The organism is Streptomyces sp. NPDC093018 (genome assembly GCF_040684035.1).
Classification (GTDB): Bacteria; Actinomycetota; Actinomycetes; order Streptomycetales; family Streptomycetaceae; genus Streptomyces; species Streptomyces murinus.
This window is the reverse complement of the sequence record NZ_JBFBFF010000023.1, coordinates 1-115,343: the sequence shown is the minus strand read 5'-3', so window position 1 is coordinate 115,343 and position 115,343 is coordinate 1. Positions and strand designations below refer to the sequence as shown.

The window sequence follows — 115,343 nt, the reverse complement described above, 5'->3', positions numbered from 1 at the left end:
CCCGTTCCCGCCTCTCCCGGGCAGGCTCATCAGCTCTATCTCGATCGGCTCTGGACGGGGGACGGTGCCCCCTACGTCGTGCCGTTCGCGCTTCGGTTGACCGGGGTGCTGTCCGTGGCCGTGCTGCGGCGGGCGCTCGCGGATGTCGTCGGGCGGCATCCGGTGCTCGCCTGCCGGTTCCGGTTCGAGGACGGGATCGCGATGGCCGTGCCCGGGGCGCCGCCTGAGTTGTCCGTCGTGGAGTCGCCGGTGGGGGAGGAGGCGGCGTTCGCGTATGCGCAGGAGCGTGCGCGGCTCCGGTTCGATCTGGCGCAAGGGCCCGTGGTGCGCAACGAGTTGATCAGCATCGCGCCACAGGACCACCTGCTGCTGTGGATCGTGCACCACATCGCCGCCGACGGCTGGTCGGTCGGCGTGCTCATCGAGGAGCTGAGCGCGGCCTACCGGGCCAGGCTGGCCGGTGCCGAGCCCGAACTGCCACCGCTCACCCTCCAATTCACGGAGTTCGCCGACTGGCAGTGGCGGCGCCTCGACGCGGCCGGCGATCGTATCGAGGCCCAGCGGGCCCGGCTCGCCGGAGCCGGGGCGGCGTTCGTGCCCACGGATCACGAGCGGCCCGCGGTGCAGACCTTCGACGGCCGCAGCGTCCCGTTCCGGCTGCCGGACCGACTCGCCGCCGATCTAAGGGCCTTGGCCAGGGAGCGCGGAGTCACCCTGTTCCCGGTGATGCTGGCGGCCCTGCACACGCTCGTCGCCCGGTACAGCGGGCTGGACGACGCGGTGACCGGAGTCGTGGTGTCCGGCCGGGCGCGGCCCGGCACCGAGGCGCTGATCGGCCCGTTCGCCAACACGCTGCCGATGCGGATCGACTCCGGCGGCGGACCTCGGTTCGGCGCGCTCGTCGACCAGGTCCAGGCCGCCCTGGTGGCCGTACTGGCCGACCAGGACCTGCCGTTCGGGTCGCTCGTCCAGCGGCTCGGCGGCGCCCGGGACACCACCCGCAACCCGCTCTACCAGGTGCTGTTCAGCATGGGCAGCCTCCCGCTCGGCGACGCGGAGGTGGCGGTCACCCCCGAACTGGCCCTGCGCCCGGTGTCGTTCTGCAACAACACCGCGCGGCTGGACCTCGAACTGACCGTGGAGCAGTCGGGCACGGGCCTCGGCGGACGGCTCGACTACAACAGCGATCTGTACGACGCCTCGACCGCCGAGCGGCTGCTGGAGCGGTACACCACCCTGCTGACCGGCATCGCGGCCGAGCCCGACCTGCCGATCGGGCGGTACCCGCTGGAGCCCGAGGACGCCCGGTCGGCCGCGCTGCGGGAGGCCGCCGCAGCGGCGCGGCCGGCGATCGCGACCACGTTCGGCGAGCTGTTCGCCCGGCAGGTCGCGCTGCGTCCAAACGCGCCCGCCGTGCGCTGCGCGGGCGCCGTGCTCAGCTACGCCGAACTCGACGCGGCCTCGGACGCCGTCGCCGCGGCGGTCCGGGAGCGGGTCCGGGGCGCGGAGCCGGTGGTGGCCGTCGGCACCGGCCGTACGATCGAGCTGCTGCCCGCCGTGCTCGGCATCTGGAAGGCCGGCGCCGTGTACCTGCCACTGGAGCTGGAGTACCCGGCGGAGCGGCTCGCCCGGCTGCTGACCGACAGCGGCGCGCGCCTGCTGCTGACCGCGGGCGCCGAACTCCCGGACTTCCAGGGCCTGGTGCTCCCGGCGCCGCCCCCGTCCCTCGACGTACGCGCGCTGCCGGACCGCGACCTCGCCCCGGATCCGGCACCCGAGGACCCGGACCGGCTGGCGTACATCATGTACACCTCCGGATCCACGGGCCACCCGAAGGGCATCGCGGTCACCCACCGCAGCCTCGGCAACTTCCTCGCCTCGATGGCCGAGCTGGACGCCCTGCGCGCGGACGATACGACCCTCGCCCTGGCCAGCCTGCCGTTCGACGGCTCGGTGATCGAGCTGTTCCTGCCGCCGGCCGTCGGCGCGGCGGTGACCGTGTGCGGGCGGGCGGACGCGCGGGACGCGGACCGGCTGGCGGCCCTGCTGCGGGGCGTGACCGTGCAGCACGGCACGCCGTCCACCTGGCGGATGCTGCTCGACGCAGGCGCCGATCTGTCCGGGTTGCGCTCCGTGCTCTCCGGCGGCGAGGCGCTGCCCCTCGAACTCGCCCGCGAGCTGCGCGCCGCCGTAGGCGACGTCTGGAACCTGTACGGCCCCGCGGAGACCACCGTCTACTCGCTGGTCCGGCGCTGGGACGGCACCGCCCCGCTGATCGGACCGCCGATCGCCGGTACGACCGCGCACGTCCTCGACGCGGAGCTGCGCCCGGTGCCCACCGGTGTGCTGGGCGAACTGTTCCTCGGCGGTGCCGGGCTCGCCCGCGGCTACCTCGGCGAGCCGGAGCTGACCGCCGAACGCTTCGTACGGCATCCGGTGACCGGCGAGCGGCTCTACCGCACCGGCGACCTCTTCCGGCGGCACGCCGACGGATCGCTCACCTGCCACGGGCGCACCGACCACCAGCTCAAGATCCGCGGCCACCGGATCGAGCCGGACGAGGTCGCGGAGGCGCTGGAACGCGACGACCGGGTGCGTGAAGCCGTCGTCCTCGGACGGGAGTTCGGCGACGGTGAGCTGCGGCTGGTGGCGTTCGTCCGGCTCGCGGACGGTGTGCGCGGCAGCGAGGCGGAGCTCAGGGGCGCGCTGGCCGCCCGGCTGCCCGCGTATCTGGTGCCGGCCCGGATCGTCGCCGTACCGGAGTTCCCCCACAACTCCAGCGGCAAGGTGGACCGGCGCGCGCTGGCGGTGCGGGACCTCGCGGACACCGTGCTCGACGGGGACGCGGGCGCCGCCGATCCGCCGGCCACTCCGACGCAGGAATGGCTGGCGCGGCTCTGGGCCGAACTGCTGGAGCGCGAACGGGTCGGTGTGCGCGAGGACTTCTTCGGGGCGGGCGGCCACTCCCTGCTCGCGGTCAGGATGCTGCACCGGGTCGCGGCCGGCCGGGGCGCCGCGGTCGGCCTCGCCGCCTTCCTCGCCGAACCGACCGTCGAGGCGCTGGCCGCGCTGGTCGACGAGGAGAGCGCCACCGGCGAACTGGAGCGCCGGGTGGACGCGATGAGCGACGCCGAGGTGGCGGCACTGCTGGCCGAACTCGACCCGCCCGAACTCGACCCGCCCGGAGCCGACCTTTCCGGAGCCGCCCCGTCCGAAGTCGACCTGTCCGAACCGACCCAGGAGGAACACCCCGTCATGGCGCACTCTTCCGAAGACGAGGCCTATCAGCGGTTCCTGCTCGTCGCCCATGGGCACACGCTGTTCAACGCCGTCGTCGCGGGCCTGGAACTGGACGTGTTCGGGCATCTGTCCGCGCACCCGGGGGCCACCCTGGACGAACTCGCGGACCAGGCCGGCACGGCCCCGCACAAGATGCGGATCCTGCTCGCCTCGCTGTGCGCGATCGACCTGCTGACCCGGACGGACGGCCGGTACGGCAACGCGCCGCTCGCCGAGCGGCTGCTCGCCCCGCGGGGCCCGGAGAGCTGGCGCAACATCTTCCTCTCCCGCCACCGCACCGACTACGCGGGCATGGCCCATACGACCCAGGCGCTGCGCTCGGGCACCAACGACGGGCTGAAGGTGCACGCCGGGGAGGGCGATTCGGTCTACGAACGGCTCGGCGCCGACCCGGAGACCGAGGCGATCCTGCACCGGTCGATCGCCGCCTTCGCCCACCAGGAGATGCAGGGCCTGCTGCGCACCGCGGATCTCGAAGGCACCGGGCATCTGCTCGACGTCGGCGGGGGCAGCGGCGCCAAGGCGGCGGCCATCGCCGGACACCACCCGGGGATCACGGTCACGGTGTTCGACCTGCCGTCGGTGACCCGGCTCGCCGCGCGCGAGCTGCCGCCCGGCGTGGACGGCCGGGTGCGCTTCCAGCCCGGCGACATGTTCACCGACCCGTTCCCGGCCGGCATGGACACCATCCTCTTCAGCAGTGTGCTCGACGTCTTCGACGCCCAGCGGGTGGAGACACTGCTGGCCAAGGCGTACGACGCGCTCGGGCCCGGCGGGCGGGTGCTGATCTACTCCTGCAACACGGCGCCGGACGAGGCGGGCGGCGTCATCGCCACCTCGCTCTCCCTGTTCCTGAACGTGATCGCCACGGGCGAGGGGATGGCGTACCCGGTCGCCGACTACGAGCGGATGCTGCGCAAGGCCGGGTTCGACCAGGTCACGGCGGTCGGGGGACTGCCCATGGAGCACGCCATGATCACGGCCGTCAAGCACTGAACTCCCTTACGGGAAATCATGGCCTGCCCGTCCGGGCCGCGCAGGACGCGAGGCGGTCGGACAGCCGGGCGAGGGCCTCGCGCAGTTCGGCCGGATGGTGCACGGTGAGCGGGCAGCCGAGCCCCGCCAGATAGCCGGCCATGGTGTCGAACCGCTCGGCGCGCGTCTCCAGCAGCACTCCCTCGGCGGTCTGGACGAGGGTCGCCGCGGCCGGCGGGACACGGCGCGCCGCCTGCTCCAGGGTGGTGTGCAGGAGCACCCGGACCCGGTGCCGGCCCGCGACCTCGCCGAGGGCCGCGGTGAGCTGCGCGGCGGGGTCGTACCCGGGCGGTGGCGGGGTGGCCCGGGGGTCCGCGGCGGGTTGCAGGGAGCGGACGCGGTCGACCCGGAACACCCGGATCTCGGCGCGGCGGGAGTCGAGTCCGGAGACGTACCAGCGGCCCCCGTGCAGCACCAGCCCGTAGGGGTCCAGGTCGCGGGTGGAGGTCTCGCCCCGCCAGGACTGGTAGGTGATGCGGACCCGGCGCCGGTCGCGGGCCGCGGTGGCCAGGTCCAGGGCGATCCCCGGGTCGGGCGCGGCGTCCTGCGCGGCCGGCGGGGTGCGGGCGAACGTGTCGCGCAGGGCGGCGACCTGGTCCGCGAGCGGCTCGGGCAGCACCCGGTTGATCTTGGCGAGGGCGCTTTCGGCGGTGTCGCCGGGTGATCCGTGCGGGGAGCCGGCCAGCAGGCCGAGGACGACCGCGGCGGCTTCCTTGTCGGTGAGCGCGAGCGGCGGGAGCCGGAAGGTGGGCGGCAGCCAGTAGCCGCCGTACCGGCCGCGTTCGGCGGAGACCGGGATGCCGAGGTCGGTGAGATGGGCGGCGTAACGGCGCACGGTCCGCTCGCCCACGCCGAGCCGTTGCGCCAGCTCCCGGCCGCTGATGCCGGGCCGGTCCTGTAACAGCTCCAGCATCGCCAGGACGCGGGACGTGGGTCGCTCGTTCGGCACAGCGCCCTCTTCCCGACGGCTATCCGGACCGATTTCGTCCTGATTCGAGTCTACCTTCGGAGCGTCAGCGAGTGTGGTGAAGCGAGGAGAAGGTGGATGTCGACATACGTGCTGGTTCCCGGATTCTTCTTCGGCCCCTGGGTCTGGGAGGAGGTCGGCAGGCTGCTGCGCGACGCCGGGCACGAGGTGCGCACGGTGTCCCTGACGGGGCAGGGCGAGCGGGCCGGTGAGGCGACCCCCGACGTGGGCGTCTCCACCCATGTCGCCGACATCACCGACGCGATCGGGGACGCGGAGGACGTGGTGCTCGTGCTGCACAGCGGCGCGACGATCGCGGGCACCGAGGCCGCCGACCGGCTGCCGGAGCGGCTGCGGCGGATCGTCTACGTGGACACCGCGCCGTTCCCCGACGGCATGGCGCAGATCGAGTTCCTGCCGCCCGACGCGCAGGCGGAGCAGCGGCGGCAGATCGAGACGGACGGGAAGGGCCGGCTGCTGCCGGCCCGGCCCTTCGACGAGGACGACCAGCGGCGGGACCCGGTCTCGCTGGCCGGCCTCTCGGCGGGCGATCTGACACAGATGCGCCGGCGCGCGAGCGCGCAGCCCGCCGCGCTGGTGCTGGGGCCCGCGCGGCGGCCCGCCGAGATCCCGGACACCCCGCGCACCCTGATCGCCGCCACCTTCACGGCCGAGCAGGTGCGGGCCATGGTGGCGGCCGGACTGCCGGCCTTCGCGATGCTGGCGACCCCCGGCTGGACCATCGCCGAACTCCCCACCGGCCACTGGCCGATGCTGTCCCGCCCCAAGGAACTGGCGGAGCTGCTGGCCGTCATGTGACGGCCGCCCGGCCTTCGACGGCTGCGTCGCGCGCGGCGGCCGTGCCGTGCCCGACGGGGCCGCTCCGCGCTCGATGCCGCTCCGCGCGCGGCGGTCGCCCCCCCCCGCTCGATGCGCGCTCCGCGCTCGGTGGCCGTCCGGCCGCGATGCCCCGCCCGCCCTCGTTCGCCGCTCGGTGCCTGCCGCCCCGGGGTCCGGTGGCCGGGGCGGGCTGATGGCCGGCGGGCGTTCCGTCCCCGGTGTGCCCCGGTTCAGCCTGCCGTCGAGCTGAGGGTGAGGCCCGTCGGGCCGTTCTCCGTGGGCGGGAGCTGGATCGCCTTGGTCTCGCTGAAGGCGGCCAGGCCCCAGGCGCCCAGCTCGCGGCCGTTGCCCGAGCTCTTGTAACCCCCGAAGGGGGCACGCAGATTGAACGGGGCGCCGTTGATGTCCACCCGGCCGGTGCGCAGCCGCCCGGCCACGGCGATGGCGTGCGCCACGTCGTCCGACCACACCGCGCCGGACAGGCCGTAGCAGGTGTCGTCGGCGATCCGCACCGCGTCGTCCTCGTCGCGGTAGGGCAGTACGACGACGACCGGGCCGAAGACCTCCTCGACGACCGCCCGCGCCCGCTCCGGGGGACCGGCGAGGACGGCCGGGGTCAGCCAGCCGCCGCCGACCGCACCCGTAGGGGTCCGGCCGCCGGTGACCAGGGTCGCGCCGTCGGCGACCGCCTCGTCCAGGACGCCCCGCACCCGCGCGGCCGCCTCCGGGTGGATCAGCGGCCCGATCTGCGTGGCCGGGTCCCAGGGGTCGCCGACCCGCAGGGCCCCGGCCGCCTCGGCCGCGAGCGCCACGGCCTCGTCGTACCGGTCGGCCGGGACCAGCAGGCGGCTCCAGGCGAAGCAGACCTGCCCGGTGTTGAAGTTCGCCTGCTGCACCGTCGCCGTCACCGCGGCGCCCAGATCGGCGTCGGGCAGCACGAGCGAGGCGCTCTTGCCGCCCAGTTCGAGGTTGACCCGGGCGGCCCGGGGCGCGGCCAGCTCGCTGACCCGGCGTCCGGAGCGGAGCGAGCCGGTCAGGGACACCACGGCGACCTCGGGGTGCCCGGCCAGCGCCTCCCCGGCCTGCGGCCCCCGCCCGCACACCAGGTTGAACACCCCCGGCGGCAGACCGGTCTCGGCGAGCAGCTCGGCCAGCAGATAGCCGCTCAGCGGCGCCAGTTCGCTGGGCTTGAGCACCACCGCGCAGCCGGCCGCCAGCGCGGCGGGGACCTTCTGCAGATTCAGTGCCACCGGGGCGTTCCACGGGGTCACGCACCCGGCGACCCCGGCGGCCTCGGACCGCACCAGGGAGTTGCCGATCCGCTGCTCCCAGACGTGCTCCCGGGCGGCCTCGGCGCAGGAGCGCAGCGCGCCCAGACCGAAGGGGACCTGCGCGTGCCGGGCCAGGGTCACCGGCATCCCGGTCTCCGCCGTCAGCACCCCGGCCACGGTGTCGGCGTGCTTCTCCAGCAGTTCGGCGAGCCGGTCGAGATACCCCAGGCGCTCTTCGAGGGGCGTGTCCGACCAGGCGGGGAACGCGCGGGCGGCGGCCGCGACGGCGGCGGCCACGTCCTCCCGCCCGCCCGCGGGGACCTCGGCGAGGGTGCGGCCGGTCGCCGGGTCCACGACCGGGAGGGCTTCTTCGGACCGCGCGGGGCGCCAGTCGCCGTCGATCCAGTGGACCGAGCGTGACCGGCGGGCCGCTGCGGGAATCGCTGCGCTCGTGCTCTCCATGGGCGCAGCGTCGGCCCCGGCGGTTATCACGCGGTGACGTAACCCCCGGGTAACTGCGATTCCTACAGTCGGCGTTGTCGTCCGCCGTCATGTCCGAGGAGTCGCGATGACGATCAGTGTCCCGGAGGACAGCACGCTCCGCACGCCGGACGGCGGTGCCGAGCCCGGCGGCGGGACGGCCGGGCTGCCGCCCCTGGTGCCGGATCCCGGCGCCGCCGGCGAACCGTTCCCGCTGACTCCCACCCAGCAGGCCCTGTGGGTCGGCCGGGCGGACGCCGTCGAGCTGGGCGGCATCGGCTGCTACGGATACTTCGAGTGGGAGCGGCCCGAACTGGACCTGGCCCGCTACCGCCGTGCCTGGGAGCGGCTGGTCGCGCACCATCCCGGGCTGCGCACCGTGGTACGCCCGGACGGCACCCAGTACGTGCTGGAGCGGACCGGCCCGGTGCCGATCACGGTCGAGGACCTGCGCGCGGACCCGGATGCCGTACGACGGCTGGAGGAGAGCCGGGACGAGCGGGGCCACCGCGTCCTCGACCCCGGTACCTGGCCGATGTTCGACCTGCGGGTGGTGCTGCTGGCCGACCGGGTCCGGGTGCAGCTCGGCATCGACCTGCAACTCATGGACGCCAGCAGCCTGTTCCTCAACCTCTTCCCCGGACTGGTCGCGCTGTACGAGGACCCGGACGCGCCGCTGCCGCCGCAGCGGCTCGCCTTCCGGGACTTCGCCCGCTGGCTCCAGGAGGATGTGCGCGGGGGAGCGCGGTGGCGGGCCGACCGGGCGTACTGGCAGCGGCGCCTGGACGAGCTGCCGCCCGCGCCCGACCTGCCCGCGGCGCGGTACGACGCCCGGGGGCCGGGCAGGTTCGAACGGTGCGCGGTCCGCTACCCGGCCGAGGAGTTCGGGCTGCTGCGTGAGCGGGCCCGCCACTACGGCCTCACCGAGACGGAACTGCTTCTCGGCGCGTTCGCCGAGGTGCTCCGCGGCTGGAGCTCCGACCCGGCGTTCACCCTCAATGTGCCCGTCTTCCAGCGGTTCGGCGTCCCCGGCATCGAGGACGTGATCGGCGACTACACCAACGCGATCCTGCTGGCGGCGCGGCCCGAGGGGCGGACCGTGGCCGAGCGGATCGCCGCCCTGGCCGACCGGCTGCGCGCCGACACCCGGCACGCGAGCGTGAACGGCGTGGAGGTGCTGCGCGAGCTGGCCCGGCGCCGGGGGCTCGCCGCCGCGGCCATGCCGGTCGTGGTGACCAGCCTGCTCGGGCTGCCGGCCGCCCGGTCGATCACCGAGTTCGGCACGGAGGTGCACTCGATCACGCAGACCCCGCAGGTGTCGCTGGACTTCCAGATCCGGCCGGAGGACGGGGAGCTGCGACTGGTCTGGGACCACCGGTCCGGCACCTTCGCACCCGGCGTCATCGAGAGCGCGTTCGAGGCGTTCCGGGAGCTGATCGGGCGGATGCTCGCGGACGAACCCGGGCACGGCGTCTGGGCGGCCCCCTTCCTCGACCCGCGCGGCCGACGGGACCGCGCGGTCTGGAACGCGACCAACGACACCGCCGAACCGGTGCCCGCCGTGCTGCTCCAGGAGCGGTTCTTCGCCCAGGCGAGGCGGACGCCCGACGCGGTGGCCGTCGTGGCGCCCGGCCGCCGGCTGACCTACGGGGAACTGGCCCGGCACGCCCGCCGCATCGGGAACGCGCTGCGCGAGCGGGGCGTACGGCCCGGGGACCTGGTCGGCGTGGTGATGGAGAAGGGCTGGGAGCAGTACGCCGCGGTGTACGGCGTCCTGGCCGCGGGCGGCGCCTATCTGCCGCTCGACGCGGCGTCCCCGCGGGGGCGGACCGCCCGGCTGCTGGCGTCGGCCGGGGTCCGTGTCGTCCTCACCCAGTCCCGGCTCGGGGACGCGCTGGAGGTACCGGCCGGGGCGACCGTGCTGCGCGCCGACACCGACTTCGAGGCCGCGTCCGACGCCGAACTCGCCGCCGTACAGGGCCCGGACGATCCGGCCTACGTCATTTACACCTCCGGATCCACCGGGGAGCCCAAGGGTGTCGTGGTGGCGCATCGCGGGGTGGCGAACCTCGTGCGGGACGTGCGGCGGCGGTTCGGCATCACCCCGGCGGACCGGCTCCTCGCGCTGTCCGGGCTGCACTTCGACGCGTCGGTCTACGACGTCTTCGGGCCGCTGGCCTGCGGGGCCGCCGTCGTCGTCCCGCCGCCGTTTGCGCGCGCCGAACCGGACGTCTGGGCGGAGCTGGTGCGGGACGAGCGGGTGACGCTCTGGAACTCGGTACCGGTGCTGCTGGAACTCCTGGTCGGCGAGGCGGAGTCACGCGGGGACCGGCCGCTGGGCACGCTCCGGCTCGCGGTGGTGTCGGGCGACTGGATCCCGCTGGACCTGCCGGGGCGGGCCCGCGCCCAGGCGCCGGGGCTGCGGGTGGTCGGATCGGGCGGCCCCACCGAGACCATCTGCTGGTCGCTCTTCCACCCGATCGACGCCGTGGACCCGCAGTGGACGAGCATCCCCTACGGCAAACCGATCACCAATCAGCGGTACTACATCGTCGACCGGGATCTGCGGCCGCGCCCGACGTGGGCGCGCGGCGAGATGGCCGTGGCGAGCTCGCTGGGCCTGGCCCTCGGCTATCTGAACGACCCCGAGCGCACCGCGGCCAAGTTCGTCACGCTGCCCACGACCGGTGAACGCGCCTATCTGACCGGTGACTTCGGGCGGCTGCTGCCGGACGGCGGGATCGAGATCCTGGGCCGGGAGGACTTCCAGGTCAAGGTCGCCGGGCAGCGGATCGAACTCGGCGAGATCGAGGCGGTGCTGAACCGTGCCGAGGGGGTGCGGAGCGCCGTCGTGACGGCGCCGCGCAGCGGTGCGGGCGTGGTCCGGCTGCAGGCCTTCGTGACGGCGGCGGCGGGGGCGCGGCCGAGCCCGGACGCGCTGCGGGAGCAGCTGTCCGCGCAGCTGCCGGCCGCCATGGTGCCCGCGGCGATCAGGGTGCTGCCCGAACTGCCGCTCACGGCCAACGGGAAGGTGGACCGCCTGGAGCTCGCGCGTCTCGCCGCGACCCCGGAACGGCCGGCCGAGCCCGTGCCGCGGCCGGTGTCCGCGCCGCGCACGGACACCGGGCTGCTGGCGGAGCTGGTCGCGGCCTGTGTGGGCGAGATCCTCGGCCTGGACGAGGTCCCGACGACGGGCAACTTCTTCCGTCTGGGCGGCGACTCCCTGAGCGGCACCCGGCTGGCCGCCCGCCTCCAGGACCTCCTCGGCACCCCGGTTCCGGTCCGCACCGTCTTCGCCAACCCGGCCCTCGACGACCTCGCGGCCGCCATCGCCACCGACCCGGCAACGGGCCCCCAGGCAGTCCGGGTGGCCCGCCTGCTGGCCACCCTGGAGGAAGCGGAGCAGGCGGAGAAGGCGGAACTCGCGGAGGCGGAGAGCGAGTCGGGGCAGGGCCCGGACCCGACCACGACCACGAGCCCGCGTGAGGTGCCGGGCGCGGCGCGGGGCGGGCCGACGCGCGAAGTACCTACGGCGACCCCGGCCGCCGAACCGGCACCGGGCATCCCCACGGCCGGTGAGTTCGCACCGGCCAGGGCCACCGAGCCTGTACCGGCCGCGGCCGGCGAGTTCGCCCCGGGCATGCCCACCGAGCCTGCGCCGGGCATGCCCACGGCCGGCGAGTCCGCACCGGCCACGGCCACGGCCACCGAGCCTGTACCGACGACGGCCGGCGAGCCTGCGCCGGTCGCGGCCACCGAGCCGGTACGGGTCACGGCCACCGTGCCTGCACCGGGCACGGTTGCCGGGTCGTTCCCGTCCGCCCTCGCCGAGCCGGGCACATGGTCGTACGACGATGCCGAGCGGGCCCCGGTCGGTGGGTCGCCGTCGGGTGCGGCCGTCGTACCGGCCCGGCATCCAGCCGCCGAGCCGGGCCCGCGACCGGTCGCCGACGCCGAGCGGGCCCCCGCCGCCCATGCCGAGCCGTCCTCCACCCCCCTCGCCCAGGACGACCCCGCGCTCGCCGGGCTTCTCGTGCGGGAGGGGATCCGGCAGCAGGAGACCCTCGTGCTCGTCGCGTCCTCAAGCGTCGCGTCGTCGTCCGTGCTGGCCTGCGCCGGTTCGGTGCTGGGGAATCTGACGATGGAGGGGTACCCGGGGCGCCGCTACCACGCGGGTGGCGAGATCGCGGACGAGGTGGAGCGGCTCGCGCTCGACCGGGCGTGTGCGCTCTTCCGGGCCGAGGCCGCGAACGTGCAGCCGCACTCGGGCTCCTCCGCGAACCTCGCGGTCCTCGCGGGGCTGCTGGAGCCCGGCGACACCATTCTCGGTCTGGACCTGGACTGCGGCGGCCATCTGTCGCACGGTTCGGCCGCCTCGATCACCGGACGCTACTTCCGCTCCGTCCACTACCGCACGGGCGCCGATGACCTGCTGGACTACGAGCAGATCGCCGAACTCGCCGCCGAGCACCGGCCGAAGGTCGTCATCGCCGGCGCCAGCGCCTACCCCCGGCACATCGACTTCGCCCGGTTCCGGGAGATCGCCGACGAGGTGGGCGCGTACCTGATCGCGGACATCTCGCACATCGCCGGACTGGTCGCCGCCGGGCTGCACCCGAGCCCGGTCGACCACGCGCATCTCACCACCACCAGCACCTACAAGCAGCTCTACGGCCCGCGCGGCGGCATGATCCTGCTCGGCAGGGACGCGGACGCGCCGGGACCGGACGGCCGGGTGCCGCTGCGGAAGCTGGCCGACCGCGCGGTGTTCCCGCTCGTGCAGGGCACCCCGGACCTCGGCAACGTGGCCGCCAAGGCGAGGGCGCTGCACGCGGCCGCCCAGCCCGGCTTCCGGACGCTGATGGAGCGGGTGCTGGACACCGCGACCGCCATGGCGGAGCGGCTCGGCCGACGGGGCCTGCGCGTGATCACCGGCGGCACCGACACCCACATGGTCCTCGCCGACCTCGGCCCCCACCACGTCAGCGGCGCGGACGCCGAGGAGGCCCTGGAGGCCTGCGGGATCCTGCTCAACCGCAACCGGGTCCCCGGCGACGACACCCCGCCCCGGGTCACCAGCGGGATCAGGATCGGCACCAACACCCTGGCCGCGCGGGGCGCCTCGCCCGAGACGGCCGCCCGGTGCGCCGACCTCGTCGCGGACGTCGTCGAGGAACTGCGCGACGCCAAGACCGTACACCCCGGCACGACCGCCAGGATCCGGGCCGAGGTCCGCCGCGTCTGCGCCGCGCACCCCCTGCCCGGACACCCCGACCGAGCACCGGGAGCGTGACCTTGAGCGTCGCCGACGTCACCACCGCCGTACTGGGCGACATCGCCGTCATCCTGCTCGTCTCCACGCTGCTCGGCGGGCTCGCCCGAAGGTTCGGCCAGCCCGCCGTCATCGGGCAGATCCTGACCGGGGTGGTGCTCGGCCCGACCCTGCTGGGCCGGTTCCCCGGGAACCCGACAGGACGGCTGTTCCCGGCGGCGGCCCTGCCCTATCTGTCCGTCCTCTCCCAGGTCGCCATCGTCACCTTCATGTTCGTGGTCGGCTACGAGCTGCGCCTGCGGTCCCTGCGGGAGAGCGGCCGGACGACCCTGTCGGTGGGGGCCGTCGCCCTGCTCGTCCCGATGCTCCTGGGCGCGGGCGCGGTCACACTGGTTCCGTCCGCGTTCTCCTCGGTCGGCGAACACCACGTCGACTCGCGCCCCTTCGTGCTGTTCATGGCCGTCACCGTGTCGATCACGGCGCTGCCCGTGCTGGCCGCGATCATCCGGGACACCGGGATCGCCGGGACCCGCGCCGGTGTCGTCGCGCTCTCCGCCGCCGGTCTCATGGACATCGGCGCGTGGACCGTGCTCGCCATGGCGATGCCCGGCGCCTCGCACGGACCGCCGCTCTGGCGGACCGTCCTGCTGACCCTCGTCCTCGTGCTGGGCGGCCTCCTGGTGGTCCGTCCGCTGCTGAGCCGGTGGCTCGACCGGCCCCGGGGGCTGTTCGTGCCGCAGCTGCCCGTGGCGATCGTCCTGGCGACGAGCTGTGCCTGGGCCACCTCGGAACTGGGCCTGCACGCGGTCTTCGGCGGCTTTCTGGCCGGGCTGGTCATGCCGCGCCGCGGCGGGGCGCCCGACGCCGATGTGCTGCGGGCGATGGAGGGCGCCACCGATCTGCTGCTGCCGCTGTTCTTCGTGGTGACCGGGCTCTCCCTGGACATCGGCGCGCTGGACCCGGGCAGCGTGCCTCTGCTCGGTCTGCTCCTGCTGATCGCGATCGTGGGGAAGACGGTGCCCGGCTATCTGATGAGTCGGCTCAACCGGCTGGGACGGCGCGAGTCGGCCACCATCGCGGTGCTGCTGAACACCCGTGGGCTCACCGAGCTGATCGCGCTGAACGTCGGCCTGAGCGCCGGGATCATCCACGGCCGGCTCTTCACCCTGCTGGTGCTGGTGGCCCTGGTGACGACGGCCATGACCAGCCCGCTGCTGACGCTCCTCGCCCGGCCCCGCCGCCCGGCGTCCCGCACCGGCGACACCGTGCCCTCCGTCGGCGGCAAGGAGGCATGAGGAAGCGCCCGGCCCCCGCACGGCCCGGGCGCCGCCTCGGACGGCTACCCGTCCGAGGCGCGCAACTCCCGGGCCCGCGCGCAGGCGTTGGCCGACAGCCAGTCCAGTGCCGGGCGCAGCTCGCGCCAGGTCCCGGCCACCCAGGCCGCGGCCGACGGCCGGCCGGCCGCGGCCCGGTCGCAGCCGCGGCCGATGTCCAGCGTGCGATGGCGCAGCAGCCCCACCCGCGGATGGTCGGCCGGCACCCCGCGCGGCCTGGTCACCAGCGCGACCCCGCCCACGGTGTGCCCGAGCTTCTCCAAGTCGTCTACGAGGAGCTGGAGTTCGGCGCCCCGCTCCTCGGCCACCACCGCGCGCAGAGCCGCCGTCTCCTGCGGGGCGCGCGAGTAGTACCGGCCGGTGGCGCGCAGCCCGTCCGCGTCGAGGTGGAGCCAGTAGCCGAGGCCGGGTTCGAGGTCCACCAGGGCGCCTTGGTACGTCTTGTACGGCGACTTGTCGTTCGAGGCCCGGGTGTCCCGCTGCGGCCGCAGCATGCGCAGCGCGCCGAACTCCGGGGACAGCTCGGCGACCAGGTGTGCCATCGGCTCCCGTACCGCCCGCTCGTAGCGGTCGCGGTGGCGGTGCCAGAAGGCGGTCGAGTTGTCCTCGGCGAGCTCTTCGAAGAAGTCGAACGCCTCGTCCGGGAACCCCGTGAAGGCCATGGGCTCATCCTGCTTTCGTGCCGGAACCGACGACCTCGCGCATGTCGCCGTCGTGGTCAACAACCGGTCAGGAGGTGCCGATTGTAGTGGCGGCACCGGGCGGGACGGAGCCGTTCTGCCGACTCCGCCCGCCCGCCGCCCGTGTCCTCCGCGCCCGTGTCCTCCTCCGTCCGTGTCCTTCGCCGTCCGTGTCCTCCTCCGTCCGGTGTCAGCTGCCGGGCGTGCGGGGGCGTACGGCGGCGAGGTAGCCGGGGACGCGGATCGCGCCGCCGTCGGACTCCGGGTCGACGGCGTACATCTGCGCCGCACCGGCGGACAGCCGCCGCCACCGGTCCGCGGGGAAGTGGCGGTCCAGGTCCGCCGGGCCGAACGGCGTCGAGTGGCGCACCCCCGCCGCTTCGAGCGGCCTGACCAGATGGGCGGCCCGGCCGCGGGCGCCGCCCACATGGCCGAGATAGCCGAACGAGTCGCGCGCGTAGTCGGGTTCGATCAGCAGCACCCCGCCCCGGCCCCCGGTGAGCACGGCGAGCGCGGCGGCCGTCGCGGCTCGCTCCTCCTCGCCCAGGACGTGCAGGACCGCCCGGATGAAGACGTTGGCGGGTCCGATCCGCTTGGCCAGCGCCTCGACCGCGGCCGGGTCGCCCGGGTCGAGGACCTCGAAGGACAGGTCCCCGGACCCCGAACCCTCCGTGCGCGCCCGGGCGATCGCGGTGGGCGACACATCGACGCCGACCACGGCATGGAACCGGGTGGCGAGCGCCCGCGCGTAGCGGCCGTTGCCGCAGCCCAGGTCGATCACCGGCAACGCGGGGTCCAGATGGCGGGCCGTGGTGTCCAGGAGCCAGCGCATCTCGTCGGCGTCGTCGGCGTCCCACAGCACGTCCCCGCCGCGGCCGGTGGCGTCCACCGAGGACCAGTACCGCTCCCATGCCGCGCCGGTGCGCTGGGCACCGGCGACCGCCCCGGGGTCCGTGGCGCCCGCCGTGTGCCGGGCGGTCCCGTAGCCGAAGTCCCCGGCCGACCAGCCCGCGCGGGTGGTGAGCCGGGCCAGCAGGTCGAGGAAGGCGGTGAACATCTCGCCGATCAGCCCGTCGGGGTAGACGGCCTGGATGTAGTCCCAGTTGAACCGCAGCCCGCCGTCCTCGGTCTCGAACACCTGGAAGTCCAGGCTGACCTGGGGGGTCTGGGAGATCCCGTACACCGCCGAGCCGAACGTGGTCCGCCGCTGGTCCGGGGGGTAGCCGACCAGGCTGGTCATCACCACCGGCATCGCCGGGGTGAGCGTGCCGCGCAGCCGGGTCAGGGCGCGCAGGACCTGCATCCCGGTGAAGTGCCGGTGCTCCAGATCGGCCCAGAGCCGCTGCTGCAGCGTCCGGGCGCGGTCCCCGAAGGTGTCCCCGGAGCCGGTGGCCTCCAGCAGCAGTGTGGTGGTCGTATGGCCGATCACCTTGCCGATCTGGGGGTGCAGGGGCAGTCGGCTGAACAGCGGGAAGTTGAGGCAGAACGACGGCTCGGCGGACCAGGACCGCAGCACCTCGGCGTAGGCGGCGGCGAGCACACCGGAACCGGTCACGTCGTGCTCGGCGGCCAGCGCGCCGATCGCCGCCCAGTCCGCGGCGGCGAGGACCCCGCTGTGCCGTTCGATCCTGGCCGCCAACTCCGGCTGGTGCGAGGGGCGTTCGGGTAGCCGGGGGGCGCCGGGCAGGGCTTCGAGCCGGTCCAGCCAGTACCACTGGGAGCGCTGGTAGACATCGCTGTCCGGGAGGTTCGCCGCGAGGCCGAGAACGTAGTCGCGGAACGTCAGCCGCAGGGGTTCGAGCGCCGCGCCCCGGCCCGCGTACAGCTCGCTCAGCTCGGGGACGATCACCTGGAAGTAGCTCCAGGCGTCGGCGACCAGGAAGTCGAGCACCAGATGGATCCGGGTCCGGCCGCCGGGCAGCAGGGTCAGCCGCAGATCGAACAGCGGCCAGGTGGCCGCGTCCAGGATGGTGTGCGACAACCGGGCGCGCAGGGCGAGGAGTTCCGGCTCCGGATCGGCCGCCGCCCGCAGGTCGTGACGCCCGATCACGAAGTCGGGGACCTCGGCGAGCACGTGCTGGGTGCCGTCGGCCAGTACGACGGTGCGCAGCGCGTCGTGCCGCTCGACCAGGAGCTGCCAGGCGTGCTCGAACGCGTCGAGGTCGAGGTCGTAGGACTCCCACTCGAAGTATCCGTGGCAGCCGACGTTGCCGAGCTCGACCAGGCCGCCGCGGCCGATCCACATCGCCTGCTGGCCGTCGTTCAGCGGGAACGGCTCGTAGCGCGCGGCCGGGTCCGGTTCGACCGGGGGCAGTCCGGCGTAGGCGGCCGAGCCGGTGCGGCCCGCCTCGACGGCCGCGGACAGCTCGCCCGCGGTCGGGTTGGCGTACAGCTCGGTCATGGACAGTTCGGTGCCGAACCGGCCGCGCAGCTCGTCGATGAGCCGGAAGGCCAGCAGCGAATGGCCGCCGAGGTGGAAGAAGTTGTCGGTCATCGAGATCGTCCGGCCGTCGAAGATCTCGGCCCACAGACCGGCCATGGCGGCCTCGGTCTCGCTGCGGGCAGGCACGAAGCCGTCGCCGCCCGCCACCGCCGGGTCGGGGTCGGGCAGTGCGCGCAGGTCCGTCTTGCCGTTGGGCAGCCGGGGGATCCGGTCCAGCGTGGTGACCGTCGCCGGGACCATGTAGTACGGCAGCCGTTCGCTGAGCCTGGCCTTGAGCGCGGCGCCGTCCGGTCCGGTGCCGCCGTCCGCGCTGACGCAGGCGGTGACGTAGGCGGCCAGCCGCGGGCCGCCCTGGCCGGTGCGGACGGTGGTGACGACGGCCTCGGCCACCTCGGGGCAGTCGATCAGGGCGGTCTCCACCTCGCCCAGCTCGACCCGGAAGCCCCGGATCTTCACCTGGGCGTCGCCCCGGCCGAGGATCTCGATCGCGCCGTCCGCGCGGTAGCGGGCGAGGTCACCGGTCTCGTACACGAGCCCCTCGCCGGTCACCGGGTCCGGGCGGAACAGCTTCCGGGTCAGCTCGGGCCGCTCGTGGTACCCGGCGGAGAGTCCGGCCCCGCCGATCAGCAGCCGGCCGGTCAGCCCCGGGGGCACCGGGCGGTCCAGCGCGTCGAGCACATAGGCGCGGACGTTGGCGATCGGGCGGCCCGCGGGCACCGGGTGCGCGGCCTTGATGTGCGCGGGGGTCGCCTGGCTGGTCAGATCGATGCCCGCGCCCAGGTCCAGGCAGGTCAGCGCGTTGGTGCTCTCGGTGGTGCCGTAGGTCATCACGACGCGGAACGGGGTGTCCACCGGGGGCCAGCTGTGCACGCGCTCCGCGGTGGTGACCATGACGCGCAGCGCGGCGTCGGCGGGCCAGTCGAGTGCCCAGGCCGGTTCCGCGAGGGCTGCCACCAGCATCGTGTGGGTGATCCGCTCCGCGACCAGCCAGTCCCGCAGCTGTGCCGGGGACAGCGCGTGCCGGGCGGCGGGGACGCACACCGTGGCGCCGAGCGCGAGGTGCGGCATCCACTCCATGATCTGGACGCCGAACCCGGGCGCGGACAGCCAGGAGGCCCGGTCGCCGGGCCGTACCGCGTACGCGCGGCCGGTCCAGTGCACCAGGTTCTCTATCGCCCGCAACCGCTCCAGAACCGCCTTCGGCTCCCCCGTCGACCCCGAGGTGTAGATGAGATGGCTGAGGGGTTCGGCCGCCACCGGGGTGTCCGGCGGCCGGACGGGCGCGTCCGCGGTGGCGGCGATGTCGATGACGGGCAGATACGGCTGAAGACGCGCACCCGGCCGCCCTCCGGCCCCCTGCGGGCCCATGACCTGGTGATCCGTTCCGTCGCCCCCATCCCGCGGCAGCGGCGCGCCCGCCCCATCGCCCACGCCCTGCGCCGGCCGCTCGCCGAGCCCACTTTCGGTGCCCTGCCCGAGCGGCTCGCCCGGTGCGTCGCCCGCCTCCTGCGCAAGCCGCTCCCCGGATCCCTCGCCGGTGCCCTGCGGGGCTCGCTCGTCCTTCCCGTCACCGGGTCCCTGCGCGAGCCGGCCGCCGAGTCCGCCGTCGGTGCCCTGCGCGAGCCGGTCACCGGGCTCACCATCGGCGCCCTGCGCAAGCCGCCCCCCGAACCCCCCGTCGACTCCCTGTGGCAGGCGTTCGGGCAGTCCCTCGGTGGTCAGGACCGCCGTCGCCGCGCTGTCGCGGAGCATGAACGCGATCCGGGCGTCCGGGTTGACCGGGTCGAGGGGGACGATCGCCGCGCCGGCCTTCAGGATGCCGAGGACGGCGAGCACGTAGTCGAGGCCGCGGGGGCAGAACAGTCCGACGTGGTCCCCGGCCACGACCCCGGCCCGGCGCAGCTCGCCGGCGATCTGGTCGCCGCGCCGGTCCAGCTCCGCGAACGAGACGACGCGCTCGCCCTGTTCGACCGCCGGGGCGTCCGGGCGGGTGCGCACCTGGTGGGTGATCAGCTCCAGATAGCCGGTCGCGGGAAAGGGCGCGGCGGTGCGGTTCCACTCCTCGGTGAGCAGCCGCCGGTCCGCGTCGGTCAGCAGGTCCACCTCGGTCAGCGGTGTGTCCGGGGCGGTGTGCGCGCGCTCGCCGAGCAGCCGCAGCTGTCCGGCCAGCCGGTGCAGCGTCGACGGCTCCCACAGCCGGGCGGCACCGGCCACTTCGACGGCCTCGTCCGCGAGTTCCACCGCGAGGTCGCCGACGCCCCGGTGTTCCCCCGGCCCGCCCGCGACCGGGGCCACCGGGGCCACCGGGGCGGCCGGTGGCCGGGACGGCCGGAACGCCGGTCCGTCGAGCGCCGCCGCCGTGGCCGCGATCAGCTCGCCGACCGGCGCGTCCTGGTCCACCGGGATCTCGTACCAGCCGTCCGGGCCCGCCAGCCACACCCGGTCGTGCCCGCTGTACCGGGCGAGGAGGGCGGCCCACACCCCCGACCACCACGTCCGGTCGCGGCCGAGGTCGGCACCGGCCGGGGCGGTGTGCCAGGGCCGGTCCGGCTCACGCGGTGCGCCGGGCTCGGCCGGCCGGTCCGTGAGCAGCGCGGGCAGCGGTTCTACGGCAGGAGTGGGCATCAGCGACCGCCTTCCGGGCGCTCGGGTGTGCGGGGCAGGGCGTCCCAGGGCCGGAACGACCGGTGGGCGTAGACGAGCGGTGTCCCGGGCACCACGCCGGCGTCGATGACCGTGCCGAGGACCATCGTGTGGTCCCCGGCCTCGACCGTGCGGCTCACCTCGCACTGCGCGTACGCGCACACGTCGTCGGTGAGCAGCGGCAGCCCCTTCTCGGACATCCGCCAGCCGACCAGCGCGAACCGGTCGGGGACATCGGTGGAGAAGGCCCGGGCGACGCGCTCGGCCCCTCCGTGCAGCAGGTTCACCGCGAAGCCGCCCTGCCGGAGCGCGGCGCCCAGCGTCGAACTCGCGGTGCGCAGGCACACCGCGAGGGTGGGCGGCCGGAGACACACGCTGGTCAGCGAGGAGCAGGTCATGCCGCGCGGCCCGTCCTCCGCCGGCGCGGTGACCACCGTGACCCCGGTCGGGAACGAGCCCATGACCCGGCGGAACGTCTCCTCCGCCCGCGCCCGCTGCTGCACCTTCTCCGCCACTTCCGCCGCGACCAGCGGCACCGGGACGCCGCTCACGCCTGCCGCCGTGGCGCCTTCGCGGGGGCCTGCCGCGGCTGGTCGGCGTCGTAGAGGTGGCGCAAGTACTCGTAAGTGGACGGCAGTTCGGACACCAGCCGGCGCCGGCGGGTCCGCACGTCGGCGAAGGCGCGTTCGGCCGCCGCGACCGAGCCGGGCCGGTACGAGATGATCGGCAGCGTGTTCCGCGGCCGCACCCCGAGCCCGGCGAAGACGGAGTAATAGCTGCCGTTGGTCCAGAAGTTGCGGAACTCGGACTCGAAGTTGCCGTAGTAGGCGCGCTCGTCGGTCGTCGGCGGATTGACCGGGACCCCGGAGCGGTACATCTCGATCTTCTCCTTGATCTGGTCGGCCAGGGTGAGTTCCTTGGTGGCCCGCCAGAACGGAGTGTCGGTGCGCGGGGACAGCGAGAAGTGCGCCTGCAGGAAGTCCCGGGTGTCGTCGAACATGTCGACGATCTCGCGGTTGAACCGGTCCCGCAGCACCGGATCGACATCGCGCTCGGGGAAGTGCTTGACCAGCTGGTACAGCGAGGCGGTGATGAAGTAGATGCCCGTCGACTCCAGCGGCTCCACGAAGCACGAGGACAGCCCGATGCTGACGCAATTGCCCACCCACGCCCGGCGGTTGCGGCCCACCCGGAACCTGATGTGGTTGAGCGGCGTCTTCTCGGGATCCAGGCCCCACAGCCCGCACAGGTCGCGGGCGGCCTCGTCCTTGTCCGCGAACGCGTCGCAGTACACGTAACCGCTCCCGAACCGGCCCGGCATCGGGATCCGCCACGTCCACCCGGCGGGCATCGCGATCGAGGAGGTGTACGGCTCGATGCCGTACGTCTCGTCGTCGTGCGGCACCTGGGTGGCGACCGCGCTGTTGTTCAGCAGATGGTCGCTCATGTCGATGAAGGGCTCGCCGAGCTTCTTGTTGATCAGCAGCCCGCGCAGCCCGCTGCAGTCGACGAAGAGGTCGCCCCTGATCACCTCGCCCGACTCCAGGGTCACCGACTCGATGTAGCCGCGCGCGTCGGCCCGGACGTCCGAGACGGTGCCCTCGATGTGCCGTACCCCCTGCTTGACGGTGGCGAAGTCACGGAGGAACGCGGCCACCTTGGCGGCGTCGAAGTGCCAGGCGTAGGTGGTGCAGCGGGTGCCGTCGAGGAACCGGGGGGAGCGCTTGGCGTCCATCAGCGCCGGTTCGACGAAGCACGCGTAGTCGAAGGGCTCGTCGGCCGTGCCCGCCAGCTGCTTGCGCGTCCAGTAGTGCGACAGCGGCACCCCGTCGGGCGCGGGGAGCAGTCCGAACGGATGGTAGAAGTGGTCGGAGCCGTTCGCGTCCCGCCTGCTGACCGGCTCACCCGGCCCCGGTGTACGCCAGTTGATGAACTTGACCGCCATCTTGAAACCGGCGTTGCACTTGCCCATCCACTCCTCTTCGGGCAGCCCGAGATAGTCGAAGAAGACCCGCTGGAGATTGGGCACGGTCGCCTCGCCGACGCCGATGCGCCCGATCGCCGGTGCCTCGACGACGGTGATCGACGCTTGGCCGGACAGTGCCTTGCCGAGATAGGACGCGGCCATCCAGCCGGCCGTGCCGCCGCCCAGGATGACGATGTTGCGGATGGGCTCCCCCATGGTGACCTCCGTCAGATGGTTGTTCTCCCGGCATCGTCGGCGTCGGCCATTACCCGGTGGTTACGCACGCCCGTGCAGCCGCACCGGCAGCGCGCTGACCCCCCAGGTGAAGTTGGACGGTGTGAACGACGGCGCTCCGAGCAGCTCCACCCGCCCGACACTTCCGGCCAACCGCCGCAGCAGCGCGTCGAGTTCGCAGCGCGCCATCCGCGCGCCCAGGCACAGATGCCTGCCGTGGCCGAACGCCAGATGCCGGTTGGGGCTGCGGTCCACGAGGAACCGGTCCGGTTCCTCGAAGACCTCCTCGTCCCGGTTGGCGGACGCGTTCCACAGCGTGACCCGCTCCCCGGGCCGCAGCCGCTGCCCGGCGATCTCGGTCGGCCGCAGCACGGTGCGCATCGCGTGCACTCCCGGCGAGGCCCAGCGCAGCGCCTCCTCCACCGCCCCGGGCACCCCGGCGGGGCCCAGCGCGCGCAGCCGCTCCCACTGCTCGGGGAACCGGGCGAAGGCAAGGAGCGCCCCGGCGGCGACATAGCGGGTGGTCTCGTTGGCGCCGGAGAGCACTCCGTTGCAGTTGAAGATGATCTCCTCGTCGGTCAGCGGGCGCCCGCCGTCGCCGTCCACCCGGCCGTGCGCCGCGACCCAGCTCACGAAGTCGTCGCCCGGGTGCGCCCGGCGCGTCGCGAGGAGGTCGGCGAAGTACAGGAAGATCTCCCCGTTGGCGTAGGTGCCCGAGGTGTCGTCGAACGCCTCGGTGGTGACCGCGCCCACCCAGTCCCAGTCCGCCCGGGGCAGATCCATCAGGGCGCACACCACATGGTTCGGCAGCCGCTTGGCCACCTCGATGAAGTCCAGCGGCTCATCAAGGATGCCGTCGGTCACCAGCTCGTCCACCACCTGCCGGACGAGCCGTTCGACGCGGGGCATCCGGGCGGGCCCGAACCACTCCATCAGGGTCCGCTTGACGGCGGTGTGCTGCGGCGGGTCGGAGACGATCAGCATGCGCTGGGAGACCGCCGCCACAGCCGCCACATCGCTGCCGATGCGCATGCCGAAACGCGAGCCGAAATGGGTGGAGTCCGCGTACACGGCGGTGATGTCCCGGTGTTTCGTCAGCACCCAGAACGGGGCGCCGCCGCCCCGGTGCCGGTACACCGGCGCGTGGGCGCGCAGCCAGGCCAGGGTGTCCCAGAAGTCGTCGCGGGCGAACGGGCCGGGATCGAGCAGGTCGATCACCGGCGGGGCCTCGGGATTCACGCGGGTTCCTCCTCGGCGAGGTCGGACAGGATCCCGGACAGCAGGGCGAGCAGCGCGAGCGGATCCTCGCGGCTGACCCGGTGCCCGCCGGTGAAGTCATGCCGGTGCAGCGGCCCGGTGGTGACCTCGCGCCAGTCGTCGAGCTGCGCGGGGGTGACCGTCTCGTCGCCGAGGGCGCCCCACGCGTACACCGGGCAGCGCAGCGGCTCCGCGTCCGGCGGGGTGCGGAAGGTCTCGGAGAGTGCCGCGTCGCGCCGCAGCACCTCGGCGGCGATCTCCCGCAGCTCGGCGCGGAGTTCGGGCGGCAGGGCCGAGTCCTCGACGCTCGCCGAGGCCAGCCGTTCCACGTCGTCCTCGTCCAGCCCGCCGTGGCGCCGCCAGTGGACCGGCGCCCGGCAGACGCACACCACCAGGGCGGCCGGGCCGAGGGCGCGCGCCACCTCGTAGGCGAGCAGTCCGCCGAAACTGTCCCCGAAGACGACCAGCGGCCGGCCGCGGAGCCCGGCGTCCGACAGCTCCGCGACCACGGCGGCGACCACCTCGGCGATGCCGTCCGGCACCGGCTCGCCCCACCGGTCCTCCCGGCCCGGCAGCTGTACGCCGCACACGGTGGCCCGGGAGCCCAGCCGCAGCTGCCAGTTCTGGAACTGGAGCGCGCCGGAACCGGCCTGCGGCAGGCAGAGCAGCACCGGACGGGCCGCCGGCACGTCCTTCGCCCAGATACGCAGATAGGTCATGAGGCCGCCGCCGATTCGTTCAGCCGGGCGCGGAGCAGCGCCGCGCAGCCGCGGATGGTGGGGTTGCCCAGCAGTTCGCGCATCGACAGGGACACCCCGGTCTCCCGGCGCAGCGCGGTGATCACCCCGGCGGCCAGCAGGGAGTGCCCGCCCGAGGCGAAGAAGTCGGCGTCCGCGTCGGTCACCGGGTGTTCGAGGACCGCGTTCCAGACCTTCGTCACCGTGCCGATCAGGGCGTCCGCGAAGTCGTCGGGCTGCGGCTCGGTGCCGTCGGCGGCCGGGTGCGTCGGCCGGCCGGTGGCGAGCGCGTGCGCCGTGGCGAGCGCGGCCCGGTCCGTCTTGCCGTTCGGGGTCAGCGGCAGCCGCCGCACGCGCCGGATGCCGCTCGGCACCTGGTGCGCGGGGAGCGCCGCGGCGAGCCGCTCCCGCAGCTCGCCGTCCCCCGGATAGTCCTCGGCGGCCACCACGGCGAGCCCGATGGTCCGGCCCCCCGGCAGCAGATAGGCGACGGCCCGCGCCACCCCGGGTCCGGCGGCCCGGCGCTCGATCTCGGCGAGCTCCACCCGGAACCCGCGCACCTTGACCTGGTCGTCGCCCCGGCCGCAGAACTCCAGCAGGCCGTCGGCCCGGCGCCGTACGAGGTCCCCGGTGCCGTAGACGCGGCCGCGCTCGGGGTCGGTCACGAAGTACCGTGCGGTCAGGCCGGGTTCGTTGCGGTAGCCGAGGGCGACCCCGGGACCGCCGATGTACAGCTCGCCCTGGGTGCCGTCGGGCACCGGCCTGCCCTCGGGGTCGAGCACATGGACGGTGTAGCCGGGGATCGCGGTGCCGATGGTGGCCAGGTCGTCGCCGCGGGCGCTGTCCGCCCAGGTGGCGGCGATGGTGGCCTCGGTCGGGCCGTAGACGTTGAGCATCCGGCGCCCGCTCCCGTGCCGCTCCACCAGGTCCGGCGGGCAGGGTTCGCCCGCCACCACGATCGCCTCCGCGCTGCCCACGCCCGCCTCGCAGGCGGCCAGCAGGGACGGGGTCAGGCACACCACCCGGGGGGCGAGGGCGGCGATCGCGGCGGCGGGCGAGCCGGCCGTCGAACGCGCGAGGTCCACGATGCCGAGCGCGTTGCCGAACACCAGGTACAGCAGGGTGCACCAGAGCCAGCCGTCGAACGCGGGCGACACCGCGTTGATGCCGTGGCCGCCGCGCGGCATGTCGAGGGTCTCGATCGCGTCGAGGAACGCCTCCAGGTTCGCGAAGGAGACATCGACCCCCTTCGGTCGGCCGCTGCTGCCGGAGGTGTGGATCACATAGGCGACGTCGTCGGGGCGGGCCGGCTCGGTCCGCTCGGTGCGGGCGTCCGGCTCGGCGGGCTTCTCGAACAGTTCCGGGACGGTGAGCACGGGCACGCCGTTGCCGAGCACCTCGGGCGTCAGCTCGGCCGCGACGATCCACTCGGCGCCGGAGTTGACGACGACCTCGCTGAGATGGGCCGCCGGATGCCGCTCGTCGAGGAGCACCGCGCTCGCGCCGAGCGACCAGACGGACAGCAGCGCGGTGACCGCGTGCCGGTCCCGGCCGGTGGCGAGCGCCACCGCGGTGCCGCGCCCGATGCCATGGGCCTCCAGCACCCGGGTCATCGTGCCGACGGACGCGGCGAGTTCGGCCCAGCCGAGGCGGCCGTCGGCCGTGCGCACCGCGGGTTCGCGGGGACGTTCGGCGGCGTGCCGGGCCAGATGGCCGAGCAGCCGGGAGACGACGGCCGGCGGTGTCGCGGCCGAGGGGGTCACGGTCATGCGCGGGCCCTCCCTGCCACCGGACGGACGGCGAAGGGGCCGGGGACGACCGTGCGGCCGCGTCCGGTCAGGACCCGTTGGAGGGCGCCCCGGGTGTCGGCGCAGGGTTCGACGCCGATCCGGCGCCGCAGCCGCCGTTCGCAGAGCTGGTACCAGCGCAGCGCCTGCTCCTCCTGGCCGAGCAGCCCCGCGACCTCGATCAGGGCCTGGTAGGTGGGCTCGTGCAGGGCGTCGATCTGGAGCGTGCGCTGGCCGAGCGCGACGACCGTGTCCGTGTCGCCGCGTTCCATCGCGCTCGTGCGCAGGACGTCGAGGGCGCTCAGGGCGAGCGAGCGGTAGTACTCCCGCGCCTCGGCGATCCAGTCCTCGTCCTGACCGGCGAGGAAGTCACCGTGGTAGAGGGCGATCGCCCGGGCCAGGCTCTCGGTGGCCTGCTCGGGGCGGCCGTGGGCGCGGCGCCGCATCCCCTCGTGGACGCGTTCGCGGAACTCCTCGATGTCGCACCAGGCGTCGTCGGCGTCGAGCAGATAGCCGCCGTCGCGGTGCAGCAGCCGGATGGGCGACCCGGTGCCGGCCGGCTGCTTGCTGGCGCCGAGGGTGCTGCGCGCGCCGCAGCAGGCGACCTTCAGCGAACTGGAGGAGGCGCGCCACTCGGCCTCCGGCCACAGCGCGTCCCGTAACTGGTCGCGGGTCATCACCCGGCTGCGGTGCAGCATCAGGTACTGGAAGAGACTGCGTGACTTACCGGCCCGCCATCGCTCGACCGGCACCCCGCCCACCGAGGTGGCGAACCGGCCGAAGAAGCACACCGACAGGTATGCGGGCGGGGTGGTGTCCGGCGCGTTCGCACGTATGGGCGTAACGCTCATCCCTCTCACTCCTTTCGAGGGCGCCCCGGCGGATCGCCACAGGCGCCACCGAGCCTAAGAGCGGCTTGCCGCGGCGAGAGGGTCGTAGTGACGGAGATACGACCCTTGCGGGCCGGGTGGTGCGCCCTGGTCGCAGCGAAGCCGAGCGGGAGGGAGGAGCGGGGCGAGCCGTCCGGGAGGTTGTCCCGACTCCCTTTTCCGGCAGAGCATTTGACACCATGAACGGACCCTCGGGTTCCCCGCGTACGGACTTCGCGAGCGACAACCACGCGGAGGCCCATCCCGCCGTGCTCGCCGCGCTCGCGGCGGCCGCCCCCGGCCCGGCCCCCGCCTACGGCGGTGACCGCTGGACGGCCGCCGCCGAGGCGGAGTTGCGCGAACTGGCCGGGCCCACGGCGGTGCCGCTGCTGGTCTTCAACGGCACCGCCGCCAATGTGCTCGGGCTGTCCGTCCTGCTCGGTCCGGGAGACGCGATCATCTGCGCCGAGCAGTCCCACTTCGCCGTGGACGAGTGCGGCGCGGTCGAGGCGATGCTGGGCCGCAAGCTGCTGACGGCCCCGGCGCCGGACGGCAAGCTCACCCCGGCCGCGATCGAGGCCGTACTGGAGCGCTGCACGGATGTGCGCACACCGCGCCCCGCCACGGTGGCGCTCACCCAGGTCACCGAGCTGGGCACCTGCTACACCCTGCGGGAGCTGGCGGAGCTGCGGGAGCTGTGCGACCGCAGGGGGCTGCGGGTCTATCTGGACGGGGCGCGGCTCGCCAACGCCGTGGCCCGGCTGGGCTGCACGGTGGCCGACATCGCCCGCTACGCGGACGCGCTGAGCTTCGGCTTCACCAAGAACGGGGCTCTCGGCGCCGACGCGCTGCTCCTGATGGCTCCCGGCATCGCCGAGCGGGCCCCCTATCTGCGCAGACAGCAGGGGCAGTTGGCGTCCAAGATGCGCTTTCTCGCCGCCCAGGTCGGCGCGCTGCTCGACGGCGGGCTCTGGCTGGACAACGCGCGGCACGCGAACACCATGGCCGGCCGGCTCGCGGCGGAACTGGCGGCGCTGCCCGGGGTGCGGCTGGCGCAGCGGGTGGAGTCCAACGCGGTCTTCGTCGAACTACCCCGCGCCGCGGCGGACTTCCTGCGCCCGCGCTGGTCCTTTCAGCTGCTGCCGACGGGGCAGGCCCGGCTCATGACGTCTCACGCCACCGCTCGGGCGGACGTGGCCGACCTGGCCGAGGAGGTGAGGGCGAGCCTGCGATGACGAACCGCTCGGCCGGGCGGCGCGCGGGCAGCAGCCCCGCCGCCTCCGCCCGCCGTGCCGCGTCGACCCGGGAGACCGCGCCCAGCTTGCGGTAGATGTTGGTGAGGTGACGCTTGACGGTGCTCACGCTGATGAACAGCCGCTGGGCGAGCTCGGCGTTGCTCACGCCCTCGGCGAGCAGGGCGAGCACCTCCAGCTCGCGCTTGGAGATCAGCCCGGACGGCCTGGGCTCGGCCCAGTCGTGGAGGAACAGGGCTTTTTGCGGGAGGTGGATGACGAGCTGATCGGAGTTCAGCGTCACACAATGGATCGCCGTCCTGAGCGCCGGGTAGTCCACCGACTTGTGCAGATAGCCGGAGGCTCCGCCGGCGATCAGCTCGCGGATGTGCGCGCCGTCGTCGTGCATGCTCAGGATGATGACCCTGGTGTCCGGGCTCTCCTTGAGGACGTCGGTCAGCACTTCGTACGGATCCGAGCCGGGCAGTTCGATGTCCAGGATCAGGACGTCGGGGGCCGTCGACCGGCACAGGGCGACCGCCTCGTCGCCGGTCGCGCCCTCGGCCTCGACCGCGAAGGCCGGCACCGAGGTGAGCAGGGAGACCAGACCGGTGCGGAACAGATGGTGGCCGTCCACCACGACGATCCGTATCTGTGTGCCGTGCGGCAACTGTGCGCCGTGCGGCGGGGCATGGGTGGTTCGGGTTGCCATGTGCTGCCTACCCCCCCGCCTCGGCGGCGAGCCGAAGCGTCGTCGTGCCTCCCCCGTGAGGCGCAGCGCTTGCGTGAAGCCGCGCCTAGCACACGAAGGTAACCCCTTGCTACGAAGGCGACAAGTCATATGGCTCGCAAGGGACTTGGGGTCTGTGGGCCGATTTCGGGAGCCGGTTCGGGGGATCACGGACGCGCACGAACCCCACCAGGCAAAAGGCACACCGGGCGACAGAACGGAACTCGGGTTGTTCGGTCATGTCCTGAACCGAAATTCCCCCGCGTGCGGCAAAGTATCGCAAAAAGGATGTAAAGGGCCCAGAGGGGGGTGAACCGACGGAGGCGGGACGACCTCTTGGTGAACGATGGGCGGCGCGTGGTCAGGAACGCGCCGCCGCTGCCGGACGGGATGTGCACATGGTGGAGCCGAGGATCGCCGTCGCCGTGGTGACCATGGGCAACCGCCCCGCCGAGGTCGACGCCCTGCTGGAGTCCGTGGCCAAGCAGGACCTCGCCCCCGCCCGGACCGTGATCGTCGGCAACGGCTGCCGGCTCCCCGAGTTCGCCCGCCGGCTCTCCCTGCCCGGCGAGGTCACCACCGTCGACGTGCCGGAGAACCTGGGCTGCCCGGGCGGCCGCAACATCGCCCTCGCCCGGCTGCGGGAGTTCGGGGACATCGACGTCGTCGTGGAACTGGACGACGACGGGCTGCTCGTCGACGCCGATGTGCTGCGCCGGGTACGGGACCTGTACGCCGCCGAACCGCGCCTCGGCATCGTCGGCTTCCGCATCGCCGACGAGCACGGCGAGACCCAGCAGCGGCACGTGCCCAGGATCGGCGGCTCCGACCCGCTGCGCGGCGGCTACGTCACCGGATTCCTGGGCGGCGGCCACGCGCTGAGCACGGCCATGCTGGCCGAGACCGGGGACTGGCCGGCCGAGTTCTTCTTCGCGCACGAGGAGACCGACCTCGCCTGGCGCGCCGCCGACGCCGGCTGGAAGATCCGCTACTGCCCCGAACTGCTGCTCCAGCACCCCAGGACCTCCCCGGCCCGGCACGCCGTCTACTACCGCGTCAACGCCCGTAACCGCGTCTGGCTCGCACGGCGCCGGCTGCCGCTGCCGCTCATCCCGGTCCACCTCGGGGTCTGGACCCTGCTCACCCTCGCCCGCACCCGTTCCGCGGCCGGGCTCAAGGCATGGTTCGGCGGGTTCGTGGAGGGGGTCCGGGAACCGGCGGGGGAGCGCCGGCCGATGCGCTGGCGGACGGTGTGGCGGCTGACCGGGCTGGGCCGCCCGCCCGTGATCTGAGCACTCGGGGCGGGGGAGGCGGGACGGGGTCCCGGTCGTTCACCTCCGCCGACCGGGACCACCCACGTCCCCGGATCCGACCTGCGGCGACACTCCCCCGAGTTACGCGACTGACGCGCGCGCCGTCGGGCCGGTTCCGATGGAATGATCACATCAAGTCTCACCAACGGATCGCTAACATGTGGCCGAGGGAACGTCGGTGCGTGACAGGTCGGATGACCGGAACTCGCCCGGCGGCAGCGGCGGCAGGCCGGTGAGCGGACCGGCGGCCGGATGCCCGGACGGCCACTGACCAGGGCCGATCGCCCCGCGGACGGCGACAGGGGACCGCCCGCGGAAGGTGGCGGGAAATCGTCGCCTGCGGGACGGATTCCCGCCAGGAGCACGGCGGGCACGCGCCCGGCGCGGAGCACGGTCGGCCCCGACCGCGCGGGAAGGCAGTGGAGCGGCGTGAAAGGGCGGCGCGAGCTGCGGTTCGGACTGCTGGGTCCGCTGGTCCTCTACGACCGCCCGTCGTACGACGACCCGTTGTACGACGACCCGTTGTACGACGACCCGGGCGGGACGCGGTCGTACGAGACGCCGTACGACGCGGTGCCCGCCACCCCCGGCCATGCCGCGCTCGGCCACGCGGCCCCCGACCGTGCCGTCCCAGGCGAGGGCACACCCGACACCACCGCCCGCGCCATCGGCAGCCCCAAGATGCGCGCCCTCCTCGCCGCGCTGCTGCTGGAGCCCGGCCGGGTCGTGTCGGTCGAGTCGCTGAAGGACGCGCTGTGGGGCGGGGCGCCGCCGGCCTCCGCGCAGGCGTCCCTGCACAACCATGTCACCCGGCTGCGCCGGCTCCTGGACGATCCCGAACGGCTCAGGTCCGTGCCGCCGGGCTATCTGCTCCGCGTCGACCAGGGCGAGCGGGACGTGGACGTGTTCGACGCGCTGGTCACCGACGCCCGCGCCGCGCACGCCCGCCAGGACTGGCCGGGCGTCGTACGGTCCTGCACCGACGCGCTCGCGCTGTGGCGCGGTACCCCGCTCAGCGGACTGCCCGACCTCGGCGGCCGCGCCCTGGTGCCCCGCCTGGAGGAGGCGCGGCTGATCCTGCTGAAGTGGCGCTACGACGCCGAACTCGCCCTCGGCGGAACGCGGTTGACGGCCCTCGTCCCCGAGCTGTCGGCCCTCGTCGCCGAGCATCCGCTCCGCGAGGCGTACCACCGCCAGCTGATGCTCGCCCTGCACCGCACCGGCCGCCAGGCCGAGGCCCTCGCCGTCCACCGCGATCTGCGCGCCCGTCTGATCGAGGAACTCGGCGTCGAACCCGGCCCCGCCATGCGCGAGGCCCATGTGGAGGTGCTGCGGGGGAGCGACGGGAGCGGCGCGTGGCTCCCGGAGGGCGAGGGAGAGGGAGAGGAGGGGAACGGGGGCGGGGATGGGTACGAGTACGGGCACGGGCACGGCGGTGAGTCCTACCGGTCGACCGAGGCCGGCCGCCCGGCGGGGGACCGGAATCCGACGGCGCACCCGCCCGCGCGGGGAGCCGATGGCGGACTGAAGCCGGTCACCTCCGTGGTTTCGGGTACGGACGAGCACGACGGCGACACGCCCGCACCGCACCCCCCGCCCCTCGCCCAACTCCCGCCCCCACCGGCCCACTTCACCGGCCGTACCCTCGTCCGCCGCGCCCTGCGGCACGCGCTGACCGAGCCGCCCGCGCCGGGCCCGGCCGTCGCCGTGGTCTCCGGCATGGCGGGCGTCGGCAAGAGCGCGCTCGCCCTGCATGTGGCCCATGAGCTGCGGGAACGTTTCCCCGACGGTCAGCTCTACGTCAATCTGCACGGCGCCACCCCCGGGATGCCCCCGCTCGCCCCGGCGCAGGCGCTCGCCACCCTGCTCCGCGACCTCGGGGTCGAGCCCCGCAATGTGCCCGAACACCCGGATGCGGCAGCCGCGTTGCTCCGCTCCCTGCTCGCCCCCGCCCGCATCCTGCTGGTCCTGGACGACGCGGCCGACGCCGCCCAGGTACGTCCCCTGCTCCCGGCCGGACCCGGCTGCGCGGTGATCGTCACCAGCCGCTCCCCGCTGACCACCCTCGACGGCGCCCGGCGCTTCCCGCTCACCCCGCTGACCGGCGAGGACAGCGCGGCCCTGCTCCGCGCGCTGAGCGGCCGTCCGGGACTGGACGCCGGACACGCCCTGGTCGAGCTGACCGGCGGACTGCCGCTGGCGCTGCGCGTGGTCGCCGCCCGGCTCGTGGCCCGGCGCGCCCTCACCCCGGATGTGCTGGCCGGTCAACTGGCCGCCGGCGGAGACAGATTGCGGCAGCTGGAGTACGACGACCTCAGCGTCCGGCGCTCCCTCGCCGTCGCCCATGACGCCCTCGCCGCCGCCGAACGCGAGGCCGACCGGGACGCGGCCCTCGTGCTGCGCCGCGTCGGCGCGCTCGACCTGCCGACCTACGGCGCCCCGCTCCTCGCCCGTCTCACCGGCATCGACGCGCGCCGCGCCGAGGCCGCCCTGGACCGCCTGGTCGACGTGGCCCTCCTGGAGGAGACGGCCTACGGCCGCTACACCCCGCACGACCTGGTCCGCGAGTTCGCCCGCGAACTGGCCGCGAAAGACGGGGAGTTGCTTACGACGGCCGACCCCTCCCCGGCCGACCGGGCTCCCACCCGTACCCGGAGCGACACGCACCCCGACCTCGTCGCCCTGCGCTGGTACGCCGCCGTGGCCGAGCGCGCGCTCGTCGCCATCGTGGAACCCGGCCTCGACCTGGACGACCGGCTGCGGCCGACCCCCGCGCAGCCGCCGGAGCACGCCGCCGATGTGGCCGGGCTGCGGTCCTTCGAGTCGGCCGGGCAGGCGTTCGCCTGGGGCGAGACGGAGCTGGAGAACGTGGTCGCGCTGGTGGCGCGCAACACCGGGGCCGCCGATCCGCGCAGGCTGGCCCATCTCTCGGTGCTGACCCGCCTGTTGTTCCCGTATGTGCAGCGCAGTGGCCGGGTCGCGGAGATGGAGGTGCTCGGGCGGGCCGCGCTCGGGGCGGCAGGGCGGCTCGACGACGAGGAGGCGCGGGCGTACGCCCTCGGCGATCTCGCGGGCCTGCACTTCCTGACCGGCCGGCTCAAGGACGCCCTCGCGCTGACCGACCGCTGCCTGGAGAGCTGGCGGCGGCTCGGGGTGGCGAGCCGCATCCGGCGCTGTCTGAACAACCGGGGGCTGCTGCTGGAGGGACTGGGCCGGTTCGCGGAGTCCGAGGAGGCGCTGCGGCAGAGCCTGTCCTACGCGCGGCTGCTGAACGACCCCGTCGGCGAGGCCGTCACCCACAGCCATCTCGGCAACCTCTACGAACACACCGATCCGCGCGCCGCCATCGAGCAGCACCGGCGCTCGCTGGCGATCGGGGAGACGGTCGGCGCCGTCATCGTGCGCCACTCCGCGCACTGCAACATCGGCTACGCCCATCTCACCCTCGGTGAACCGGCCGCCGCCGCCCGGCACTTCGAGCAGAGCCTCAGCATCCTCGGCGGGCACGGCGACTGGCACGGCGAGTCCCAGACCCGGCTCGGCCTGGTCCGCGCGCTACGGGAGCTGGGGGAGGAGGAGCGGGCATACATCGAGTGCGGCGAGCTGCTGCGCCGCGCCGACGCCCGCGCCGACCGCTATACGGGCGGCCTGGCCCGCCACCAGCGCGGCCTCCTGCTGCACGCCCAGGGCCGCCACCCGGAGGCCCGCACCGCCTGGCACACCGCCCTCACCGCCCTGACCGGCACGGACGAACAATCCGTACTGACCGAACTGCGAGAACTGCTGTCCGACTGAACCGACGTACGCCGCCCGGCCGTTCACCATCCCCCCACCCGGCTCCGGCATCGACGGCCGGCCCTCTGCCACCTGCCCACCCGGCAATCGGCCCGCCCGGCTTCGGCTTCGGCTCGCCCGACGGCGACCGGTCGTCCAGAGCCGACCAGTACGGCTCGGGTCTGGCTCCGTGCGACGGGCCCGGTCGGCCGTCAGAGGCGCGTCCGCCCGGCCGCAGCAGACCGCCCGGCGACGGCCCGCACCGACCCGGCGCCCCCGGCGGTAGTCGTCGGCCGTCAGCTGCCCGCCTGCTCGGCAGCGATCCGCCGCCCGGAGCCGACCCGCGCGGATACGGTGTCACCCCGCGCGGCAGCGCACCCGTACGCCCCTGCTTCTACTTCTACTTCGCGTCCGCATAACACTCCACCACCGCCGTCGTGAACGGAAACCGCACCGGTGTCTCGCCGAAGGTCAGCCGCCCGGCGAGGGCGGACGCTTCGCGGATGGCGGCCACCACGGTGTCGGCCTCCTCGGCGGGGCAGTGCACGATCACCTCGTCGTGCTGGAAGAAGACCAGCTCGGCCCGCAGCCCGGCGCAGGAGCGGCGCAGCGCGGCGAGCAGCAGCAGGGTCCAGTCGGCGGCGCTGCCCTGGACGACGAAGTTGCGCGCGAAGCGGCCCCGCGCACGGGAGTTGGCGGAGGCGTAGCCCGGGACCCAGGCCGTCTGGCCGTCGGCCGGTGTCTCCCCCTCGTCCTCCCCGGGCCCGATGGGAATGCCCGCCTCGTCCGCCGCGTCCTCGCCGGTGCCCGCGGCCGGTGGGCAGGTGCGGCCCAGCCAGGTCCGCACCAGCCGGCCCTCCTCACCCGCCCGCGCCGCGTCGTCGACATAGGCGACGGCCTTCGGGAAGCGGCGGCGCAGCGCGGCGAGGTTCTTCAGTCCGTCGCCGGAGGTCTGGCCGTAGACCGCGCCGAGCACGGCCAGCTTGGCCTGCTCGCGGTCGCCGGAGAAGGCCCGGTCGGACACCGCCTGGTAGAGGTCGCTGTCCCGGCCCGCGACCTCCATCAGACCGGGGTCACGGGAGATCGCGGCCAGCACCCGCGGCTCCATCTGGTCGGCGTCGGCCACCACCAGCCGCCAGCCGGGGTCGGCGACCACGGCCCGCCGGATCACCTTGGGGATCTGCAGGGCGCCCCCGCCATGGGTCACCCAGCGCCCGGTGACTGTGCCACCGGCCTGGAACTCCGGGCGGAAGCGGCCCTCGCGCACCCAGTCCTGGAGCCAGGACCAGCCGTGGGCCACCCAGATGCGGTACAGCTTCTTGTATGCGAGCAGCGGTGCGACGGCCGGATGGTCGAGGGACTCGATCTCCCAGCGGCGGGTGGACCGCACCTTGATCCCGGCCTGCGCGAACGCCCTGATCACATCGGCCGGCAGATCGGGCCGGACCCGGCGCCCGAACGCGGCGGAGACCTCGTCCGCCAGCTCCGCGAGACGGCGCGGCTCGCCCCCGCCCGCATACCGCTCCCCGAGCAGCTCGCGCAGCAGCCCGCGGTGGACCTCGGCGCTCCAGGGCAGCCCGGCCCGGTTCATCTCGGCGGCCACCAGGGTGCCCGCGGACTCGGCGGCGGTCAGCAGCCGCATCCGGCCCGGGTCGCCCGCCTTCTCGTGCCGTCGCAGCTGGTCGGCGTAGACCGCGAGGAGGTCGGCCAGCGGCAGCGCGGCGCCGCTGGACTCGAACAGCGTGGACTGGGCGCCCGGATCGGCCGCCCGCTGCGGCGGATCGGCCGGCACGGGGCCGCCCCGGAGGCGGGCCAGGGCGGCGGCGGCCGAGCGTGGTTCGCCGTACCGCCCCTCGTGGCCCAGCAGCAGGGTCTCGGCGACCTCGATGTCGTAGCACCGCTCCACTCGCACCCCCGTGGCGAGCAGGCGCGGATAGACGTCGGCGGTCGACCGCCACACCCAGCGCGTCACCTCCGGGCGGCTCCGCACCGCCCCGGCGGGATCGCTCTCCCGCCGCACCGGTCCGGCGGGCAGCCCGTCCGGGCCGAGGGGGGCGACGTCCACGCCACCGTCCTCGGCCGGAGCGAGTGCCCACCGGTCGGCCATGACTGCGAGTGTGGCAGGCGGCACTGACAATCGCCGTGACCTGCGGTTTCAGTCCTCGGTGGGGGTCTTTGAGTGCTTCTCCAGAAGCAGTGCGAGGACCCTGTCCACGTACTCCTCGGCCGCGGCCTTGGTGACGCCGAGCCCGCTGAGGACGCCCGCGCCGTTCTCGTGCTCCAGCAGGGCCAGCAGGATGTGCTCGGTGCCGATGTAGTTGTGCCCGAGCCGCAGCGCCTCGCGGAAGGTGAGTTCCAGGACCTTCTTGGCCTCGGGGCCGTAGGGGACGAGGTCGGGGACCTCCTCGGCGGCCGGCGGCAGCGCGGCCGCCGCGGCTTCGCGCACGGTGTCCAGCGGGACGTCCTGCGCGGTGATCGCCTTCGCCGCGATGCCCTCCGGCTCGGCCAGCAGCCCGAGGACGAGGTGTTCGGGGCGGCCCTCGGGATTGCGGGCGGCCACCGCCTCGTTGTGCGCGGCCATGACCACGTTCCGCGCGCGCGGGGTGTAGCGGTTGAAGCCCTGGCTGGGGTCGAGGTCGGCGGACTCCTTCGGCACGAACCGCTTCTGCGCCGCCTGCCGGGTCACGCCCATGCTCTTGCCGATATCGGACCAGGAAGCGCCCGAGCGACGGGCCTGGTCCACGAAGTGCCCGATCAGATGGTCCGCCACATCGCCGAGGTGATCGGCCGCGATCACCGCGTCCTGCAGCTGGTCGAGGGGTTCGGGATGAACCTTCTTGATGGCCTCGATGAGGTCGTCGAGGCGCACGGATGCCGTGATGTTCGGGTTGGTCGCCATGTGTCAACCGTAGGTTGCGCCCACGGTGGTGTCAACCGAAGGTTGACAGTTGAGGGAGTCCCGAATGAAGGGAACCCTGAGGTCGCATGGATTTATCCACAGGCTGTGGACGGTGCGCGGCGCGTTGTCGGCGGGGCGTGGCACGATCGGCGCTGTGACCAGTTCTGCCAGCACGGTCGAGCGGGCCTTCCGGGCCGCGCTCTACGACGACACCGACACCGGCCTCGACACCGGCGCCTCCCTGCTCGCCGCCGACCCCGCCGCGGACCCCGAACTCGCGCGGCGCGGCGAGGAGTTCGTGGCGACCGCGTGGCGGCGCGGCTGGGCGCCCGCCGATGTCGTACGACTCGTGCGGCGCGACCTCGACCAGCCGCACGTGCGGCTGGCCGCGGCCCTGATCCGGGCGCAGTCCGGCGCGGACCGGCCGCGCGGGCGCCGCTGGGCCGCCCAGCTCGACGAGCTGCCCGAGGGCCCGGCCGCCGGAGCCGACCGCTTCTCCCATGCCACCACCGCCTTGGAGCTGTACCGCCTGCTGCTGCGCCTGCCCTCCCTCGAACTCCTGGAGGAGGAGACCCGCCGCCCCCACGACCCCGCCGCCGCCCGGCTCCTCGGCCGCATCCGCGCGCTGCTCGCCAAGGCCGAGGCGACCGGCTACCCGGAGGAGGCCGAGGCCCTGACCGCCAAGGCGCAGGAGCTGATGGCCCGGCACAGCGTCGACGAGGCGCTGCTCGCCGCCGCCGCGCCCGCGCCGGACGCGCCCGGGGCCTGCCGGATAGGCGTCGAACCGCCGTACGAACAGGCCAAGGCCGTCCTGCTGGACGCTGTGGCCACCGCCAACCACTGCCGCGCGGTGTGGAACGAACCGCTCTGCTTCTCCACCGTCGTCGGCTTCGAGGCCGACCTGGAGGCGGTCGAACTGCTCTACACCTCGCTGCTGGTGCAGGCCACGCACGCCATGACCAAGGCCGAGGCGGGCCAGCGGGCGGCCGGGCGCAAGCGCACCAAGACCTTCCGGCAGTCCTTCCTCGCCGCCTACGCCCACCGGGTCGGCGCCCGGCTCGCGACCGCCGCCGAGAGCCAGGTCACCCAGGACCTGCTGCCGGTGCTGGCCACCCGCGAGCTGGCGGTCACCGGCCGCATGGAGCGGATGTTCCCGCAGACCACGACCACCCGGCTGCGCGGAGTGAGCGACGAGGCGGGCTGGACGGAGGGCGCGGCCGCCGCGGACCGCGCCCAGGTCAGGGCGCGGCCACGGCTGGAGTGAGACGTGGTCCCTGCGCCCCCGGCGCCTCAGTCGCCGGCCTGCTGGAAGGTGCTCACGGAGGCGTTCGGCTTGGTCGCGGCGCCCTGGCCGGCGATCGGGCCGTACTTCCAGGGGAAGCTCTGCACCGCGTCCCCGCCGGGCAGGGTGATCTTCAGCTCGGTGGCCGCGAGGCCGGTGGCGTCGCCGTCCTTGCCGCGCACATAGCTGATGGTGAAGGTCGCGGCGTCGCCCTTGGCGAGCTTCAGGGTCTGCGCCTTCGCGCCCTTCTGGGCGGACAGCTTCGCGCTCGCGCCGGACTTGCCCAGGGTGACGCCGGGGAAGCCCTCCAGCGTGCAGGTCTTGCTCTGGTTGGTGATGCTGACCGGCACCTCGCCGGTGTCGCCCGCCGCCGGCGCCACGCTCGCCGCCCCGACCTGGAGGGACACCCCGCCGATCTGGCAGGCCGAGCTGTTCTTGCCGCCGCTGCCGCTGTTGCCCCCGCCACCGCAGGCGGTCAGCAGCAGGGCGGCGGCAACGGCGGTGACGGTGAGCGGAAAGGCGCGCATGAGCAGGTCCCATCGAGGTCGTGACGGTGCTCCTGCATCATCGCGCCTGGACGGCCACCCCGTTCGCGCGCCCCTCGCGAATCACCGCTTCAGGTGCTTCCCGTGTTTCCGTGTTTTCCGTACGAGAAGGGAGTGTCACTGCGCCGCGGCGGTCGGCAGGCCCGACGGCAGCTTGCCGCCCTCCGCCTTGGTGTACGTCTCCTGGCCCACCTTGCCCGACCAGGTCACCTTCATGGACGTGCCGTCGACCGAGTCGACCATCCCGGTGGTGCGGTCCTTGCTGCCCTTGGCGCAGGTCAGATGGATCATCTGCATGCCGGACTCGGTGCCCGCGGTGCCGCTGCACACCGTGCCGCCGGTCGCGAAGATCCCGGCCTGCTTGCCGTTGATCACCAGGGCCACGATGGTGCCGCCGCTGGTGGCCAGCCAGCTGCCCTGGAGCTTGCCGGAGGCCCCGCTCACACCGGAGCCGTCGGCGGACGAGGACGGGGTGGGGGCGGCGCTCGCCGTGCTCGACGGGTCCGCGGAGGAGTGGTCGCCGCCGCCGCCACCGCACGCCGTCAGCGCCAGCGCGCCCACCAGTCCCGCGGCCAGGGCCGCGATCCGCACCCGTGTACCGGTCGAAGCAGTCGCCGAAGTCACGTCAGGCTCCCCAAGCTGTAGGCGTCCGCCGCCCTCGGCCGGACGGCCCGCAGCAAGCTATCAGCAGAGCCCGCCGGGAACTTCCGTGCGCCAGGACTTCCTTACCGGGCGTGGAACAGTAAGGGCCCGGAATGCGTCTCTTCCTTGTGCACGAGGAATCCGATCCCGGTGATCCGGCTCGATCCGCGCCATGGATGATCATGGTCGGATGGAAGCGGGGCGGGCATGCACCGACTGCTTCGGGGCAGGCGCTGGGACGGCTTCGGTGAAACGGCGGCATACGGTCGCACATCGTCAGGTAAAGCGCGCGTCAAGGGTGTAACTGTGAGAACACTCGCCGTGCACGTGCATCTGCTCGTGCAGTTGCACGTGACGCGGGGGTTATGATCCAGGTCAGTTGACCACCGCATCTATGGCCTCACCAGCCAGTGCACACCGGGGAGCGACCTGTGGACCGCGACGTTGACGGCGTGTTCGGGGGGTACGACGTGTACAACGGCATGGCTGCCACGCAGCTGGACGGAGTGGCCTGGCAGAAGAGCAGGCACAGCAACTCACAGGGTTCGTGCGTGGAGTTCGCGCGCCTGCCGGGCGGTGAGGTCGCCGTCCGCAACTCCCGCTTTCCGGACGGTCCCGCGCTGGTCTACACGCGGGCCGAGATAGAAGCGATGCTGCTGGGCGTCAAGGACGGCGAGTTCGATCACCTGATCGCGAGCTGAACCCGCCCGCACACGGGCATGCCTGTGTGCGGGCGAGGGAAAAGGGCGGAGGGCGACGCGCGTAGACGGTCAGGCCGGGTGTTCCACGTGGAACATCGCCCAGACGACCTTCCCCTCCAGCGGACCGGCCAGCGGATGCCAGCCCCAGCTGTCCGCGAAGGAGTCGACCAGGAAGAGCCCCCGCCCGGACTCCGCCGAGAAGTCGTCGGAGTCCCGCGGCACCGGCGACTCATGACTGGGGTCCCGCACCGCGCAGACCAGCCGCTCGGCCCACCGCATCAAGTGCAGCCGTACCGAGGAGACATGCTCCTCCGTACACCCGTGCTCACCCGGCAGCGCATGCCGCAGCGCATTGGTGACGAGTTCGGAGACGACCAGGCAGACATCGTCGAAGCGCTCGTTCACGCCCCACTGTTCAAGGGTGTCCCGGGTGAACCGCCGAGCCTCGCGCACCGCTTCGTACCGCGCCGGCAGAGCACAGGACGCGGCGCTGGACACGGCCGCGGGGTCCAACGGCGGAAGGCCCTGCCGTAACGGCTTGAGCATGGTCGATCCATTCGTCCCCATGCGAGGCACTCCCGGGAATTCGCGGTCGTTGCGATGCAGCGGTGGCGCGGGACCATGGTTTCGGATGGGAAGAGCAGATGCAAGGGCAGATGCACGTGCACGCGACCGAAATGGACAGGCCCGTACCGCTTCTTGGCCATTTTTTCTGCCATCTCCATGAGGGTTCCCGCCAGTGGTACCGACCTCCTCCCCTTCCCGCCTGCCGGAAACGGCCCCGCTCTCTCCGTTTCCGTAACCGTACGAGTACTGCCCGAAGCGTTTTAGTGGCAGACTTCGGCCCCTGAAGACGGTTGGGGAGGCTGGCGAACGTGAGCGCGGGAGAGCCCGGATCGGTGGTGCGGCGGATGCTGCTCGGCTCGCAACTCAGGCGACTGCGTGAAGCTCGGGGGATCACGCGTGAGGCGGCGGGGTATTCCATCCGAGCGTCCGAGTCGAAGATCAGCCGGATGGAGCTGGGCCGGGTGAGCTTCAAGACGAGAGACGTCGAGGACCTGCTGACGCTGTACGGCATCACGGACGAGGCGGAGCGCCAGTCGCTGCTGTCCCTCGCCCGCGAGGCCAACGTGGCGGGCTGGTGGCACAGTTACAGCGACGTCCTGCCCAATTGGTTCCCCACCTATGTGGGCCTGGAGGGCGCCGCCACCCTGCTCCGCACCTACGAGGTGCAGTTCGTGCACGGCCTGCTCCAGACCGAGGAGTACGCCCGCGCGGTGGTCCGGCGCGGCATGAAGGGCGCGAGCGTCGACGACGTCGAACGGCGGGTCGCGCTGCGCCTGGAGCGCCAGAAGCACCTGTTCTCCGACAACGCCCCCGAGTTCCACATCGTCCTGGACGAGGCCGCCCTGCGCCGCCCCTACGGCGACCGCGAGGTGATGCGCGGCCAGCTCCAGCACCTCATCGACATCTCCGAGCGGCCCAATGTGCGGCTCCAGGTCATGCCGTTCAGCTTCGGCGGGCACTCCGGCGAGAGCGGCGCCTTCACCATCCTCAGCTTCCCCGAGTCCGACCTCTCCGACGTCGTCTACCTGGAGCAGCTGACCAGTGCCCTGTACCTCGACAAGCGCGAGGACGTGGCCCAGTACGAGCAGGCGCTGAAGGAGTTGCAGCAGGACAGTCCGGGTCCGGACGAGAGCCGGGATCTTCTGAGAGGACTACTCCAACTCTCCTGACCCGCAAGTAGGATGACGTGTGATCAGACTCAGACCGTGGCCGGGTTCCGGCTCCGCTAGTGATTGAGGGATCACATGTCGTCCTATTTCAGCGACCTGGCCCAGCAGTACATCGACGGCGAATGGCGACCGGGCAGCGGTTCCTGGGACGTCATCGACTTCAACCCGTACGACGACGAGAAGCTGGCCTCGATCACCGTGGCCACCGTCGACGAAATCGACCAGGCATACCGGGCCGCCGAGCGCGCCCAGAAGGCCTGGGCGGACACCAATCCGTACGCCCGGCGCTCGGTGTTCGAGCGGGTGCTCAGGCTGGTCGAGGACCGCGAGCAGGAGATAGCCGACCTGATCATCGCGGAGCTCGGCGGCACCCGGTTGAAGGCCGGCTTCGAGCTGCACCTCGCCAAGGAGTTCCTGCGCGAGTCCGTCCACCTGGCGCTGCGCCCCGAGGGCCGGATCCTGCCCTCCCCGGGTGAGGGCAAGGAGAACCGCGTCTACCGGGTCCCGGTGGGCGTCGTGGGCGTGATCAGCCCCTTCAACTTCCCCTTCCTGCTGTCGCTGAAGTCCGTCGCCCCGGCGCTCGCGCTCGGCAACGGCGTGGTGCTCAAGCCGCACCAGAACACCCCGATCGCGGGCGGCACCCTGATCGCCAGGCTCTTCGAGGAGGCGGGGCTGCCCGCCGGGCTGCTGAACGTGGTCGTCACCGACATCGCCGAGATCGGCGACGCCTTCATCGAGCACCCCGTCCCGAAGGTCATCTCCTTCACCGGCTCCGACCAGGTGGGCCGGCACGTGGCCACGGTCTGCGCCGCGAACTTCAAGCGCTCGGTGCTCGAACTGGGCGGCAACAGCGCCCTGGTGGTGCTGGACGACGCGGACCTCGACTACGCGGTGGACGCGGCGGTCTTCAGCCGGTTCGTGCACCAGGGGCAGGTCTGCATGGCCGCCAACCGGGTCCTGGTGGACCGCTCGGTCGCGGACGAGTTCACCGAGAAGTTCGTCGCCAAGGTGCGCACCCTCAAGGTGGGCGACCCGAGTGACCCGGAGACCGTCATCGGCCCGGTGATCAACTCCGCGCAGGCGAACGCCGTTTCCGGCGTGGTCGAGCAGGCGCTCGCGGAGGGCGCGACGGCGCTGGTGCACGGCGGTACGACCAACAACCTGGTCGAGCCCTCGGTGCTCACCGGCGTCCCCGCCGACTCCCCGCTGCTCCAGCAGGAGGTGTTCGGACCGGTCGTCTTCCTGGTGCCGTTCGACGGCGAGGAGGAGGCGGTGCGGATCGTCAACGACACGCCGTACGGGCTCAGCGGCGCCGTCCACACCGGGAACATCGAGCGGGGCGTCTCCTTCGCCAAGCGGGTCGACACCGGCATGTTCCATGTGAACGACGGCACCGTGCACGACGAGCCGATCGTGCCCTTCGGCGGCGAGAAGCACTCCGGTGTCGGCCGGCTCAACGGCGAGACGACCCTGGAGGCGTTCACCACGGTCAAGTGGATCTCCGTCCAGCACGGGCGCAGCGGCTTCCCGTTCTGACCGCCGCCGATCTTCCGGCCATCCCGCGGGGCCCTTTAGGACAGGATCTGACCTAGAGGGCCCGTAGCTTTTCCGGTGTCGGGGCGAACGCCACGGCGAACCGAGGAAAGGCGGCCGGTCATGGTCACGCATGTGTCCGCGGAGGTGCGGGGCGACGAGCGGGGAGCGCTGCTCGCGTTCATCGAGGAGCAGCGCGGCGGGATCCGCCGGTCGGTGCTCGGGCTGACCGAGGAGCAGGCCCGCACCCGGCCGAGCGCGAGCGAGCTGTCGCTGGGCGGGCTGCTCAAGCATGTCGCCGAGGTCGAGCAGATGTGGCTCGCCCGGGCCAGGCAGGAGGCGCCGCCGGTACGGCGCGACGAGACCAACTGGCACGAGAGCTTCGAGCTGGTCGGCGAGGAGACGGTGGCCTCGCAGCTCGCCCACTTTGAGCAGGTCGCCGCCGACACGGAGAAGTTCGTCCGCTCCGCCCCGAGCCTGGACGACACCTTCCCGCTCCCGCCGGATCCCTGGTTCCCGCCGGAGGGCCGGGTCTCCCTGCGCTGGCTCTGCCTCCATCTGATCCGGGAGACCGCCCGCCACGCCGGCCACGCCGACATCGTCCGCGAGTCCCTCGACGGGAGGACCGCGTTCGAGCTGGTGGCCCTGGAGCGGGCGCGGGGCTGACCTGAGCCCGCCGAGCCGCCGTCGGCCGCCGAGCCGCCGTCGGCCACCGCCCGTCCTGCCCGGTGGTGCTCTAGTGGTGGAAGCTCGTCGCCGCCCCCTTGTCCCGGTTCAGCGGATGCGGCTGGCGGCGCAGTTCCGGCAGAAGGCGGGTCAGGTCGTCCAGGAAGAGGTCGGCCAGGTCGTGCGAGAAGCCGTTGCGGCAGACGATGCGCAGGACGGAGAGGTCCTCCCGGTTGGCCGGGAAGGTGTACGCCGGGACCAGCCAGCCGCTCTCGCGCATCCGGCGGGAGACGTCGAAGACGTCGTACGCCGTGACATGGTCGGCCGTGGTCAGCGCGAACACCGGGAGTTCGTCGCCCCGGGTCAGCAGCCGGAAGTCGCCGAGGCCCTCGATGCGGTCGGCGAGGGAGCGGGCCACGTCACGGGTGGACTGCTGGACCGCGCGGTAGCCCTCGCGGCCCAGGCGCAGGAAGTTGTAGTACTGCGCGACGACCTGTGCGCCGGGGCGGGAGAAGTTGAGGGCGAAGGTCGGCATGTCGCCGCCCAGGTAGTTCACCCGGAAGACCAGCTCCTCCGGCAGCGCCTGCGAGTCCCGCCACAGGGCCCAGCCGACACCTGGATACACCAGTCCGTACTTGTGCCCCGAGGTGTTGATGGAGGCCACCCGCGGCAGCCGGAAGTCCCACACCAGGTCTTCGTCCAGGAAGGGCGCCACCATCGCGCCGGACGCTCCGTCCACATGCACCGGGATGTCCAGCCCGGTGCGCTCCTGGAGGGCGTCCAGGGCCGCGCACAGCTCGGCGATCGGCTCGTAGGAACCGTCGAAGGTCGAGCCGAGGATGCCGACGACACCGATGGTGTTCTCGTCGCACAGCTCGGCCGCCGCCCGCGGGTCCAGGTGGTAGCGGTCGCCGTCCATGGGGATCAGCCGCGCCTCCACCTCCCAGAAGTTGCAGAACTTCTCCCAGCACACCTGGACGTTGATCCCCATCACCAGGTTGGGCCGGGCGCCCGGGTACCGGTCGGCGTTGCGCTGCGTCCAGCGGCGCTTCAGGGCCATCCCGGCCAGCATGCAGGCCTCGCTGGATCCCGTGGTCGAACAGCCCACCGCGGCCGCCGGATCCGGCGCGTTCCACAGATCCGCGAGCATCGCCACGCAGCGCCGCTCCAGCTCGGCGGTGCGCGGATACTCGTCCTTGTCGATCATGTTCTTGTCCCGGCACTCCGACATCAGCACGCCGGCCTGCGGCTCCATCCAGGTGCTGACGAACGTGGCCAGGTTCAGCCGGGAGTTGCCGTCCAGCATCAGCTCGTCGTGCACCAGCTGATAGGCGGTCGTGGGCGGCATCGGGGCGTCCGGAAGCCGGTGTGTGGGCGGGGCCTCGGTCATACCGCCGACCGGGTTCGCCTCCCCGAAGAACGGGTTGACGGACAACACCCGCTCCTGATGCTTCTGCGGACCTCTGTGCAGGGCCATGGCTGCCTCCTCGCCGCCACCTTATGCAAGGCCGCACCACCCCGACATCCGGAATGACCCGGACGCCTACCCTGATCCCCCGTGCCCCGGCATCAGGGTCGCCGCGGACTTGCACCTCACGTCACGTGAGGCCGCAGGCTGACCGTCGTACCGACCGACGAACGGAAGGGAGCGGACAGTTGGGCTACTCCGTGGGACAGGTCGCGGGCTTCGCCGGTGTCACGGTGCGCACCCTGCACCACTACGACGAGATCGGCCTCCTGGTGCCCGGCGGGCGCACCCATGCGGGTCACCGCCGCTACACCGACGCCGACCTCGACCGGCTCCAGCGGATCCTGTTCTACCGGGAGCTCGGCTTCCCGCTCGACGAGGTCACGGTGCTGCTCGACGACCCGGACGCGGACCCGCGTGCGCATCTGCGCCGGCAGCACGCCCTGCTGACCGCCCGGATCGAGAAGCTGCGCCGGATGGCCGAGGCCGTGGAACACGCCATGGAGGCACGCAGGATGGGCATCGATCTGACACCCGAGGAGCGGTTCGAGGTGTTCGGGGACCAGGACCCCGAGCAGTACGCCGAGGAGGCGGAGGCACGCTGGGGCGGCACGGCGCAGTGGGCCGAGTCCCAGCGCCGCGCCGCCACTTACGGCAAGGAGGACTGGAAGCGGCTCCGGGCCGAGGTGGACGACTGGAACGAGCGCTACACCCGCCTGGTGGCCGCGGGCGAGTCCGCGACGGGGGAGGCCGCCGGGGCCATGGCCGAGGAGCACCGGCAGCACTTCGGCCGGTGGTTCTACGACTGCCCGTACCCGATGCACCGCTGCCTCGCCGAGATGTATGTCGCCGACGAGCGCTTCAAGGCGTACTACGACGCGATGCACCCCGGGCTCGCCGAACACCTGCGCGACGCGATCCTGGCGAACGCCGACCGGGCCTCCTGAGCGGCCGGCGCGCCCTCGAACCGGTCCTGGCCCCGGGTCACTCCCGGGCCAGGACCACCGCGGTGCCGTACGCGCAGACCTCGGTGCCCGTGTCCGCCGCCTCCGTCACGTCGAACCGGAACGCGAGCACCGCGTTGGCGCCCCGCGCGCGTGCCTGCTCCACCAGGCGCTCCATGGCCTGGTTGCGGGTCTGCACCAGCGTCTTGGTGAGCCCCTTCAGCTCGCCGCCGATCATCGACTTCAGCCCGGCGCCGATCTGGCTGCCCAGATGCCGGGAGCGCACGGTGAGCCCGAAGACCTCGCCGATCACCCGCTCCACCCGGTGGCCCGGCACGTCGTTCGTCGTCACGACCAGTACGTCCGGCTGGGGTCCCTGACCGCCGCCGAAGTCGTCGAGTCCCATGGATCACCGCTTTCTTCCCGTCGTCCCGGGCGTCATCGGGGGAACCCGGGGCGGTCACGTCACGTTGATAGCTTTGTGCGGCCCTACTCGGTCACCGTAGCCGCCCCTTCTCCCCCCTTCAGGAGCCCGGACCCGTGATGACACTCGCCCTAGGCCCGAGCTGGCTCGATCCCAACTATCTGCTCGACACGTACAGCATCTGGGGTCTGCTGCTCATAGTCTTCGCCGAGTCCGGCCTGCTCATCGGCTTCTTCCTGCCCGGCGACTCGCTGCTGTTCACCTGCGGTCTGCTGATCACCTCGCACCAGCTGGACTTCCCGCTGTGGGGCGCGATCGCCCTGATCTGCGTCGCCGCGGTCCTCGGCGACCAGGCGGGCTACATGTTCGGCAAGAAGGTCGGCCCGTCCCTGTTCAACCGGCCCGACTCGCGCCTGTTCAAGCAGGAGAACGTCGTCAAGGCGCACGAGTTCTTCGAGAAGTACGGCCCCAAGTCGCTGATCCTGGCCCGCTTCGTGCCGGTGGTGCGCACCTTCACGCCGATCATCGCGGGCGTGAGCGGTATGCGCTACCGCTCCTTCCTGATCTTCAACGTCATCGGCGGCACCCTGTGGGGCGCGGGTGTCACCCTGCTCGGCTCCTGGCTCGGCAACATCGCCGTCGTCAAGAACAACATCGAGGCGATCCTGATCCTGATCGTCCTCGTCTCGGTGGTCCCGATCGCGATCGAGTACCTCAGGGCCCGCGCCAAGAGCAAGAAGGCCCCCGCGGAGCAGCCCCGCCCCGCCGCCGAGGCGCCGCGGTTCCCGCAGCCGCCGGTCATGGACGACGCCACCACCCGGCTGCGCCGCATCGAGCCGGACGAGCGCCACGGACAGCAGCAGCCGTACGGCGGGCAGCAGTACGGCGAGCAGCGGTACGGCGACCAGGGGCGCGACCAGGGTTACGGCCACCAGGAGGGCTACGGCGGCCAGGGCTACGGCGACCGGCCCCAGTACCAGCAGCCGCAGTACCAGCAGCCTCAGCAGCCCCAGTACCAGCAGCCCCGGCAGCAGGACTGGAACCAGCCGCAGCACCAGCCCCAGCAGCCGTACTACGACCCGCGCCAGTACCCGCAGCAGCAGGGCCAGGGCCAGGACCAGGGCCAGTACCGGTACGACTACCGGGAGCAGTGAGCCGCTCAGAAACCCCTGGTCCGCTTCGCCGCCCGGCGCTTCCCGGGGGAGCCGACCCGCAGGAACAGCCGGAAGATCTCCGAGCCCAGGTTGACCCCGATCGCGATCGCCATGGCCAGCGACGCCGCGTTGGCCAGTGACACCAGCCCCTTGTCCACGTTGTTCTGGGCCATGTTCAGCAGCCCGAAGTACGTGGCGGAACCGGGCAGCAGCGGTCCGATCGCGGCCGTGGTGTACGGCAGCGCGGAGGCGAAGCGGTAGCGGGACAGCAGCTGCCCGAACAGCCCGACCAGACCCGCGGCGACGGCCGTGGAGGCCACCGGCGAGATGTCGGCGACATAGTGCATCGCGCCGTACACGCTCCAGGCGACGCCTCCGTTGAGGGTCACCCAGAGCACGGTGGACCGTTCCTGCTGGAGCAGCACCGCGAAGGTCAGCGACAGCAGCATGGAGGCCGCGATCTGGATCAGGGGCCGCTCGGAGATGTGCAGCGCCGCCTCCGGGTTGAGCTGGCCGCCCACCTTCACGCCGAAGTACAGGACGAGCAGCACCCCGGCGACGATGCCCACGAAGAAGTACAGGACCTCCAGGAGGCGGGCCGAGGCGGTGATGTAGAAGCCCGTCAGGCCGTCCTGGACGCCCGCCACCAGCGCCCGTCCCGGCAGCAGCGCGAACAGCCCACCGGTGATCACCGCGGACGCCTTCACGTCCACAGGGGACAGCGCGAACGCCACCCCGATCGCCGCGGGCGGCATCGCCGCCACCGTGAACTGGTAGAACTCCGGCAGCCCGCGGCCCGCGCACAGCCAGGCGAGCCGGTCGCCGAGCATCGCGCCGACCGCCGCCGCGAAGAACACGACCAGATCGCCGCCGACGAGGATCGAGGCGGCGCCCGCCAGCAGCCCGCTGGCCAGCGACAGCGCCCAGCCGGGGTAGGGGTGCCGGTTGCGCCGTATCTCCGCGAGCCGCCGGTAGGCCTCCTCGAGGGAGACATGGGTCTCCGCGTCGGTCAGGTCGTCCACCAGCCGGAAGACGGCCGCCAGCCGGGTGTAGTCGGTGCCCCGGCGCCGTACCGTCCGCGAGGCCGTCACCGGGTCCTCGACCAGGGACGGCTGGTGCGAGATCGACAGCAGGGTGAAGGTCACGTTGGGTTCGCAGCGGTCGAGGCCGTAGGACCGGCACACCGCGAACATCGCGGCCTCCACGTCCTCCGCGCCCTCGCCGCCCGCCAGCAGCAGCTCACCGATACGCAGGGTCAGGTCCAGCACACGCGGGACGGCCGGGCCGCTCTCCTCCTCGTGCTGCACCGGTTCGGGCGCGGGCCGGTCCGCCACCGACATGCGCAGCATGGTGCGCATCCGGTCCTGCCAGGGCGCGTCCTTGACCAGGCTGACCAGGGGCACCCCGGTGGCCGGTGTGAACGCGGTCAACCCGCCCTGGGGGCCGTACGTGCTCGGCGTGCTGAACGCCGATCCCTCCGGCTCCCCGCCCGGCGGCTGCGGCGTGAGCAGCCCCTGCGGCACCTGGAACTCGGAGGTCGTCTCCGGCTCGCCCCCCGTCCTCGGGACGTCGAGTCCCTTGGGGACGGCGAACTCCGATGTGATCTCCGGGTCGTACCGCGCCTCGTCCGACCGGGGCTTGCGGTCGTCCGCCTCCGTCACCTCGCACCGTCCCTGAACGACACCTTCCGCTGGCCTCAGTATGCGCATGCACCGCGGGCGGGCATGCAAACGGGCCGCACACAAAAGCGTGCGGCCCGTTTCGCGAACCGGGGGTCAGTGACCGCCCTGCTCCTTGAAGCGCTTGTAGGACCGCTCGATCTCCTGCTCGGCCTCCGTGCGGCCCACCCAGTTGGCGCCCTCGACGGACTTGCCGGGCTCCAGGTCCTTGTAGACCTCGAAGAAGTGCTGGATCTCCAGGCGGTCGAACTCCGACACGTGGTGGATGTCGCGCAGGTGCTCCACCCGGGGGTCGGTGGCCGGCACGCACAGCAGCTTGTCGTCGCCGCCCGCCTCGTCCGTCATCCGGAACATGCCGATCGCGCGGCACTTGATCAGGCAACCCGGGAAGGTCGGCTCGTCAAGGATGACCAGCGCGTCCAGCGGGTCGCCGTCCTCGCCGAGGGTGTTCTCGACGAATCCGTAGTCGGTCGGGTAAGCGGTCGAGGTGAAGAGGCGACGGTCCAGACGGATCCGACCGGTCTCGTGGTCCACCTCGTACTTGTTGCGCGAACCCTTCGGGATCTCGATCGTGACGTCGAACTCCACCGGTGGCTCCTTCATGATCAGCACATAGTTCTGGTGATTAAGTGTCCCTCACGCAGGTGTGTGATCGCGAAAGGGGCTGGTGTTCGTGCCAGAGCTCGGGCCTTGGCGGGCCGCGGGACCGCGGGTGAGGCGGATCGCGAGCGCCGTACGACCGCGTCTCGCGCACGCCGTGAGAACGGCGAAGCCGCAGGTCACACGCCTGGTTTCCACGGTACGACCGCTGCTCGCCGACCTCCCCCGTCCGCGTTCCCTCAGCACGTTTCGGTACACCGCGGGCGCCGCCACCGCCGGCCTGGTGCTCGCCGCCGGAGCGGTGACCCTGGCCGGGCCGTGGGACGCCACCGGTCAGCGTACGGCCGAGCGGGACCGGGCGGCCGCCCTGGAGCACGCACGTGGCGCAGATCACGGGCCGGGCCCGGCGGCGGGCGGCCCGCGGCCCGCGCCGAGCGCCCCGGCCGTCCTGGCGGGCCTGGGCGCCGCGACCAGCCCCGTGGACACCCGGCAGGCCCCGGCGGCGGGCGGCACGGCCCTGGCGGACGTCCTGGGGCCGCTCCTGGGCTCCGCCGCGCTCGGGGACGGCCATACCGCGGTGGTGGTCGACGCGGCCACCGGCAAGCGGCTCTACGGCGTCGGACCCGACAAGGGGCTCACACCCGCCTCCACCACCAAGCTCGCCACCGCCGCGGCCGCCCTGAACGCGCTCGGCCCGGACCACCGCTTCACCACCCGGACCGCGCTCCTGGGCGGCACCCGCGAACTCGTCCTGGTCGGCGGCGGCGACCCCACGCTCACCGCGCACGCCAAGGCCGGCGGATGGGCGAGCCTGCGCACCCTGGCGACGCGGACGGCGGCGTCGCTGCGGGAACGCGGCATCCACAAGATCGCACTGTCGTACGACACAAGGCTCTACGCCGGTCCCGCCCTGCACCCCATCGGGGTCAACGACAACCTGGCCCCGGTCAGCGCGCTGGTCGCCGACGAGGGGCGTACCGACAACTCGGCCAGCGGACCCGTGCGCCGGGTCGCCGACCCGGCGCAGGACGCGGCGCGGAAGTTCGCGGGCTTCCTCAAGGCCGCAGGTGTCGACGCGACCGGCCCCGCCCCGGCCAAGGGCACCGCGGGCGCCGAGACCGTCGCGAGCGTCTCCTCGCCGCCGCTGTCCGCCCTGGTCGAACGCATGCTGACCAACAGCGACAACGACATCGCCGAGGCCCTCGCCCGGCAGACCGCCCTCGCGAGCGGGCGGCCCGGCAGCTTCGAGGGGGGCGCGCAGGCGATCGCCGGGCAGCTGCGGAAGCTGGGCCTGCCGCTCACCGGCACCGCCTTCCACGACGGCAGCGGCCTCGACCGCGACGACCGGCTCACGGCCGACCTGCTGACCGCGATCCTGGTCAAGGCCGGCACCCCCGACCACCCCGGCCTGCGCCCCCTGCTCACCGGCCTGCCCATCGCCCACTTCACCGGCACGCTGAGCGCCCGCTACGCCGACGGCGCGGCCGGTCTCGTACACGCCAAGACGGGCACCCTGACCGGCGTCAACACCCTGGCCGGCACGGTCGTCGACCAGGACGGCCGACTGCTCGCCTTCGCCTTTCTGGCCTCCGGCACCACCGACCCGATGGCCGCCCAGTCGGCCCTGGACAAGACGGCGACGGCACTGTCGGCGTGCGGCTGCGGCTGACCCGGCGGGACACCAGCAGGGTCACCGCCGCGGGCCCGCAGCACCCCGGTGTCCCACCGATCCCGGCGCCCACGGCCTGCCCCAAGTGGTAACGCTCACGTACCGTTGACGCATGACAGGCTTCGGAGGCACCGCATCCCCCGGGATGGTCGACTGGAACCTCGCGGTGGCGACCGCGACTCGGCTCGTACGGCCCGGCCCCGACGTCTCGCGTGACGAGGCCCGGTCCGTCGTCGCGGAGCTGCGGCGGCACGCGAAGGCCTCGGAGGAGCACGTGAGGGGCTTCACCCGGCTGGAGACCGAGCAGAGCCACGACACCCCCGTGCTCGTCGTCGACCGCCCCGGCTGGGTCCGGGCCAATGTCGCTGGCTTCCGGGAGATCCTCAAACCGCTCCTGGACAAGATGCAGGAACGCCGCGGCGGCACCCCGGGCAGCGCCGTCCTCGGCGCCGTCGGCGGCAAGGTCACCGGCGTGGAACTGGGCATGCTGCTCTCGTTCCTCTCCTCCCGCGTCCTCGGCCAGTACGAGACCTTCGCCCCCGCCGGCCGCGATCTGCCCGCCGGCGCGAACGGCGGCGGCCGCCTCCTGCTCGTCGCGCCCAACATCGTCCATGTGGAGCGCGAACTCGACGTCGAACCGCACGACTTCCGCCTGTGGGTGTGCCTGCACGAGGAGACCCACCGCACGCAGTTCACGGCCGTGCCCTGGCTGCGTGACCACCTGGAGGGCGAGATCCAGTCTTTCCTGGCGGAGACGGACGTCGACCCCATGACCTTCATCGAGCGCATCCGGGAGGCCGCCCAGTCCCTCGCCGGGGGCCGCCCCGAGGCCGAGGAGGACGACGGCGGCCGCTCCTTCGTGGAGCTGGTGCAGACCCCCGCCCAGCGCGAGATCCTCGGCCGCCTCACCGCCGTGATGTCCCTGCTGGAGGGCCACGCCGACTATGTGATGGACGGGGTCGGCCCGAGCGTCGTACCGTCCGTGGCCGAGATCCGGGAGAAGTTCCAGCAGCGGCGCGCCAAGGGCGCCTCCCGACTCGACCAGGCCCTGCGCAAACTGCTGGGCCTGGATGCCAAACTCAAGCAGTACCGGGACGGCGAACGCTTCGTACGCGCCGTAACGGACCAGGTCGGCATCGACGGCTTCAACCGCGTGTGGACCTCGCCCAACACCCTGCCCACCAAGGCGGAGATCGCCAAACCGGCGGACTGGGTCGCGCGGGTGCACCGCAAGGCCGAGTCGTGAAACGCACGCCGGGGTCGTGAATCGAATCCGGCCGACGGCAGTCGAACGCCCCTCCAATCACCCGTCCGAGGGACCGTGAGTCATGCGTAGGCGTGCGATGCTCGGGGAACGGCCCGCTTCTGTCACCATCTACACACTCTGAGTGACCGAATCGGGCTCACCCCCCGGATACTTCATGAAGGGAACCGGACAATGGGTCCCCATCCTGCGGTCGCGGCGATACGCCTGGCGGTCCGCCGCGTCCTCCACGACATCCTGAACACCCTCCCGACCTCCGGCGAGCGCCCGGACCGGCTGGCCGAGCGGCTCCCCTCCCCGCTCGGATCCACCCTGCTGGCCCCGCCCGAGAGCCCCCTCGTGCTCGTCGCGTGCTCCGGCGGCGCCGACTCCATGGCCCTCGCCTCCGCCCTCGCCTTCGAGGCCCCCCGGCTCGGCCTGCGCGCCGGCGGCATCACCGTCGACCACGGCCTCCAGCCCGGCTCCGACCTACGCGCCGACGAGGTCGCCCTGCGCATGCGCGGCCTCGGCCTCGACCCCGTCGAGTCCGTCTCCGTCGACGTCGGCCGCGACGGCGGACCCGAGGCCGCCGCCCGGGACGCCCGCTACGCCGCCCTGGACGCCGCGCTCGACCGCCACGGCGCCGCCGCGGTCCTGCTCGGCCACACCCGCGACGACCAGGCCGAGACCGTCCTGCTGGGCCTCGCCCGCGGCTCCGGCATCCGCTCCCTGTCCGGAATGGCCGCGGTCTCGGGGGCCGGCGGCCGTTACCGGCGCCCCTTCCTCCACCTTGACCGGCAGACCGCCCGCAAGGCCTGCATGGTCCAGTCCCTGCCCGTCTGGGACGACCCCCACAACACCGACCCCGCCTACACCCGCTCCCGGCTGCGCCACGAGGGCCTGCCCGCCCTGGAGAAGGCCCTCGGCAAGGGCGTCGTCGAGGCGCTCGCCCGCACCGCCCAGCTCTCCCGCGACGACGCCGACGCCCTCGACTCCTGGGCCAGTCAGGCCGAGGCCTCGGTACGGGACGCCGCCGGGCTGCTGGAGTGCGCCAAGCTCTACGCCCTGCCGCCCGCCGTGCGCCGCCGGATCCTGCGCCGCGCCGCCATCGAGGCCGGCGCCCCGGCCGGTTCCCTGTTCGCCCGTCACATCGAGGAAGTCGACCGCCTGATCACCGGCTGGCGCGGCCAGGGAGCCATCAATCTCCCGGGCAGAGTCGTCGCCCAGCGGCAGGGTGGCAGACTGGTGATTCGGCAAGGCTGAATCCCGACCGCCCGGAGCGACCCTCCGGCGGCCGGCACGGGGCAGCCGGAGGCCGTGATTGCGGCCGTAAGTGCGGGACGACCGAAAGTGATGCGGGTGGACGCGAAAGACATGGGTGCCGACCTCGAGAAGGTGCTCATCACCAAGGAAGAGATCGACGCCAAGCTGGCCGAGCTGGCCGCGAAGATCGACGCGGAGTACGCGGGCAAGGACCTGCTGATCGTCGGCGTCCTCAAGGGCGCGGTGATGGTCATGGCCGACCTCGCGCGGGCGTTGTCCACCCCGGTCACCATGGACTGGATGGCCGTGTCCTCCTACGGCGCGGGCACCCAGTCCTCCGGCGTCGTGCGCATCCTCAAGGACCTCGACACCGACATCAAGGGCCGTGACGTCCTGATCGTCGAGGACATCATCGACTCCGGCCTGACCCTGTCCTGGCTGATCAACAACCTCGGTTCGCGCGAGCCCGCCTCCCTCAAGGTGTGCACGCTGCTGCGCAAGCCGGACGCCGCCAAGGTCGCCATCGACGTGGAATGGGTCGGCTTCGACATTCCGAACGAGTTCGTCGTCGGTTACGGCCTGGACTACGCCGAGAAGTACCGCAACCTGCCGTTCGTCGGTACGCTCGCGCCGCACGTCTACGGCGGCTGACACCGGACCGGGCACGTGGGCTGAGCCACTCGGCCCAAGCCCGGCGAGGTGATCGGGAACCCCGGCGGGTCCCGTGCCGTTGAAGCATGCAGAGACGGGTTTCCCGGCTCTCGAAGCGGCTTCACGCGGCTTCGGGCGCCAAGGCTGGGGTACCGTCGGAAGAACTGTCTTATCAAACTCACTATGGCAGGAGGGACGGGGCGGCACCGCTCCGTATGGATGGACGTGAAGCGATACTTCCGTGGGCCGGTCATGTGGATCGTGCTGGCCGTCCTTGCCGTGGTCGTGTTGATGCAGGTCGTCGGCTCGTCCGGCGGCTACAAGTCGGTGGACACCGGCCAGGTCGTCGCGGCGATCAATGACAACAGGGTCCAGTCGGCCAAGCTGACCACCGGCGACGAGCAGACCGTCAAGGTCACGCTCAAGGACGGCCAGAAGGTCGAGGGCAGCTCCAAGATCCAGGCGAGCTACATCGGCGACCAGGGCGTCCAGCTCGCCAACAACCTGCAGACCAAGTACCAGGACAAGCAGATCCCGGACGGCTACACCGTCGCGCCGTCGAAGCAGAACCCGTTCGTCGGTGTCCTGCTCTCCCTGCTGCCCTTCGTTCTGATCGTCGTCGTCTTCCTGTTCCTGATGAACCAGATGCAGGGCGGCGGCTCCCGGGTCATGAACTTCGGGAAGTCCAAGGCCAAGCTCATCACCAAGGACACCCCGAAGACGACCTTCTCCGACGTCGCCGGCTGCGACGAGGCCGTCGAGGAGCTCCACGAGATCAAGGAGTTCCTCCAGGAGCCGGCCAAGTTCCAGGCCGTCGGCGCCAAGATCCCCAAGGGTGTGCTGCTCTACGGCCGCCCAGGTACCGGTAAGACCCTGCTGGCGCGTGCCGTCGCGGGCGAGGCCGGGGTGCCCTTCTACTCGATCTCCGGTTCGGACTTCGTGGAGATGTTCGTCGGTGTCGGCGCCTCCCGCGTCCGCGACCTGTTCGAGCAGGCCAAGGCGAACGCCCCGGCGATCGTCTTCGTCGACGAGATCGACGCGGTCGGCCGCCACCGCGGCGCCGGCCTCGGCGGTGGTCACGACGAGCGCGAGCAGACCCTGAACCAGCTGCTGGTCGAGATGGACGGCTTCGACGTCAAGGGCGGCGTGATCCTGATCGCGGCGACCAACCGGCCCGACATCCTGGACCCGGCGCTGCTGCGTCCCGGCCGGTTCGACCGCCAGATCGCCGTCGACCCGCCGGACCTCCAGGGCCGTCTGGAGATCCTCAAGGTCCACCAGAAGGGCAAGCCGGTCGCGCCCGACGTCGACCTGGCCGCCGTCGCCCGCCGCACCCCCGGCATGACCGGCGCCGACCTGGCCAACGTGCTGAACGAGGCGGCGCTGCTCACCGCCCGCAGCGACCAGAAGCTGATCGACAACCAGGCGCTGGACGAGGCGATCGACCGCGTGGTCGCGGGCCCGCAGAAGCGGACCCGGATCATGTCGGACAAGGAGAAGAAGATCACCGCGTACCACGAGGGCGGTCACGCCCTGGTCGCGGCGGCCTCGCCGAACTCCGACCCGGTGCACAAGATCACGATCCTGTCCCGCGGTCGCGCCCTCGGCTACACCATGGTCCTGCCGGACGAGGACAAGTACTCGACCACGCGCAACGAGATGCTCGACCAGCTCGCCTACATGCTGGGCGGCCGGGCGGCCGAGGAACTGGTCTTCCACGACCCGACCACCGGTGCCGCCAACGACATCGAGAAGGCCACCAACCTGGCCCGCGCGATGGTCACCCAGTACGGCATGACCGAGCGGCTCGGCGCCATCAAGTTCGGCGGCGACAACAGCGAGCCCTTCCTCGGCCGTGAGATGGCGCACCAGCGCGACTACTCGGAAGAGGTCGCCGCGCTGGTGGACGAAGAGGTCAAGAAGCTCATCGAGACCGCGCACAACGAGGCCTGGGAGATCCTGGTCGAGAACCGCGACGTGCTCGACCACCTCGTGCTCCAGCTGCTGGAGAAGGAGACGCTGGGCAAGGAGGAGATCGCGGAGGTCTTCTCCTCGATCGTCAAGCGCCCGGCGCGGCCCGCCTGGACCGGCTCCTCGCGTCGTACCCCGTCCACCCGCCCGCCGGTGCTCTCCCCCAAGGAGCTGGCACTGACCAACGGTGCGAACGGCACGACGGCCGCGATCAGCACGGTCAAGTCCACCGCCGCCGAGTCCGCCCCCGTGACGGACCAGACCCCGGAGGAGCGCCCGGAGAGCTGACCGCACCCCGGTCGCTTCCCGGCCACTCGGGCCCGGAATGAACGCCGCGCCCCCCAGGTTCTAGCCTGGGGGGCGCGGCATTTTCCGTATGCGCGCATGTGGGACGACAGGAACGAGGCACCAGATGACCGACCCGGTGACGCTGGACAGCGAGCGCCCCGTCGGCGAGTTCGACGAGAAGCGCGCCGAGAACGCCGTACGCGAGCTGCTGATCGCCATCGGTGAGGACCCCGACCGCGAGGGGCTGCGCGAGACGCCGGCCCGGGTGGCGCGGGCGTACCAGGAGATCTTCGCCGGTCTGTGGCAGAAGCCCGAGGACGTGCTCACCACGACGTTCGACCTGGGCCATGACGAGATGGTCCTGGTCAAGGACATCGAGGTGTACTCGACCTGTGAGCACCACCTGGTGCCGTTCCGGGGCGTCGCCCATGTCGGCTACATCCCGTCGGTCACCGGGAAGATCACCGGCCTGTCCAAGCTGGCCCGTCTGGTGGACGTCTACGCCCGCCGGCCGCAGGTGCAGGAGCGGCTCACCACGCAGATCGCGGACTCCCTGATGGAGATCCTGGAGCCGCGGGGCGTGATCGTGGTGGTCGAGTGCGAGCACATGTGCATGTCGATGCGCGGCATCCGCAAGCCGGGCGCCAAGACCATAACGTCCGCGGTGCGCGGTCAGCTGCGGGACGCGGCGACCCGCAACGAGGCCATGAGCCTGATCATGGCGCGCTGAGCCGGGATTTCGGCACAGGGCCCGGGGGACCGGCGGTCAGGCCGCCGGTTCCGCGCCCTGGTGATGGTCCTGGTCGTCGTCCTCGGGGAGCTTGCAGACGCGCTCCAGGAAGAGGGCGGCCGCTATGACGGCGAGTCCGGCGAGGACCGAGAAACCGGCGTAGAAGGCCTGGTCGCGGCGCGGCGGAAGGTCGAGCAGTTCCAGCAGGAACACGCCCGTGCCGCCGTACATCCCGGCGACGAGGGCGGCTACCAGGGCGCTGGCCTGGGCGAAGACGACCGCGCGGGCCGCCATCAGCGGGTCGACGCCCTTCGCGCCGGGGCGCCGCTCGCGCTGGGCCTTGAAGCGGGCCCGCAGCGAGAGCGCCGTGGCCAGCAGGACCACGGCGATCAGGGCGAGCACGACGGGTGCGGCCAGGGGGACGCTCGGCAGGGTCCCGATCGAGTTCCAGAGGCGGGCGCCCGCCCAGGACAGGATGCCCGCCACGACGAACACGCCGACCAGCACCCTGATGCGCAGCTCTCTCACGGTGTCCCTTCAGTTCCCCCGGACCGGGTCCCGGATGATGCCCGGATGCTCGACTGCGGAGTCGTCGTTGACCTTAACGACTACTCGGGCAGTCGGAGTTCCAGGTCCGCGCGCGGCTCGACACCTTCACGGGTGACGACGGCGAGCAGTTCGGCCACGGCGCCGCGGCCGGGCAGCTGGGCGCCGGGGTCCACGTCGTGCCAGGGCGCGAGCACGAAGGCGCGCTCGTGGGCGCGCGGGTGGGGCAGGGTCAGCTGCGGGTCGTCGGAGGTGACATCGGCGTAGGCGATGATGTCCACGTCCAGGGTGCGCGGCGCCCAGCGCTCGTCGCGGACGCGGTTGAACGCCTCCTCGATGGCATGGCCCCGCTCCAGCAGGGAGGACGGCGGCAGGGTGGTCTTCAGGGCCACGACCGCGTTGAAGTACGACGGCTGGCTGCCGGGCTCGACGCCCCACGGCTCGGTCTCGTAGACCGGCGACACGGCCTTCACGCGGACGCCGGGCGTGTCCTCCAGCGCGTCCACGGCGCCCTGGAGGGTCTCCAGGCGGTTGCCGAGGTTGGAACCGATGGAGATCACGGCCCACTTGGGGTTCTGGAGGGTGGTGTCCGCGGCGTCCACCCGCTCGACGACCGAGGCGGGCACCGGCTGGACGGTCGGGTCACTGTGACCCTGGACGAAAGGTCGGGTCATACTCGGCTCCGGGTGATGGTGACGGTCACGTCGTCGAAGGGGACGGTGATCGGGGCGTCCGGCTTGTGGACGCACACCTCGACCTCCTGGACCCCTTCGTGTTTCAGACAGGTCTGGGCGATCCGCTCGGCGAGGGTCTCGATGAGGTTCACCGGCTCGCCCTCGACCACGGCCACGACCTCCTCGGCTACGACGCCGTAGTGCACGGTCTTCGTCAGGTCGTCGTCGGCCGCGGCCGGCCGGGTGTCCAGGCCCAGGACGAGGTCCACGAGGAAGGTCTGGCCCTCCTCGCGTTCCCTGGGGAACACGCCATGGTGCCCGCGAGCCTTCAGGCCGCGCAGCGCGACACGATCCACGCGAATCACTCCTGCAATCGTCGGGAACGACCGGTCGTACCGCGTGCGTGCGAGACACCGGTCGCACACGAATCTACCTGCGGGCACCGACAGCGCCGGGCCCCAGGGGCGCGGGCGCGGCCCGGGGCGGCAGGATGCACCGGCCGTTTTCCCCGGTGAACCCGGTCGCGCCGGGGGTTGGTAGCCGCTCATACCCAGGGGTAGGTGATTCCAACCACTTCCGGGAACCGCCCGGCCGACCGCCCTTTTTCCCGCCTGTTCCCGCCTGGTTCCCGCTCGCTCAGCCGAGCGGACCGTCGTCCGGATTCAGGCCGTTCGGGCCGTCGTCGTCGCCCTCGGCGTCATCGTCGTCGGACTCGGCGAGCACGGGGGAGGCGTGGTGCGACCAGAGCTTCCAGCCCTCGGGTGTGCGCCGGAACACATTGGTGGCGACGACGAGCTGGCCGACCAGCGGCCCGAGTTCGTCGCCCTCCGCGGGGGCGGGGCCGCCGCTGAGGATGTTCTCGGTGCAGGTCACCAGCGCGGTGTCGCCGGTGACGGAGACATGGACGTCGGTGAGGAAGAACTGGATGTAGTCGGTGTTCGCCATGATCAGGGCGTACGACCTGAGGACCTCGCCGCGCCCGGTGAGCACCGGCCAGCCGGGATGCACGCAGGAGATCACGCCGCTGTCCGCGGGGTCGTGGTACTCCTCGTCCACGCCCAGGTCGGCGGGGGTGAGCCAGAGGGCCGAGACCTCCTCGAAGTCACCGCGTTCCAGGGCCTCGTAGAAGGCGGTGTTGGCGGCTTCGACCTGTTCGACGTCGGTGTGCGGGGCGCTCACCGGGCTCCGTCCGTCGCACGGTCCGTCGTCCGGGCCCCTTCGACCGCGCGCGCGACCCGTACGGCGTCGGCGGTGGCGCGCACCTCGTGGACGCGTACGGCCCAGGCGCCGGCCTGCGCGGCGAGCGCGGAGACGGCGGCGGTGGCGGCGTCGCGCTCCCGGGCGGGCGGGGGCGCGCCCTCGGGCCCGGCGAGGACCCGGCCGAGGAACCGCTTGCGGGAGGCGGCCACCAGCAGCGGGTGGCCGAGGGCGGTCAGCCGGTCGAGGTGGGCGAGGAGGGCGAGGTCGTGCTCGGCCTCCTTGGAGAAGCCGAGACCGGGGTCGACCACGATCCGGTCGGGCGCGATGCCGCCGGCCAGTACTGCGTCCACCCGGGCGCGCAGTTCGTCGACGACTTCGCCGACGACGTCGTCGTACACCCCGTGGACGGCGGCGCCCTCCAGGATGCCCCGCCAGTGCATGACGATGAAGGGGGCGCCGGCGTCGGCGACGACCGGGATCATCTCGGGGTCGGCGAGCCCGCCGCTGACGTCGTTGACGAGGGCCGCGCCGGCCGCGAGGGACCGGGCCGCGACCGAGGCGCGCATGGTGTCCACGGAGACCACGACGCCCTCGGAGGCGAGTCCGCGCACGACCGGGATGACCCGCCGCAGTTCCTCGTCCTCGTCCACCCGGGTGGCGCCCGGGCGGGTGGACTCGCCGCCCACGTCCACCAGGTCGGCGCCCTCGGCGACCAGGTCGAGGCCGTGCTTGACGGCCGCGGTGGTGTCGAACCAGCGGCCGCCGTCGGAGAAGGAATCGGGGGTGACGTTCACGACCCCCATGACCGCGCACCGGTCCCATGCCGGAAGGCCCGCCACTCGGCCGCGCCCGCTGTGGTTGTTCATACGTTCAGCGTAGGCCCCGGGCGGCGCCGCCACGGCCCGTAGGGCACGGGCGGCGCCGGGAAGGGTGATCATGCCGCACGGGCGTCCCGTTCGGTCACCGTGTGGGCGCACGCGCGTTCGGCGGCCGAGCGCCGGCGGCGCAGGAAGCGGGGCAGCGGCAGGGCCAGGGTGACGAAGCCCTCGGCCTGCATGGTGGCGAAGCCGATGCGGGGCAGGTCGGTGGTGGCGCGGTAGACGATGAAGCGCGGCTCCCAGCGCGGCTGGAACTTGGCGTTGAACTTGTACAGCGACTCGATCTGGAACCAGCGCGAGAGGAACACCAGCAGCCCGCGCCAGGCGCGCAGCACCGGGCCGGCGCCGATCTTCTCGCCGCGCGCGAGGGCGGAGCGGAACATGGCGAAGTTCAGCGAGACCCGGCTGATGCCGAACTTGGGGGCGGCCTGGAGGGCGGCCACGATCAGCAGTTCGTTCATGCCGGGGTCGGCGCTGCGGTCGCGGCGCATCAGGTCGAGCGAGGCGCCGTCCGTGCCCCAGGGCACGAAGTGCAGGATCGCCTTCAGATCGCCGTACTCGCCCGCCTCCTCGTCGGCCTTGTGGGCGGTGGCTATGAGGCAGTCGCCGTCGGACGGGTCGCCGATGCGGCCCAGCGCCATGGAGAAGCCGCGCTCGGTGTCGGTGCCGCGCCAGTCCTCGGCGGCCCGCCGGATGCGCTCCAGTTCCGCGTCGCCGAGGTCAGAGATACGCCGTACCCGGGTTTCGTAGCCGGCCCGCTCGATGCGCTTGACCATCTGCCGGACGTTGCGCATGGCGCGCCCGGCGAGCGAGAAATCCGCCACGTCCACCACCGCCTCGTCGCCCAGTTCCAGGGCGTCCAGGCCGGTCTCGCGGGTCCACACCTCGCCTCCGGTCTCCGAGCAGCCCACGACCGCGGGGGTCCAGGAGTGCGCCTTGGCCTCGTCCATGAAGCGCTCGATGGCGCCCGGCCAGGCCTCGACGTCGCCGATCGGGTCGCCGCTGGCGAGCATCACGCCGGAGATGACGCGGTAGGTGACCGCCGCCTTGCCGCTGGGCGAGAAGACGACCGCCTTGTCGCGGCGCAGCGCGAAGTGGCCGAGGGAGTCGCGGCGGCCGTGCTTGACCAGCAGCTCCCGCAGCTTGACCTCGTCGTCCTCGGTGAGCCGGGCGGCCGGGTGCTCGGGGCGGAAGGCCAGGTAGATCGTGGTGACGGCGGTGAGCCAGCCGAGGGCGCCGAGCGAGAAGGCGACGGTCCAGGAGGTCGCGCCCTGGTAGTCGACCGGGCCCTCGAAGCCGACCAGGCCGTAGACGACATGGGTGAGCCGGTCGGCCAGGCTCGGGTCGCCCAGCGTGCGGTGCGGGTGGACGCTGACGATGACCAGCCCGAGGATCAGCGAACCGGCGCTCATCAGCACGAAGTTGGCGAGCGCCCGCCAGCGGCTGCGCGGGTCGGGCAGGGCCGCGAACTCCCGGCGGTGCCACACCAGCGGCACCAGCAGCACGATCGTGATCAGCAGGCCGACCAGCGAGTGCCGGTAGGCCAGTTGGGCCACCGCGCCGGCCGGCAGCAGCGCGACCGCGGCGCGCCATGCCCGGCGCTTGCGCCGCCTGAGTCCGTGCGCGAGCAGCAGCAACAGCACACCGGCGCTCAGCGAGAGCGCCGCCGCGAAGGGCCCGAAGGACCCGGGCAGCACCTCGGCGAGGGCGTGCATACGGCTGTGCCGGAAGCGCGGGAAGACCCCGGCGGCGATGTCCAGGAGCCCGACGAGGGCGACCGCCCTGCCGACCAGGCCGGGAACGGCCTCGGGGCGCGGGCCGCGCAGTATGCGCCGCGCCCGGCTTGATCGGCCCGGAACCCCGCCCGACATTTCCCCATCTATCCTGACAGACATCGCATCCCGTAGTTCTGCGAGAGACCTTGAACCCGGGCCCGATCGGGCATCCGGTGACATTGCGCCCTCTAGGACGGTGTCTTGGGGAGAGAGGTTCACTCCCCACCGGAAAGTCGGGCCAAAGGCCGAGGAAAGCCCCGGGCAAACCCACGCGACGAAGCGTGGGCGCGCGACGGGCCTGGAGCGCAGGCAGGAACAGTCCATGGGTCTCACGAGCAACAAGGTGCTGCTGCTGGCGATCGTGTTCGCCGTAGCGCTGTTCGCGGGCACGGTGTGGCTGTGGCCGCGCCTCGCCCGGCAGCACTGGCGGTCCATCGGCGGGCGGGTCGGGCTGCTGCTCGCCACCCAGGTCGCGGTGTTCGCCTCGGTGGGCCTCGCCGCCAACCAGGCCTTCGGTTTCTACGCGACCTGGGCGGACCTGTTCGGGCAGGAGGACGGCCAGGGCGTGGTCGTCGACCACATAGCGGACGGCGCCGGCAGCCCGATCCGGGTCGTCTCCGCCTCGCGGGTGCCCGGGGTGAGCAGCGGGGTGCCGCAGGTGGCCGGTCAGGTGCAGAAGATCGACATCCTGGGCCGTACGACGAAGATCGCGGCGCCCGCGTTCGTGTACCTGCCGCCGGAGTACTTCCAGGCGGGCGGGCGCAACCGCAAGTTCCCGGTCTCGGTCGTGCTGACCGGCTACCCCGGCACCGCGCAGGCGCTGGTGGACAAACTGAACTACCCGAGCACGGCCCAACGCCTCGTCAAGGGCGGCAAGATGCAGCCGATGATCCTGGTGATGCTGCGCCCGTCCGTGGCGCCGCCGCGGGACACCGAGTGCGTGGACGTGCCCGGGGGCCCGAAGACGGAGACGTTCTTCGCCAAGGACCTGCGCGAGTCGCTGATGAGCCGTTACCGGGTGGACGCCACGCCCGCGAGCTGGGGCATCATCGGCGACTCCACCGGCGGGTACTGCGCGCTGAAGATCGCCATGCACCACCCGAAGTCGTACGGCGCCGCCGTGGGCCTGTCGCCGTACTACAAGGCGCCGATCGACCCGACCACCGGTGACCTGTTCCACGGTGACAAGAACCTGCGCAATCGTGCCAACCTCTTCTGGATGCTCAAGCACCAGTCGGCCCCGGAAACGTCACTGCTCGTCACCAGCAGCAAAATCGGTGAGCACAACTACAAGGACACGCTCCGGTTCATCAAGAACGTGCAGGACACGAACGTGACCAGGATTTCTTCGATCATCCTTCCGAGCGGCGGCCACAACTTCAACACCTGGCGCCGGGAGATCCCGGCGGCGCTCCAGTGGCTCGGCGCCCGGCTTGTCTCCCACTGAGTGTTTCGATCCTGACGCCCTGTGAAGCGCGCGGTATGGCCGTGTTTTTGCGGGGCGGGGGCCCATCATTCGCCTACGCGCGGTAAGTTTCTGGCCATGCCACGTGGACGCCATCGCCATTCCCCGCCTCTGCACCGGCTGTTGCCTCCCTCCGCGATCGCCGGTGTCTCCGTCGTGTGCGCGCTGGGTCCCTGGGTGTTCTCCGAGGCCGCGGTCCTGCGCGTGCTGGCAGGGGCCGCCGCGGCGACCGCCCTCGCCGGTGCGTTCGTGATGCGCCGCTGGGACATCCACGCGGGCAAGCAGGTCGCCGACCTCACCCGCGCCCGGGCCGGCGACGAATGGCGCTTCGAGGAACGGGTCGCCGAGCTGGAGACCGACCTGGAGGAGTCGCGCGAACTGCGCGGCAAGCTGGAGCAGCGGCTGCGCGCCAAGCGCGCCGAACTGGCGGGCCTGCGCAATGAGCACGCCGCCCTGCTGCGCCGCTACGCCACCGCGGAGACCGAGCGCGCCAGCGCCCTGGAGGGGCGCCGCCTGCTGGAGATCGAGTCGGGTGCGCCCGCGCTGGAGCCGGCCGGGCGTACGGCGCCCTCGCTGCCGTCCCGCGCGGCCTCCCCGGCACTGCCGCCGGCGCGGACCGCGGAGCCGGACACCGCCGACGGCAAGGAGGCGGAGAAGGCGTACGACGTCTTCTCGGCCGAGGGCGCCAAGCTGTACGGGCAGGCGCTGCGGGCACTCGCGGCGTTCGAGCGGGATGCGGCGGGGGGCGCCGCGCGCGCGAAGACCGCCGCCGGGTCCGAGCCCGGGTCCGCGTCCGCGTCCGAGACGGTGGGCGAGGACGAGGCCGGTGCCAAAGGGGACGGCGCCGAGGGAGACATAGCCGGGCGGGACGAGGCCGGGGCCGCGACGGCTCCCGCGGCCGAGGCCGTGCCGGACGGCGAGGACGCGCCGGTGGCCGAGGACGCCGCAGGCGCCGAGAACGCTGAAGGCTTCGAGAACGCCGGGAGCTTCGAGGGCGTACAGGATCTGCCGGGCGGTGCAGCGGCGGCGCAGGACCGGCCGCTGACGGCCGACGGGCACGCGACGGCCGCCGAGCCCGCCGAGTCCGCCGCGCCGGAGGCCACCGGATCCCCGAACGCCTCCGAGACCTCCGAGACTCCCGAGGCCCCTGAACCCCCCGTGGCCTCCGCCGCCTCCGAGGCCCCCGTGGGCCGGACCTCCGCCGGGCACTTCACCGTGCCGACCGCCGTGGCCGTCGTACCCGCGACGCCCGTGCGGCGCCCGCTGACCGAGGGTGGTTTCGACTTCTTCGGCACGCAGAAGGAGACGCCGAAGGCCGCGCTGGACGCCGTGCAGAACGAGGACCTGGCCGATGTCGTCGGCCAGGAGGCGCTGGCCGTGCACAAGGCCGAGGCGGAGGCGGAGTTCAAGCCCGCCGACGACAGGGCGCGCGGTGTCGGCCAGGTCATCGACCTGACGGCGCACGACGAGACCGAGGTGATCGACGTCCAGGGGCTGCGCAGCGCGGCCTCCTGACGACGCACGTCCTTCGCAGGGCCCGGCTCCCGCACGGGGGAGCCGGGCCCTCGCGCGTCCCGGCATGGGGGAAACTGGGGGCATGAGTCCTACGACGCAGACCACGGTCGGGATCGGCGGTGCCGCGGAGAGCACCGACATGGTGCTCAACATCGGGCCCCAGCACCCGTCCACGCACGGCGTGCTGCGGCTCAGGCTGGTGCTGGACGGCGAGCGCATCGTGCGGGCGGAGCCGGTGATCGGCTATATGCACCGCGGCGCCGAGAAACTCTTCGAGGCGCGGGACTACCGGCAGATCATCATGCTGGCCAACCGCCACGACTGGCTGTCGGCGTTCTCGAACGAGCTGGGCGTGGTCCTCGCCGTGGAGCGGATGCTCGGCATGGAGGTGCCCGAACGCGCGGTGTGGACGCGCACCCTGCTCGCCGAGCTGAACCGGGTGCTCAACCACCTGATGTTCCTGGGCTCCTACCCGCTGGAACTGGGCGGGATCACCCCGGTGTTCTACGCGTTCCGCGAGCGCGAGGTGCTCCAGAACGTCATGGAGGAGGTCTCCGGCGGGCGCATGCACTACATGTTCAACCGCGTCGGCGGCCTCAAGGAGGACCTGCCCGCCGGGTGGACGACACGCGCCGGGGCGGCCGTCGCGGCGGTGCGCTCGCGCATGGACGTCTTCGACGACCTGGTGCTCGGCAACGAGATCTTCCGGGGGCGTACGCGCGGGGTCGGCGCGCTCGCTCCCGAGGCGGTGCACGCCTACGGAGTGAGCGGGCCCATCGCGCGCGGCTCGGGCGTCGACTTCGACCTGCGCCGCGACGAGCCCTATCTGGCGTACGGCGAGCTCCAGGACACGCTGAAGGTCGTCACCCGGAGCGAGGGCGACTGCCTGGCCCGCTTCGAGGTGCTGCTGGCGCAGACGCACAACGCGCTGGACCTCGCGGACGCCTGCCTGGACCGGATCGCCCAGCTGGCGCCGGGACCGATCAACCAGCGGCTGCCGAAGGTGCTGAAGGCGCCCGAGGGCCATACGTACGCCTGGACCGAGAACCCGCTCGGGATCAACGGGTACTACCTGGTCAGCAAGGGTGAGAAGACCCCGTACCGGCTCAAGCTGCGCTCGGCGTCGTACAACAACATCCAGGCGCTGACCGAGCTGCTGCCCGGGACGCTGGTGGCGGACATGGTGGCGATCCTGGGCTCGTTGTTCTTCGTGGTCGGCGACATCGACAAGTAGGCGGCATCGGCGAGCAGGCCGCCTCGGCAAGCAGGCGGCATCGGCAGGCAGGCGGCATCGGCAGGCAGGGCCCGGCCCGGTCGGCGGGTCGGCTCAGGCCAGCGGGTCCGCGATGTCCACCGTCCGCAGCAGCCAGCCGAAGTCGCCGAGGCCGCCCCGGGCGGTGAGTTCGGCGGCCTCCCCGGCGCTCGCGAGGGCGCGCACATAGGCGGCGGGGTCGGTGGAGGCGAGCGCCAGCGGGGGGCGCCCGCCGGTGATGCCGAGGGCGCCCAGAGCGGCGCGCTGGGTCAGCAGACGCGCGGGGGCCGGGCGCTCGTCCGCCGCCGCGCACGCGTCCAGGGCGACATGGGCCGTGAGATCGCAGGTCCCGTCCGGCACGGGGGTCGTCTCGCGGCCCGCGCGGAAGCCGGTGAGGGTGCCGAACGGGGGGCGCGCGCCAGCGGTGTGGGCGTAGTCCACGGCCACCGCGAGCCCGTGCGTCACCCGGCCCGCGACCGCCGCCCACGCCCGGTCGCGGGGCAGCCCGATCTCCGCCCGCGTCCCCTCCTCGGCACCCAGCGGCCACCAGCGCGCCAGCCAGTCCGTGTCCGCGCCGGTCACCGGGTCGCCGAGGCGCTCGGCGCCGTCGTCGCCCACGAGCACGTACCGGGGCACACCCGCCGGGTCCGTCTCGGCCACGTCCACGGGCACGTTGTCCAGCCACTCGTTGGCGAACAGCAGCCCGGTGATCTCCGCCGGGGGCTCGCCGCGCCAGGCGACGCGTTCGTCCAGGCCCTCGGGGCGGTCGGCGATCTCCACGGCGCACGGCCGCACGCGCGCCGCCACCTCCCGCGGCAGGGCGGCGAGCACACCGGCGACCAGTTCGCCCCGCCCGGCGGCCATGTCCACGAAGTCCAGCGCCGCGGGCCGTCCCAGCGCCGTGTCGACCCGCCGGAGCAGCTCCGCCACGGCCCCCGCGAAGAGCCGTGAGGCGTGCACGGACGTACGGAAATGCCCGGCGGGTCCCTCCGGGCGCCGGTAGAACCCGGCGGGGCCGTACAGGGCCTCCTGGGCCGCCGCCCGCCAGCCGCGCGGGCTCCCGGGCGAGTCCCGCCGCTGCCCCGGTGTCTCCTGCGTCACGGCACCAGAGTAGGCCCGTAGATGATCATCTCCTCCACCTTGGGGAGTACGTACGCCGGGCCCGGATCGGCCCTCCGGTTGACCCGGTCGGGCATTCCGTTTCCCTACTCTGGGTTACGTGCAGCGCCTCTACGACTTCCTCCGCCGCCACCCGACCGGGGTCGACTCCTTCTGGGCCGTCGTCCTGTTCGGGCTGTCGGTGCTGAGCGAGGCCAGCCTTCAGGGGACGCCCGCCCACCGGGGTTCGCTCGCCGCGGCGGTCACGGTCTCCGCCGTCCTGTGCGTCGTCGTCGCGCTGCGCCGCAGATTCCCGGAGCAGATGCTGCTGCTCGCGCTCGCCACCGGCCTCGCCCAGCTGGTGCTGGACGTGGAGACGACCGTCGCCGACTTCGCCCTGCTGGTGATCGCCTACACGGTCGCCACGATGGGCACCCGCTGGGCCTCCCGGCTCGCCCTGGTCGCCAGCTTCTGCGCCGCGACCATGGCGCAGCTGCGCTGGCCCGCGCAGCACTCCAGCTTCCTCGGACAGGTCGCCATCGTGGTCTTCCAGACCGTGCCGTTCGCGCTCGCCTGGGTGCTCGGCGACTCCATGCGCACCCGGCGCGCCTACTTCGCCCAGCTGGAGGAGCGCGCGGCCCGCCTGGAGAAGGAGCGCGCGGCGCAGTCGAAGGTCGCGGTGGCCGCCGAGCGCGCCCGGATCGCCCGGGAACTGCACGACGTCGTCGCGCACAACGTGTCCGTGATGGTGGTCCAGGCCGACGGCGCCGCCTACGTCCTGGACGCCGCACCCGACCAGGCCAGGAAGGCCCTGGAGACGATCTCCTCGACCGGCCGCCAGGCCCTCGCCGAGATGCGCCGCCTGCTGGGCGTGCTGCGCACCGGTGAGCACCAGGAGAGCGGGGAGTACGTCCCGCAGCCCGACGTCGAGCAGATCGACGAGCTGATCGAGCAGTGCCGCCGCTCCGGCCTCCCCGTCGACTTCAAGGTGGAGGGCACCCCGCGCCCGCTGCCCAGCGGGGTGGAGCTGACCGCGTACCGGATCGTGCAGGAGGCGCTCACCAACACCCGCAAGCACGGCGGGCCGAACACCGGTGCGAGCGTGCGTCTGGTCTACTTCGACGACGGTCTGGGCCTGCTCGTGGAGGACGACGGCAAGGGCGCCCCGCAGGAGCTGTACGAGGAGGGCGGCGCCGACGGCCGGGGGCACGGCCTGATCGGGATGCGCGAGCGCGTCGGCATGGTCGGCGGCACCCTGGACGCCGGGCCGCGTCCCGGCGGAGGGTTCCGTATCAGCGCCCTTCTGCCGCTCAAACCGGCGCACTGAGTCACCGAAGACCGATGGAAGAAGGACCCCGATGACGATCCGCGTGATGCTCGTCGACGACCAGGTGCTGCTGCGCACCGGGTTCGGGATGGTGCTCGCCGCCCAGCCGGACATGGAGGTCGTCGCCGAGGCGGGCGACGGCGTCGAGGCCCTGGAGGTGCTCCGTTCCACCAAGGTCGACGTCGTCCTGATGGACGTCCGCATGCCCAAGCTCGACGGCGTGGAGGCCACCCGGCGCATCTGCGAGCAGCCCGACGCGCCCAAGGTGCTGATCCTGACCACCTTCGACCTGGACGAGTACGCCTTCTCCGGGCTGAAGGCGGGCGCGTCCGGCTTCATGCTCAAGGACGTGCCGCCCGGTGAGCTGCTGGCCGCCATCCGCGCCGTGCACAGCGGCGACGCGGTGGTGGCGCCCTCCACCACGCGCCGGCTGCTGGACCGGTTCGCGCCGATGCTGCCCTCCGGCAACCGCGACCCCAAGCACAAGGAGCTGGAGCGGCTCACCGAGCGGGAGCGCGAGGTGATGGTGCTGGTCGCCCAGGGCCTGTCCAACGGGGAGATCGCGGCCCGGCTGGTGCTGTCCGAGGCGACCGTGAAGACCCATGTGGGCCGCATCCTCACCAAGCTGGGGCTGCGGGACCGGGTGCAGGTGGTGGTGCTGGCCTACGAGACCGGCCTGGTGCGGGCCGGCGGCCGCGGCTGAACCACGGCCGCGCTTCGCCGGTACGCACCCCGTAAACCCCCGGCCCTCGTAAACCCCGGCGCCCTCCTTCTCGGTCCTGCCCCGGCAGCCGTCCCTTCTCAGTCCCGCCCCGGCAGCCGTCGTACGAACTCCCGTACGGCGGCTCGCACCTCCTCCGCCGTCCACTCCAGGCCCGCCGCGCGCACGGACACCTACGTGCAGGCCATGCCGGGGCCCGCGGCGCCCGACCAGTGGCCCGGGAAGAGGGCCACCGAGGTCTCCTCGGCCTGCCGCAGCGCCGCCTCGGCCACCACCTCGGGCGCGTACGGCAGCCAGACCTGGAACTCATGGGTGTGCGGCACCTCCGGATGCACCCGCGCCCAGGGCAGACCCGCCTCGGCGAACCCCTCGCGCAGCGCGCCGGCGACCACGCGCGCGTGGCGGACGTACTCGGGCAGCCGGGGCAGCGCCCGCTCCAGGCCGATCAGCGCGGACAGCGCGGTCGGGAACTGCTGGAAGATCTGCCCGCCGTACCGGTGCCGCCAGGTCCGGGCCTCCTCGATCAGCGTGCGCGGCCCGGCGAGGGCGGCGCCGCCGAGGCCGTCGAGGGACTTGTAGAACGACACATAGACGCTGTCGGCCAGGCCCGCGATCTCCGCCAGGGGGCGCCCGAAGTGCTCGGTGCACTCCCACAGGCGCGCGCCGTCGAGGTGCACCACCGCGTCCCGCTCCCGCGCCGCCTCGACCAGTTCGGTCAGCTCCTCCCAGGTGGGCAGCACGAAACCGGCGTCCCGGAGCGGCAGTTCGAGCATCAGCGCGCCGAAGGGCTCCGCCAGGCCGCGTATCTCCGCCGCCGTCGGCTGGCTGATCCCGCTGCCCACGTGCACCGGGCGCAGCCCGCTGACCTGGCTGAGGGCGTCGCGTTCGTGCACCTCGGGGTGGGCGAGGGGGTGCAGGGCCACCGCCGGGCTGCCGGTGCGGCCCGCCCAGCAGCGCAGCGCCACCTGCTGGGCCATCGTGCCCGACGGGAAGAACGCGGCGTCCTCGGTGCCCAGCAGCGCGGCGACCCGCTCCTCCAGGCCGGCGACGATCCGGTTGCCGTAGATGTCGGCCGGCTCGTCCAGGTCGTAGACCCCCGCGCCCGCCTCCACCAGGTCGGCGAGGCGTTCGCGGAGCGAGTCGCCCGCGGCCGCGTCGCTCAGCCGGCGTGCGCCCCGCCGTCGTACGGCCGCCCACCGCTCCCTGGCCGTGGGCTCCGCCCGCTCCCCGGTCGTGGTCTCCGTGTCCTGCCCAGATGTCTCGGTCATGCCCGGGATCATGCCGCGCCGGGACCGCCCGGGGCACCGGGGTTTCCGCGGCCCCGCCTGCGGGGGTGGTGAAACCCACAGCCTGTGGACAACCGGTCGGCACCGGACCGAGATAGCGTTAACATGACGAGAAATCGTCCGGTACATCGTCCGGTACCCGAAGCGGACTGGAACGGGAAGGCCGCCGTCGCGTGAGTACAGTCCACCAGCAAGACCACCAGGACCGCCCCGCGCGGCTCACCGTCGGCGTCGTGGGCGCCGGCCGGGTGGGCCCCGCGCTGGCCGCGTCCCTCCAGCTCGCCGGGCATCGCCCGGTGGCCGTCTCCGGTGTCTCCGACGCCTCCCGCAGGCGCGCCGAGGAGCTGCTCCCGGGCGTGCCCCTGGTCCCGCCCGCCGAGGTCCTCCAGCGCGCCGACCTGGTGCTGCTCACCGTCCCGGACGATGTGCTGCCCGCCCTGGTCATCGGCCTCGCCGAGACCGGTGCCGTCCGGCCCGGGCAGCTGCTCGTGCACACCTCGGGGCGGTACGGCGCGAAGGTCCTCGACCCCGCCCTGCGGGCCGGCGCCCTGCCGCTCGCCCTGCACCCCGCGATGACCTTCACCGGCACCGCCGTCGATGTCCAGCGCCTCGCGGGCTGCTCCTTCGGCGTCACCGCGCCCGAGGAACTGCGCCTCGCCGCCCAGGCCCTGGTGATCGAGATGGGCGGCGAGCCGGAGTGGATCAGCGAGGAGAACCGCCCGCTCTATCACGCGGCCCTCGCGCTCGGCGCCAATCACCTGGTCACCCTGGTCGCCCAGGCCATGGAGCTGCTGCGCACGGCCGGCGTCGAGGCGCCCGACCGGATGCTCGGCCCGCTGCTCGGCGCCGCCCTGGACAACGCCCTGCGCTCCGGGGACGCGGCCCTGACCGGGCCGGTCGCGCGCGGGGACGCGGGCACCGTCGCCGCGCACCTCGTCGAGCTGCGCAAGCACGCCCCGGCGGCCGTCGCGGGGTACGTCGCGATGGCCCGCGCCACCGCCGACCGCGCCCTCGCGCACGGCCTGCTCAAGCCCGAACTCGCCGAGGACCTGCTCGGCGCGCTGGCCGACGGCACCACCGCGGGCGCACCGGGCACGGACGCCTCGCCCGGCACGCCCGGCATCGAGAGCGACAACAGCGACGACAACGACGGCACCGACGGCCCGACCGGAACCGAGGGGAACGACCGATGACCACCGCCCTGCTCAGCACCGCCCAGGAGCTGCACGCCCGCACCCGCAAGGGCCGTCGCGCCGTCGTGATGACCATGGGCGCCCTGCACGAGGGCCACGCCACCCTCATCCGCTCCGCGCGCGAGATCGCGGGCCCGGACGGCGAGGTCGTCGTCACCGTCTTCGTCAACCCGCTCCAGTTCGGCGCGGGCGAGGACCTGGACCGCTACCCGCGCACCCTGGAAGCCGATCTGAAGATCGCCGAACAGGCCGGTGCCGACGCCGTGTTCGCGCCCTCCGTGGACGAGGTCTACCCCGGCGGCGACCCCCAGGTCCGCGTCACCGCGGGTCCGATGGGCGAACACCTGGAGGGCTCCTCCCGGCCCGGCCACTTCGACGGCATGCTGACCGTCGTCGCCAAGCTGCTCCACCTCACCCGCCCCGACGTCGCCCTCTACGGCCAGAAGGACGCCCAGCAGCTCGCCCTGATCCGGCGCATGGTGCGGGACCTGAACTTCGGCATCGAGATCGTCGGCGTGCCGACCGTGCGCGAGGAGGACGGCCTCGCGCTGTCCAGCCGCAACCGCTTCCTGTCGGCCGACGAGCGCCGCACCGCGCTCGCGCTCTCCCGCGCGCTGTTCGCCGGCTGCGACCGGCACGCCGCGCAGGAGGCGCTGCGCGCGCGGGCCCTCGAAGTGCCCGCCACCCAGGCGCGCGCCGAGGCGCTGAGCGCGATAGGGGAGTCCCGCGCGGCCGCCGACGCGCACGCGGTGGCCACCGCCGCCCCGGGCGGCCCGGCCGCCGTCCGCGCCGCGGCCCGCCAGGTCCTGGACGAGGCGATGCGCTACGACCCGCCGCTCGAACCGGACTACCTCGCCCTGGTCGACCCGTCCGACTTCACCGAGATCGGCGACGACTTCACCGGCGAGGCGGTACTCGCCGTCGCGGCCCGGGTCGGCGCCATCCGGCTGATCGACAACCTCCCGCTCACCTTCGGCACCCTGGGAGCCGCCTCGTGACCAGCACCGGCATACGACTGCACGCGCCCGCCCCCGGCTGGGCCATCGCCGCGGACGTGGTCGTCGTCGGCTCCGGCGTGGCCGGGCTGACCGCCGCCCTGCGCTGCGAGGCCGCCGGGCTGACCACGGTGGTCGTCACCAAGGCCCGCCTGGACGACGGCTCCACCCGCTGGGCCCAGGGCGGCATCGCGGCCGCCCTCGGCGAGGGCGACACTCCCGAACAGCACCTGGACGACACCCTGGTGGCGGGCGCCGGCCTGTGCGACGAGACGGCCGTACGCCTCCTGGTCACCGAGGGCCCGGGGGCGGTACGACGGCTCATCGAGACCGGCGCGCACTTCGACGAGTCCTCCGAGGGCGGTCTCGCGCTCACCCGGGAGGGCGGCCACCACCGGCGCCGGATCGTGCACGCGGGCGGCGACGCCACCGGCGCCGAGATCTCCCGCGCGCTGGTCGAGGCGGTCCGCGCGCGCGGTCTGCGCACCATCGAGAACGCGCTGGTCCTGGACCTGCTCACGGACGCCGAGGGCCGCACGGCGGGCGTCACCCTGCACGTCATGGGCGAGGGCCAGCACGACGGTGTGGGCGCCGTGCACGCCCCCGCGGTGGTCCTCGCCACCGGCGGCTTGGGCCAGGTGTTCGCCGCGACCACCAACCCGTCGGTGTCCACCGGCGACGGCGTGGCCCTCGCGCTGCGCGCCGGCGCCGAGGTCAGCGACCTGGAGTTCGTGCAGTTCCACCCGACCGTGCTGTTCCTCGGCGCCGACGCGGAGGGCCAGCAGCCGCTGGTCTCCGAGGCGGTGCGCGGCGAGGGCGCCCACCTGGTCGACGCCGACGGCGTGCGCTTCATGGCCGGCCAGCACGAACTGGCCGAGCTGGCGCCCCGGGACGTCGTCGCCAAGGCCATCATGCGGCGGATGCAGGAGCAGGACGCCGAGCACATGTTCCTCGACGCCCGCCACTTCGGCGCCGAGATGTGGGAGCACCGCTTCCCGACCATCCTGGCCGCCTGCCGGGCCAACGGCATCGACCCGGTCACCGAGCCCATCCCGATCGCCCCGGCCGCCCACCACGTCTCCGGGGGCGTACGCACCGACGAGCACGGCCGCACCACCGTGCCGGGCCTGTACGCGAGCGGGGAGTGCGCCTGCACCGGCGTGCACGGCGCCAACCGGCTCGCCTCCAACTCCCTCCTGGAGGGCCTGGTCTACGCCGAGCGGATCGCCGCGGACATCGCCGCCGAGCGCGCCGCGGACGGCCTGCACGCGCGGGTGCCCGAGCCGGTGCCGCACCCGGACAGGCCCGCGCACCCGCTGCTCGCCCCCGAGTCCCGGTTCGCCATCCAGCGGATCATGGCCCAGGGCGCGGGCGTGCTGCGCGGCGCGGAGTCCCTCGCCTGGGCCGCCGAGCAGCTCCAGCGGCTGCACACGGACGCCCGGGACGCCCTGGACGTGCACGGCAAGACCGCCGAGCCCGGCGTGGACACCTGGGAGGCCACCAACCTCCTGTGCGTGGCCCGCGTCCTGGTCGCCGCCGCCCAGCTGCGCGAGGAGACCCGCGGCTGCCACTGGCGCGAGGACCACGCCGAGCGCGACGACGCCCACTGGCGGCGCCATATCGTCGTCACGCTCGATCCGGACCGTTCGCTGGCGGTGCACCCCACCGACACCGCAGACTTCCCCCCTACCCGGTAATACCCAGCGCCACAGGAGCAGTGACAGACGTGAGCACCGACGACCTTCCCCTCGCGACGACCGGCGGCTGCGGCGACGGCTGTGGCTGCGGCGCGGAGCACGACGAGGAGTACCTGGAGTGCGGGCTGGACCCCGTGCTCGCCGAGCTGCTGGCCGCGGCCGGGCTCGACCCGATCGAGGTCGAGGACATCGCCACCGTGGCCATCCAGGAGGACCTGGCCGGCGGGGTGGACGTGACCACGGTCGCGACCATCTCCGAGGAGGCCGTGGCCACCGGTGACTTCACCGCGCGCGAGGCGGGCGTCGTGGCCGGGCTGCGCGTCGCCGAGGCCGTGCTCTCCGTGGTCTGCACGGACGAGTTCGAGGTCGAGCGGCATGTGGAGGACGGCGACCGGGTCGAGGCCGGGCAGCGGCTGCTGTCCGTCACCACCCGCACCCAGGACCTGCTCACCGCCGAGCGCAGCGCGCTGAACCTGCTGTGCCGGCTGTCCGGCATCGCCACCGCGACGCGCGCGTGGGCGGACGCCCTGGAGGGCACGAAGGCCAAGGTCCGCGACACCCGCAAGACGACCCCGGGCCTGCGCGCCCTGGAGAAGTTCGCGGTCCGCGCGGGCGGCGGCGTCAACCACCGCATGTCCCTGTCGGACGCGGCCCTCGTCAAGGACAACCACGTGGTCGCCGCGGGCGGCGTCGCCGAGGCGTTCAAGGCCGTACGGGAGTCCTTCCCGGACGTGCCGATCGAGGTCGAGGTCGACACGCTGCACCAGCTGCGCGAGGTCGTGGAGGCGGGCGCCGACCTGATCCTGCTGGACAACTTCACGCCCGGCGAGTGCGCGGAGGCCGTCGGCATCGTCGACGGCCGGGCGCTCCTGGAGGCCTCCGGCCGGCTGACGCTCGCGACCGCGCGCGCCTACGCCGACACGGGCGTCGACTTCCTCGCCGTCGGCGCGCTCACCCACTCCTCGCCGATCCTGGACATCGGCCTGGACCTGCGGGAGGCGGAGTAACGGCCATGCTGCTCACGATCGACGTCGGCAACACGCAAACCGTCCTCGGCCTGTTCGACGGCGAGGACATCGTGGAGCACTGGCGCATCTCCACCGACGCCCGGCGCACCGCCGACGAGCTGGCGGTGCTGCTCCAGGGCCTGATGGGCATGCACCCACTGCTCGGCGACGAACTGGGCGACGGCATCGACGGGATAGCGATCTGCGCCACCGTCCCCTCGGTCCTGCACGAGCTGCGCGAGGTCACCCGCCGCTACTACGGCGACGTGCCCGCGGTGCTGGTCGAGCCGGGCGTCAAGACCGGCGTGCCCATCCTCACCGACAATCCCAAGGAGGTCGGCGCCGACCGCATCGTCAACTCGGTCGCGGCGGTGGACATGTACGGCGGTCCGGCGATCGTGGTCGACTTCGGTACGGCGACCACCTTCGACGCGATCTCCGCGCGCGGTGAGTACGTGGGCGGTGTCATCGCCCCCGGCATCGAGATCTCCGTCGACGCGCTGGGCGTCAAGGGCGCCCAGCTGCGCAAGATCGAGGTCGCCCGGCCGCGCAGCGTGATCGGCAAGAACACGGTCGAGGCCATGCAGTCGGGCATCGTGTACGGCTTCGCGGGCCAGGTCGACGGGGTGGTGGGCCGGATGGCGCGCGAGCTGGCGGACGACCCGGACGACGTGACGGTGATCGCGACGGGCGGCCTCGCGCCGATGGTGCTCGGCGAGGCGTCGGTGATCGACGAGCACCAGCCGTGGCTGACGCTGATCGGGCTGCGGCTGGTGTACGAGCGGAACGCGTCGCGGCTCTGATCCCTCCGACGCATCGGATCCCGATGCCTCGGACCTCGATGCCCTGGATCCCGACGCCTTGGATCCCGTCGAGGCTTTAGAGGGAAACCCCCGCGACACATCATCCCGTTGTGTCACTTTTGTCCGATTAGCGATAGCGTCGCCGCATGCCCACGCCATACGGATCCCGCGGCGGCATGGCGTTCGGCGCGGAGGAGCTGCGTGTGCTCCGCCGCGCCCTCGCCCTCGCCCTTCACCCCGGCCGCACGTCCGCCGAGGACGTCCAGGACTGCCTCCGGCTCGCCGAGTCGCTCGACGAGGCGATCCGCGAGGGGGTGAGACTGCGCGCCTTCCTGCTGGCCGATCTGGACCGCTATCGGGCCGCGCTGCCCGGTACCGCGGCCGGCTACTTCGCCCTTCTGGAGGAGGCGCTGGGCGCCGCGTACCGGCCGGTGCCGGACGATCTCGCGGCCTTGCGGGCGCTGCGCGGCAACCCGAGGGCGGCGGCGCTGCTGGAACGCTGCCGGGCGCTGGCCGAACAGGACGTACGGGCCCGCTTCGCCCAGGGCGCGCGCAGGGTCCCGGCGCCGGCGGTGCCGCCCGCGAGGACGCGCCTGCTGGCCCTGTCGGGCGGCGCGGCGCGCCAGTCGGAGGACGGCGGCAAGCAGCCCCCCAAGCCCGCCCCGAAGCCGCCGCCCGCCGAACGCCCCGACCCCACCGCCCCCAAGCGCCCCATCCCCACCCCCGGCGAAGTCTTCCCCCGCCGCAAGCCCCCGGCTCCGCCGCACCAACTGGTCTGCTGACGGGAGGGGTGCGCGGCGCCCCGGCGGCGCCGCGCGAACAGGACTTCCCCGCACGGGCCCTTTCGGGGCGGGCCCGTGCGGGGTCGACAACGGCCGGGTCCCGGTCGGCGTTGCGAAGGCCGACACTCCCTCGGGCTATACCCACCCCGCCCGATTCGCCCGGTAGGGCATGGCTACTCTGGTCGCATGGACTATGTCTCCGCGCTTGTGCCCCCGATCGTGATGGCCGTGTTCTTCATCGGTGTGGTTCGGGTGATCGTGAAGACCCAGGGTGGGGCGGCCAAGGCCAAGGAGGACGCGGCTGTCGACGCCGCGATCGCGCGGGCGGAGGCGGCGCGCGGCGGGTCCGCCGCGGCCGACGTCTGAGCCGGTCCCGCAGGGCCGTCACCGGCCGCCGGTTTCTCTGCGCGCGCCCTTTTTGTCTGGGTTCGCAAGGTTCTGCCATGTCTGGCACGCCATTGTCCTGATCCCCCACTATTGTTCTGAGTTGTGCCTCGCCCCTTGGGAGAACTCGAAGACGCGGTCATGACGCGGGTGTGGAAGTGGAACCGCCCGGTGACCGTTCGAGAAGTCCTGGAAGACCTCCAGCAGGAACGCACCATCGCGTACACCACCGTGATGACGGTTTTGGACAATCTCCATCAGAAGGGCTGGGTCCGCCGCGAGGCGGAAGGCCGGGCCTATCGATATGAGGCCGTCTCCACCCGCGCCGCCTACGCCGCCGCTCTCATGAACGACGCCTGGTCGCAGAGCGACAACCCCGCCGCCGCACTCGTCGCGTTCTTCGGGATGATGAGCGAGGAACAGCGCCAGGCTCTTCAGGACGCCGTACGCATCGTCCAGGGACCGGAAACCCGGCAAGCCCCCGAACCCGCACAAGCGCGACCCGCACAAGCGGAGCAACAGGAGAACCCCGGCTCGGCGGAGAACCCCGGCTCGGCGGAGGACGCCGCCGGGCGATAGCGTCCGCTCATGTCCGCAGAGCGTCCCGAAGTCTCCGCAAAAGCCATCACGGTCCGCCGGGCCAGGACCGGCGATGTGCCGGCCGTGCGCGACCTCCTCGACGCCTACGTCCAGGGCCGCATCCTGCTCGACAAAGCGACGGTCACGCTTTACGAGGACATCCAGGAGTTCTGGGTCGCGGAACGGGACGACAACGCCGAGGTCGTCGGCTGCGGCGCGCTGCACGTCATGTGGGAGGACCTCGCGGAAGTCCGCACTCTCGCGGTGAAGCCCGGCCTCAAGGGCGCGGGCGTCGGCCATCAGTTGCTGGAGAAGTTGCTGCACACGGCGCGTTGGCTCGGTGTTCGCCGGGTTTTCTGCCTGACCTTCGAAGTCGACTTCTTCGGGAAGCACGGCTTCGTCGAGATCGGTGAGACACCGGTTGACACCGATGTCTACGCGGAGCTCCTGCGTTCCTATGACGAGGGCGTCGCGGAGTTCCTCGGACTCGAACGAGTGAAACCGAACACCTTGGGCAACAGCCGGATGCTTCTGCATCTGTGATCGTCTTTGCCCGGTGACTATGCACGGTGCCCTATGTCCGAAACGCGTATCTTTCCGGCCCGTGAGCCCTCCTCGGCCCTCTCCCAGGGGTTTGTGTTTTTCCCGCAAAAGCGGTTTGCTTTCCGACGTACTGCAGTACTGCATATAACAGGGGCGGCGAAACGGGCGGACGCGCGCACCCTGACCCTCAACGTTATCGATGAAAGGAAATCCGGTGGCACAGAAGGTTCAGGTCCTTCTTGTCGACGACCTCGACGGCGGCGAGGCGGACGAGACGGTGACGTTCGCGGTGGACGGCAAGACGTACGAGATCGATCTCACGACCGCCAATGCGGACAAGCTGCGCGGCCTTCTCGACCCTTATGTCAAGGGTGGTCGTCGCACCGGTGGCCGTGCCTCCGGTGGACGTGGAAAGGCGCGCACCGCCTCCAGCGGCAACCAGGACACCGCGGCGATCCGCGCCTGGGCCAAGGAGAACGGCCTGGAGGTCAACGACCGCGGCCGCGTCCCCGCTTCCATCCGCGAGGCATACGAGAAGGCCAACGGCTGATCAGCCGAATCGGTCGAATTTCGGTACGACAATCAGTACGGCGCTACGGCGAGACCGGCACCCCGCCGCATTCCCGCCGCAGCCGGACCCGGTGACACCACAACGCCACCGTGTCCACCAGCCGTACGAGATCTGGGGCGCTCCCCTCGCGTCCCATGCCCGGCATCGCGGGCAGCGAGGCATCGGCCTCGCGTCCCGCCCCAGGGGGCCGCAGCCACACGGCGGCCCCCTTCAGGCTCCCGGACGACGACGGCGGCCCGCCGGGCGGCAGCGGCGCCTCCATGACGCCCCCCGCCCCCAGGACCCGCAGATCGGGCGCCACCGCGCCCCACTCCAGCCAGTCCAGCAGCCCCGGCACCTCCTCCGCGCCGCCCGCGGCCACCAGCAGCCGCATCCGGTCGCCCCGCAAGGCCACCGGCGAACCCGGCGCGAGATGCCGCAGTGCCCGCGCGCCCGCCTCGGCCGGCACGTCCAGGACGTCGAAGCGCAGCCCGGTCGGCAGCCCCGGCGGGGACCCGGGCACGGTCGCCCAGCCCAGTTCGTCCTCGTACCAGCGCCGCACCTCGCACCGCCGTCCCGTTCCGCGCCCGCGCGCGCCGGGCGCCCCCGGTTCGACGGGGCGGCGCGGAAGGGGGACCGTGGAGGTCGTGAAGACCGTGCCAGTCATGCCGGGTGCAACCGGCGGGACAGGCGGCAAGTTACGCTGAGTGTCCTGCCGATCGCACAGCGTGCCGGAAAGGGGGGCGTCCGGCGGTACGGGGAGCCGCAAGGTTGTTCGCCCATAGCGGAGGGAACCGGTGCGCTCGGCATGGAGTGTCAGTCCCTGCGGGTAAGACATGCCTAGTGGGAGGGGGCGACGTGCGGGCGCGGCGGTCTCCCGTTCGCCATCGGCGTAGTGGCGAGTGGGGTAACTGCCTGGCCTGCGGGAACATCGTCTCGCACCATCGGGTTGGAGCAGATGTCGGCGTTCGGGGTCAGGAGGCCAAGGACGGTGTCGGCAGTTGGAATGAGCGGTCCCCGCTTGCGGGACTAAGCTGCGGAAGGACAGGGAGGGGAAGTTCCCCCCACTGCCTGACCGCTCTGAGGAGCGATTAACGATGTTCGAGAGGTTCACCGACCGCGCGCGGCGGGTTGTCGTCCTGGCTCAGGAAGAAGCCCGGATGCTCAACCACAACTACATCGGCACCGAGCACATCCTCCTGGGTCTCATCCACGAGGGCGAAGGTGTCGCCGCTAAGGCCCTGGAGAGCCTCGGCATTTCGCTCGAGGCGGTCCGCCAGCAGGTGGAGGAGATCATCGGTCAGGGCCAGCAGGCCCCGTCCGGGCACATCCCCTTCACTCCTCGTGCCAAGAAGGTCCTGGAGCTGTCGCTCCGCGAGGCCCTTCAGCTGGGCCACAACTACATCGGCACGGAGCACATCCTGCTCGGCCTGATCCGTGAGGGCGAGGGCGTCGCCGCCCAGGTCCTGGTCAAGCTGGGTGCCGACCTCAACCGGGTGCGGCAGCAGGTCATCCAGCTGCTCTCCGGTTACCAGGGCAAGGAGACCGCCACCGCCGGCGGCCCGGCCGAGGGCACCCCCTCGACCTCCCTGGTCCTGGACCAGTTCGGCCGGAACCTCACCCAGGCCGCCCGTGAATCCAAGCTCGACCCGGTCATCGGGCGCGAGAAGGAGATCGAGCGGGTCATGCAGGTGCTGTCCCGCCGTACCAAGAACAACCCGGTGCTGATCGGTGAGCCCGGCGTCGGCAAGACCGCCGTCGTGGAGGGCCTCGCCCAGGCCATCGTCAAGGGCGAGGTGCCCGAGACGCTGAAGGACAAGCACCTCTACACGCTGGACCTCGGCGCCCTGGTCGCCGGCTCCCGCTACCGCGGTGACTTCGAGGAGCGCCTGAAGAAGGTCCTCAAGGAGATCCGCACCCGCGGCGACATCATCCTGTTCATCGACGAGCTGCACACGCTGGTCGGTGCGGGTGCCGCCGAGGGCGCCATCGACGCGGCCTCCATCCTCAAGCCGATGCTGGCCCGCGGTGAACTCCAGACCATCGGTGCGACCACGCTGGACGAGTACCGCAAGCACCTGGAGAAGGACGCGGCCCTGGAGCGCCGCTTCCAGCCCATCCAGGTCGCCGAGCCGTCCCTGCCGCACACCATCGAGATCCTCAAGGGCCTGCGCGACCGGTACGAGGCGCACCACCGCGTCTCCATCACCGACGAGGCGCTGGTCCAGGCCGCCACCCTGGCCGACCGCTACATCTCGGACCGCTTCCTGCCGGACAAGGCCATCGACCTGATCGACGAGGCCGGCTCCCGGATGCGCATCCGCCGGATGACCGCGCCGCCGGACCTCCGCGAGTTCGACGAGAAGATCGCCGGCGTCCGCCGGGACAAGGAGTCCGCGATCGACTCGCAGGACTTCGAGAAGGCCGCCTCGCTCCGCGACAAGGAGAAGCAGCTCCTGGCCGCCAAGGCCAAGCGCGAGAAGGAGTGGAAGGCCGGCGACATGGACGTCGTCGCCGAGGTCGACGGCGAGCTGATCGCCGAGGTCCTCGCCACGGCCACCGGCATCCCGGTCTTCAAGCTGACCGAGGAGGAGTCCTCCCGTCTGCTGCGCATGGAGGACGAGCTCCACAAGCGGGTCATCGGTCAGGTCGACGCCGTCAAGGCGCTGTCGAAGGCGATCCGCCGTACGCGTGCCGGTCTGAAGGACCCGAAGCGCCCCGGTGGCTCGTTCATCTTCGCCGGCCCGTCCGGTGTCGGTAAGACCGAGCTGTCCAAGGCGCTCGCCGAGTTCCTCTTCGGCGACGAGGACGCGCTGATCTCCCTCGACATGTCGGAGTTCAGCGAGAAGCACACGGTCTCGCGTCTCTTCGGTTCGCCCCCCGGCTACGTGGGCTACGAAGAGGGCGGCCAGCTGACCGAGAAGGTGCGCCGCAAGCCGTTCTCCGTCGTCCTGTTCGACGAGGTCGAGAAGGCCCACCCGGACATCTTCAACTCGCTGCTCCAGATCCTGGAGGACGGTCGCCTGACCGACTCCCAGGGCCGGGTCGTGGACTTCAAGAACACGGTCATCATCATGACGACCAACCTCGGCACCCGGGACATCTCCAAGGGCTTCAACCTGGGCTTCGCGGCCTCGGGTGACACGAAGACCAACTACGAGCGCATGAAGAACAAGGTCCAGGACGAGCTCAAGCAGCACTTCCGGCCCGAGTTCCTCAACCGCGTCGACGACGTGGTCGTCTTCCCGCAGCTGACGCAGGAGGACATCCTGCGGATCGTCGACCTGATGATCGGCAAGGTGGACGAGCGCCTGAAGGACCGGGACATGGGCATCGAGCTGTCCCAGTCCGCCAAGGAGCTGCTGTCCAAGAAGGGCTACGACCCCGTGCTGGGCGCCCGGCCGCTGCGCCGCACCATCCAGCGCGAGATCGAGGACAGCCTCTCCGAGAAGATCCTCTTCGGCGAGCTGCGCCCCGGCCACATCGTGGTCGTGGACACGGAGGGCGAGGGCGACAACGCGACCTTCACCTTCCGCGGCGAGGAGAAGTCGGCCCTGCCGGACGCCCCGCCGATCGAGCAGGCCGCCGGCGGCGGACCGAACCTGAGCAAGGACGCGTAAGCCCGCGGCGCTTCAACTGAAAGGGGCCGGTGCTTTTGAGCACCGGCCCCTTTCAGTTTTCTTCCACGGTGAGCCGGGCGTTCGGGAAGAGGTCCTTGTACCGGGAGATTGCCAGGGAATGTCCGGTCCGGATCCCCAGGATCACCGAGTGCCGGGCGGGACCGGCATGAGGTCGAGTGAGTGCGGGAATTCCCGGACGATGCTCCCGTTCACGTGGAGACGGGCCAGGCCGGGTGGTTCCGCGACTTCGCGTCGGTGCCCGTCAGCCGCTGGCTCACGGAGACCGTGGTGAGTTTCCGTAGCGGGCGCAGCCAGTCGAGGGTGCGCCGGCGGTCGGCGGCCGGGATCTCGTCCAGGCCGTCCACCAGGATCAGTCCCCGGCCCGCCGCGAGGACCCGCTCGGCCCAGCCCTCCGGCGGGGTCAGCGGGCAGCTGAGGGCCGCCAGGAAGCCGGCCGGGGCGGGCAGCAGCCCGGTGCGGGTCAGGGTGCGCAGGGGGAGGACGTAGGGGACGCGGCCGCCCCCGCGGGCCGCGCAGCAGCACCCGGGAGTCGGCCGGCAGCGCCTCCTCGGCCCGCAGCCGCCCGGTGCCGGTCACCGGGCGCTCACCGGGGACCGGATCGGGCGCCGCGTCCTCGACCGCGGTCGCCTCCAGGCTCAGGTAGGCGACTTCGAGGGGCCGGCGGTCGGGGGACTCGCGCAGGTCGATGCCGTAGATGGTGATGTGGTTGTGGTGCTCGGCGAGGTACGGCAGACAGCGGCGCTCGAAGACGGTGTCGCGGGCGTCGGGGCGCGGCACGCGGACGATCAACTCGTCCACCTTGGCGATCAGTTCGGCCTGCGCCCGGCTCTGCTCCACTGCGTCGCCGAGTCCAGGAAGTGGCAGGCGTCCGCGGAGCGGAGCAGTTCGCGGGCCGGTTCCCGGTGGCCGAGCCGTACGGCCTGGACGTCGTCCATCTCCAGGTCGCCCAGGGCCGGCAGCCTGCGGACGTCCTTCTCGCCGAGCGTCAGCTTCTCGCCCCGGAAGGAGACCAGCGCCGACCGCCGTACCGGCCTGTCCACCAGGCCCGCTCCGGGGCCGTCCGCCGCGAGCAGCTTCCGCACCAGCGGGCCGATCGCGGCGGACGCGAGTCTGCCGCCCCGTACCGTCGGATCCATCCGCCACCCCCGTGGTCGCAGGACCGTCAGAAGTCTACGGAGGGATCCCAACTGCCCTAGGAGAGCTGGCCGTTGTAGTCCGGCAGCTTGAAGGTGCGGTCGGCGTGGCCGCCGGAGAGGTCGGTCGCGCTGTTGCCGATGTTGGCGATGATGTCGTAGCCCTTGTTCTCGATGTCGACGCGCTGGGCCGTCTTGTAGTCCGCGACGTTCTTGAAGAGGTCGAACAGGCCGCGCACGTAGATGCCGGAGACCTGGTAGCCGTCGTACTCCAGGTTCCACTTGGTGGGCGCCTCGATGATGCCCGGGCGGGCGGTCACGAAGAAGAGCGCGACGCCGTGGTCCTGGGCGTACCGGGCGACATCGAACACCGGCTTGTTGGCCTTCTGCGGGATCGTGAAGCCCAGGTCGGTGTCCAGCGTGGTGTTGTCGATGTCGAAGACGATGGCCTGCTTCTCGCCCGGCTTCGCGGCGGCGATGCGCTGCTCCAGGTACGGCAGGGTCTGGTCCATGACCGTCTGGCAGTCGTTCTGCCAGGTGGCGAAGTCGACCTTGCCGGTTGTGGCGCTCGCCGCCGCGGTGGTGGCCGGGGCCGTGGTGGCGTCCACGGCCTGGGCCGGGGCGGCCACGGCGGCCAGGGCGGCCACGGAGACGGCGGTCACGGTGAGGCGGCGCGCCAGGGGGCTGGTCATCGGTGGGGGTTCCTCTCACGTCACGTACGCGGTGCCGGATGGCAGGTGCATGATCTGTGGTGCGGATGGCGTGAGGGGAACCGTAGGGTTACCGAACGGTAGGTGGATAGGGGTCTGCATCACATTCACGGCCCCGCCGGTGCGCGAAGCCGGTGACATGCCGCACAGGCGATTTATCCCTTACTAGCCCCGATAGTGGGATCCGTCGGGCGAGTAAAGGGCGGGCAAAGGGCTCGTAGATCCTCGGTTTACGGCGGAAACGGGCAGTTCGTGGCGGGGGATGCCGGGTAGGCGCGGGGGCTGTCAAGGCGATGGGTGGTTTTCGGCTCATCTACTACCGAGCGCCGTAGATGCACCACTTTCGCCCGGCCGGGGCGATCGGTTACCAAGGGATGGCCACCGCGGCGAACGCCTGTCCGCCGGGTGGCTGATCTGTCCCCGAGCTCACGAGGTCTCGATGTTCAAGCGCTTCACGTCCCGTGCCACCCGTACGTCCTCGCTCCGTACCCGCGCCGCCTTCCTGGCCGCCGGTGTCGCTGTCCCGGTCGTGCTGGGCGCCGGAGTCGCGAGCGCCGCTCCGTCGGCGGCCTCCTGGGTCGACCCGGTGAAGAAGTACTCGCTCTCCGCGGGCTTCAACCAGTCCGGCGCCCATTGGGTCGCCAAGCACAGCGGCCAGGACTTCGCGGTGTCCACCGGTACCGAGGTCTTCTCCGTGCACGGCGGCACCGTCGTCAAGGCCGGCCCCAACGGCGCCGGTGACGGTCCCGCGTACGGCAACGCCATCGTGATCAAGCACGAGAACGGCGTCTACTCCCAGTACGCGCACCTGTCCCGCGTCGACGTCAAGATCGGCCAGAAGGTGAAGACGGGCCAGCACATCGCCCTGTCCGGCTCCACCGGCAATTCCACGGGTCCCCACCTGCACTTCGAGATCCGTACCACCCCGAACTACGGCTCCGCCCTCAACCCGGTGCCCTTCCTGAAGGGCAAGGGCGTCCGCGTCTGAGCCGAGCGGGCCGCATGAGCCGCTGAGCGAGCCGTCCGAGCCGCCCGGGTCGAGTGAGTCGACGCGGGCGGCTCAGCCGTCGGTGTCGGCGTGGGTGTCGGTGTCGGCGTGGGCGTGCTCGTGGGCCTGGGTGACCAGGTCCAGGGCGACCTCCAGCACCGCCTGGCGGCGCTTCTCCACGTCGCCCACCAGGTCCTGCATCACGAACATCCCGGCGTGCAGGGTGAACATCGCGCTGAGCGAGCGCACCTGGTCGACCAGCTCGGCGTCGGGGTCCATCAGTATGTCCCGCAGCCCGTGCATGCGGTCCTTGAAGGTCTCTCCGATGCGCAGCTCCCGCACCGTCGCCTGGTTCTCCTGCATGAAGCGGAAGAGCGGCTCCGCGTGCGAGAGCGCCTCGCTGTAGCGCCGCAGGATCTCCTGCTTCGTCTCCAGGGTGTGCGGCTGGCCGCGCCCCCACTCGATCAGGTCGGCGATCGGCTGCGTCAGGTCCTCGAAGAGGCTGACGATGATCTCTTCCTTGGTCTTGAAGTGGTAGTACAGGGCCGCCTTGGTGACGTCGAGGCGCTCGGCGATCTCGCGCAGCGAGGTCTTCTCGTAGCCCTGCTCGGCGAAGAGTTCGAGCGCGACGTCCTGGATGCGCTGGCGGGTGTTGCCGCGGCGCTGCTGCTTGGTGCCGTCCATGGTGACGCCCATCCTCGTACTCCTCGCGCTCCTGCGGAAACTTACTTGACGCCCGGCTAGTTTGCCCTCTACCTTGCGCAGTGTACTAACTAGCCGGGCGGCAAGTAAGTAGTCGCCGAGGGGGAGTAGGGAAGAGATGGCGGACACGGTGGAGAGCCCCCAGGAGGGCAAGAAACAGCGGAGCGTGCGCGTCGTACTGCTCGCGCTCATGATCGCGATGATGCTCGCGATGCTCGACAACATGATCGTGGGCACCGCGATGCCCACCATCGTCGGCGAGCTGGGCGGCCTGGAGCACCTGTCCTGGGTGGTCACCGGCTACACCCTGGCCACCGCGGCCTCCACCCCGATCTGGGGCAAGCTCGGTGACATGTACGGGCGCAAGGGCGCCTTCCTCAGCTCGATCGTGATCTTCCTGATCGGCTCCGCGCTCAGCGGCATGGCCCAGAACATGGGCGAGCTGATCGGCTTCCGTGCCATTCAGGGCCTCGGCGCCGGCGGTCTGATGGTCGGCGTCATGGCGATCATCGGTGACCTCGTGCCGCCGCGGGAGCGGGGCAAGTACCAGGGCATGATGGCCGCCGTGATGGCGCTGGCGATGATCGGCGGTCCGCTGGTCGGCGGCACCATCACCGACAACTGGGGCTGGCGCTGGTCCTTCTACATCAACCTGCCGCTCGGCGCGGTCGCGCTGGTCCTGGTCAGCGCGGTGCTGCACCTGCCGCGCAAGCGGTCCAAGGCGGGCATCGACTACCTCGGTGTCGCGCTGCTGACCATCGGCATCACCTCGATCGTGCTGGTCACCACCTGGGGCGGCAGCGAGTACGCCTGGACGTCCGCGCGGATCATGGAGCTCATAGCCATCGGTGTGGTGGCGCTGGCCGGGTTCGTGTTCTGGCAGACGAAGGCCGCCGACCCGGTGCTGCCGCTGCACATCTTCCGCAACCGCAACTTCACCCTGATGTCCGTGATCGGCTTCATCACCGGCTTCGTGATGTTCGGCGCGACGCTGTTCCTGCCGCTGTACCAGCAGGCGGTGCAGGGCGCGTCGGCGACCAACTCCGGACTGCTGCTGCTGCCGATGCTCGGCGCGATGCTGGTGACGTCGATGGTCGCCGGGCGGGTCACCACCAACACCGGGCGCTACAAGGTGTTCCCGGTCGTCGGCGGTGTGCTGATGATCGCGGGCCTGTACCTGCTGTCGCTGATGGACACCGGTACGAGCCGCTTCACCTCCGGCGTCTACATGGCCGTCCTCGGCCTCGGCATGGGCTGCCTGATGCAGATCACCATGCTGGTGGCGCAGAACAGCGTGGAGATGAAGGACATGGGCGTCGCGTCCTCGTCCACGACGCTGTTCCGTACGCTCGGCTCCTCGTTCGGTGTCGCCATCATGGGCGCGCTGTTCAACAACAAGGTCAAGGACGTCATGGCCGAGCGGGCCGGTGCGCTCGGCAAGGGCATCACCGAGCAGTCCGCCCAGCTGGACGCCAAGAGCCTGGCGAAGCTCCCGCCGCTGGCCCGCGAGGCCTACCAGCACGCGGTCTCCGCCGGTACGCACTCCGCGTTCCTCCTGGGCGCCGTGATCGCCGTCCTGGTGCTCGTCGGCGCGCTCTTCGTCAAGGAGGTCCCGCTGCGGGGTGGCCCGCAGGCGGCTCAGCCGGAGGAGCAGGTCGCTCCGCTGGTCGAGGCGGTCTGACCGGGCCCCGGTACGACGAAGGCCCCCGGCGGGTGTCCGCCCCGGGGGCCTTCGTCATGTTCGGGGGGTGCGGCGGGGGAGCGGCGGTGCGGGTGCGGTCCGTCGTGGGCTGGTCGCGCAGTTCCCCGCGCCCCTAGGGAATCGCAGTTCCGTCGGCCATCGAAGTGCCCCGAAAGGGGCGCGGGGAACTGCGCGAAGGGGCCCCACCGGCCCGCGGCCGACGACCGACCGAACCGCCCCCCAACTCCCCGCCCCGCCGATTTCAGCCCGCTCCCCCCGACAGCGGCAGCATCGGATAGCTCCCCGTGTTCGTCGGCGCGTGCTCCGGCAGCCACAGGACCGCCACCGCGCCCTCCGCCGGGAGCTCCGGGGGGAGGCCCGCGGGGCGGATGTTGCGGAAGGTGAGGCGGGCGCCGAGGACGCGGGCCTGGCCGGCGGCGATGGTCAGGCCGAGGCCGTGGCCCTGGCCCGCGCGGTCCGTGCTGCCGGTGCGGAAGCGGCTCGGGCCCTCCGCGAGAAGCGCCTCGGGGAAGCCGGGACCGTGGTCGCGGACCCGGATCACCCGGCCCTCGACGCTCACTTCGATCGGCGGCCGCCCGTGCCGCGCGGCATTGGCGAGCAGGTTGAACAGCACGCGTTCCAGGCGGCGCGGGTCGGTCGTCACCTCCGACTCGTGCACGATCCGTACGACGATGTCCGGATCCTTCGCCGCCACCCGCCGCGCGACGAACTCGCCCAGCAGGATGTCCTGGAGCTCGGCCCGCTCCGAGGCGCTGTCCAGGCGGGCCACCTCCAGCACGTCCTCCACCAGCGTGCGCATCGCCTTGGCCCGGTCGAGCACCAGCTCGGTGGGCCGGCCGGGCGGCAGCAGCTCGGCGGCCGTCAGCAGCCCCGTCACCGGGGTGCGCAGCTCGTGCGCGATGTCCGCGGTGACCCGCCGCTCGGCCTCCAGGCGCAGCCGCAGCGCGTCCGCCATCGCGTCCACCGCCCGTGCCAGATCGTCGGTCTCGTCCCGTACGACCCCGCCGATGGACTCCCGCACCCGTACCTCGGTCTCGCCCCGCGCGACCTGGTTCGCCGCGGCCGCGGCCTTGCGCAGCCGGCCGGACAGCTGCCCGCCGATCAGCACGCCGAGCGCGCTGCCGCCGAGGACGACCGCGATGGAGCCGATGACCAGGGCCTGGTCCAGGTCCTTCATCACGTCCATGGAACGGTCCGGGAAGTGGCTGTGCAGCGACAGCACATGGCCGTCCTTGGCCGGTACCGCCGCCCAGATGTCCGGCGGACCCGAGCCCCGGTCGGAGACATCGCTCGCCCGGCGCCCGGCCATCACCTTCTCGCGCAGCGCCGGCGGCATCCCCGGATCGTCGATCTTTATGTTCGGGAAGTTCGTCCGCCCGGACAACTCGTAGTTGCGCTGTGCCAGTTGGACCCGGTCATTGGCCAGGTCGCGCGCGTTGTCCAGCATCGAGACCCGGGCCGCGTTGTGCACGACCAGGCTCAACGCGATCGCCACGAGCCCCGCGACCAGCGCGATCGCCGCACTGAGCTTCCACCGGATCCCGGTGTGCAGGCCCACGCGCTCCATGCGCCGGACCGGATGGCGCCAAAACCCCCGCATACCGCTCCGTTCAGGCCTTCAGCTTGTAGCCGAAGCCGCGGACCGTCTCGATCCGGTCCTGGCCGATCTTCTGCCGCAGCCGCTGTACATGGACGTCGACCACGCGGGTGTCCCCGCCCCAGCCGTAGTCCCACACGCGCTCCAGGAGCTTGTCGCGGGAGAGCACGGTCCCGGGCGCGGAGGAGAACTCCAGCAGCAGCCGCATCTCGGTCGGGGTGAGCGCCACCGGCCGGCCGTCCCGCAGCACCTCCATGCCGTCGGTGTCGATCCGCAGATCGCCGAAGGTCAGGGTGCCGCCCTGCATCGCGGACGCGGGCTCCTCCGGGTGCGCGGAGCCACCGGCGTGCCCGAAGCGGCGCAGCACCGCCCGGATCCGGGCGACCAGGACGGCGCCGTCGAACGGCTTGGTCACATAGTCGTCCGCGCCGGCCTCCAGGCCGAGGACGACGTCGATGGAGTCGGCGCGCGCCGACAGCATGATCACCGGCACCGTCGACTCGTCCCGGATCCGGCGGCACAGGCTGACCCCGTCGAGACCCGGCACCATCACATCGAGCAGGGCGATGTCGGGGCGGTTCGCCCGGAACGCCGCAAGGCCCGAGAGCCCGTCGGGCATGGCGGTGACCGCGAAGCCGTCCCGCTCCAGGGCGAGCTGTGTGGCCTCGCGGATGACGTCGTCGTCCTCGACGAACAGAACGTGGGTCTGATCTGCCATCCCGGTGCTCTCTGTCCTCGTGAAGTGCTGGTGGTCCGGTCGAAGGGCGGTTCAGCTGTCCGGCACCGGCGTCGGGACCTGCCCGGCCGACTTGCTGTACTCGTTGCGCACGCTCTTGCCCGGTGTGAACCGTCCCGCCTTCCAGCTGTACGGCGTCACGATCTCACCGGACGGGCTGGAGATGGGATCGCCCTTCTCGTAATACTGCCTGGTCACCGACAGCCGACCCTGATCGATCTCGGCGTAGACCGGCGATTCCTCGGTCCGGAACACGTTCTTGAAGGTGCCGGAATCGTCCCGGTACACATACGAGCCGATCCCGACCGCGTCCGCGCATGTCAGCACATTGATCACGACGTCGTCCACCGGAGACCCGGTCAGATCACCGTACGAGATGTCCACGGGGTACTCGTTGCCGCTGCACGGCTTCAGTTCCCGCTTGACGGTGGCGGACACCGCCGGATCCTGTTTGAGCAGCTGTACGGCGTCCACCTTCCGGTACTTGTCCGGATCGTTCGGTGAGGGCGACGGCGAGGCCACGGCGCCGGCCCCGGCCACCGCCGAGGCGTGTGCCGGGCCCTCGTCCCGGGCACCCAGGCCGCCCGTGCCGCACGCACCGACGAAAAGGGCGAGGGCGGTGACCGAGGCCACCGCCGCGATCACCGCCAGCCAACTCCCACGGGTCCCTGTGGACCCGGGCCCTGTCAGGCCGCGCAACGCTCCCGCTCCTCACGCTCCAGCGCCCGTGCGTCCAGGTCGCGGGCCTCCAGCTCCTCACGGAGCCGGGCGAGCGCCCGGTGCAGCGTGCTCTTGACCGTACCGGCCGACATACCCAGGGCCGCGGCCGTCTCCTCGGTGGACATCTGCTCCCAGTGTCGCAGCACCACGACACTGCGCTGCTTGGGTGCGAGGACTTTCAGGATGTCCATCAGCAGGGCCCGGTCGGCGTGCTGCTCGGTGGAGTCCTCCACACTGGCGTCCGGCAGCTGCTCGGTGGGGACCTCCTCCAGCTTGCGGGCCCGCCACCACTCGGTCCGGGTGTTGATCATGACCCGGCGCAGATAGGCGTCCGCGAGCCGCTTGTCGGCGATGCCGTCCCAGCGGCCGTACGTCCGCACCAGCGCGGTCTGGAGCAGGTCCTGCGCGTCCACGGGGTCCGGCACCAGCCGGCGCGCACTGCGCAGCAGCGCGTCCTGTCGTGTGCGGACGTACTCCTCGAATGCGAGCACCTCGCCCTGCGCCATGTTCAACCGCCTCCGTTCCCCGTGTGCTTCGGCCCCCGCCGAAGTCCCGCTGTCCTGCCGGCCCGTGGTCTGCCGGGCACGGAAATGAAGTTAGGCAGTCGTTGTCACGGGGCTGTGCGGACCAGCCTTCGGCTAGCAATCGGCTATCCGTCGGTTGTGTAACGGCCACAGGAAGGGGGTAAAGAGGGCGGTGCTTATGTCCAGTTATGGGGCCTTTGTTGTGCTCCGGTTGGGCGAGGCGGCCCGTAACAGTGGGGGCGGTGCTGTGATCTGACTGTGCGTCAGGTGAGGGGCAGTCGGTACAGACCGCCGGGCAGCGGCTCCACCAGTCCGTCGGTGACCAGTCCGTCCAGCGCGCGGGCCCGCTGCACCGGTTCGTGCCACACCCGGTCGAGCCGCGCCTGCGGCACCGGGGTGTGCGCCTCCCGCAGCACGGCGAGCAGCTTGCCGCGCACCTGACGGTCCGTACCGGCGTACGTCTGCCCGCGCCGCGGCGGTCCCTGGTGCTCCGGCTTGCCCGCCTGCCGCCAGGCGCACTGCGCGGCGATCGGGCAGCGCGCGCACCCCTCGTTCTTCGCGGTGCACACCAGCGCGCCCAGCTCCATGGAGGCGGCGGCCCAGCGCGCGGCCGTCCCCTCGTCCTCGGGCAGCAGCTCCCGGGCCAGGCGCCGCTCGGCCGCGGTCGTCGCGTTCGGCGGGTACTGCACCCCCGTCACCGCGCGCGCCAGCACCCGTCGCACATTCGTGTCCAGCACCGGGTGCCGCTGCCCGTAGGCGAACGAGGCCACCGCGGCGGCCGTGTACTCGCCGATGCCGGGCAGCGCGAGCAGCTGCGCGTGTTCCGTCGGTACGTCACCGCCGTGCCGTTCCGTTATGGCGACCGCGGCGCCGTGCAGCCGCAGCGCGCGGCGCGGATAGCCGAGCCGGCCCCAGGCGCGCACCGCCTCGCCGGGCGCCTCCTTCGCCAGGTCGGCGGGGCGCGGCCAGCGGGCCAGCCACTGCTCGTAGACGGGCAGCACCCGGTTGACCGGGGTCTGCTGAAGCATGAACTCGCTGACCATCACGCCCCACGCGCCCGCCTCCGGGCGGCGCCAGGGGAGGTCGCGGGCATGGGCGTCGAACCAGGCGATCACGGGGGCGTGGATTTTCTCGGTCATGGCCTTCCGATCCTGCCACGCCGCGCGGGGTGACGCGGGTGACGAGGCCGTCACCCAGCGTGCCGGCAAGTGAAGAACCGTGCCTGCGGGGGCAGTTACCGGGATGATGATCCGGAAAAGTTGGTGCGTGGACGGCGGGTGGGGCAAGGCCGCGCGCCGAACTCTCGTAGAGTTCTGGCGTGGGATCTCTGCGCAATCCGGTCGGGCCGCTTCCCTCCTCCATCTACTGGCGCAGGAGGGCCGTACTGCTGTCGGTGGTCGCCGTCTCGGCACTGCTGATCGCCTGGATCGTCACGACGGGAGGCGGGGGCGGCGGCGGGAAGAAGGGCACCAGCGCGTCCGGCGGCAAGAACCCCACGAACACCATCACCCCGGGACCGTCGGGCTCGGGCCCCGCGTACAGCCAACACCCGGGCGGGCGGGACGAGTCGGGCGGGTCGGACGCGGGCTCCGGGTCCGGCGGTTCGGCGGGGTCCGCCGGGTCGGGTTCCGGTGGCGACGGTAACGGCGGCTCGGGCTCGGGCGGTTCCGCGGGCTCCGGCGGCGGGTCCGCCGCGGGCGGCGGGGCGGTGGCCGCGGGCGACGCGCTGCCCGGCTCCTCCGCGCTCGCGAACTGCACGTCCGGCGCGGTGTCGTTGGGCCTGCGCAGCCTGCACAACTCCTACTCGCCGGACCAGAAACCGGCCTTTGAACTCACCGCGAAGAACACCTCGTCCGCCGACTGCAAGGTCGATCTCGGGCCGAAGAACACGGTGTTGACGATCACCCCGGCCGACAGCGACAACGCCTTCTGGTCCTCCGCCGACTGCCCCACGGGCGCGGGCGACCTGCTCTTCCGGGTACCGGCAGGCAAGTCCATCACGTACACGGTCACCTGGGACCGCCGCCCGAGCGCCGCCCACTGCGCGACCCCGTCCGGCGGCACGGCCAAGACCGGGACGTACCTGCTGGAGGCGAAGACACCGGGCTACGGGAAGCTCCAGGCGTCGTTCGTGCTGTCGGCGGACTAGTACTTCTCGGACCTGCCGGGTACTTCTCGGACCCGCCGGGCCCGAAGATCAGACGTACCGCTCCAGGATCGAGGACTCCGCCAGCCGCGAGAGTCCCTCCCGCACGCTGCGCGCCCGCGCCTCGCCCACGCCGTCCACCGTCTGGAGGTCGTCCACGCTCGCGGCCAGCAGCTTCTGCAGCCCGCCGAAGTGCTCCACCAGCCGGTCGATGATCGCCCCCGGCAGCCGCGGCACCTTGGCCAGCAGCCGGAAGCCCCGCGGGGACACCGCGGAGTCCAGGGTCTCGGGCGACCCGGTGTAGCCCAGCGCCCGCGCCACGGTGCCGACCTCGATCAGCTCGGACTGGGTGAGCGCGTTCAGCTCGGACAGGGCCTCCTCCACCGTGCGGGAGCGCTTGGCCGTCGGCTCGGGCACATAGTCCCGTACGACCAGCTCCCGGTCCGGCTCGACCCCCGCGATCAACTCCTCCAGCTGGAGCGCGAGCAGCCGGCCGTCGGTGCCCAGCTCCACCACGTACTCGGCGATCTCGGTGGCGATCCGGCGCACCATCTCCAGACGCTGCGCGACGGCGGACACGTCCCGCACCGTCACCAGGTCCTCGATCTCCAGCGCCGACAGCGTGCCCGCCACCTCGTCCAGGCGGAGCTTGTACCGCTCCAGGGTGGCCAGCGCCTGGTTCGCGCGGGAGAGGATCGCCGCCGAGTCCTCCAGGACACGGCGCTGACCGTCGACGTAGAGCGCGATCAGCCGCATCGACTGGGACACCGAGACGACGGGGAAGCCGACCTGTTTGCTGACCCGGTCCGCCGTACGGTGCCGGGTGCCGGTCTCCTCGGTGGGGATGGTCGGGTCCGGGACCAGCTGCACACCCGCGCGCAGGATCTTCGAGAGGTCCGAGGAGAGCACGATGCCGCCGTCCAGCTTGCACAGCTCCCGCAGCCGGGTCGCGGCGAACTCCACGTCCAGCACGAAACCGCCCGTGCACATCGCCTCGACGGTCTTGTCGGAGCCGAGCACGATCAGTCCGCCGGTGTTGCCGCGCAGGATGCGCTCCAGGCCGTCCCGCATGGCCGTACCGGGTGCCACGGCGCTCAGGGCGGCGCGCATCAGGCCATCGGAACCGGCACTCCCACCGGACTTTCCGGGAGCTGCTGCCCGGTCGTTGGCTGCCACTGCACTCCTCCGGTCGGGGGTTCGCCTGCGCGCCCGTGCCCGCACTCGGTTCGTACGGACGGGCGAGACCTGGGCAAAGTCTACCGGCGCTCCTCCGGCTCCCGTGGGGCCTCTCGGCGACGGGAGCGGGGCAGGACCCGCAGCGCATCCCCCATGTCCGCGACTTCCAGCACCTTCATCCCCGGCGGGGTCTTCCCCGGATCGCCCGGGACCAGCGCATGCGTGAAGCCGAGCCGGTGCGCCTCGGCGAGCCTGCGCTGCACGCCCGTGACCCGTCTCACCTCGCCGGCGAGACCCACCTCGCCGATGGCCACCAGGTTCTTCGGCAGCGGGGTGTCGCTCGCGGCGGAGGCCAGCGCGAGGGCGATGGCCAGATCGGCGGCGGGCTCGGACAGCTTCACGCCGCCGACCGTCGCCGAGTAGATGTCCCGCTTGCCGAGCGCGCTGATCCGGCCGCGCTGTTCGAGCACGGCCAGCATCATCGACACCCGGGAGGTCTCCAGGCCCGACGTGGTGCGCCGGGGGGAGGGGATCTGGGAGTCCACGGTCAGCGCCTGCACCTCGGCCACCAGCGGGCGGCGGCCCTCCAGGGTCACGGTCAGACAGGTGCCCGGCACCGGTTCGTCGCGCCGGGTCAGGAAGAGACCGCTCGGGTCGGCGAGGCCGGTGATCCCCTCGTCGTGCAGCTCGAAGCAGCCGACCTCGTCCGTCGCGCCGTACCGGTTCTTCACGCCGCGGACCAGGCGGAGCCGGGCGTGCCGGTCGCCCTCGAAGTGCAGGACGACGTCCACCAGGTGCTCCAGCAGCCGCGGGCCCGCGATCGCGCCGTCCTTGGTGACATGGCCGACAAGCAGCGTGGACATGCCGCGCTCCTTGGAGGCCCGGATCAGCGCCCCGGCCACCTCGCGGACCTGGGCCATGCCGCCGGGCGCGCCGTCGATCTCCGGGGAGGCGACCGTCTGCACCGAGTCGAGGATCAGCAGGGAGGGCTTGACCTCGTCCAGATGCCCGAGGACGGCGGAGAGGTCGGTCTCGGCGGCCAGATACAGCTGGTCGTGCAGCGCGTTGATGCGGTCGGCGCGCAGCCGCACCTGGCTCGCCGACTCCTCGCCGGTGACATACAGGGTGCGGTGCTCCTCGCTCGCCGCCTTGGCCGCCACGTCCAGCAGCAGGGTGGACTTGCCGACGCCGGGCTCGCCCGCCAGCAGCACCACCGCGCCCGGTACCAGCCCGCCGCCGAGCACCCGGTCCAGCTCCGGCACCCCGGTGGAGCGGGCGGTGGCCTGCCGGCCGTCGACCTGGCCGATGGGCAGCGCGGAGGTGACGACCCGGCCGGGCGCCGTGGTGCGGACCGCGGGCGCGCCGTACTCCTCGACGGTGCCCCACGCCTGGCACTCGGGGCAGCGGCCGAGCCACTTGGCCGTCTGCCAGCCGCACTCGGTGCAGCGGTAGGACGGACGGTCCTTGGTGGTCTTGGTACGGGCAGCCATGCGGAAACCGTAGCCCGCGGCACTGACAACGGGACGGGGGGCGGCCGACCGGGTGGACGGGTTCGGCCGGCGGGGCGCGGAATCCGGCCCCGGAACAAAGGGTTCCTGTCCCCTTATGAGGGATCGTTTCACCCGTACGGATTAAAAGTGCTCAAGGCTCCAGAAGGGGCGCTCCGCCGACGCCTACGGTCGCACGGGTGATGAGCAGCAGCCCGGAGACCACCACCCGCACCACCGGCGCGCACCGGGCGCACGGCACGGCGCGCGAAGCACGAGAGGCGCGCGAGGGGCGTGAACCGCGCGAGGGTGCGCGGAAGCCTGGTGTGTCTGAGTCACATGAAGCGTGTGAGGCGCATGAGGCGCGAGACACGCGGGATGCGCGAGACGCCCGTGAGGCGCGGGACCGTGCCGCCGCGCGGACCATCGCCCGCCGGGAGTCGACGCGCTACGAGCCGTACCTGGACGGCCTGTTCACCTACTGCCTGTCCATCCTGTGCGACCACGACACGGCCACCGCCGCGCTCGGCGACGCCCTCGCGCTGGCCGAGCGGCGGGCGCACCGCGTGCCGGGGACCGGCGGGGAGCGCAGGGCCTGGCTGTACGCGCTGGCCCGCTGGGCGTGTCTGCGCAAGCTGGCCGAGGCGAAGCAGAAACGTCAGGCCACGCATGCGGCGGGCCGTACGGACAAGGGCACGGGAAGGAGCGGGCGGGGAACCGGTCCCGAGGCGCCCGGCCCGGTCCTCCCGCCGGAGCTCCAGGAGCGCCGGCACCGCGAACTGACCCTGCTCGCCTGGCCGGAGGCGGCCGGCACCACGCCCGAGCAGCGCGAGGCCCTGGAGCTCGCCGTCCGCCACCGTCTGACCGCCCCCGAGGTCGCCGCCGTCCTCGGCATGGCACCGGCCGCCGCCCGCGATCTGCTCGCCACGGCCGCCTGCGAGGTCGAGCGGACCCGGGCCGCGCTCGCCGTGGTGGAGTCCGGCGGCTGCCCGAGCGTCGCCCATCTCACCGGCGACAGCAGGCTGATCCTCAGCACCGCGCTCCGCCGCGAGCTGGTACGGCATGTCGACGACTGCCCGCGCTGCCGGCGCAGTGCCGAACGCGCGGCCCCCGGCCGCTGGCCCGGCACCACGGTCACCCCCGCCGAGCTGCCCGTCCTGGAGGCGCCCCGCGCGGCCCTCGTCCCGCGCTCCCGGGCGAAGGTCGCGGACGCGCCCCGCTTCGACCGGCGGGGCTTCCCGATGGACCCCAGGGACCGCGCGGCCCGCCGCGACCGGCTGCGGGCCCGCGCGGTGACGACGACGGTGGTGGCGACGGTGGTGGCGGCGCCGGTGCTGGCCCTGTGGGCGGCGTACCGGGGCGCGCCGACGGGGGAGCCGGACGGCCACCCCGGCACCGCGCGCGAGGCGCAGGGGCCGGACGCGATCGGCGGGGACGGCACGGGCGGGGGGTACGAGAACGCGGGCAGCGCGAGCGTGCAGCCGGGCGCGGGGAAGGACGGCAAGCCGGACGTCTCGGTGGAGGTGATGAGCGTCGCGCCCGGTACGGCGGACGGCTCGGCCGGGAGTCTGTCGGTGACGGCGGCGAACGACGGCGACACCACGCTGATCACGCTGACCGCGACGGGTCCCGACCCGGTCCGCTGGTCCGCGGTGACCGGCTCCGCGTGGCTGTATCTGAGCCAGTCCTCGGGCACGCTGGCCTCCGGCGAGAGCGTGACGCTGAAGGCGTACGTCGACCACCTCCACGAACCCAGGGGCGCCTGGCGGGCCCGGATCTCCATCGCCCCGGCCGGCACGGTGGTCACCATCACCGGCTCCGGCCCCCTTCCCACCCCGCCCCCACCACCGACTCCGACCCCGACATCCCCCTCCACCTCTCCTCCCCCCGCCCCACCAACCCCTTCCCCCACCCCGACCGACCCCCCGCCCTCCACATCCCCCACCCCGACACCATCCGAGACGACCACCGAGACACCGACTCCGTCGGGGAGCTAGGGCCTGTCCGCCGCGTACCGGCCGGGTCGAGGGCTCGCGGGGCTGCGGCGGCCCATGAGCCGGGCGGGCGGAGAGAGCGGGGGCGGGGGCGGGGGTGCGCGGGCGAGATCGGGCGCAGGGGGGCGGATGCCGTGCGGGGTGAGAGTTCGGCGGGGGGCCGAACTTCTCCGAGCTGCCCTGGAACCCGCTGTTGGGTTGGGCGGGCGGGGAGCGGGGACGAGGGGGCCGGTTTTTGATGGCGTTCCGGGCCGGGGTGGGAGCCCAACCGGGGGAGCCCGTCAGTCGACTGAGTTGTCGGGCGGGCGGTCAGAGGGTTCTTGGCCGCCGTGTTTCCCCGGGAGCACGTCGTCTCGCTGAGCTGGTTGGGCGGGTGGGGGAGCGCCCTGGCGTGGGACCCCTGCTAGTGCGCCGGGACCCGTTCTTACCTGCGGAGTTCCGGCTGGGGGAGATCCTCGGGAGAACGTAAGCCCATCGAGTTGGCTGGGCTTGTGGGAAGCGCGGTCCCTTCGCTTGACGCTCAACCCGGAGCGAGGCGCTGTCGGCGCGGTGGGGCCGGTACTTGATCGCCGTGTTCCGGCCGGGGTGCCCTCTCGGGCGGTCGCCGAGTCGGTCTGTTCGCCGGGTTCTGGTCATCAGCCCGTCGAGGCGGCTGGGCGGAGTGGGGAAGCCCATGCCGGACCGCTCACGCGGCGCGGGGTTCCGTCGGCGTGGCGGGAGCCGTTTGTGGTTGTCGTGTTCTGGCCGGGGTGGGGTTCCGGCCGGGAGGGAGTGTGCCCGTGAACCCAGCAGCCGACCGCGTCGGGTGGGCGGGTGGGAGAGGGCGGGGCCCGCGCGCCGCCCGGCTGTTCAGCTGGGGGCAGTGTGCGGGGGCACCCGTCAGCAGACCGAGTCGGGTGGGTGGGGAAAGGGGTGGTGCGGGCCCCGCCCGGCTGTGCAGCCCGGCGGGGGGACGGCGGCGTCAGGGGGTCGGGTCCGCCGGGTGGGGGGCCAGCAGGGGGAGCGCGGCGGAGAGGCGCTCCTCGCAGAGCTCGGCCAGCCGGTCGTAGCCCTCCTTGCCCATCAGCTCCGTCAGCTCCGCGCGGTAGGACACGTACACCGGCTCCCCCGCACCGTGCGCCGACGTGGCCGACGTGCACCACCAGTGCAGATCGTGCCCGCCCGGACCCCAGCCCCTGCGGTCGTACTCGCCGATGGAGACCTGCAGCACCCGCGTGTCGTCGGGCCGGTCGATCCACTCGTACGTCCGCCGGACCGGCAGCTGCCAGCACACGTCCGGCTTGGTCTCCAGCGGCTCCCGGCCCTCCTTGAGCGCGAGGATGTGCAGCGAGCACCCCGCGCCGCCCGCGAACCCGGGCCGGTTCTGGAAGATGCAGGACCCCTGGAAGGGCCGCGTCTGCCGGGACCCCTCCTCGTCCTCCGAGATCCAGCCGTCCTTCGTGCCCTCGGCGTGGTGCTGCCAGATCTCCGGCGTGAGCCGCGCCACGTGCTCGGCGACCCGCTTCTCGTCGTCCTCGTCGGAGAAGTGCGCCCCCAGCGTGCAGCACCCATCGTCCGCGCGCCCCGCCTTGATGCCCTGGCAGCCGCTGCCGAAGACGCAGCTCCAGCGCGAGGTCAGCCACGTCAGATCGCAGCGGAAGACCTGTTCGTCGTCCGCCGGGTCCGGAAACTCCACCCACGCGCGCGCGAAGTCGAGCCCCTTCTCGTCGCTCACCTTCGACCCCTTGGCAGCTTTGGCGGTCTTGCGAGCCTTGTCCGTCTTACCGGCTTTCGCGGACTTCGCCTTTTTCGTCTTTGGCACCCGTCCAGGGTAAGTGCCCCGCCCCCGGTCCGGGGACCGTGGAGCCGCGTTCTGGCAGTAGCGTTCCGTATATGAGACTCGGTGTCCTGGACGTGGGTTCAAACACGGTGCATCTGCTGGTGGTGGACGCCCACCCCGGCGCGCGCCCGCTGCCCGCGCATTCGCACAAGGCCGACCTTCGGCTCGCCCAACTCCTCGACGACAGCGGTGCCATCGGCGACGACGGCATCGAGAAGCTCGTCGACGTCGTACGGGACGCGCTCCAGGCCGCCGAGGACAAGGGCGTCGAGGACCTGCTCCCCTTCGCCACCTCCGCCGTCCGCGAGGCGAGCAACGCCGACGAGGTCCTCGCCCGCGTCGCCGACGAGACCGGCGTACGACTCCAGGTGCTCTCCGGCGCCGAGGAGGCCCGCCTCACCTTCCTCGCCGTACGCCGCTGGTTCGGCTGGTCCGCCGGGAAGCTGCTGGTCCTGGACATCGGCGGCGGCTCCCTGGAGATCGCCTTCGGCATCGACGAGGAGCCGGACGCCGCCGCCTCCCTCCCGCTCGGCGCGGGCCGCCTCACCGCCGGCTGGCTGCCCGGCGACCCGCCCGCCCCGGACGACGTACGCGCCCTGCGCCGCCATGTCCGCGCGGAGATCGCCCGCACGGTCGGCGAGTTCGCCCGCTTCGGCGCCCCCGACCATGTCGTCGCCACCTCCAAGACCTTCAAGCAGCTGGCCCGCATCGCCGGGGCCGCCCGCAGCGCCGACGGCCTCTACGTCCAGCGCGAGCTCAAACGCGAATCCCTGGAGGCATGGGTTCCCCGCCTGTCCGGTATGACCATCGACCAGCGCGCCGAACTGCCGGGCGTCTCCGACGGCAGGGCCGCCCAGCTGCTCGCGGGCGCCCTGGTGGCGGAGGGCGCGATGGACCTCTTCGGCGTGGAGAGCCTGGAGATATGCCCCTGGGCGCTGCGGGAGGGCGTGATCCTGCGGCGACTCGATCACATGGGCTCCGCTTGAGCACCCCCAAGGGGCCCGATGGCTTGGCTCACAACGGCCGACGGCACCCGACACGCGCACCTTCCCACCCCTTAGGGTGTCGGCGTGGCTGAACCAAGGGACGTTCCCGTAGCGCTGTCGACGGCCTCCGTATACCCGGAGTCCACGGCGACGGCCTTCGAGATCGCCGCGCGCCTCGGCTACGACGGCGTCGAGGTCATGGTCTGGACCGACCCCGTCAGCCAGGACATCGACGCGCTGCGCCGCCTCTCGGACCACCACGGCATCCCGATCCTCGCCGTGCACGCCCCGTGCCTGCTGATCACGCAGCGCGTCTGGTCCACCGACCCGTGGACCAAGCTGCGCCGCGCCCGCGCCGCCGCCGAGAAGCTGGGCGCCGCCACCGTCGTCGTCCACCCGCCGTTCCGCTGGCAGCGGCAGTACGCCCGGGACTTCGTCGCGGGCGTCTGGCGGATGGCGGACGAGACGGACGTACGGTTCGCGGTCGAGAACATGTACCCCTGGCGCTACCGCGACCGCGAGATGCTCGCCTACGCCCCCGCCTGGGACGTCACCCAGGACGACTACCGGCACTTCACGATCGATCTCAGCCATACGTCGACGGCCCGTACCGACGCCCTGGAGATGGTCGGCCGCATGGGCGACCGGCTCGGCCATGTCCACCTCGCCGACGGGCGCGGCTCGGCCAAGGACGAGCACCTGGTGCCGGGGCGCGGCGACCAGCCCTGCGCCGAGCTGCTGGAGCACCTGGCCGTCTCCGGTTTCGGCGGCCATGTCGTCATCGAGGTCAACACCCGGCGGGCGATGTCCGGCGCCGAGCGCGAGGCCGATCTCGCCGAGGCCCTCGCCTTCACCCGCAAGCACCTGGCCGCCGCCGTCCGCCTCCCGCGACGATGACCGACCCCACCGCGTCCGCCGAGCCGCCCACCGCGTCTTCCCGGCCCCCCGCCCGCCGCCGCGGCCGCCCCTCCCGCGCCGAGTCCGCCGGCACCCGGGACCGCATCCTCACCGCGGCCCGCGAGGAGTTCTCCGCGCGCGGGTACGACAAGACCTCCGTACGCCAGATCGCCAAGGCGGCCGGCGTGGACTCCGCGCTGGTCCACCACTACTTCGGCACCAAGGAACAGGTCTTCGCGGCGGCCGTCGAAGTCGCCTTCGCCCCCGCCTTCGCCGCCCCCGACACCCTCGCCGAGGGCCCGCCGGACGGCGTGGGCGAGCGGCTGGCCCGCTTCGTCTTCGGTGTCTGGGAGAACCCCACCACCCGCGCCCCGCTGCTCGCGATCCTGCGCTCGGCCGTCACCAACGACACCGCCGCCGCCGTCTTCCGCCGCCTGGTCGCCGCCCAGCTGGTGCGCCGGGTCGCGGCCCGGCTGGACCTGCCGGACGCCGAGCTGCGCGCCGAGCTGGCCGCCGCGCAGCTGGTGGGTACGGCCCTGATGCGCTACGTCCTCAAGCTGGAACCGCTCGCCTCGGCGGACGTGGAGGAGATCATCGCGCGCGTGTCACCCGTCGTACAGAAGCACCTCACACAGCCCTGAAGGCAGCCCCGATCACGGCCGCAGGGCGGACGCCGATGAAATGCCCGTCCCGCATTCCGGACAAGCGTGTCCATTCCTTGGAGCGTCGGCGTAGGCTCGGAGAAAGCCAGAACTGTTCATCGAGGAGCGAGCGACGATGCCCGAGCTGAGGTCCCGCACAGTCACCCACGGCCGCAACATGGCGGGCGCCCGCGCCCTTATGCGTGCCTCCGGTGTACCCGGCGCGGACATCGGCCGTAAGCCGATCATCGCCGTAGCCAACTCCTTCACCGAGTTCGTGCCGGGCCACACCCACCTCCAGCCGGTCGGCCGGATCGTCAGCGAGGCGATCACCGAGGCCGGCGGCATCCCACGCGAGTTCAACACCATCGCGGTGGACGACGGCATCGCCATGGGCCACGGCGGCATGCTCTACTCGCTGCCCTCCCGCGACCTGATCGCGGACTCCGTGGAGTACATGGTCGAGGCCCACTGCGCCGACGCCCTGGTCTGCATCTCCAACTGCGACAAGATCACCCCGGGCATGCTGATGGCCGCCCTGCGCCTGAACATCCCGACGGTCTTCGTCTCCGGCGGCCCCATGGAGGCCGGCCGCGCCACCCTGGTCGACGGCACCGTGCGCTCCCTCGACCTGATCGACGCCATCGCGGAAGCCGCCAACGACAAGGTCTCCGACGCGGACATCCTGCGCATCGAGGAGAACGCCTGCCCGACCTGCGGCAGCTGTTCCGGCATGTTCACCGCCAACTCGATGAACTGCCTGACCGAGGCCATCGGCCTCTCCCTGCCCGGCAACGGCTCGGTCCTCGCCACCCACACCGCGCGCAAGCAGCTCTACGTCGACGCCGCCCGCACCGTCATGGACGTGACCCGGCGCTACTACGAGCAGGACGACGAGACCGTCCTGCCCCGCAATGTCGCCACCTTCCAGGCCTTCGAGAACGCCATGGCCCTGGACATCGCGATGGGCGGCTCCACCAACACGATCCTGCATCTGCTGGCCGCCGCCCAGGAGGCGGGCGTCGCCTTCGGCCTGGAGGAGATCGACGCCGTCTCGCGCCGCGTCCCCTGCCTCGCCAAGGTCGCGCCGAACGTGGGCAAGAACCGTACGTACTACATGGAGGACGTGCACCGCGCCGGCGGCATCCCCGCCCTCCTCGGCGAACTGCACCGCGCGGGCCTGCTCAACGAGGACGTGCACGCCGTGCACAGCCCCTCCCTCGCCGACTGGCTCAAGACCTGGGACGTGCGCGGCGGCTCCCCGTCCCCCGAGGCCGTCGAGCTGTGGCACGCGGCCCCCGGCTGCGTCCGCTCCGCCGAGGCCTTCTCCCAGTCCGAGCGCTGGGAGTCCCTGGACGACGACGCCGAGAGCGGCTGCATCCGCTCCGCCGAGCACGCCTACTCCAAGGACGGCGGCCTCGCGGTGCTGCGCGGCAATCTGGCCGTCGACGGCTGCGTGGTCAAGACGGCCGGCGTGGACGAGTCGATCTGGACCTTCGAGGGCCCGGCCGTGGTCTGCGAGTCCCAGGAGGAGGCCGTCCAGCGGATCCTCACCCAGGAGGTCAAGGAGGGCGACGTCGTCGTCATCCGCTACGAGGGCCCCAAGGGCGGCCCCGGCATGCAGGAGATGCTCTACCCGACCTCGTACCTGAAGGGCCGCGGCCTCGGCAAGAGCTGCGCGCTGATCACCGACGGCCGCTTCTCCGGCGGCACCTCGGGCCTCTCCATCGGCCACGCCTCCCCGGAGGCGGCCTCGGGCGGCACCATCGCCCTGGTCGAGGACGGCGACCGGATCCGCATCGACATCCCGAACCGCAGCATCGAACTGCTGGTGGACGACGCCGAACTGGCCCGCCGCGAGCAGGCCCTGAACGGCGCCTACACCCCGAAGAACCGCGACCGCAAGATCACCGCCGCGCTGCGCGCCTACGCCGCGATGGCGACCAGCGCGGACAAGGGCGCGGTGCGGGACGTGAGCAAGCTGGGCTGACCGCCGTCCTGCCGTCATGACGAAGGGGCCGCCCCCGCGGGGAGCGGCCCCTTTCGCACGCCCGGGAACGTTTCACCAGGCCGACGGGTCCCGCCCGTCGAGCGCGAACACCGATCCGTCGGGAGCGGTGGCGAACACCTGCGGCGCCACGAGCACCGGCGCGGCCCGCAGCGCCGCGATCCGCGCGGTGCCGTCCCCCGGCCGCGCCGGTGTCTGCCCCGCGAGCCGCCCACTGCGCGCGTCCACGGCGAGCAGCCGCCCGTCACCGGCGGAGAAGTACAGATACCGGTCCCCGGCGACCAGCGCCGAGCCCCGGCTCACCGAGGTCTCCAGGTGCCACAGCCGCTTCCCGGCCGCGGTGTCCACGGCGTCCAGGCCACCGTTGACGTCCAGCAGATAGACCACGCCCGCGCGCACGACGGCGTGCACGTCCGGCCGGGGCGCGGGCAGCGCCACCCGTCGTACGGCCCGGGTCGCGGCGTCGTAACGGACCACCGCGTCCGTGTCGCCGTAGACCGGGTCTGCGGACACGAGGAACACCGTGCCGTCCGCGGCGCCGACCGGCCGCAGCAGCCCGGTCAGCACGGTGTCCCAGCGCACCGCGCCGCTCTTCGGATCGAACGCGACGACCCGGGTGCTGCGGCCGTCGGCGGAGACGGTCGAGGCGAGGGCGGCGCCGCTGCCCGGATACGTGTCGACGCTCGGCCGGCCGGCCCCGGGCAGCCGGTGGCTCCAGCGGGTACGGCCCGACGCGCTGTCCACCCCCGTGACCGTGCCGTCGGCCGCGGTGATCAGCAGCGTCCCGTCCGTGTACTGCGCCCCGGCGCCCGTGGGCAGGGCGTGCCGCCAGCGCGTACCGCCCGTGTCCGGGTCGAGGGCCACCACATCCCCGGCCTCGTCGCGCACCTGCACCAGGCCGCCCGACACCGCGGGCGCCGCGCTCCAGCGCGCCCCCGCGAAGGGATGCCGCCACAGCACCCGGCCGCCGCGCGGATCGAGCGCGTACGCCTGCCCCGCCCCGGCGCACAGCACCTTGCCCGCCCCGAAGGCGCACCGGGGCGCGTCGCTCTGCCCGGCGACCGGCGTCGTACGCCACCCCGCGAACCCGACCGCAGCCGTGCGCGGAGCCTTCGCCGCGGGGGCGTCGGCACCGAGCCACTGCACACAGGCGAGGGCCCCGCCGACGGCCAGCGCGAGCACCCCGGCCGCGACGGCGGCGACGCGACCTGGCCGCCCGAGGCGCCTCTTCGACGGCGCCTTCCCGGTGCCCCCCGGGACCTCCGCCGCCACGTCCTCCCGCTCGGAACTCTCCCGCTCGGAACCCTCCCTCTCGGAAGCCTCCGAACTCGCCTTCCGCTGTGCCGGTATGAACGCCTGGGTGTCGTACGACGCCGCCACCGACCGCAGTTGGCGCATCAGCTCGTCCGGCGTCGGGCGCTCGTCCGGCTCCTTGGCGAGGCAGCGCTCGATGAGCGGCGCGAGACCCGCCGGCACCCCCGACAGATCGGGCTCGTCATGGACGACCTGATAGGCGACGACGTACGGGCTGTCGGAGTCGAACGGACCGCGCCCGGTCGCCGCGTGCACCAGCACCGAGCCCAGCGCGAAGATGTCCGCGGCCGGACCGACCTCGCGCGGCCGCCGGAACTGCTCGGGCGCCATGAACGGCGGGGTGCCGATCAACTTGCCCGTCTCCGTGCGCAGTTCGCTGTCCTTGGGCCGCGAGATGCCGAAGTCGATGACCTTTGGACCGTCCTCGGCGAGCAGCACATTGCTCGGCTTGAGATCCCGGTGCACCACGCCCACACGGTGTATGTCCCGCAGCGCCTCCGCGAGCCCCGCCATCAGCCGCCGCAACTGCCCGGCGTCCAGCGGCCCGTGCTCCTTCACCTGCTCGGACAGGGTCGGGCCGGGGATGTACAGGGTGGCCATCCAGGGGCGCGCCGCCTCCGGGTCGGCGTCCACCACGGGCGCGGTGAAGGCCCCGCTGACCCGGCGCGCCGCGGCCACCTCCTGCCGGAACCGGCCCCGGAACTCCCGGTCCCGCGCGAACTCCGCGTGGACGACCTTCACGGCGAGGCGCAGCCCGGACGTACTGCGGGCGAGGTGGACCACCCCCATGCCGCCGGAGCCCAGCCGGGACTCCAGGTGGTAATGCCCGGCGTACTCGGGCATATCGGCTTCCGCGCCCGCTCCGGTGCTGCGCTGTGGCGTCATCGACTGGACCGCCCCCCGTGCTCATCGTCCGCGCGCGACGCACGGAGCCTAGTCGATGGCTCGTACGAGACCGAGGCGGCTTGCTAACCTCCGTTCGCATTCGACGATCCCCGCCTTCCGGCGGGGCTTCACGGGGGAGATTCCGCATGTCCGTCCGCTACTACTCCGTCGCCCCGGGCGTCCGCGTCAACGTCCGCAGCGGCCCCGGCACCAGCTACGGCATCACCCGCACCCTCTCCGAGGGCGCCAAGGTCCCGATCTACTGCCAGACCACGGGCACCAACGTCACCGGCACGTACGGCACCTCGAACATCTGGGACAACATCAGCGACGGCGAGTTCGTGGCCGACGCCTACGTGCACACGGGCAGCGACGGCTTCGTGGCGGACCGCTGCGGCTGACACCCCGCCGCCGAATCCGTATCCCGTATCCCGTATCCGGGCCCGCCGCCGCACCCGCCCGCGAGTCCTCCGCCCTTCGGCGCCATAATCGTCCCGTGAGCGACGAAACCGGCGCCCCGGGCGCCCCGGAGGAACCCGTGGGCGAGCCCCGGCCCGAGCCCCTGCGCTTTTTCGGCACGTCCTGGGTGCACCACGACGACGGCTACGCGGCCCGCCGCGCCGGTGTCGCCGCCGGTTCCCTCGTCGCCGCGGTCGCCTCCTGCCTGGTGCTGCGCTTCGCCTTCCAGGGCCTCCAGATCGCCGACACCGGCGCCTTCGTGACCGTCCTGGTCGTCGCCATGTTCGCGATCTGCACCGCGCTCGCCTTCGGCAACACCCTGGCCGGCTTCGGCAAGCGCCAGGACCCGCAGCGCCAGGCGTCCCTGCGCGGACTGCTCGCCATCGGCTTCGTCGGCACCCTCGCCGCCTACTTCGTCCGCTCCCTCACCGAGGCCCCGGGCGAGAAGCTGCACCGCGAGGAGTACGAGAAGGCCCGCGCCGAACACGCCGTCCGCACCACCCGCCGCTCGGGCAACCCCTCGAAGAAGAAGCGCCGCCGCTAGAACTCGGGCAAAGCCGCTGCCGTACGCGGCGGCCACCGGCGACCATGGCGGTATGACGACCACGCGACCCGCCGACCCCGCCCGCGCCCACTCCTTCAACGCGGCAGCCGCCCAGTACGCGGCCAACCGCCCCTCCTACCCGCCCGCCCTCTTCGACACCATCGAGCAGGCGGCGGACCGGCCCCTGACCGGTGCGCGGGTCGCGGACGTCGGCGCCGGTACCGGCATCTCCACCAGCCTGCTGCACGCCCGCGGCGCGGACGTCCTCGCGGTCGAGCCCGGCGCGGGCATGGCCGCCGAGTTCCGCCGCGGCAACCCGGACATCCCCCTGGTCCGCGGCAACGGCAACGCCCTTCCGCTCGCCGACGCCACCCTCGACTTCCTCACCTACGCCCAGTCCTGGCACTGGACCGACCCAGCCCATTCGGTGCCGGAGGCACTGCGCGTCCTGCGCGCGGGGGGCGCGCTGGCGCTGTGGTGGAACATCAGCGCCCTGGACGTCGAGTGGATCGCAAAATCGTCCGAGCGGGTGCGCCGCGCCGCCGGCATGGACTCCCAGCAGGCCGACCGTGAGCAGCGCGCGGAGGTCGCCGATCCCAGCGGACGCCTGGACTTCGCCCGCCACAAGCTCCGCTGGAGCCGCCGAGTCCCCCTCGACACCCACCTGGCCAACCTCGGCAGCCACTCCCACTTCCTCGTCATGGACGCCCCCGCCCGCGACGCCTTCCTGACCGAGGAGCGCACCCACCTCCAGCAGGTCTTCCCCGACGGCGTGGTCGAGGAGACGTACGACGTACTCCTCCTGGTCGCCAGGAAGCGGTGACGAGAAGGCTCCTCGGCCCTTGACGCCCCACCCCGCCGGGCAGAATATTCATCGCGTGATGAATTATGTACCGCCGACCCCGGCCCCGCCCCCACCCGCCGCCATCCACACCGACCACCTCACCGTCGTCCGCGGCCCCCGCCCCGTTCTGCACGACCTCTCCTTCACCGTCCCGCCCGGCCGGATCACGGGCCTCCTCGGCCCCTCCGGCTGCGGCAAGTCGACGCTGATGCGCGCCGTCGCCGGGACCCAGGCCAAGGTCACCGGCACCCTCGACGTCCTCGGCCGCCCGGCCGGCCACCCCGACCTGCGCACCCGCGTCGGCTACGTCACCCAGGCACCCTCCGTCTACGCGGACCTGACCGTCCGCCAGAACCTGGCGTACTTCGCGGCCGTCCTCGACCCCGGCCGCGCCGCCGCCGACCGCCGCCGGGCGAACATCACCCGGGCCATCGCCGACGTCGACCTCACCACCCACGCGGACGCCCTCGCCGGCTCCCTCTCCGGCGGTCAGCGCAGCCGGGTCTCGCTCGCCGTCGCCCTGCTCGGCACCCCCGAACTCCTGGTCCTGGACGAGCCGACCGTCGGCCTCGACCCCGTACTGCGCCGCGACCTGTGGCAGCTCTTCCACGGCCTCGCCGCCACCCGCGGCACCACCCTCCTCGTCTCCTCCCATGTCATGGACGAGGCCGAGCGCTGCGACCGCCTACTGCTGATGCGCGAGGGCGCGATCCTCGCCGACGACACCCCCGAGGCACTGCGCACCCGCACCGGCACGGACACGGTCGAGGCCGCCTTCCTGCACCTGGTCGACGAGGCCACCACGGCGGCCCGCACCGAGGCGAACGTCAAGGAGCGCACCCGATGAACCCGACGACGGCCCCCCGGCCCGCGGCCGCCCTCAGCCCCGCCCGCGCCCTCGCCACGGCGGCCCGCGTCCTGCGCCAGCTGCGGCACGACCCCCGCACCATCGCGCTGATGATCGCCGTCCCGTGCCTGATGCTGGTCATCCTGCGCTACGTCTTCGACAGCGGCCCGCACACCTTCGACACCCTCGGCGCCTCGCTGCTCGGGATCTTCCCGCTGATCACGATGTTCCTGGTGACCTCCATCGCCACCCTGCGCGAACGCACCTCGGGCACCCTGGAACGCCTCCTCGCCCTCCCCCTCGGCAAGGCCGACCTCATCGCCGGCTACGCCCTGGCCTTCGGCGCCTTCGCCGTCCTCCAGTCGGTCCTCGCCACCGGCCTCTCCGTCTGGCTGCTCGGCCTCGACGTCATGGGCTCACCGTGGCTGCTCCTGCTCGTCGCCCTCCTGGACGCCCTGCTCGGCACGGCCCTCGGCCTCTTCGTCTCGGCCTTCGCGGCCTCGGAGTTCCAGGCGGTCCAGTTCATGCCGGCCGTGATCTTCCCCCAACTCCTCCTCTGCGGCCTCTTCACCCCCCGCTCCACCATGCACCCCGTCCTGCACGCCCTCTCGGACGTCCTCCCCATGTCCTACGCCGTGGACGCCATGACCCAGCTCCTCCACCACCGCGACCCGACCACGGCCTTCGCCCGGGACGCCCTGATCGTGACCGGCTGCGCCCTCCTGGTCCTGACCCTGGGCGCGGCGACGCTACGCCGCCGGACGCCATGACCGGTACGACAAGGCTCCCGGCGGTCAGCGGGTGGCCCTGGTCGCCACCCCGTCCGCCGGGAGCCCCGGTGCCGCGGGGAGTGCAGCGGGGGGTTCAGCAGGGGAAGGTGCCGCTGTAGAGGGCGTGGCCGTACGAGGAGCTTCCGGAGCCGAAGCCGTAGATGCCGTCGTCGGTCCAGACCGCCTCGCGCGAGCCGTTGACGCAGGTCGAGGTGGGCGCGAGGGCGAAGCCCTCCAGGTTGTCGACCGGCATGACGGCCGGGTTCGTGTAGGTCACGTCCGGGACGATCGCACCGGCGGCGTCGACCTTCAGGAAGGTGTGGGTCTCACCGCAGGCGTTGTCGCAGGTGGCGACGATGCGCTGGGTACCGGAGTCGAAGGTCACGTCCACCACGGAGGCCTTGCCGGTGGAGATCGCGCCGAACGTGGTGAACGTACCGTCGGAGTTCAGGCCGTAGGCGTGCAGCGTGCCGTCCCACTCCAGACCGGCGAAGAACAGGCCCGAGCCGTGCAGCGGGTAGTTCGCCGGGTTGTAGGCGGCGCCGGTCAGCGGGTCCACCCAGCCGCTCGCGGTCAGCCAGCTGTCCGGCACATAGGCGACACCCTCGAAGCCCAGGTTGGCGTCGTCCTTGCTGCCGGTGTCGAGCTGCGGGAACTGCGAGGTCATGTCCCACTGGTGGATCGGCGTGAGCGTCGAACCGCCGGCCGCCGGGTCGAACTCCATGATCGTGTCCTTGGGGACCGTGTTCTTGGTGTTGTCGCGCTCGGAGGTCACATAGAGGTGCCCGTTGGCGCCGACCGTCAGACCCTCGGAGTCCGGCTCGCCGGAACCGCCCAGGAAACGGATCTGCTTGCCGGTCGCGCTCCACGACGTGTCCGGGATCCACTTGCCGTTGCTCTTGACCAGCTTGAACAGCCAGTTCTTGTTCTTGGCGGCCCACAGCACCGACGGGTTCGCCGGATCGAAGGCCAGCCCGCTCACATCACGCCCCTCGGGGCCGGTGGACGTCGTGAACGCGCAGACGTTGTCGGCGATCGTGACATCGAGGCCGCCCGGCCACGCCGAGGTGCCGGCCGGGGTGGCGGTCGTACCCGTGGGTGCCTCGGGGGTGCAGCCGCTGGTCAGCGAGCCGCCGCCGCCCAGCAGTTGGCCGCCCCCACCGCCGGTGCCGCCGCTGCCCGAGCAGGAGTTCGCGCCACCGAGCGTCGCGGTCGTGGCGGTCCGGAAGGTGCCGGTGCCGGAGCCGTTGGCGCAGCGCTCGTCCGACGGCTTGGCGCCACCGGTCGCCCAGGTCACCGAGTCGACGGTGTTTCCGTTGCCGTCGGTGAGGAAGACCGAGTCGTTGTCGCCCAGGCCGAGCGTCGAGGCGAACGTCGCGTAGCCGCCGGCCGGGATGCTGGTCGTGCTCGGCGAGGAGGACGAGACCGAGGCCGCGGTGTGGCTGGTGTCGTTGTCGACGTACTTCCACGATCCGATGTTCACCGCGCTCGAACCGCCGTTGTACAGCTCCACGGTGTCCGCGCCGTCCGAGGTGACCTCGTTGATCCGCACCTGGCTCGCGGCCGGGAGCGACGCGGGGCAGCCCGAGGCGTTCGCCGCGCCGAACGTGGTCGCCGCGGTCGTGGTGACCCATGCGCCGGTGCCGTCACCGCCGCACCGCGCCATCGCCGGCTTCGCCTTGCCGGTCGCCCACTCGACGCGGTCGACCACCGTGCCACCGGAGGTGTAGATCACCAGCTTGTCCGAGTCGCCCAGTCCCTTGGGCGAGTCGAAGGTGACGAAGCCGTGCGCCGGGACGGTACCGGCGGACGGGCTGAACGACTGCGGCGAGAAGCTGTCGTCGGACACCTTCCAGCCACTGATGCTCACCGCGGTCGAACCGGTGTTGTACAGCTCCACCGTGTCGCTGTTCGACGAGGTGACCTCGTTGATCCGAACGTTCTGGTAGCCGGCCGGGTCCGCGGCGGCCGCGGGCTGAGCGGCGACCATCCCTGTCACGAGCAGTCCTGAGAGCGTCAAGGCAGCGGCGCACACGGAGGCGACGCCGGGACGCGAAGGTGAGGTAGACACGAGGCCGGACTCTGGCGGCACCACCTTGAGACAGCGTGTACGCGGGCTGAATGCCACCTGCTGGCCACCGGAACGTCAGACGCGCATCCCCGGGGCGCCGCCCGGCCGCTGTCCGGGCGAGGCGCACCGCGAACGTTCCGCCAACCGGACATACACCCCGGTCGAACACCCCCGGTGCCAGACTGAACCGCATGACCCAGAAAGTCGCAGTACTCGGCACCGGCAAGATCGGCGAAGCCCTGCTCAGCGGAATGATCCGAGCCGGCTGGGCGCCCGAGGACCTCCTCGTCACCGCCCGCCGCCCCGAACGCGCCGAAGAGCTCCGCGCCCGGCACGGCGTCACCCCGGTCGGCAACACCGAGGCCGCCAAGACCGCCGACACCCTGATCCTCACGGTCAAGCCGCAGGACATGGGCGCCCTGCTCGACGAACTGGCCCCGCACATCCCCGCCGACCGCCTGGTCATCAGCGGCGCCGCGGGCATCCCGACCGCCTTCCTGGAGGAGCGCCTCGCCAAGGGCACTCCGGTGGTCCGCGTCATGACGAACACCCCGGCCCTCGTGGACGAGGCCATGTCCGTCATCTCCCCCGGCACCCACGCCACCCAGGAGCATCTGGCCACCGCCGAGGACATCTTCGGCGCCGTGGGCAAGACGCTCCGTGTGCCCGAGGGCCAGCAGGACGCGTGCACCGCGCTGTCCGGCTCCGGCCCGGCGTACTTCTTCTACCTGGTCGAGGCCATGACCGACGCCGGGATCCTCCTCGGTCTGCCCCGCGACAAGGCCCACGACCTCATCGTCCAGTCCGCCATCGGCGCCGCCGTGATGCTCCGGGACAGCGGCGAACACCCGGTGAAGCTCCGGGAGAACGTCACCTCTCCCGCCGGTACGACGATCAACGCCATCCGCGAGCTGGAGAACCACGGCGTCCGCGCGGCCCTCATCGCGGCCCTGGAAGCCGCCCGGGACCGCAGCCGCGAGCTGGCCTCCGGCACGAAGGACTGACCCTGGCCGGGAGGGACCGGCCGGCGGTTGACACACCTCGGGGGGATCCGTAAGGTACTCCGAGTTGTCCGACGTGAGCGCCGACTCCGGTCGGTCCCCGGACAGCCATTCCGTGAGCACCACCCAATCCGACACCTCGGTGTCGAACACTTTGGCGTGCGTATTTGCGAAATGAGGAATCCACGTTCGAAAGAACGGGCCCCCGATTAGCTCGGGAGCCGGGAATCCGGTAATGTCTCACTCGTCGGAACGGCCCAACGGCCGGGAAGGCAAACCCCGCTGACTGGGGGTCAGAAACCGAAAGGATCTGATAGAGTCGGAACCGCCGGAAAGGGAAACGCGAGAGCGAGAACCTGGAAAGCACCGAGGAAATCGGATCGGAAAGATCTGATAGAGTCGGAAACACGAAGGGAAGCCCGGAGGAAAGCCCGAGAGGGTGAGTACAAAGGAAGCGACCGTTCCTTGAGAACTCAACA

At 72.5% G+C, this 115,343-nt stretch carries 90 protein-coding genes and 2 pseudogenes (1 of these 92 running past the window's edge); 50 read left to right on the top strand and 42 right to left on the bottom strand.

Features of this window, described 5'->3' with window-relative positions; translation table 11 throughout:
* On the top strand, nucleotides 1-4,296 hold the 3' portion of the coding sequence (locus AB0N90_RS34525; RefSeq protein WP_365203125.1) for an amino acid adenylation domain-containing protein. It extends 615 nt beyond the left edge of the window; only the last 4,296 of its 4,911 coding nucleotides appear in the window; the start codon falls outside the window, past its left edge; it ends in the stop codon at nucleotides 4,294-4,296.
* 16 nt (nucleotides 4,297-4,312) lie between these two features.
* On the opposite strand, the gene AB0N90_RS34520 is transcribed toward AB0N90_RS34525, so the two are convergent.
* Entirely contained in the window at nucleotides 4,313-5,284 is a 972-nt protein-coding gene (locus AB0N90_RS34520) for a transcriptional regulator (RefSeq protein ID WP_365203124.1), read from the bottom strand.
* A 96-nt stretch (nucleotides 5,285-5,380) separates the two neighbouring features.
* On the opposite strand from AB0N90_RS34520, the gene AB0N90_RS34515 reads away from it, so the two are divergent.
* Entirely contained in the window at nucleotides 5,381-6,121 is a 741-nt protein-coding gene (locus AB0N90_RS34515; RefSeq protein ID WP_365203122.1) for an alpha/beta hydrolase, read from the top strand.
* Between the two features lie 251 nt (nucleotides 6,122-6,372).
* Here AB0N90_RS34515 and AB0N90_RS34510 read toward each other — a convergent pair whose 3' ends face one another.
* The gene (locus AB0N90_RS34510) at nucleotides 6,373-7,875 is read right to left on the bottom strand and encodes an aldehyde dehydrogenase family protein (RefSeq protein ID WP_365203121.1); all 1,503 of its coding nucleotides are present in this window, start codon (nucleotides 7,873-7,875) and stop codon (nucleotides 6,373-6,375) included.
* A gap of 106 nt (nucleotides 7,876-7,981) precedes the next feature.
* On the opposite strand from AB0N90_RS34510, the gene AB0N90_RS34505 reads away from it, so the two are divergent.
* Entirely contained in the window at nucleotides 7,982-13,186 is a 5,205-nt protein-coding gene (locus AB0N90_RS34505) for a serine hydroxymethyltransferase (RefSeq protein ID WP_365203119.1), read from the top strand.
* 2 nt (nucleotides 13,187-13,188) lie between these two features.
* Complete coding sequence (locus AB0N90_RS34500; protein WP_365203117.1) at nucleotides 13,189-14,460, top strand: cation:proton antiporter; 1,272 nt, start codon at nucleotides 13,189-13,191, stop codon at nucleotides 14,458-14,460.
* A 44-nt stretch (nucleotides 14,461-14,504) separates the two neighbouring features.
* Here AB0N90_RS34500 and AB0N90_RS34495 read toward each other — a convergent pair whose 3' ends face one another.
* From AB0N90_RS34495 to AB0N90_RS34460, 8 genes are all read right to left on the bottom strand, one after another.
* A complete protein-coding gene (locus AB0N90_RS34495; protein WP_365203115.1) occupies nucleotides 14,505-15,161 on the bottom strand; it encodes a DUF2461 domain-containing protein in 657 nt (218 codons plus the stop codon).
* A gap of 208 nt (nucleotides 15,162-15,369) precedes the next feature.
* On the bottom strand, nucleotides 15,370-20,247 hold the full coding sequence (locus AB0N90_RS34490) for an AMP-binding protein (RefSeq protein WP_365203113.1): 4,878 nt from the start codon (nucleotides 20,245-20,247) through the stop codon (nucleotides 15,370-15,372).
* A complete protein-coding gene (locus AB0N90_RS34485; protein ID WP_365203111.1) occupies nucleotides 20,247-20,816 on the bottom strand; it encodes a flavin reductase family protein in 570 nt (189 codons plus the stop codon). The genes AB0N90_RS34490 and AB0N90_RS34485 overlap by 1 nt, the downstream gene beginning before the upstream one ends.
* Nucleotides 20,813-22,447, bottom strand: coding sequence for a tryptophan halogenase family protein (locus AB0N90_RS34480; protein WP_365203110.1), 1,635 nt, complete (start codon nucleotides 22,445-22,447; stop codon nucleotides 20,813-20,815). Before AB0N90_RS34480 ends, AB0N90_RS34485 begins: the two co-directional genes overlap by 4 nt.
* A gap of 60 nt (nucleotides 22,448-22,507) precedes the next feature.
* Nucleotides 22,508-23,704 carry a cytochrome P450 gene (locus AB0N90_RS34475; protein WP_365203108.1) on the bottom strand — a complete coding sequence of 399 codons (1,197 nt, stop codon included), beginning with the start codon at nucleotides 23,702-23,704 and terminating at the stop codon, nucleotides 22,508-22,510.
* Nucleotides 23,701-24,441: a thioesterase domain-containing protein gene (locus AB0N90_RS34470; protein WP_365203106.1), complete on the bottom strand. Its 741-nt coding sequence runs from the start codon at nucleotides 24,439-24,441 to the stop codon at nucleotides 23,701-23,703. Before AB0N90_RS34470 ends, AB0N90_RS34475 begins: the two co-directional genes overlap by 4 nt.
* A complete protein-coding gene (locus tag AB0N90_RS34465; RefSeq protein ID WP_365203104.1) occupies nucleotides 24,438-26,228 on the bottom strand; it encodes a non-ribosomal peptide synthetase in 1,791 nt (596 codons plus the stop codon). The genes AB0N90_RS34470 and AB0N90_RS34465 overlap by 4 nt, the downstream gene beginning before the upstream one ends.
* On the bottom strand, nucleotides 26,225-27,097 hold the full coding sequence (locus AB0N90_RS34460; protein ID WP_365203102.1) for a BTAD domain-containing putative transcriptional regulator: 873 nt from the start codon (nucleotides 27,095-27,097) through the stop codon (nucleotides 26,225-26,227). Before AB0N90_RS34460 ends, AB0N90_RS34465 begins: the two co-directional genes overlap by 4 nt.
* Before the next feature lie 218 nt (nucleotides 27,098-27,315).
* Between AB0N90_RS34460 and AB0N90_RS34455 the strand changes: the two genes are divergently transcribed.
* Nucleotides 27,316-28,350, top strand: a complete 1,035-nt coding sequence (locus tag AB0N90_RS34455) for an aminotransferase class I/II-fold pyridoxal phosphate-dependent enzyme (protein ID WP_365203100.1) — start codon at nucleotides 27,316-27,318, stop codon at nucleotides 28,348-28,350.
* Here the strand turns inward: AB0N90_RS34455 and AB0N90_RS34450 are convergent.
* On the bottom strand, nucleotides 28,277-29,059 hold the full coding sequence (locus AB0N90_RS34450; RefSeq protein ID WP_361682710.1) for a response regulator transcription factor: 783 nt from the start codon (nucleotides 29,057-29,059) through the stop codon (nucleotides 28,277-28,279). The genes AB0N90_RS34455 and AB0N90_RS34450 overlap by 74 nt on opposite strands.
* Before the next feature lie 416 nt (nucleotides 29,060-29,475).
* On the opposite strand from AB0N90_RS34450, the gene AB0N90_RS34445 reads away from it, so the two are divergent.
* Both AB0N90_RS34445 and AB0N90_RS34440 read left to right on the top strand, forming a co-directional pair.
* On the top strand, nucleotides 29,476-30,369 hold the full coding sequence (locus AB0N90_RS34445; RefSeq protein ID WP_365203098.1) for a glycosyltransferase: 894 nt from the start codon (nucleotides 29,476-29,478) through the stop codon (nucleotides 30,367-30,369).
* A 687-nt stretch (nucleotides 30,370-31,056) separates the two neighbouring features.
* Nucleotides 31,057-34,185, top strand: coding sequence for a BTAD domain-containing putative transcriptional regulator (locus tag AB0N90_RS34440; RefSeq protein ID WP_365203141.1), 3,129 nt, complete (start codon nucleotides 31,057-31,059; stop codon nucleotides 34,183-34,185).
* A 379-nt stretch (nucleotides 34,186-34,564) separates the two neighbouring features.
* Here AB0N90_RS34440 and AB0N90_RS34435 read toward each other — a convergent pair whose 3' ends face one another.
* The gene (locus AB0N90_RS34435; protein ID WP_365203096.1) at nucleotides 34,565-36,271 is read right to left on the bottom strand and encodes a bifunctional 3'-5' exonuclease/DNA polymerase; all 1,707 of its coding nucleotides are present in this window, start codon (nucleotides 36,269-36,271) and stop codon (nucleotides 34,565-34,567) included.
* Between the two features lie 48 nt (nucleotides 36,272-36,319).
* Nucleotides 36,320-37,063 carry a Clp protease N-terminal domain-containing protein gene (locus AB0N90_RS34430; protein ID WP_365203094.1) on the bottom strand — a complete coding sequence of 248 codons (744 nt, stop codon included), beginning with the start codon at nucleotides 37,061-37,063 and terminating at the stop codon, nucleotides 36,320-36,322.
* Nucleotides 37,064-37,217: 154 nt separating this feature from the next.
* Between AB0N90_RS34430 and AB0N90_RS34425 the strand changes: the two genes are divergently transcribed.
* Nucleotides 37,218-38,327: a DUF2786 domain-containing protein gene (locus tag AB0N90_RS34425; protein WP_365203092.1), complete on the top strand. Its 1,110-nt coding sequence runs from the start codon at nucleotides 37,218-37,220 to the stop codon at nucleotides 38,325-38,327.
* Between the two features lie 26 nt (nucleotides 38,328-38,353).
* Here AB0N90_RS34425 and AB0N90_RS34420 read toward each other — a convergent pair whose 3' ends face one another.
* Nucleotides 38,354-38,872 carry a DUF4232 domain-containing protein gene (locus AB0N90_RS34420; RefSeq protein WP_365203091.1) on the bottom strand — a complete coding sequence of 173 codons (519 nt, stop codon included), beginning with the start codon at nucleotides 38,870-38,872 and terminating at the stop codon, nucleotides 38,354-38,356.
* A gap of 135 nt (nucleotides 38,873-39,007) precedes the next feature.
* Nucleotides 39,008-39,514, bottom strand: coding sequence for a hypothetical protein (locus AB0N90_RS34415; protein WP_361682722.1), 507 nt, complete (start codon nucleotides 39,512-39,514; stop codon nucleotides 39,008-39,010).
* A 500-nt stretch (nucleotides 39,515-40,014) separates the two neighbouring features.
* On the opposite strand from AB0N90_RS34415, the gene AB0N90_RS34410 reads away from it, so the two are divergent.
* On the top strand, nucleotides 40,015-40,233 hold the full coding sequence (locus tag AB0N90_RS34410; RefSeq protein WP_048910258.1) for a DUF397 domain-containing protein: 219 nt from the start codon (nucleotides 40,015-40,017) through the stop codon (nucleotides 40,231-40,233).
* Nucleotides 40,234-40,302: 69 nt separating this feature from the next.
* On the opposite strand, the gene AB0N90_RS34405 is transcribed toward AB0N90_RS34410, so the two are convergent.
* On the bottom strand, nucleotides 40,303-40,800 hold the full coding sequence (locus AB0N90_RS34405; RefSeq protein ID WP_365203089.1) for an ATP-binding protein: 498 nt from the start codon (nucleotides 40,798-40,800) through the stop codon (nucleotides 40,303-40,305).
* Between the two features lie 344 nt (nucleotides 40,801-41,144).
* On the opposite strand from AB0N90_RS34405, the gene AB0N90_RS34400 reads away from it, so the two are divergent.
* The 3 genes from AB0N90_RS34400 (at nucleotide 41,145) to AB0N90_RS34390 (ending at nucleotide 44,168) form a co-directional block, all read left to right on the top strand.
* Nucleotides 41,145-41,969, top strand: a complete 825-nt coding sequence (locus tag AB0N90_RS34400) for a helix-turn-helix transcriptional regulator (protein ID WP_361682830.1) — start codon at nucleotides 41,145-41,147, stop codon at nucleotides 41,967-41,969.
* A 75-nt stretch (nucleotides 41,970-42,044) separates the two neighbouring features.
* Nucleotides 42,045-43,505, top strand: a complete 1,461-nt coding sequence (locus tag AB0N90_RS34395) for an aldehyde dehydrogenase family protein (protein ID WP_365203087.1) — start codon at nucleotides 42,045-42,047, stop codon at nucleotides 43,503-43,505.
* A gap of 120 nt (nucleotides 43,506-43,625) precedes the next feature.
* The gene (locus tag AB0N90_RS34390; protein ID WP_365203086.1) at nucleotides 43,626-44,168 is read left to right on the top strand and encodes a DinB family protein; all 543 of its coding nucleotides are present in this window, start codon (nucleotides 43,626-43,628) and stop codon (nucleotides 44,166-44,168) included.
* Nucleotides 44,169-44,238: 70 nt separating this feature from the next.
* On the opposite strand, the gene AB0N90_RS34385 is transcribed toward AB0N90_RS34390, so the two are convergent.
* Nucleotides 44,239-45,645 carry a glutamate decarboxylase gene (locus tag AB0N90_RS34385; protein ID WP_365203084.1) on the bottom strand — a complete coding sequence of 469 codons (1,407 nt, stop codon included), beginning with the start codon at nucleotides 45,643-45,645 and terminating at the stop codon, nucleotides 44,239-44,241.
* A 179-nt stretch (nucleotides 45,646-45,824) separates the two neighbouring features.
* Here AB0N90_RS34385 and AB0N90_RS34380 point away from each other — a divergent pair, with 179 nt between their 5' ends.
* The gene (locus AB0N90_RS34380) at nucleotides 45,825-46,583 is read left to right on the top strand and encodes a MerR family transcriptional regulator (protein ID WP_365203082.1); all 759 of its coding nucleotides are present in this window, start codon (nucleotides 45,825-45,827) and stop codon (nucleotides 46,581-46,583) included.
* A 37-nt stretch (nucleotides 46,584-46,620) separates the two neighbouring features.
* Here AB0N90_RS34380 and AB0N90_RS34375 read toward each other — a convergent pair whose 3' ends face one another.
* On the bottom strand, nucleotides 46,621-46,986 hold the full coding sequence (locus tag AB0N90_RS34375) for a YbjQ family protein (protein WP_365203080.1): 366 nt from the start codon (nucleotides 46,984-46,986) through the stop codon (nucleotides 46,621-46,623).
* Between the two features lie 134 nt (nucleotides 46,987-47,120).
* Between AB0N90_RS34375 and AB0N90_RS34370 the strand changes: the two genes are divergently transcribed.
* Nucleotides 47,121-48,158, top strand: coding sequence for a VTT domain-containing protein (locus AB0N90_RS34370; RefSeq protein ID WP_365203078.1), 1,038 nt, complete (start codon nucleotides 47,121-47,123; stop codon nucleotides 48,156-48,158).
* A 5-nt stretch (nucleotides 48,159-48,163) separates the two neighbouring features.
* Here the strand turns inward: AB0N90_RS34370 and AB0N90_RS34365 are convergent, their stop codons facing one another.
* Together AB0N90_RS34365 and AB0N90_RS34360 are read right to left on the bottom strand one after the other, a co-directional pair.
* Entirely contained in the window at nucleotides 48,164-49,819 is a 1,656-nt protein-coding gene (locus tag AB0N90_RS34365) for a threonine/serine exporter family protein (RefSeq protein ID WP_361682736.1), read from the bottom strand.
* Nucleotides 49,820-49,933: 114 nt separating this feature from the next.
* Nucleotides 49,934-50,425 carry an inorganic diphosphatase gene (locus AB0N90_RS34360; protein WP_037660367.1) on the bottom strand — a complete coding sequence of 164 codons (492 nt, stop codon included), beginning with the start codon at nucleotides 50,423-50,425 and terminating at the stop codon, nucleotides 49,934-49,936.
* 124 nt (nucleotides 50,426-50,549) lie between these two features.
* Between AB0N90_RS34360 and dacB the strand changes: the two genes are divergently transcribed.
* The 6 genes from dacB to folE all read left to right on the top strand — a co-directional run bounded on the left by dacB (nucleotide 50,550) and on the right by folE (nucleotide 58,252).
* Nucleotides 50,550-52,106 (top strand): D-alanyl-D-alanine carboxypeptidase/D-alanyl-D-alanine-endopeptidase, encoded by a 1,557-nt coding sequence (gene dacB, locus AB0N90_RS34355; protein ID WP_365203075.1) that lies wholly within the window; start codon nucleotides 50,550-50,552, stop codon nucleotides 52,104-52,106.
* A gap of 145 nt (nucleotides 52,107-52,251) precedes the next feature.
* A complete protein-coding gene (locus AB0N90_RS34350; RefSeq protein ID WP_365203139.1) occupies nucleotides 52,252-53,352 on the top strand; it encodes a zinc-dependent metalloprotease in 1,101 nt (366 codons plus the stop codon).
* Between the two features lie 192 nt (nucleotides 53,353-53,544).
* Nucleotides 53,545-54,612 carry a tRNA lysidine(34) synthetase TilS gene (gene tilS, locus AB0N90_RS34345; protein WP_361682739.1) on the top strand — a complete coding sequence of 356 codons (1,068 nt, stop codon included), beginning with the start codon at nucleotides 53,545-53,547 and terminating at the stop codon, nucleotides 54,610-54,612.
* A 111-nt stretch (nucleotides 54,613-54,723) separates the two neighbouring features.
* The gene (gene hpt / locus AB0N90_RS34340; RefSeq protein WP_232986011.1) at nucleotides 54,724-55,263 is read left to right on the top strand and encodes a hypoxanthine phosphoribosyltransferase; all 540 of its coding nucleotides are present in this window, start codon (nucleotides 54,724-54,726) and stop codon (nucleotides 55,261-55,263) included.
* A gap of 219 nt (nucleotides 55,264-55,482) precedes the next feature.
* Complete coding sequence (ftsH, locus tag AB0N90_RS34335; RefSeq protein WP_361682743.1) at nucleotides 55,483-57,522, top strand: ATP-dependent zinc metalloprotease FtsH; 2,040 nt, start codon at nucleotides 55,483-55,485, stop codon at nucleotides 57,520-57,522.
* Between the two features lie 124 nt (nucleotides 57,523-57,646).
* Nucleotides 57,647-58,252 (top strand): GTP cyclohydrolase I FolE, encoded by a 606-nt coding sequence (gene folE / locus AB0N90_RS34330; RefSeq protein WP_085565902.1) that lies wholly within the window; start codon nucleotides 57,647-57,649, stop codon nucleotides 58,250-58,252.
* 36 nt (nucleotides 58,253-58,288) lie between these two features.
* On the opposite strand, the gene AB0N90_RS34325 is transcribed toward folE, so the two are convergent.
* The 6 genes from AB0N90_RS34325 to AB0N90_RS34300 form a co-directional block, all read right to left on the bottom strand.
* Complete coding sequence (locus AB0N90_RS34325) at nucleotides 58,289-58,780, bottom strand: DUF3180 domain-containing protein (RefSeq protein ID WP_037660358.1); 492 nt, start codon at nucleotides 58,778-58,780, stop codon at nucleotides 58,289-58,291.
* 80 nt (nucleotides 58,781-58,860) lie between these two features.
* On the bottom strand, nucleotides 58,861-59,472 hold the full coding sequence (gene folK / locus AB0N90_RS34320) for a 2-amino-4-hydroxy-6-hydroxymethyldihydropteridine diphosphokinase (RefSeq protein ID WP_365203072.1): 612 nt from the start codon (nucleotides 59,470-59,472) through the stop codon (nucleotides 58,861-58,863).
* Nucleotides 59,469-59,828: a dihydroneopterin aldolase gene (gene folB, locus AB0N90_RS34315; protein WP_037660356.1), complete on the bottom strand. Its 360-nt coding sequence runs from the start codon at nucleotides 59,826-59,828 to the stop codon at nucleotides 59,469-59,471. The genes folK and folB overlap by 4 nt, the downstream gene beginning before the upstream one ends.
* Nucleotides 59,829-60,108: 280 nt before the next feature.
* Nucleotides 60,109-60,651, bottom strand: a complete 543-nt coding sequence (locus AB0N90_RS34310) for a nuclear transport factor 2 family protein (protein WP_365203070.1) — start codon at nucleotides 60,649-60,651, stop codon at nucleotides 60,109-60,111.
* Nucleotides 60,648-61,538: a dihydropteroate synthase gene (gene folP, locus AB0N90_RS34305; protein WP_365203069.1), complete on the bottom strand. Its 891-nt coding sequence runs from the start codon at nucleotides 61,536-61,538 to the stop codon at nucleotides 60,648-60,650. The genes AB0N90_RS34310 and folP overlap by 4 nt, the downstream gene beginning before the upstream one ends.
* 68 nt (nucleotides 61,539-61,606) lie before the next feature.
* Nucleotides 61,607-63,421: a phosphatidylglycerol lysyltransferase domain-containing protein gene (locus tag AB0N90_RS34300; RefSeq protein WP_361682753.1), complete on the bottom strand. Its 1,815-nt coding sequence runs from the start codon at nucleotides 63,419-63,421 to the stop codon at nucleotides 61,607-61,609.
* A gap of 226 nt (nucleotides 63,422-63,647) precedes the next feature.
* On the opposite strand from AB0N90_RS34300, the gene AB0N90_RS34295 reads away from it, so the two are divergent.
* From AB0N90_RS34295 to AB0N90_RS34285, 3 genes are all read left to right on the top strand, one after another.
* Nucleotides 63,648-64,772: an alpha/beta hydrolase-fold protein gene (locus tag AB0N90_RS34295; RefSeq protein WP_361682755.1), complete on the top strand. Its 1,125-nt coding sequence runs from the start codon at nucleotides 63,648-63,650 to the stop codon at nucleotides 64,770-64,772.
* 96 nt (nucleotides 64,773-64,868) lie between these two features.
* Nucleotides 64,869-66,305, top strand: coding sequence for a hypothetical protein (locus tag AB0N90_RS34290; protein ID WP_365203067.1), 1,437 nt, complete (start codon nucleotides 64,869-64,871; stop codon nucleotides 66,303-66,305).
* 82 nt (nucleotides 66,306-66,387) lie between these two features.
* Nucleotides 66,388-67,539, top strand: a complete 1,152-nt coding sequence (locus tag AB0N90_RS34285) for an NADH-quinone oxidoreductase subunit D (protein ID WP_365203065.1) — start codon at nucleotides 66,388-66,390, stop codon at nucleotides 67,537-67,539.
* Nucleotides 67,540-67,632: 93 nt separating this feature from the next.
* On the opposite strand, the gene AB0N90_RS34280 is transcribed toward AB0N90_RS34285, so the two are convergent.
* On the bottom strand, nucleotides 67,633-68,658 hold the full coding sequence (locus AB0N90_RS34280) for an SAM-dependent methyltransferase (protein ID WP_365203064.1): 1,026 nt from the start codon (nucleotides 68,656-68,658) through the stop codon (nucleotides 67,633-67,635).
* Between the two features lie 118 nt (nucleotides 68,659-68,776).
* On the opposite strand from AB0N90_RS34280, the gene AB0N90_RS34275 reads away from it, so the two are divergent.
* The gene (locus AB0N90_RS34275; RefSeq protein WP_365203062.1) at nucleotides 68,777-69,982 is read left to right on the top strand and encodes a sensor histidine kinase; all 1,206 of its coding nucleotides are present in this window, start codon (nucleotides 68,777-68,779) and stop codon (nucleotides 69,980-69,982) included.
* Between the two features lie 31 nt (nucleotides 69,983-70,013).
* Nucleotides 70,014-70,685: a response regulator transcription factor gene (locus tag AB0N90_RS34270; RefSeq protein ID WP_361682765.1), complete on the top strand. Its 672-nt coding sequence runs from the start codon at nucleotides 70,014-70,016 to the stop codon at nucleotides 70,683-70,685.
* Between the two features lie 98 nt (nucleotides 70,686-70,783).
* Here the strand turns inward: AB0N90_RS34270 and AB0N90_RS34265 are convergent.
* A pseudogene (locus tag AB0N90_RS34265) lies at nucleotides 70,784-71,971 on the bottom strand (beta-eliminating lyase-related protein).
* A 191-nt stretch (nucleotides 71,972-72,162) separates the two neighbouring features.
* Here AB0N90_RS34265 and AB0N90_RS34260 point away from each other — a divergent pair.
* From AB0N90_RS34260 to AB0N90_RS34215, 10 genes are all read left to right on the top strand, one after another.
* On the top strand, nucleotides 72,163-73,182 hold the full coding sequence (locus AB0N90_RS34260) for a DUF2520 domain-containing protein (RefSeq protein WP_365203060.1): 1,020 nt from the start codon (nucleotides 72,163-72,165) through the stop codon (nucleotides 73,180-73,182).
* Nucleotides 73,179-74,180: a pantoate--beta-alanine ligase gene (panC, locus tag AB0N90_RS34255; RefSeq protein ID WP_365203058.1), complete on the top strand. Its 1,002-nt coding sequence runs from the start codon at nucleotides 73,179-73,181 to the stop codon at nucleotides 74,178-74,180. The genes AB0N90_RS34260 and panC overlap by 4 nt, the downstream gene beginning before the upstream one ends.
* Complete coding sequence (locus AB0N90_RS34250; protein WP_365203056.1) at nucleotides 74,177-75,874, top strand: L-aspartate oxidase; 1,698 nt, start codon at nucleotides 74,177-74,179, stop codon at nucleotides 75,872-75,874. Before panC ends, AB0N90_RS34250 begins: the two co-directional genes overlap by 4 nt.
* Nucleotides 75,875-75,903: 29 nt before the next feature.
* Entirely contained in the window at nucleotides 75,904-76,881 is a 978-nt protein-coding gene (gene nadC, locus AB0N90_RS34245) for a carboxylating nicotinate-nucleotide diphosphorylase (protein ID WP_128791098.1), read from the top strand.
* A 5-nt stretch (nucleotides 76,882-76,886) separates the two neighbouring features.
* Nucleotides 76,887-77,684 (top strand): type III pantothenate kinase, encoded by a 798-nt coding sequence (locus AB0N90_RS34240; RefSeq protein ID WP_365203054.1) that lies wholly within the window; start codon nucleotides 76,887-76,889, stop codon nucleotides 77,682-77,684.
* A gap of 176 nt (nucleotides 77,685-77,860) precedes the next feature.
* Entirely contained in the window at nucleotides 77,861-78,466 is a 606-nt protein-coding gene (locus tag AB0N90_RS34235) for a hypothetical protein (RefSeq protein WP_365203137.1), read from the top strand.
* A gap of 186 nt (nucleotides 78,467-78,652) precedes the next feature.
* Nucleotides 78,653-78,832: a hypothetical protein gene (locus tag AB0N90_RS34230; RefSeq protein WP_361682776.1), complete on the top strand. Its 180-nt coding sequence runs from the start codon at nucleotides 78,653-78,655 to the stop codon at nucleotides 78,830-78,832.
* A gap of 123 nt (nucleotides 78,833-78,955) precedes the next feature.
* Nucleotides 78,956-79,429 (top strand): BlaI/MecI/CopY family transcriptional regulator, encoded by a 474-nt coding sequence (locus tag AB0N90_RS34225; RefSeq protein ID WP_365203052.1) that lies wholly within the window; start codon nucleotides 78,956-78,958, stop codon nucleotides 79,427-79,429.
* Between the two features lie 9 nt (nucleotides 79,430-79,438).
* Entirely contained in the window at nucleotides 79,439-79,972 is a 534-nt protein-coding gene (locus tag AB0N90_RS34220; RefSeq protein WP_037660327.1) for an amino-acid N-acetyltransferase, read from the top strand.
* Nucleotides 79,973-80,186: 214 nt separating this feature from the next.
* On the top strand, nucleotides 80,187-80,522 hold the full coding sequence (locus AB0N90_RS34215) for an Lsr2 family protein (protein WP_361682780.1): 336 nt from the start codon (nucleotides 80,187-80,189) through the stop codon (nucleotides 80,520-80,522).
* Between the two features lie 43 nt (nucleotides 80,523-80,565).
* Here the strand turns inward: AB0N90_RS34215 and AB0N90_RS34210 are convergent, their stop codons facing one another.
* The gene (locus AB0N90_RS34210) at nucleotides 80,566-81,189 is read right to left on the bottom strand and encodes an SCO3374 family protein (RefSeq protein ID WP_365203050.1); all 624 of its coding nucleotides are present in this window, start codon (nucleotides 81,187-81,189) and stop codon (nucleotides 80,566-80,568) included.
* Between the two features lie 430 nt (nucleotides 81,190-81,619).
* Here AB0N90_RS34210 and AB0N90_RS34205 point away from each other — a divergent pair, with 430 nt between their 5' ends.
* Complete coding sequence (locus AB0N90_RS34205; protein WP_128791102.1) at nucleotides 81,620-84,142, top strand: ATP-dependent Clp protease ATP-binding subunit; 2,523 nt, start codon at nucleotides 81,620-81,622, stop codon at nucleotides 84,140-84,142.
* Between the two features lie 311 nt (nucleotides 84,143-84,453).
* On the opposite strand, the pseudogene AB0N90_RS34200 reads toward AB0N90_RS34205, so the two are convergent.
* Nucleotides 84,454-85,299: pseudogene (locus AB0N90_RS34200) on the bottom strand (ATP-binding protein); the annotation flags it as partial.
* Between the two features lie 56 nt (nucleotides 85,300-85,355).
* Nucleotides 85,356-85,988: an HAD family acid phosphatase gene (locus AB0N90_RS34195; protein ID WP_365203048.1), complete on the bottom strand. Its 633-nt coding sequence runs from the start codon at nucleotides 85,986-85,988 to the stop codon at nucleotides 85,356-85,358.
* Between the two features lie 457 nt (nucleotides 85,989-86,445).
* Between AB0N90_RS34195 and AB0N90_RS34190 the strand changes: the two genes are divergently transcribed.
* Nucleotides 86,446-86,994, top strand: coding sequence for a M23 family metallopeptidase (locus AB0N90_RS34190; RefSeq protein WP_256642106.1), 549 nt, complete (start codon nucleotides 86,446-86,448; stop codon nucleotides 86,992-86,994).
* A gap of 72 nt (nucleotides 86,995-87,066) precedes the next feature.
* On the opposite strand, the gene AB0N90_RS34185 is transcribed toward AB0N90_RS34190, so the two are convergent.
* Complete coding sequence (locus AB0N90_RS34185; protein ID WP_365203046.1) at nucleotides 87,067-87,690, bottom strand: TetR/AcrR family transcriptional regulator; 624 nt, start codon at nucleotides 87,688-87,690, stop codon at nucleotides 87,067-87,069.
* Nucleotides 87,691-87,814: 124 nt separating this feature from the next.
* Between AB0N90_RS34185 and AB0N90_RS34180 the strand changes: the two genes are divergently transcribed.
* A complete protein-coding gene (locus AB0N90_RS34180; protein ID WP_365203044.1) occupies nucleotides 87,815-89,377 on the top strand; it encodes an MDR family MFS transporter in 1,563 nt (520 codons plus the stop codon).
* A 262-nt stretch (nucleotides 89,378-89,639) separates the two neighbouring features.
* Here AB0N90_RS34180 and cseC read toward each other — a convergent pair whose 3' ends face one another.
* The 5 genes from cseC to AB0N90_RS34155 all read right to left on the bottom strand — a co-directional run bounded on the left by cseC (nucleotide 89,640) and on the right by AB0N90_RS34155 (nucleotide 94,114).
* Nucleotides 89,640-90,998 (bottom strand): two-component system sensor histidine kinase CseC, encoded by a 1,359-nt coding sequence (gene cseC, locus AB0N90_RS34175; protein ID WP_365203043.1) that lies wholly within the window; start codon nucleotides 90,996-90,998, stop codon nucleotides 89,640-89,642.
* A gap of 10 nt (nucleotides 90,999-91,008) precedes the next feature.
* Complete coding sequence (gene cseB / locus AB0N90_RS34170) at nucleotides 91,009-91,713, bottom strand: two-component system response regulator CseB (protein WP_128791110.1); 705 nt, start codon at nucleotides 91,711-91,713, stop codon at nucleotides 91,009-91,011.
* A 51-nt stretch (nucleotides 91,714-91,764) separates the two neighbouring features.
* Complete coding sequence (locus AB0N90_RS34165) at nucleotides 91,765-92,376, bottom strand: hypothetical protein (protein ID WP_037660311.1); 612 nt, start codon at nucleotides 92,374-92,376, stop codon at nucleotides 91,765-91,767.
* A 41-nt stretch (nucleotides 92,377-92,417) separates the two neighbouring features.
* Entirely contained in the window at nucleotides 92,418-92,957 is a 540-nt protein-coding gene (locus AB0N90_RS34160) for a SigE family RNA polymerase sigma factor (protein ID WP_086809325.1), read from the bottom strand.
* A 281-nt stretch (nucleotides 92,958-93,238) separates the two neighbouring features.
* On the bottom strand, nucleotides 93,239-94,114 hold the full coding sequence (locus tag AB0N90_RS34155; protein ID WP_085565927.1) for an A/G-specific adenine glycosylase: 876 nt from the start codon (nucleotides 94,112-94,114) through the stop codon (nucleotides 93,239-93,241).
* 179 nt (nucleotides 94,115-94,293) lie between these two features.
* Here AB0N90_RS34155 and AB0N90_RS34150 point away from each other — a divergent pair, with 179 nt between their 5' ends.
* Nucleotides 94,294-95,124 (top strand): hypothetical protein, encoded by an 831-nt coding sequence (locus AB0N90_RS34150; RefSeq protein ID WP_365203040.1) that lies wholly within the window; start codon nucleotides 94,294-94,296, stop codon nucleotides 95,122-95,124.
* Between the two features lie 48 nt (nucleotides 95,125-95,172).
* Here AB0N90_RS34150 and disA read toward each other — a convergent pair whose 3' ends face one another.
* Together disA and radA are read right to left on the bottom strand one after the other, a co-directional pair.
* Entirely contained in the window at nucleotides 95,173-96,297 is a 1,125-nt protein-coding gene (gene disA, locus AB0N90_RS34145; RefSeq protein WP_361682794.1) for a DNA integrity scanning diadenylate cyclase DisA, read from the bottom strand.
* 80 nt (nucleotides 96,298-96,377) lie between these two features.
* Complete coding sequence (radA, locus tag AB0N90_RS34140) at nucleotides 96,378-97,787, bottom strand: DNA repair protein RadA (protein WP_136100278.1); 1,410 nt, start codon at nucleotides 97,785-97,787, stop codon at nucleotides 96,378-96,380.
* A gap of 422 nt (nucleotides 97,788-98,209) precedes the next feature.
* Here radA and AB0N90_RS34135 point away from each other — a divergent pair, with 422 nt between their 5' ends.
* On the top strand, nucleotides 98,210-99,781 hold the full coding sequence (locus AB0N90_RS34135) for a hypothetical protein (RefSeq protein ID WP_365203136.1): 1,572 nt from the start codon (nucleotides 98,210-98,212) through the stop codon (nucleotides 99,779-99,781).
* 958 nt (nucleotides 99,782-100,739) lie between these two features.
* On the opposite strand, the gene AB0N90_RS34130 is transcribed toward AB0N90_RS34135, so the two are convergent.
* A complete protein-coding gene (locus tag AB0N90_RS34130; protein ID WP_365203037.1) occupies nucleotides 100,740-101,579 on the bottom strand; it encodes a hypothetical protein in 840 nt (279 codons plus the stop codon).
* A 71-nt stretch (nucleotides 101,580-101,650) separates the two neighbouring features.
* On the opposite strand from AB0N90_RS34130, the gene AB0N90_RS34125 reads away from it, so the two are divergent.
* The 4 genes from AB0N90_RS34125 to ilvD all read left to right on the top strand — a co-directional run bounded on the left by AB0N90_RS34125 (nucleotide 101,651) and on the right by ilvD (nucleotide 106,111).
* The gene (locus AB0N90_RS34125) at nucleotides 101,651-102,583 is read left to right on the top strand and encodes a Ppx/GppA phosphatase family protein (RefSeq protein WP_361682802.1); all 933 of its coding nucleotides are present in this window, start codon (nucleotides 101,651-101,653) and stop codon (nucleotides 102,581-102,583) included.
* A gap of 84 nt (nucleotides 102,584-102,667) precedes the next feature.
* Entirely contained in the window at nucleotides 102,668-103,480 is an 813-nt protein-coding gene (locus AB0N90_RS34120) for a sugar phosphate isomerase/epimerase (RefSeq protein WP_365203035.1), read from the top strand.
* A complete protein-coding gene (locus tag AB0N90_RS34115; RefSeq protein WP_365203033.1) occupies nucleotides 103,477-104,121 on the top strand; it encodes a TetR family transcriptional regulator in 645 nt (214 codons plus the stop codon). Before AB0N90_RS34120 ends, AB0N90_RS34115 begins: the two co-directional genes overlap by 4 nt.
* Nucleotides 104,122-104,257: 136 nt before the next feature.
* Nucleotides 104,258-106,111: a dihydroxy-acid dehydratase gene (gene ilvD, locus AB0N90_RS34110; RefSeq protein WP_365203032.1), complete on the top strand. Its 1,854-nt coding sequence runs from the start codon at nucleotides 104,258-104,260 to the stop codon at nucleotides 106,109-106,111.
* A gap of 72 nt (nucleotides 106,112-106,183) precedes the next feature.
* On the opposite strand, the gene AB0N90_RS34105 is transcribed toward ilvD, so the two are convergent.
* Nucleotides 106,184-108,328 (bottom strand): serine/threonine-protein kinase, encoded by a 2,145-nt coding sequence (locus tag AB0N90_RS34105; RefSeq protein WP_365203030.1) that lies wholly within the window; start codon nucleotides 108,326-108,328, stop codon nucleotides 106,184-106,186.
* A gap of 146 nt (nucleotides 108,329-108,474) precedes the next feature.
* Here AB0N90_RS34105 and AB0N90_RS34100 point away from each other — a divergent pair, with 146 nt between their 5' ends.
* From AB0N90_RS34100 to AB0N90_RS34080, 5 genes are all read left to right on the top strand, one after another.
* Complete coding sequence (locus tag AB0N90_RS34100) at nucleotides 108,475-108,729, top strand: SH3 domain-containing protein (protein WP_361682812.1); 255 nt, start codon at nucleotides 108,475-108,477, stop codon at nucleotides 108,727-108,729.
* A 95-nt stretch (nucleotides 108,730-108,824) separates the two neighbouring features.
* A complete protein-coding gene (locus tag AB0N90_RS34095) occupies nucleotides 108,825-109,331 on the top strand; it encodes an EamA/RhaT family transporter (protein WP_365203028.1) in 507 nt (168 codons plus the stop codon).
* A 52-nt stretch (nucleotides 109,332-109,383) separates the two neighbouring features.
* Nucleotides 109,384-110,154: a class I SAM-dependent methyltransferase gene (locus AB0N90_RS34090; RefSeq protein ID WP_365203026.1), complete on the top strand. Its 771-nt coding sequence runs from the start codon at nucleotides 109,384-109,386 to the stop codon at nucleotides 110,152-110,154.
* A gap of 58 nt (nucleotides 110,155-110,212) precedes the next feature.
* A complete protein-coding gene (locus AB0N90_RS34085) occupies nucleotides 110,213-111,022 on the top strand; it encodes an ABC transporter ATP-binding protein (protein ID WP_365203024.1) in 810 nt (269 codons plus the stop codon).
* Entirely contained in the window at nucleotides 111,019-111,792 is a 774-nt protein-coding gene (locus AB0N90_RS34080; protein WP_365203022.1) for an ABC transporter permease, read from the top strand. The genes AB0N90_RS34085 and AB0N90_RS34080 overlap by 4 nt, the downstream gene beginning before the upstream one ends.
* A 94-nt stretch (nucleotides 111,793-111,886) precedes the next feature.
* Here AB0N90_RS34080 and AB0N90_RS34075 read toward each other — a convergent pair whose 3' ends face one another.
* On the bottom strand, nucleotides 111,887-113,782 hold the full coding sequence (locus AB0N90_RS34075; protein ID WP_365203134.1) for a lamin tail domain-containing protein: 1,896 nt from the start codon (nucleotides 113,780-113,782) through the stop codon (nucleotides 111,887-111,889).
* Nucleotides 113,783-114,054: 272 nt separating this feature from the next.
* Between AB0N90_RS34075 and proC the strand changes: the two genes are divergently transcribed.
* Nucleotides 114,055-114,867, top strand: coding sequence for a pyrroline-5-carboxylate reductase (proC, locus tag AB0N90_RS34070; RefSeq protein ID WP_085565941.1), 813 nt, complete (start codon nucleotides 114,055-114,057; stop codon nucleotides 114,865-114,867).
* Nucleotides 114,868-115,343 lie beyond the last annotated feature (476 nt).

Bases quoted from the DNA above. Each gene is read 5' to 3' on its own strand.
- AB0N90_RS34515 (WP_365203122.1), top strand. From the start codon at position 5,381: ATGTCGACATACGTGCTGGTTCCCGGATTCTTCTTCGGCCCCTGGGTC.
- AB0N90_RS34510 (WP_365203121.1), bottom strand. From the start codon at position 7,875: ATGGAGAGCACGAGCGCAGCGATTCCCGCAGCGGCCCGCCGGTCACGC.
- AB0N90_RS34505 (WP_365203119.1), top strand. From the start codon at position 7,982: ATGACGATCAGTGTCCCGGAGGACAGCACGCTCCGCACGCCGGACGGC.
- AB0N90_RS34495 (WP_365203115.1), bottom strand. From the start codon at position 15,161: ATGGCCTTCACGGGGTTCCCGGACGAGGCGTTCGACTTCTTCGAAGAG.
- AB0N90_RS34490 (WP_365203113.1), bottom strand. From the start codon at position 20,247: ATGCCCACTCCTGCCGTAGAACCGCTGCCCGCGCTGCTCACGGACCGG.
- AB0N90_RS34480 (WP_365203110.1), bottom strand. From the start codon at position 22,447: ATGGGGGAGCCCATCCGCAACATCGTCATCCTGGGCGGCGGCACGGCC.
- AB0N90_RS34470 (WP_365203106.1), bottom strand. From the start codon at position 24,441: ATGACCTATCTGCGTATCTGGGCGAAGGACGTGCCGGCGGCCCGTCCG.
- AB0N90_RS34465 (WP_365203104.1), bottom strand. From the start codon at position 26,228: ATGACCGTGACCCCCTCGGCCGCGACACCGCCGGCCGTCGTCTCCCGG.
- AB0N90_RS34460 (WP_365203102.1), bottom strand. From the start codon at position 27,097: ATGAGCGTTACGCCCATACGTGCGAACGCGCCGGACACCACCCCGCCC.
- AB0N90_RS34455 (WP_365203100.1), top strand. From the start codon at position 27,316: ATGAACGGACCCTCGGGTTCCCCGCGTACGGACTTCGCGAGCGACAAC.
- AB0N90_RS34450 (WP_361682710.1), bottom strand. From the start codon at position 29,059: ATGGCAACCCGAACCACCCATGCCCCGCCGCACGGCGCACAGTTGCCG.
- AB0N90_RS34445 (WP_365203098.1), top strand. From the start codon at position 29,476: ATGGTGGAGCCGAGGATCGCCGTCGCCGTGGTGACCATGGGCAACCGC.
- AB0N90_RS34435 (WP_365203096.1), bottom strand. From the start codon at position 36,271: ATGGCCGACCGGTGGGCACTCGCTCCGGCCGAGGACGGTGGCGTGGAC.
- AB0N90_RS34430 (WP_365203094.1), bottom strand. From the start codon at position 37,063: ATGGCGACCAACCCGAACATCACGGCATCCGTGCGCCTCGACGACCTC.
- AB0N90_RS34420 (WP_365203091.1), bottom strand. From the start codon at position 38,872: ATGCGCGCCTTTCCGCTCACCGTCACCGCCGTTGCCGCCGCCCTGCTG.
- AB0N90_RS34410 (WP_048910258.1), top strand. From the start codon at position 40,015: ATGGCTGCCACGCAGCTGGACGGAGTGGCCTGGCAGAAGAGCAGGCAC.
- AB0N90_RS34405 (WP_365203089.1), bottom strand. From the start codon at position 40,800: ATGGGGACGAATGGATCGACCATGCTCAAGCCGTTACGGCAGGGCCTT.
- AB0N90_RS34400 (WP_361682830.1), top strand. From the start codon at position 41,145: ATGCTGCTCGGCTCGCAACTCAGGCGACTGCGTGAAGCTCGGGGGATC.
- AB0N90_RS34395 (WP_365203087.1), top strand. From the start codon at position 42,045: ATGTCGTCCTATTTCAGCGACCTGGCCCAGCAGTACATCGACGGCGAA.
- AB0N90_RS34390 (WP_365203086.1), top strand. From the start codon at position 43,626: ATGGTCACGCATGTGTCCGCGGAGGTGCGGGGCGACGAGCGGGGAGCG.
- AB0N90_RS34385 (WP_365203084.1), bottom strand. From the start codon at position 45,645: ATGGCCCTGCACAGAGGTCCGCAGAAGCATCAGGAGCGGGTGTTGTCC.
- AB0N90_RS34375 (WP_365203080.1), bottom strand. From the start codon at position 46,986: ATGGGACTCGACGACTTCGGCGGCGGTCAGGGACCCCAGCCGGACGTA.
- AB0N90_RS34350 (WP_365203139.1), top strand. From the start codon at position 52,252: ATGGTCGACTGGAACCTCGCGGTGGCGACCGCGACTCGGCTCGTACGG.
- tilS (WP_361682739.1), top strand. From the start codon at position 53,545: ATGGGTCCCCATCCTGCGGTCGCGGCGATACGCCTGGCGGTCCGCCGC.
- hpt (WP_232986011.1), top strand. From the start codon at position 54,724: ATGGGTGCCGACCTCGAGAAGGTGCTCATCACCAAGGAAGAGATCGAC.
- ftsH (WP_361682743.1), top strand. From the start codon at position 55,483: ATGGACGTGAAGCGATACTTCCGTGGGCCGGTCATGTGGATCGTGCTG.
- folE (WP_085565902.1), top strand. From the start codon at position 57,647: ATGACCGACCCGGTGACGCTGGACAGCGAGCGCCCCGTCGGCGAGTTC.
- folK (WP_365203072.1), bottom strand. From the start codon at position 59,472: ATGACCCGACCTTTCGTCCAGGGTCACAGTGACCCGACCGTCCAGCCG.
- folP (WP_365203069.1), bottom strand. From the start codon at position 61,538: ATGAACAACCACAGCGGGCGCGGCCGAGTGGCGGGCCTTCCGGCATGG.
- AB0N90_RS34300 (WP_361682753.1), bottom strand. From the start codon at position 63,421: ATGTCGGGCGGGGTTCCGGGCCGATCAAGCCGGGCGCGGCGCATACTG.
- AB0N90_RS34295 (WP_361682755.1), top strand. From the start codon at position 63,648: ATGGGTCTCACGAGCAACAAGGTGCTGCTGCTGGCGATCGTGTTCGCC.
- AB0N90_RS34290 (WP_365203067.1), top strand. From the start codon at position 64,869: ATGCCACGTGGACGCCATCGCCATTCCCCGCCTCTGCACCGGCTGTTG.
- AB0N90_RS34285 (WP_365203065.1), top strand. From the start codon at position 66,388: ATGAGTCCTACGACGCAGACCACGGTCGGGATCGGCGGTGCCGCGGAG.
- AB0N90_RS34270 (WP_361682765.1), top strand. From the start codon at position 70,014: ATGACGATCCGCGTGATGCTCGTCGACGACCAGGTGCTGCTGCGCACC.
- panC (WP_365203058.1), top strand. From the start codon at position 73,179: ATGACCACCGCCCTGCTCAGCACCGCCCAGGAGCTGCACGCCCGCACC.
- AB0N90_RS34240 (WP_365203054.1), top strand. From the start codon at position 76,887: ATGCTGCTCACGATCGACGTCGGCAACACGCAAACCGTCCTCGGCCTG.
- AB0N90_RS34235 (WP_365203137.1), top strand. From the start codon at position 77,861: ATGGCGTTCGGCGCGGAGGAGCTGCGTGTGCTCCGCCGCGCCCTCGCC.
- AB0N90_RS34230 (WP_361682776.1), top strand. From the start codon at position 78,653: ATGGACTATGTCTCCGCGCTTGTGCCCCCGATCGTGATGGCCGTGTTC.
- AB0N90_RS34220 (WP_037660327.1), top strand. From the start codon at position 79,439: ATGTCCGCAGAGCGTCCCGAAGTCTCCGCAAAAGCCATCACGGTCCGC.
- AB0N90_RS34210 (WP_365203050.1), bottom strand. From the start codon at position 81,189: ATGACTGGCACGGTCTTCACGACCTCCACGGTCCCCCTTCCGCGCCGC.
- AB0N90_RS34205 (WP_128791102.1), top strand. From the start codon at position 81,620: ATGTTCGAGAGGTTCACCGACCGCGCGCGGCGGGTTGTCGTCCTGGCT.
- AB0N90_RS34195 (WP_365203048.1), bottom strand. From the start codon at position 85,988: ATGACCAGCCCCCTGGCGCGCCGCCTCACCGTGACCGCCGTCTCCGTG.
- AB0N90_RS34190 (WP_256642106.1), top strand. From the start codon at position 86,446: ATGTTCAAGCGCTTCACGTCCCGTGCCACCCGTACGTCCTCGCTCCGT.
- AB0N90_RS34185 (WP_365203046.1), bottom strand. From the start codon at position 87,690: ATGGGCGTCACCATGGACGGCACCAAGCAGCAGCGCCGCGGCAACACC.
- AB0N90_RS34180 (WP_365203044.1), top strand. From the start codon at position 87,815: ATGGCGGACACGGTGGAGAGCCCCCAGGAGGGCAAGAAACAGCGGAGC.
- cseC (WP_365203043.1), bottom strand. From the start codon at position 90,998: ATGCGGGGGTTTTGGCGCCATCCGGTCCGGCGCATGGAGCGCGTGGGC.
- cseB (WP_128791110.1), bottom strand. From the start codon at position 91,713: ATGGCAGATCAGACCCACGTTCTGTTCGTCGAGGACGACGACGTCATC.
- AB0N90_RS34160 (WP_086809325.1), bottom strand. From the start codon at position 92,957: ATGGCGCAGGGCGAGGTGCTCGCATTCGAGGAGTACGTCCGCACACGA.
- AB0N90_RS34155 (WP_085565927.1), bottom strand. From the start codon at position 94,114: ATGACCGAGAAAATCCACGCCCCCGTGATCGCCTGGTTCGACGCCCAT.
- radA (WP_136100278.1), bottom strand. From the start codon at position 97,787: ATGGCTGCCCGTACCAAGACCACCAAGGACCGTCCGTCCTACCGCTGC.
- AB0N90_RS34125 (WP_361682802.1), top strand. From the start codon at position 101,651: ATGAGACTCGGTGTCCTGGACGTGGGTTCAAACACGGTGCATCTGCTG.
- AB0N90_RS34115 (WP_365203033.1), top strand. From the start codon at position 103,477: ATGACCGACCCCACCGCGTCCGCCGAGCCGCCCACCGCGTCTTCCCGG.
- ilvD (WP_365203032.1), top strand. From the start codon at position 104,258: ATGCCCGAGCTGAGGTCCCGCACAGTCACCCACGGCCGCAACATGGCG.
- AB0N90_RS34105 (WP_365203030.1), bottom strand. From the start codon at position 108,328: ATGACGCCACAGCGCAGCACCGGAGCGGGCGCGGAAGCCGATATGCCC.
- AB0N90_RS34100 (WP_361682812.1), top strand. From the start codon at position 108,475: ATGTCCGTCCGCTACTACTCCGTCGCCCCGGGCGTCCGCGTCAACGTC.
- AB0N90_RS34090 (WP_365203026.1), top strand. From the start codon at position 109,384: ATGACGACCACGCGACCCGCCGACCCCGCCCGCGCCCACTCCTTCAAC.
- AB0N90_RS34085 (WP_365203024.1), top strand. From the start codon at position 110,213: ATGAATTATGTACCGCCGACCCCGGCCCCGCCCCCACCCGCCGCCATC.
- AB0N90_RS34080 (WP_365203022.1), top strand. From the start codon at position 111,019: ATGAACCCGACGACGGCCCCCCGGCCCGCGGCCGCCCTCAGCCCCGCC.
- AB0N90_RS34075 (WP_365203134.1), bottom strand. From the start codon at position 113,782: ATGGTCGCCGCTCAGCCCGCGGCCGCCGCGGACCCGGCCGGCTACCAG.
- proC (WP_085565941.1), top strand. From the start codon at position 114,055: ATGACCCAGAAAGTCGCAGTACTCGGCACCGGCAAGATCGGCGAAGCC.